Source organism: Streptomyces sp. ALB3, from assembly GCF_044385685.1.
In the GTDB taxonomy this organism is placed as follows: domain Bacteria; phylum Actinomycetota; class Actinomycetes; order Streptomycetales; family Streptomycetaceae; genus Streptomyces.
The window spans coordinates 1-115,343 of record NZ_JBISCE010000032.1 but is presented as its reverse complement, the minus strand read 5'-3'; the positions used below and the strand labels follow the sequence as shown (position 1 = coordinate 115,343).

Below are 115,343 nucleotides of genomic sequence, written 5' to 3'. Positions count from 1 at the left end.
GTACCGCGACGATCTGCGGATGCGCCCGGCGCGGGCCCTCGCCCGCACCGAGATCCCCGGTGAGGGAATCGAAGGCCGCCTCGTCGTGCTCGTGGACGACGTGCTCTTCTCCGGCCGCACGATCCGCGCCGCACTCGACGCGCTCGGAGACATCGGCCGGCCCCGCGCCGTGCAGCTCGCGGTCCTCGTCGACCGCGGCCACCGCGAACTCCCGATCCGTGCCGACTACGTCGGCAAGAACCTCCCCACGTCGCTGCGGGAGACGGTCAGGGTCCAGCTCGCCGAGGAGGACGGCCGCGACGCCGTGCTGCTCGGCGTCAAGCAGACCGTCCCGGCAGGCGAGCAGTAGCCGTTCGCCGTCCCGTGCGCCCCACCGGCCACACGGCTGCTCACGCACGCCCGCCTGCCTGATCCCTCCACCCTCCACGGAGACTCCCAGATGCTGCGCCCTGACAACCCCCGGACTCCCCGCCACCTCATCTCGGCCGCAGACCTCACCCGCGACGACGCCGTCCTGATCCTCGACACAGCCGAGGAGATGGCCAGGGTCGCGGACAGGCCGATCAAGAAGCTCCCCACCCTGCGTGGACGAACGGTCGTCAACCTCTTCTTCGAGGACTCGACCCGGACGCGCATCTCGTTCGAGGCCGCCGCCAAGCGTCTGTCCGCCGATGTCATCAACTTCTCCGCGAAGGGCTCGTCGGTCTCCAAGGGGGAGTCGCTCAAGGACACGGCCCTGACCCTGGAGGCCATGGGCGCCGACGCCGTCGTCATCCGGCACGGCGCCTCCGGAGCCCCCTACCGCCTCGCGACCTCGGGCTGGATCGACAGCGCCGTCGTCAACGCCGGTGACGGCACCCACGAGCACCCCACCCAGGCGCTGCTGGACGCGTTCACGATGCGCCGCAGGCTGGTCGGACCCGACGCGGGGCTCGGGCGTGACCTCGACGGCCGCCGGATCACGATCGTCGGCGACATCCTGCACAGCCGCGTGGCCCGCTCCAACGTCCACCTGCTGCACACCCTGGGCGCGCGGGTCACCCTGGTGGCCCCGCCCACCCTGGTGCCGGTCGGCGTCGAGCAGTGGCCCTGCGAGGTCAGCTACAGCCTCGACGGCGTGCTGCCGGAGTCGGACGCGGTCATGATGCTCCGTGTGCAGCGCGAGCGCATGAACGCCGCGTACTTCCCGACCGAGCGCGAGTACTCCCGCCGCTACGGCCTGGACGGCGAACGGATGGCCAGGATGCCGGAACACGCCATCGTCATGCACCCGGGACCGATGGTCCGGGGCATGGAGATCACGGCCGAGGTCGCCGACTCCGACCGCTGCACCGCCGTCGAACAGGTCGCGAACGGCGTCTCGACCCGCATGGCCGTCCTGTACCTGCTGCTCGGCGGTTCCGAGACCGCCCTGCCGTCCGCCTCCGCCCGTACCGAGGAGAACAAGTAACCATGAGCAAGATCCTGATCCGCGGTGCGAAGGTCCTCGGCGGCGAGCCGCAGGACGTCCTCATCGACGGCGAGACCATCGCCGGGACCGGCAGCGGCATCGAGGCCGGCGACGCCACCGTGATCGACGCGGCCGGCCAGATCCTGCTGCCCGGCCTGGTCGACCTGCACACCCACCTGCGCGAGCCCGGACGCGAGGACTCCGAGACCGTCCTCACCGGCACCAGGGCGGCGGCGGTCGGCGGCTTCACCGCCGTCCACGCCATGGCCAACACCTTCCCCGTCGCCGACACCGCCGGTGTCGTCGAACAGGTCTGGCGGCTCGGCAGGGAGTCCGGCTACTGCGACGTGCAGCCCGTCGGTGCCGTCACCGTCGGGCTGGAGGGCAAGCAGCTCGCCGAGCTCGGCGCCATGCACGACTCCGCCGCCGGAGTGAAGGTCTTCTCCGACGACGGCAAGTGCGTCGACGACGCCGTGATCATGCGCCGCGCGCTGGAGTACGTGAAGGCCTTCGACGGTGTCGTCGCCCAGCACGCCCAGGAGCCCCGTCTCACCGAGGGCGCCCAGATGAACGAGGGCGTCGTCTCGGCCGAGCTCGGCCTCGGCGGCTGGCCCGCCGTCGCCGAGGAGTCGGTCATCGCCCGCGATGTGCTCCTCGCCGCCCACGTCGGCTCCCGGGTGCACATCTGCCACCTGTCGACCGCCGGCTCCGTGGAGATCGTCCGCTGGGCGAAGTCCAAGGGCTGGAACGTCACCGCCGAGGTGACCCCGCACCACCTGCTGCTCACCGACGAGCTCGTACGGACCTACAACCCCGTCTACAAGGTGAACCCGCCGCTGCGCACCGAGGCCGACGTCATGGCCCTGCGGGAGGCGCTCGCCGACGGCACCATCGACTGCGTGGCCACCGACCACGCACCGCACCCGCACGAGGACAAGGACTGCGAGTGGGCCGCCGCCGCCATGGGCATGGTGGGCCTGGAGACCGCGCTCTCCGTGGTCCAGCAGACGATGGTGGACACCGGGCTCCTCGACTGGGCGGGGGTCGCGGACCGCATGTCGTTCCGGCCCGCGGCCATCGGCAGGCTCGAGGGGCACGGCCGGCCCGTCTCGGCGGGTGAGCCCGCCAACCTCACCCTGGTCGATCCGTCATACCGTGGAGCTGTGGACCCCGCGGGCTTCGCCTCCCGCAGCCGCAACACTCCGTACGAGGGTCGCGAGCTGCCCGGCCGAGTGACCCACACCTTCCTGCGGGGCCGTGCCACGGTCGTCGACGGGAAGCTCGCGTGACAACACTCATCCCCACTCATCAGCTGTACCGGCTGGCCGCGGACCAGAAGTCGGCCGAAGTGACGGACTGGTCCGCCCGCATCAGCTGGGTCCTCGGACTGCTCGTCTTCATCGCCTTCGTCTACTGGCTGATGCGCCAGGGATGGAAGTGGCGGGGGAGCCTGCAGTCCGGTCTGCCCGAGCTCGCGACCACCCCCGAAGGGTTCGCGGACGGCGAGACACTGCTCACACTCACCGGCCGCTACCACGCCTCGACGACCGCCGGGCAGTGGCTCGACCGGATCGTCGCGCACGGCCTCGGCACCCGGAGCCGGGTCGAGCTGACCCTCACCGAGCAGGGCCTGGACGTCGTCCGTCCCGGAGCGGCCGACTTCTTCGTCCCCGCCGCCGCACTGCGCGAGGCCAGGCTCGACAAGGCCCTCGCCGGCAAGGTCCTCCCCGAGGGCGGCCTCCTGGTCATCACCTGGACGCACGGCGGCCGGCTGATCGACTCGGGCTTCCGCTCCGACCGCGCGGCCGAGCACCAGGCGTGGGTCGACGCGGTCAGCCGCCTCACCGGCTCGGCCGGCGGCCACCTCACCAGCACCACCACCAGCACGACGGAAGGCACCGCACGATGACGATCTCCAATCCGGGGCATGCCTCGAAGAGGGCGGAGGCGTCTCCCGCCGTACTCGTCCTGGAGGACGGCCGCTCCTTCCGCGGCCGCGCCTACGGGGCCGTGGGGGAGACCTTCGGCGAGGCAGTGTTCTCGACCGGTATGACCGGCTACCAGGAGACGCTGACCGACCCCTCGTACCACCGGCAGGTCGTCGTCATGACCGCCCCGCACGTCGGCAACACCGGTGTGAACGACGAGGACGCCGAGTCGAAGCGGATCTGGGTCTCCGGCTACGTCGTACGCGACCCCGCACGCACCCCCTCCAACTGGCGCTCCCGCCGGACCCTGGACGAGGAACTCGCCGCCCAGGGCGTCGTCGGCATCAGCGGCATCGACACCCGCGCCCTCACCCGCCACCTGCGGGAGCGCGGCGCGATGCGCGTCGGCATCTTCTCCGGCAACGCGATCGAGGACGAGGGCGCTCTCCTCGCCAAGGTCCGCCAGGCCCCCGAGATGAGCGGCGCCGACCTCTCGGCCGAGGTCGCCACCAAGGAGGCCTACGTCGTCCCCGCGGCCGGGACCAAGAAGTTCACGGTCGCCGCGATCGACCTCGGCATCAAGGGCATGACCCCGCACCGCATGGCCGAGCGCGGCATCGAGGTGCACGTCCTGCCCGCCACCGCCACCCTCGACGAGGTCTACGCGGTCCAGCCCGACGGAGTCTTCTTCTCCAACGGCCCCGGCGACCCGTCCACCGCCGACCACCCGGTCGCCCTCATGCGGGGCGTCCTGGAGCGGAAAACCCCCCTCTTCGGCATCTGCTTCGGCAACCAGATCCTGGGCCGCGCCCTCGGCTTCGGCACGTTCAAGCTGAAGTACGGCCACCGCGGCATCAACCAGCCCGTGCAGGACCGCACGACCGGCAAGGTCGAGGTCACCGCGCACAACCACGGCTTCGCCGTCGACGCCCCCCTCGACAAGGTGTCCGACACCGACTACGGCCGCGCCGAGGTCTCCCACGTCTGCCTGAACGACCAGGTCGTCGAAGGACTGCAGCTGCTCGACCAGCCGGCCTTCAGCGTCCAGTACCACCCCGAAGCGGCTGCCGGCCCGCACGACGCCGCGTACCTCTTCGACCGCTTCGTATCCCTGATGGAGGGCCAGCGTGCCTAAGCGCTCCGATATCCAGTCCGTCCTGGTCATCGGCTCCGGTCCGATCGTCATCGGGCAGGCCGCCGAGTTCGACTACTCCGGCACCCAGGCCTGCCGCGTGCTCAAGGCCGAGGGCCTGCGCGTCATCCTGGTGAACTCCAACCCGGCGACGATCATGACCGACCCGGAGATCGCCGACGCCACGTACGTCGAGCCGATCACCCCCGAGTTCGTCGAGAAGATCATCGCCAAGGAGCGCCCCGACGCGCTGCTGCCGACGCTCGGCGGCCAGACCGCGCTCAACACCGCGATCTCCATGCACGACAACGGTGTGCTGGAGAAGTACGGCGTCGAGCTCATCGGCGCCAACGTCGAGGCCATCAACAAGGGCGAGGACCGCGACCTCTTCAAGGGCGTCGTCGAGGCCGTCAAGGCGAAGATCGGCTACGGCGAGTCCGCCCGCTCCGTCATCTGCCACACGATGGACGACGTCATCGCCGGCGTCGACACCCTCGGCGGCTACCCCGTCGTCGTCCGCCCCTCCTTCACCATGGGCGGCGCCGGATCCGGCTTCGCCCACGACGAGGAGGAGCTGCGCCGCATCGCCGGGCAGGGACTCACGCTCTCCCCGACCACCGAGGTGCTCCTGGAGGAGTCCATCCTCGGCTGGAAGGAGTACGAGCTGGAGCTGATGCGCGACAAGAACGACAACGTCGTGGTCGTCTGCTCCATCGAGAACTTCGACCCGATGGGCGTCCACACCGGCGACTCGATCACGGTCGCCCCGGCGATGACGCTCACCGACCGCGAGTTCCAGCGGCTGCGTGACATCGGCATCGCGATCATCCGCGAGGTCGGCGTCGACACCGGCGGCTGCAACATCCAGTTCGCGATCGACCCGGCCGACGGCCGGATCATCGTGATCGAGATGAACCCGCGCGTCTCCCGCTCCTCGGCACTCGCCTCGAAGGCCACCGGCTTCCCGATCGCGAAGATCGCCGCCAAGCTGGCCGTCGGCTACACGCTCGACGAGATCCCCAACGACATCACCGAGAAGACCCCGGCCTCCTTCGAGCCGACCCTCGACTACGTCGTGGTCAAGGCCCCGCGCTTCGCCTTCGAGAAGTTCCCGTCCGCCGACTCCACCCTCACCACCACGATGAAGTCGGTGGGCGAGGCGATGGCGATCGGCCGCAACTTCACCGAGGCGCTCCAGAAGGCCCTGCGCTCCCTGGAGAAGAAGGGCTCGCAGTTCGCCTTCACCGGGGAGCCCGGCGACAAGGACGCGCTGCTCGCCGACGCGGTCCGCCCCACGGACGGCCGCATCAACACCGTCATGCAGGCGATCCGGGCCGGCGCCACCCAGCAGGAGGTCTTCGACTCCACGAAGATCGACCCCTGGTTCGTCGACCAGCTCTTCCTGATCAAGGAGATCGCCGACGAGCTGGCCGCGGCCGAGCGCCTGGACACCGACCTGCTCGGCGAGGCCAAGCGGCACGGCTTCTCCGACGCGCAGATCGGCGAGATCCGCGGCCTGCGCGAGGACGTCGTGCGCGAGGTCCGGCACGCGCTCGGCATCCGCCCGGTCTACAAGACGGTCGACACCTGCGCCGCCGAGTTCGCCGCGAAGACGCCGTACTTCTACTCCAGCTACGACGAGGAGAGCGAGGTCGCGCCCCGCACCAAGCCGGCGGTGATCATCCTCGGCTCCGGCCCGAACCGCATCGGTCAGGGCATCGAGTTCGACTACTCGTGCGTCCACGCCTCCTTCGCCCTGAGCGACGCCGGCTACGAGACCGTGATGGTCAACTGCAACCCCGAGACCGTCTCCACGGACTACGACACCTCCGACCGGCTGTACTTCGAGCCGCTCACCCTCGAGGACGTCCTGGAGATCGTGCACGCGGAGTCGCTGGCGGGCCCGATCGCCGGTGTCATCGTCCAGCTCGGCGGCCAGACCCCGCTCGGCCTCTCGCAGGCGCTCAAGGACAACGGCGTGCCGGTCGTCGGGACCTCGCCCGAGGCCATCCACGCCGCCGAGGACCGCGGCGCCTTCGGCCGGGTGCTCGCCGAAGCGGGCCTCCCGGCCCCGAAGCACGGGACCGCCACCACCTTCGGCGAGGCCAAGGCCATCGCCGACGAGATCGGCTACCCCGTCCTCGTGCGCCCGTCGTACGTGCTCGGCGGCCGGGGCATGGAGATCGTCTACGACGAGACCCGCCTCTCCTCCTACATCGAGGAGTCCACCGAGATCAGCCCCACCCGGCCGGTCCTGGTCGACCGTTTCCTCGACGACGCGATCGAGATCGACGTCGACGCGCTCTACGACGGCACCGAGCTCTACCTCGGCGGCGTGATGGAGCACATCGAGGAGGCCGGCATCCACTCCGGTGACTCCGCGTGCGCGCTGCCCCCGATCACGCTCGGCGGCTTCGACATCAAGCGGCTGCGGGCCTCCACCGAGGGCATCGCCAAGGGCGTCGGCGTACGCGGGCTGATCAACATCCAGTTCGCCCTCTCCGGCGACATCCTGTACGTCCTCGAAGCCAACCCGCGTGCCTCGCGGACCGTCCCCTTCACCTCGAAGGCGACCGCGGTCCCGCTCGCGAAGGCAGCCGCCCGCATCTCGCTGGGCGCGACCGTCGCGGAGCTGCGCGCGGAGGGCCTGCTGCCGAAGCACGGCGACGGCGGCACCCTGCCGCTGGACGCGCCGATCTCCGTCAAGGAGGCGGTCATGCCGTGGTCGCGTTTCCGCGACATCCACGGCCGCGGCGTCGACACGGTCCTCGGCCCGGAGATGCGCTCCACCGGAGAGGTCATGGGCATCGACTCGGTCTTCGGCACGGCGTACGCCAAGTCGCAGGCCGGCGCCTACGGACCGCTGCCCACCAAGGGACGCGCCTTCATCTCCGTCGCCAACCGCGACAAGCGCTCGATGATCTTCCCGGCACGCGAGCTCGTCGCCCACGGCTTCGAACTGATGGCCACGTCCGGCACCGCCGAGGTCCTCAAGCGGAACGGCATCAACGCCACCGTCGTGCGCAAGCAGTCCGAGGGCGAGGGCCCGAACGGCGAGAAGACGATCGTCCAGCTGATCCACGACGGCGAGGTCGACCTCATCGTCAACACGCCGTACGGGACGGGCGGCCGGCTCGACGGCTACGAGATCCGCACGGCGGCCGTCGCCCGGTCCGTGCCGTGCCTCACGACGGTGCAGGCGCTCGCCGCCGCCGTCCAGGGCATCGACGCGCTCAACCACGGCGGCGTCGGCGTGCGCTCCCTCCAGGAACACGCGGAACATCTGACCGCGGCCCGCGACTAGGCAAGACGGCAAGGGGGACACCGGAAACGGTGTCCCCCTCTTCATGAGGACACCGTGATGTACAAACTCTTCTTCCAGCTGGTCTTCAAGCGGATGGACCCGGAGCAGGCCCACCACCTCGCCTTCCGCTGGATCCGCCTCGCCGCCCGGATCCCCGTCCTGCGCACCTTCGCCGCCGCCGCGCTCGCCCCGCGCCACAAGGAGCTGCGCACCGAGGCGTTCGGCCTGCGGATGCACGGCCCCTTCGGCCTCGCGGCCGGCTTCGACAAGAACGCCGTCGCCATCGACGGCATGGCCATGCTCGGCTTCGACCACATCGAGATCGGCACGGTCACCGGCGAGCCGCAGCCCGGCAACCCGAAGAAGCGGCTGTTCCGCCTCGTCGAGGACCGGGCGCTGATCAACCGCATGGGCTTCAACAACGAGGGCTCCGCGGCCGTCGCCGAGCGCCTCGCCACCCGCGTCCCGGTCTTCCGGACGACCGTCGGCGTCAACATCGGCAAGACCAAGGCCGTCCCCGAGGACGAAGCCGTGGGCGACTACGTGAAGTCCACCGAGCGGCTCGCCGCACACGCCGACTACCTCGTCGTCAACGTCTCCTCCCCGAACACGCCGGGGCTGCGGAACCTCCAGGCCACCGAGGCGCTCCGCCCGCTGCTCACCGCGGTGCGCGAGGCCGCCGACCGCACCGTCACCGGCCGGCGGGTCCCGCTCCTCGTCAAGATCGCCCCGGACCTCGCGGACGAGGACGTCGACGCGGTCGCCGACCTCGCCGTCGAGCTCGGCCTGGACGGCATCATCGCCACCAACACCACCATCGCCCGCGACGGCCTCGGCCTGAAGTCCGGCCCCTCCCTGGTCCAGGAGACCGGAGGGCTCTCCGGCGCGCCCCTCAAGGAACGCTCCCTGGAGGTCCTGAGCCGCCTGTACGCCCGCGTGGGGACCCGGATGACCCTGGTGGGCGTCGGCGGCGTCGAGACCGCCGAGGACGCCTGGCAGCGCATCCTGGCCGGTGCCACGCTCGTCCAGGGCTACAGCGCCTTCATCTACGAGGGCCCGTTCTACGCCCGCGCGATCCACAAGGGCCTGGCCGCCCGGCTGGCCGCGTCCCCGTACGCCACCCTCGCCGAGGCCGTCGGCGCCGAGACACGGAAGGTCATGCAGTGACCCTGGAACCCTTCGGCGCGCGCCTGCGCCACGCCATGGACACCCGCGGTCCGCTCTGCGTCGGCATCGACCCGCACGCCTCCCTGCTGACCTCCTGGGGCCTGAACGACGACGTCGCGGGCCTCGAGCGCTTCACGCGCACGGTCGTCGAGGCACTCGCCGACCGGGTCGCCGTGCTCAAACCGCAGTCCGCCTTCTTCGAGCGCTTCGGCTCGCGCGGTGTCGCCGTCCTGGAGAAGGCCGTCGAGGAGGCCCGCGCGGCGGGGGCCCTCGTGCTGATGGACGCCAAACGCGGCGACATCGGCTCCACGATGGGCGCCTACGCCGCCACCTACCTGGACAAGGACTCGCCGCTGTTCTCCGACGCGGTCACCGTCTCGCCGTACCTCGGCTTCGGCTCGCTGCGCCCGGCGCTCGACGCCGCGCGGGTCTCCGGCGCGGGTGTCTTCGTGCTCGCCCTCACCTCGAACCCGGAGGGTGCGGAGGTCCAGCGCGCCACCGCGGCGGACGGGCGGTCACTGGCGCAGGTGATGCTCGACCACATGGCAGCCGAGAACGCGGGCGCGGACCCGCTCGGCTCCGTCGGAGCGGTGGTCGGTGCCACCCTCGGGGACGCGGGCGTCGACCTGTCGGTCAACGGTCCACTGCTGGCTCCCGGGATCGGTGCCCAGGGGGCCACTCCCGCGGATCTTCCCCGCGTCTTCGGCTCCGCGGTGGGCAACGTCGTGCCGAGCGTGAGCCGGGGCGTGCTGCGCCACGGACCGGACGCGTCAGGGCTGCGCGAAGCCGCCGGGCGGTTCGCGGACGAGGTCCGTACGGCCGTCTCGGAAAGCTGACGATGCCACGTAACTGCCTGTTCGCGGAATCCGGACCGGAAATCCGGGTTGTTATGGCTGATATGTCCGGCTCGGCTGAGGCTGACCAGGACTTTTCCGCTGTTCTCGCTGACTCAGGCGGCCTTGGCCGCTAGTCTCCGTCGAGAGCCAACGAGTACAGGTTGCTCGTTGCTCACCAGGTGGGGAGCCTCCAGGTTCCTCACCGGTCCGTATCCGACAGATCGACATCCGAGGTGACGTAGGCGTGGCTCTTCCGCCCCTTACCCCTGAACAGCGCGCAGCCGCGCTCGAAAAGGCCGCCGCGGCTCGCCGGGAGCGGGCCGAGGTCAAGAATCGACTCAAGCACTCCGGCGCCTCGCTCCACGAGGTCATCAAGCAGGGCCAGGAGAACGACGTCATCGGCAAGATGAAGGTCTCCGCTCTTCTCGAGTCCCTGCCTGGCGTGGGCAAGGTCCGCGCCAAGCAGATCATGGAGCGACTCGGCATCTCCGAGAGCCGCCGGGTCCGGGGTCTTGGCTCCAACCAGATCGCATCCCTGGAGCGTGAGTTCGGCGGCAGCGCCGCCTGACGTTCTCAGGCACTCCTGAGAACGGGGATAATCGCCCCATGGCTGCAACATCCCGGGGGACGTCCCCCGTGCCCCCGGACGCACGTCCGCGGCTGACCGTGCTCTCCGGCCCCTCCGGGGTCGGCAAGAGCACGGTCGTCGCTCATATGCGCACAGTTCATCCCGAGGTCTGGCTCTCGGTCTCCGCGACGACCCGTAAGCCCCGCCCCGGCGAGCGCAACGGTGTCCACTACTTCTTCGTCGACGACGAGGAGTTCGACAAGCTGATCGCCAACGGCGAGCTGCTGGAGTGGGCCGAGTTCGCCGGCAACCGCTACGGCACGCCCCGCCGGGCCGTGCTCGACCGGCTGGAGGCGGGTGAGCCGGTGCTGCTGGAGATCGACCTCCAGGGAGCGCGGCTGGTCCGCCAGTCGATGCCCGAGGCGCTGCTCGTCTTCCTCGCGCCGCCCGGCTGGGACGAGCTGGTGCGCCGGCTCACCGGCCGGGGCACCGAGGCGCCCGACGTGATCGAGCGGCGGCTCGCCGCCGCGAAGGTCGAACTGGCCGCCGAGGCGGAGTTCGACACCACGCTCGTCAACACCTCCGTCGAGGACGTCGCACGCGAGCTGCTAACGTTGATGCTGCAGGCTTCCGGCCTCCGCGGCACCGACGACTGACCTCACCGGGTCCTCGCCGGCCCACGGACGCAGAGCATCACACTGCGGAACCAGCATGATCAAAGATCTCTTTGATCTCTATCCCCTTCGGAAGGCAGAGAGTGTCCTCTTCCATCACCACGCCCGAGGGCATCATCAACCCGCCGATTGATGAGCTCCTCGAGGCCACCGACTCGAAGTACAGCCTTGTGATCTACGCCGCCAAGCGCGCGCGTCAGATCAACGCTTACTACTCGCAGCTCGGTGAAGGCCTCCTCGAGTACGTCGGTCCGCTCGTCGACACCCACGTGCACGAGAAGCCGCTCTCGATCGCGCTCCGCGAGATCAACGCGGGTCTGCTGACCTCCGAGGCCATCGAGGGCCCCGCGCAGTAAGCAGGCGGCACGCAGGAAACGCACCTTCACCACAGGCCCGGCGGCCGGTACCGCCGGGCCTGTGGTGTGTCCGGCCCCGGGCCCGCCCGAGCGGGGCCGGGGCCGTGAGGCAGCATGGGTACGTACGTCACGAGCCGCACGCGGGTGCGCGCGGACACGAGTGCGGGGAGACGCAGTGGAGAAGCCGAGGGTCGTCCTGGGGATCAGCGGGGGCATCGCCGCGTACAAGGCGTGCGAGCTGCTGCGCAGGCTGACGGAGTCCGGCCACGACGTACGGGTCGTGCCGACCGCCGCGTCGCTGAACTTCGTCGGGGCCGCCACCTGGTCGGCGCTCTCCGGGAACCCCGTGTCGAGCGAGGTCTGGGACGGCGTGCACGAGGTGCCCCACGTCCGGATCGGTCAGGCGGCCGATCTCGTCGTGGTCGCCCCCGCCACCGCCGACATGCTGGCGAAGGCCGCTCACGGCCTGGCCGACGACCTCCTCACCAACACCCTGCTCACCGCGCGATGTCCGGTCGTCTTCGCGCCCGCGATGCACACCGAGATGTGGGAGCACCCCGCCACGCAGGAGAACGTGGCCACCCTGCGCCGCCGGGGCGCCGTCGTCATCGAGCCCGCCGTCGGAAGGCTCACCGGTGCGGACACGGGCAAGGGCAGGCTGCCCGACCCGGGGGAGATCTTCGAGGTCTGCCGGCGGGTCCTCGCGCGCGGCCCCGTCGTCCCCGACCTCGCGGGCCGCCATGTGGTGATCAGCGCGGGCGGCACCCGTGAGCCGCTCGACCCCGTGCGCTACCTGGGCAACCGGTCGTCGGGCAAGCAGGGCTACGCCCTCGCCCGGACCGCCGTCGCGCGGGGCGCCAGGGTGACGCTCATCGAGGCCAACACGGGCCTCCCGGACCCCGCGGGCGCCGACGTCCTGCGGGCAGGGACCGCCGTCCAGCTGCGCGAGGCCGTGCTGAAGGCGGCGGCCGACGCGGATGTGGTGGTGATGGCCGCGGCGGTCGCCGATTTCCGGCCCGCCGCCTACGCGTCAGGGAAGATCAAGAAGAAGGACGGCCAGGAGCCGGCCCCCGTCGCTCTCGTCCGCAACCCCGACATCCTCGCCGAGGTCGCCGCGGACCGGCCCCGGCCGGGGCAGCTCGTCGTCGGATTCGCCGCCGAGACCGACGACGTCCTCGCCAACGGCCGGGAGAAACTCCGCCGCAAGGGCTGCGACCTGCTGGTCGTCAACGAGGTCGGGGAGCGGAAGACCTTCGGGTCCGAGGAGAACGAGGCGGTCGTACTCGGTGCCGACGGCGGGGAGACCGCTGTGCCGTACGGACCGAAAGAAGCTCTCGCCGACACGGTCTGGGACCTGGTGGCGGCGCGTTTCGGTTAGATTGCCAGAGCCCGCTCCGGCGGGACGGACGTCACGGCGACGAGTTGCGTCCCGCGCCCGGAAGGAGTGATTGTCGTACTGCTGTCAACAGTGCCGCAGGTCACAGACCTCCCAAGGGGCGAGACGCGTGACCCGACCACCGGAGGCGACCGATAAACTGGTCGACGGAATGTGCCGGGCGCAGCTCCCGGACCTCCACCAATGATCAGCCAGCAGCCGCTGCAACCCCAGGGAGCGATGTGTCCCGCCGTCTCTTCACCTCGGAGTCCGTTACCGAGGGCCACCCCGACAAGATCGCTGACCAGATCAGCGACACGATTCTCGACGCACTCCTGCGGGAGGACCCCTCTTCTCGCGTCGCCGTCGAGACCTTGATCACCACCGGTCTGGTGCACGTCGCGGGTGAGGTCACGACCAAGGCCTACGCCGACATCCCCAACCTCGTACGCAACAAGGTGCTGGAGATCGGCTACGACTCCTCCAAGAAGGGCTTCGACGGAGCCTCCTGCGGCGTCTCGGTCTCCATCGGGGCGCAGTCCCCGGACATCGCCCAGGGTGTCGACACCGCGTACGAGAAGCGGGTCGAGGGCGACGAGGACGAGCTCGACAAGCAGGGCGCCGGCGACCAGGGGCTGATGTTCGGCTACGCCTGCGACGAGACTCCCGAGCTGATGCCTCTGCCGATCTACCTCGCGCACCGGCTCTCCCGCAGGCTCTCCGAGGTCCGCAAGAACGGGACCATCCCGTACCTGCGCCCCGACGGCAAGACCCAGGTCACCATCGAGTACGACGGTGACAAGGCCGTCCGCCTCGACACGGTCGTCGTCTCCTCGCAGCACGCCTCCGACATCGACCTGGACTCGCTGCTCGCGCCCGACATCCGCGAGTTCGTCGTCGAGCACGTCCTGGGCCAGCTCATCGAGGACGGCATCAAGCTGGACACCGAGGGATACCGCCTTCTGGTGAACCCGACCGGCCGCTTCGAGATCGGCGGCCCGATGGGCGACGCCGGCCTCACCGGCCGCAAGATCATCATCGACACCTACGGCGGCATGGCCCGCCACGGTGGCGGCGCCTTCTCGGGCAAGGACCCGTCCAAGGTCGACCGCTCCGCCGCCTACGCCATGCGCTGGGTCGCCAAGAACGTCGTGGCGGCCGGGCTCGCCACCCGCTGCGAGGTCCAGGTCGCCTACGCGATCGGCAAGGCCGAGCCGGTGGGCCTGTTCGTCGAGACCTTCGGCACCGCCGCGGTGGACCCGGAGAAGATCGAGAACGCCATCGGTGAGGTCTTCGACCTCCGCCCGGCCGCGATCATCCGCGACCTCGACCTGCTCCGCCCGATCTACGCCCAGACCGCCGCCTACGGCCACTTCGGCCGCGAGCTCCCCGACTTCACCTGGGAGCGCACGGACCGCGTGGAGGCGCTGCGCGCGGCGGCGGGCCTCTAGCCGCCGCTGGTTCCCGCACCGGGGCCCGGACACCGCACACGGTGTCCGGGCCCCGGTGCGCGCTGCCGTCCGGACGGCCGGGACCTGTCGGTGGTGTCTGGTAGGAATGTTGCTGTGAGCAGCGACGACGAGCGGTCCGACGAGCCCGGGTCCGGGGCGCCGGAGCAGCTTGCGCTCATCCGGGAGACGGTGCGCAGGGCGAAGGTGCCGCGTGCCAAACCACGGACCTGGCGGGGCGCCGCGCTCGCCGGGGAGCTGCCGGTCGCCCGCGTCCTGGTGAACAAGGGCGCGCTGCACCTCGACCAGTACTTCGACTACGCGGTCCCCGAGGAGCTCGACGCGGACGCGCGCCCCGGGGTGCGGGTGCGGGTGCGGTTCGGGGCGGGAGGACGCCAGGTCCGCGGTGGGAGACGCGAGGGCGGCGGGCTGATCGACGGCTTCCTGATCGAGCGCCGGGCCACCTCGGACTACCAGGGAGCCCTGGCGGCCCTCGCCTACGTCGTCTCACCCGAGCCGGTGCTCGGACCGGAGCTGCTCGAGCTCTCGCGGGCCGTCGCCGACCGCTACGCCGGCAGCCTCGCGGACGTGCTCCAGCTCGCCGTACCGCCCAGGAACGCCCGCGCCGAGGGCAAGGCGTCGCCCGCGCCCCTGCCTCCTCCCCCCGCCCCGGCGCCCGGGACCTGGGAGCGGTACGCCCAGGGCCCCGGCTTCCTGCGCGCCCTGGCCGAAGGCGGGGCGCCCCGGGCCGTCTGGACCGCACTGCCCGGACCGCACTGGCCCGAGGAGATCGCCCGCGCCATGGCCGCGACCCTGGCCTCGGGCCGGGGCGCGCTCGTCGTCGTACCGGACGGACGGAGCGCGGGCAGGGTCGACGCCGCGCTCACGGCGGTCCTGGGGGAGGGCCACCACGCACTGCTGACCGCCGACTCCGGTCCGGAGAAGCGCTACCGGCAGTGGCTGGCGGTGGCGCGCGGCTCCGTGCGCGCGGTGGTCGGGACCAGGGCGGCGATGTTCGCCCCGGTCGCCGACCTCGGCCTGGTCGCCCTCTGGGACGACGGGGACTCCAGCCACAGCGATGACAACGCGCCCTTCCCGCACGTCAGGGAGGTGCTGGAGCTCCGCGCGGCGCACGGCCGCTGCGGCTTCCTGCTGGGCGGGACGAGCTGCACGGTGGAGGCCGCGCAACTGGTCGAGAGCGGCTGGGCGCTCCCTCTGCGCGCGGAACGCGACCAGCTGCGGATCGCGGCCCCCCTCGTACGCACCGTCGGCGACGGCGAGCTCGCGCGGGACGGCGCGGCCCGCTCGGCGAGGCTGCCCAGCCTGGCCTGGCAGGCCGTCCGGGACGGCCTGCGCAGCGGCCCCGTGCTCGTCCAGGTACCGCGCCGGGGTTACGCGCCCAGGCTGGCCTGCGAGCGCTGCCGCGAGCCCGCCCGGTGCCGCCACTGCGCCGGGCCGTTGCAGGCTCCGGACCAGCGGGATCTGGACTGCGCGTGGTGCGGGCGGGCGGAGACGGCGTGGAGCTGTGCCGCGTGCGGCGGGGTGCGGCTGCGGGCCCGCGTCGTGGGGGCCCGCAGGACCGCCGAGGAGCTGGGGCGCGCCTTTCCCGCCGTCCCGGTGCGGACGTCCGGGCGGGATCACGTGCTGGACTCCGTGCCCGGGAGTCCCGCCCTCGTCGTCAGCACGCCCGGGGCGGAGCCGGTGGCCGAGGGCGGGTACGCGGCGGCGCTGCTGCTGGACGGCTGGGCGATGGTGGGCCGGCCCGACCTGCGGGCGGGCGAGGAGGCACTGCGCCGCTGGACGGCCGCCGCGGCCCTGGTGCGCGGGCAGCCGGAGGGCGGCACGGTGGTCATCGTGGCCGAGCCGACCCTGCGGCCCGTGCAGGCCCTGGTCCGCTGGGACCCGGCGGGCCATGCCCGCCGTGAGCTGGCGGAACGCGCGGAACTCGGCTTCCCGCCGGTCTCCCGGATGGCCTCGGTGACGGGCCCGCCGGAGGCGGTGGCCGCCTACCTCGCCGGGGCGGAGCTGCCGCCCGAGGCGGAGGTGCTCGGCCCGGTCCCGGTCCCGGGAGCGACCCCCGGCAGACCCCGCAGGCAGGGGGACGCCCCACCCGGCGAGACCTGGGAGCGCGCGCTGGTCAGGGTCCCGCCCGGCCGGGGCGCGGCGCTGGCTTCCGCGCTGAAGGCGGCCCAGGCGGCCCGGACGGCCAGGGGCACGGGGGACCCCGTACGCATCAGGATCGATCCGCCGGACATCGGCTGACGATCCGGGGCTATCGGCGCGCCGGAGGGAACCAGGGTCCGGAGCGCCCGGCACCCGTGCGCCCGCGACCGCCCGACGCGCTTCCCGGGCCGCCCGCGCGCTGCGTGCCGGGACGGTCGGAGGCGGTGCGGGCCGACCGCTCCGGTCGGCCGCCCCCGCCCCGCCGCTGCGAGGACCGAGGCGGCCCGCACCGCCGGTCGCCGCCGCCCCGCGTCAGCCGTTGCGCGGACCGGGGAAGGCGCCCGGGCGGTCCGACGGCTGGGGCGGCATGGAGCGGGCCGCGGGGACGGTCGGCAGCGCGGGGGAGGAGCCCGGCGTCGCGGGCACCGCGCGGTTCGCGGTCTCCGTGGCCGCCTCCGCCGGCCCAGGCTGCGGCTGCGGGGCGGTGCGGCGCGCGCCGTAACGGCGGTGCACCGCCTGCTTGGTGACCCCGAGGGCGGAGCCCACCGCATCCCACGAGAAGCCCAGCGAACGGTCGAAGTCCACCGCAGCGGTGACCAGCGTCTCCACGCTGTCCCGTAGCTCCTGCGCCAGCCGGACCGTCGGGGCCGGCGCCCTGCCGTAGACGACGAAGCCCGCGGACGGGCCGGAGCGGCGCGGACGGTAGACGTTGCCCAGCTGTGCGGTGAGCGTACGCAGCGCGTCCACCTGCCGCCGGACCCGCTCGATGTCCCGCACCAACAGGTGCAGACTGGCACGCGCTTGGGCGTCGTGGGTTGCGTGGTCGGCCATGAACAAGCCTCTCGAACCGGCGTTGAAAGGGATCGGACCGCACGGTGGCGGCCCACTTCGGTCAATCTCACTTGACCAACGCGTCACCCGGCCATGTGGTCACGCACCAGGGGCGTATGGGCATGTCCACGGGGGCGCGCGGACGTGCGTACGCCCCCCGCCCGGCCGGGCGGCCCTGACCGGGCGGGACCACGCGGGCACCCCTAGACTGGTGTGCTGCTCGCCACGTACGTTCCGGCCCGAGAGGCAGTCCGCCACCCATGAAGCTCGTCTTCGCAGGCACCCCCGAGGTCGCCGTTCCCGCTCTGGACGCACTGATCGCCTCCGACCGCCACGAGGTGGCCGCCGTGGTGACCCGTCCCGACGCGCCGGCAGGGCGGGGACGCCGGCTGGTCGCCAGTCCCGTGGCCGAGCGCGCGGAGGAGGCGGGCATCGAGGTGCTCAAGCCCGCCAGGCCGCGCGACGAGGACTTCCTGGCGCGGCTGCGGCAGATCGCACCGGACTGCTGCCCCGTGGTCGCGTACGGCGCGCTGCTCCCGAAGACCGCGCTGGACGTGCCCGCCAGGGGCTGGGTCAACCTGCACTTCTCGCTCCTGCCCGCCTGGCGCGGGGCCGCCCCCGTGCAGCACGCCGTGATGGCCGGGGACGAGGTCACCGGCGCGTCGACCTTCCTGATCGAGGAGGGACTCGACTCGGGGCCGGTGTACGGCGTCCTGACGGAGGAGGTCAGGCCCACGGACACCAGCGGCGACCTGCTCACCCGGCTCGCCTTCGCCGGTGCCGGGCTGCTCGCCGCGACCATGGACGGCATCGAGGACGGCACCCTGCACGCGGTCCCGCAGCCCGCCGACGGCGTCACCCTCGCGCCCAAGCTGACCGTCGAGGACGCCCAGGTGCAGTGGTCCGCGCCCGCGCTCAGGGTCGACCGGGTGGTGCGCGGCTGCACCCCCGCGCCCGGCGCGTGGACCCTGTTCCGGGGGGAGCGCCTCAAGCTGGTCCAGGCCGCCCCCGTCCTGGAGCGCACCGACCTGGCGCCGGGCGAACTGTCGGCGGGCAAGAACCACGTCCACGTGGGGACCGGCTCGCACGCCGTGGAGCTGCTCTGGGTCCAGCCGCAGGGCAGGAAGCCGATGAGGGCCGCCGACTGGGCCCGCGGCGTACGCATCGCCCCCGGGGAGCTGCTGGGCCCCTGAGGCCTCGGACGGGCGCGGGGACAGGCGACGTACGCTGGACGGGTTAGCCCCCTCACCATCAGCGGAGCACCTTTCACGTGAACGACCAGCAGCGTCGCCGTCCCGCCAAGCCGCACCGCCGCCCCAAGAAGGACCCGGTCCGGTTCCTCGCCTTCGAGGTGCTCAGGGCGGTCGACGAGCGGGACGCCTACGCCAACCTCGTCCTCCCCCCGCTGCTGAAGAAAGCGCGCGCCAAGGGCGACTTCGACGGCCGGGACGCCGCGCTGGCGACCGAGCTGGTCTACGGCACCCTGCGCAGGCAGGGCACCTACGACGCGATCGTCGCCGCCTGCATCGACCGGCCGCTCCGCGAGGTCGACCCGCCGGTGCTCGACGTCCTCAACATGGGCGTCCACCAGCTGCTCGGCACTCGCATCCCGACCCACGCGGCCGTCTCCGCCAGTGTGGAACTGGCGCGGGTCGTGCTGGGGGAGGGCCGCGCCAAGTTCGTCAACGCGGTGCTGCGCAAGGTCACCGCCCACGACCTCGACGGATGGGTGGAGCGCGTGGCTCCCTCCTACGACGAGGACGCCGAGGAGAACCTCTCCGTCGTCCACTCGCACCCCCGCTGGATCGTCTCCGCGCTCTGGGACGCACTGGGCGGTGGCCGCGCCGGCATCGAGGACCTGCTGGAGGCGGACAACGAACGGCCCGAGGTGACGCTCGTCGCCCGTCCCGGCCGTTCCACCACCGGGGAACTGCTGGACGCCCTGGGCGAGGAGAGCGGTCTCCCCGGCCGCTGGTCGCCGTACGCCGTGCGGATGGCCGAGGGCGGCGAGCCCGGAGCCCTGGCCGCCGTACGGGACGGCAGCGCCGGTGTGCAGGACGAGGGCAGCCAGCTCGTCGCGGCCGCCCTGGCCAACGCCCCGGTCGAAGGCGATGACACCCGGTGGCTGGACGGCTGCGCCGGTCCGGGCGGCAAGGCCGCGCTGCTGGCCGCGCTCGCCGCCGGACGCGGGGCCACCCTGCTCGCCGCGGAGAAGCAGCCGCACCGTGCCCGGCTCGTCGAGCGGGCGCTGGCCGGGAACCCGGGGCCGTACCAGGTGATCACCGCCGACGGGACCCGGCCGCCGTGGCGGCCCGGCTCCTTCGACCGTGTCCTCATGGACGTACCCTGCTCCGGCCTCGGCGCGCTGCGCAGGCGCCCGGAAGCCCGCTGGCGGCGCCGCGCTGAGGACCTGGAGAGCTTCGCCCCCCTGCAACGCGGTCTGCTGCGCGAGGCGTTGAAGGCCGTGCGGGTCGGCGGGGTCGTCGGCTACGCGACCTGTTCGCCGCATCTCGCCGAGACCAGGGTCGTCGTCGAGGACGTACTCAAGGGACGCGGTGGGGAACCGGTCGAGGCGGAGTGGGTGGACGCCCGTCCGCTGCTGCCCGGGGTTCCCGCACTGGGTGACGGACCCGACGTCCAGCTGTGGCCGCATCTGCACGGCACCGACGCGATGTACCTCGCCCTGCTGCGCCGCACGGCCTGACCGAGGGGGAAAAAGCCGGGATTGCGCGAACCGTGATGATCCCGTGAGGCTTTGAGGCGCACCGGGGCGGGGAAGTGGCTCGGAGCATGGCAGGCTTGGGGCATGGCCCAGATCAACCCCAGCATCCTGTCCGCCGACTTCGCCCGTCTCGCCGAGGAGGCGAAGGCCGTGGAAGGCGCCGACTGGCTCCATGTCGATGTCATGGACAACCATTTCGTGCCCAACCTGACCCTCGGCGTGCCCGTCGTGGAGGCGCTGAGCAAGGCGACGGACACCCCGCTGGACTGCCATCTCATGATCGAGGACGCGGACCGCTGGGCACCGCAGTACGTCGAGGCCGGCGCGGGCTCGGTCACCTTCCACGCGGAGGCCGCGGCCGCGCCCGTGCGCCTGGCCAGGGAGATCAGGGCCAAGGGCGCCCGCGCCTCCATGGCGCTCAAGCCCGCCACGCCCATCGAGCCGTACGAGGACCTGCTGCCCGAGCTCGACATGCTGCTGATCATGACGGTGGAGCCGGGTTTCGGAGGCCAGTCCTTCCTGGACATCATGCTGCCGAAGATCCGCCGCACCCGTGAGCTGATCTCCAAGCACGGACTCGAGCTGTGGCTCCAGGTCGACGGCGGTGTCTCGGCCACCACCATCGAGCGGTGCGCGGAGGCCGGCGCGGACGTGTTCGTCGCCGGCTCGGCGGTGTACGGGGCCGAGGACCCGGCCGAGGCGGTGCGGGCACTGCGTGCCCAGGCGGACGCGGTCACGGCTTCCGCGCCCTGGGCATGCGGCCACTGAACCAAGCTCAGATGAACGGGGCCCCACGGGCCTGATCAAGGATCGCCGGATCTGACAGGATGAACGGCGTATCGAGCGTGTGAACAGCAGTGAGGAGATCGCGGTGTCTGGCATCTCGGCGGGTCGGTCAGCCATGCGGATGGGACCCGCGGAGCTGGTGCAGGCGGCGGCCATGGCCCGCCGGTTCTACCTCGAGGGGAAGTCGAAGATCCAGATCGCCGAGGAGTTCGGCGTCAGCCGCTTCAAGGTGGCGCGGGTCCTGGAGACGGCTCTCGAGCGTGATCTCGTACGTATCGAGATCCGGGTACCGGCGGAACTGGACGCGGAGCGCTCCGACGCGCTCCGGGCCCGCTACGGTCTGCGGCACGCTGTCGTGGTCGAGTCCCCGGCGGAGGAACAGGACGACGCGGCCGACCCCGAGAACCTGGGTGAGGTGGCGGCCGACCTGCTCGGAGAGCTGGTCAACGAGGGAGACGTGCTGGGGCTGGCCTGGGGCCGCTCCACCATCCACATGGCGGCGGCCCTCGACCGGCTGCCGCCGTGCACGGTCGTGCAGCTGACCGGGGTCTACGACGCGGGCACGGCCGAGCGCGGCTCGGTCGAGGCGGTCCGCCGCGCCGCGCAGGTCTCGGGCGGCGAGGCGCACCCGATCTACGCTCCGATGCTGCTGCCCGACCCGGCGACGGCCGCCGCGCTGCGGCACCAGACGGGGATCGCCCGCGCCTTCGAGTACTTCGACAAGGTGACGGTCGCCGCGGTCTCCATCGGTTCCTGGGAACCCGGCATCTCCACCGTCCACGACATGCTCTCGGACGAGGAGCGGGGCCACTACGCCTCGCTCGGTGTGGCGGCGGAGATGTCCGCCCACCTCTTCGACGCGGACGGGCGCCGGGTCGGCAGGGATCTCGGTGAGCGGTGCATCACCGTGGAGGCCGACCGGCTGCGCCGTATCCCCGAGGTCGTGGCCATCGCCGGAGGGCAGCGCAAGGCGGCGGCGATCGGCGCGGTGCTGCGCTCGGGGCTGGTCACCAGCCTCGTCACGGACACGGCCGCGGCGGACTACCTCCTGACGGAGTCGGCCGCCGGGCAGCGGCCCGCGCTGGAGCGGGCCGACCCCGACGACTGGTCCTGACCACGGGAGCGTCGGAGGCCGGGCACCTCACGGGGTGCCCGGCCTCCGACGCTCCCGGCCTCAGCGGCCGTCGCGCGCGCCCAGCGCCGTATGGCCCTCGCTCACGCCCAGGACGGACTCCTCCAGATAGGCCCCCGGCTCCGCGTACTGGCTGACGTCCGCCGGGTTGTAGCGGGGTGTCTGCCGCGACCAGTCCAGATTCCCGCGCATCCAGCTCCGCATCCCGTCGAGGTACGGCACGAGCAGTCCGGCCAGCTCCGGGTGCGTGTGGAGCAGCTCGCTCTCCGCGGCGAGGAACCGCCGGGTCTCCTCGGCGATCTGTGCGCACACGTGTTCGAGTGCCTGCCGCTTCCCGTAACCGCGGTGGTGCCGGACCAGGTGGACGAGGTTGTGGATCTCGCCCAGCACCTGTTCCTTCTCGTAGGAATAGACGTCGTTCGCCCAGCACACGACATTGCAGGCCGCTTCCAGTGCCGTGATGAACCGGGCGTCGTTGTGGACCGACTCGGGCGCTCCGATGCCCACGACGATCTCGATCAGGTCCATGCACACGTGGATCGCCCCGGTGTGCCGGCGCTTGGCGATGTACGTCGCCTCGGACGGCACCACACCGTCGGCGCGGTTTCCCGCCTCCCAGGTGGTCGCGGTCGTCAGATAGGTCATGAGGTGCCAGGTGAACCGGGTGCGCCATTGGGGCGCGGCCTGCGGAACCGTACGTTCCCACAGGTCCGCCAGTGCGACGAGCGCGGCGGGGGCCTCCTCGCCGGGCAGCGGTCCGGGGGCCGTGCCCTCGACCACGGCCCGCATCCGCTCCACCACGTCCCGTACGCGGTCGGGACTGCGGCCCAGGTGCCCGTCGTCCAGTTGGTCATCGACGAGGAACAGCCAGACGAACCAGTCCGCGACCAGGTCGAGGTGCTCGCTGTTCGCCGTCGGGTAGACCATGCCGACGAACGCGCCGAAGTCGGCCTGCTCGAAGCGCTGTCTGGCCGAATCCCGGTGGACCAGGCCGGTGCGCCGCGTCCACGCGTCGAGGTGCTCGCGGGTGTGACCCACATGCGGATTGCTCCGCTGGGGGAACGGGCAGTAGATGTCAGGCAGTTCGCTCACCACAGGCGGATCCCCATCCTCTCCGGCCAAACGCGTGACAGGTGTTCCGGGCTTGTGGGCGGCATCGCGCCTACCGCAGGGACCTGCGATTTTGAAGCTACCTGACCCCCCGTCACCCGGTCCAGGGATCGTGATCACGAAGGAGCGAATCGTGTTCGGGTAGGGTCCATGGGTAAGGCAGGCTTCCACTTGCCCGGCCCCCGACATCCTCCTTGGAGGAAGTGACGAACGCGGGGGTCCATTGCTGTGTCTTCGTGGAAACGACCTGCACCGTTTCGTATGAAAAAATGGTCATTATGCGTTTTCTTGAGCCCGGCACCGGTCGTTACACGACCTCCCCCTCGGTCCCTTACGACCTGACGTACGACGACGTCTTCATGGTTCCCGGCCGCTCCGCGGTCGGGTCGCGGCAGGCCGTGGATCTCTCCTCGCCCGACGGCAGCGGCACCACCATTCCGCTCGTCGTCGCCAACATGACCGCCATCGCGGGCCGCCGGATGGCCGAAACCATCGCCCGCCGCGGTGGGCTGGTCGTGATCCCCCAGGACATCCCGATCGAGGTCGTCACCGAGGTCATCGGCTGGGTCAAGAAGCGTCACCTCGTGCTCGACACGCCGATCGTGCTGGCCCCCGGCCAGACCGTGGGTGACGCCCTGTCCCTGCTGCACAAGCGGGCCCACGGAGCCGGCGTCGTGGTCGACGCCGGGAACCGCCCGGTCGGCATCGTCACCGAGCACGACCTGACCGGCGTCGACCGTTTCACCCAGCTGTCCGAGGTCATGTCCAAGGACCTGGTCGTGCTCGACGCGGGCATCGACCCTCGCGAGGCCTTCACCAGGCTCGACGGCGCCAACCGCAAGCTCGCCCCCGCGGTCGACGCGGACGGCCGGCTCGTCGGCATCCTCACCCGCAAGGCCGCGCTGCGCGCGACGCTGTACACCCCCGCGACGGACGCGGACGGCAGGCTGCGGATCGCGGCGGCCGTCGGCATCAACGGCGACGTGGCGGGCAAGGCCGGGCAGCTCCTGGACGCGGGTGTCGACACGCTCGTCGTGGACACCGCGCACGGTCACCAGGAGTCCATGATCAGCGCGGTCGCAGCCGTCCGTGCGCTCGACCCCCGCGTGCCGGTCGTCGCGGGCAACGTCGTGGCGGCCGAGGGCGTACGCGACCTGATCGAGGCGGGCGCCGACATCGTCAAGGTCGGCGTGGGCCCCGGCGCGATGTGCACCACCCGGATGATGACCGGTGTCGGCAGGCCCCAGTTCTCCGCCGTACTGGAGTGTGCCGCCGAGGCGAGGAAGCACGGCAAGCACGTCTGGGCCGACGGTGGCGTCCGGCACCCGCGCGATGTCGCCATGGCGCTCGCCGCCGGCGCGTCCAACGTCATGATCGGCTCCTGGTTCGCCGGCACGTACGAGTCGCCGGGCGACCTCCAGCAGTCCGCCGACGGCCGGTACTACAAGGAGTCGTTCGGGATGGCCTCGGCGCGCGCGGTCAAGAACCGCACCTCGGAGGAGTCCGCCTACGACCGTGCCCGCAAGGGACTGTTCGAGGAGGGCATCTCCACCTCGCGGATGTTCCTCGACCCCACCCGTCCCGGCGTGGAGGACCTGATCGACTCGATCATCGCCGGTGTCCGTTCCTCCTGCACCTACGCGGGCGCGTCCTCGCTCGAGGAGTTCGCCGAGAAGGCGATCGTGGGTGTGCAGAGCGCCGCCGGCTACGCGGAGGGCAAGCCGCTCCACGCCAGCTGGAGCTGACGCGAGGGGCTCCGAGCCCCGCTCCACGGGTGCCCCTCCCGGCCTTCGCGCCGGGAGGGGCACTTCCGTGTGCACCCGGGGCCGGCCCGTCGGCACCCGGGGGTGTTCCGGGTGCCGACGAGCCGTGCCCCGTGAGCGCCCGGGGTCACGGACGGCGGACCTTCCTCCTCTGCCGGCACTCCGGTCACCCCTTCAACACGGCTGCCCTATAAGTAATATGAGCCGCAATCAGCTGCCCGCCCCTCTGCGGTAAGGGATTTCATGACCTCCTTCTTCACCGACCTGGCCCAGCAGTACATCGACGGCGAGTGGAGGCCGGGCAAGGGGTCCTGGGACATCATCGACTTCAACCCGTACAGCGGGGAGAAGCTCGCCTCGATCACCGTCGCGACGGCCGACGAGGTCGACCAGGCCTACCGGGCCGCCGAGCGGGCTCAGCCGGAATGGGCGGACACCAACCCGTACGCCCGGCGGACGGTGCTGGAGAAGGCACTCCGTGTGGTGGAGGAGCGCGAGGCCGAGATCAGCGAGGCGATCGTCGAGGAACTGGGCGGCACCCGGCTGAAGGCGGGCTTCGAACTGCACCTGGCCAAGGAGTTCCTCCGCGAGGCGGCCCAGCTCACGCTGCGGTCCACGGGGCAGATCCTGCCCTCGCCGACCGAGGGCAAGGAGAACCGCGTCTACCGGCTGCCGGTCGGCGTGGTGGGCGTCATCAGCCCGTTCAACTTCCCCTTCCTGCTGTCGCTCAAGTCGGTGGCGCCCGCACTGGCGCTCGGCAACGCGGTGGTGCTCAAGCCGCACCAGAACACGCCCGTCTGCGGTGGCACGCTGATCGCCAAGGTGTTCGAGGAGGCGGGTCTGCCCGCCGGGCTGCTGAACGTCGTGGTCACCGACATCGCCGAGATCGGCGACGCCCTGCTGGAACACCCCGTCCCGCAGGTCATCTCCTTCACCGGCTCGGACAGGATCGGCCGCCACGTCGCGACGGTCTGCGCGGCCAACCTCAAGCGCGCGGTGCTCGAGCTGGGCGGCAACAGCGCACTGATCGTCCTGGACGACGCCGATCTGGACTACGCCGTCGACGCGGCCGTCTTCAGCCGCTACGTCCACCAGGGACAGGTCTGCATGGCGGCCAACCGCATCCTGGTCGACCGGTCGGTGGAGGAGGAGTTCACCGAGAAGTTCGTCGCCAAGGTCGCCTCCCTGCGCGTCGGTGACCCGGCCGACCCCGCGACCCACATCGGCCCGCTGATCAGTTCCTCGCAGGCCGACGCGGTGTCCAGGCTCGTCGACGAGACCGTGGAGGCGGGCGCCACGGCACTGCTGCACGGCAGGGCCGAAGGCAATGTGGTGAGCCCGTCCGTGCTGACCGGCCTCGCCGACGACTCTCCCGTCCTGCGGCAGGAGATATTCGGGCCGGTCGCCCTGCTCGTGCCCTTCGACGGTGAGGACGAGGCCGTACGGATCGCCAACGACACCCCGTACGGACTGAGCGGCGCGGTCCACACCGGCAACATCGAGCGCGGTGTCCGGGTGGGGCAGCGGATCCGCACCGGCATGATCCACATCAACGACGGCACGGTCCACGACGAGCCCCTCGTGCCCTTCGGCGGGGAGAAGAGCTCGGGCCTGGGGCGGCTGAACGGTGAATCCATGCTCGAGGCGTTCACCACGCAGAAGTGGATCTCGGTCCAGCACGGCCGCTCGCAGTTCCCCTTCTGACCTGCCGCTCCCCGCGGTGGACGCGCCCCGCCGGGGCGCCCGTGGTCTACTTCGGGGGCGGCCCGTGCCGCCCCCGAAGTCCCCCGCCGCAGAGAAGTGACCCGCCCGAAGTGCGCCTGAACGACCTCGACGAACGCATCGTCCACGCCCTCGCCGAAGACGCCCGACGCTCCTACGCGGACATCGGCGCCCTCATCGGCCTCTCCGCTCCCGCGGTGAAACGCCGGGTGGACCGGCTGCGCGCCGAAGGCGCCATCACGGGCTTCACCGTGCGGGTCGACCCCGCCGCGCTCGGCTGGGAGACCGAGGGGTTCATCGAGATCTACTGCAGCCGCAACACCGCCCCGGAAGCCATCAAGCAGGGCCTCTCCGCGTATCCGGAGATCGCGTCCGCGTCCACGGTGACCGGCGACGCCGACGCGATCGTGCAGGTCTTCGCGGCGGACATGCGGCACTTCGAGCAGGTGCTGGAGCGGATCGCGGGGGAGCCGTACGTCGAGCGGACCAAGTCGGTGCTCGTGCTCTCCCCGCTGCTGAGGCGGTACTCGTCGGCCCCGCCCGCCTGACGCCGGCGGGAACTATCCGGGGGCGGCGGGAGGGCGTGCGGCCCGGACTCCGGGACGTCGGGGGAGCGGGGGAGCGGGGGCCGGCGACGGGTCGGCCGACCGGAGCGGGCGCCGCCCGCAGGGCCGGGCGGGCGGGTACCTGACGAGACCGAAATCACTCGTCCGGCCTGCGAGGACGCTCCGCGCAACACATCGCCGCCAGGACGGCTTCCCGCGCAACAGATCGACGGTACACACGCAACAATCGCGCCTTGTCGGCCGTGATCCCCACGCCGTACCTTCGATACGTCTCCCCACCCCGCCCGTCCCGCCCGAGGTCAGCCATGCCGCCGTTGCGTACCGCCCTGCTCCAGAGCTCCGGACGAGCCGGATCGGTGGACGCCAACCTCGCCACGCTGGACGAGGCCGCCGGGCGCGCCGCGTCGACGGGTGCCCGGCTGCTCGTCTGCCCGGAGATGTTCCTCACCGGCTACGCCATCGGCGACGCCGTCCCCGAACTCGCCGAGCCCGTGGACGGGCCCGCCGCGCAGGCGGTCGCCGAGATCTGTGCGCGCCACGGCCTCGCCGTCCACTACGGCTATCCGGAACGGGACGGCGAAGCCGTGTTCAACGCGGCGCAGCTCATCGGCCCGGACGGGGCGCCTCTCGCCAACTACCGCAAGACCCACCTCTTCGGCAGCTTCGAGGAGGAGTGGTTCACCCCAGGCCGGCGCCTGGTGGTGCAGGCCGATCTGGACGGCGTGAAGATCGGGCTGCTGATCTGCTACGACGTCGAGTTCCCGGAGAACGTGCGCGCGCACGCCCTGGCCGGGACCGAGCTGCTGCTGGTCCCGACCGCGCTGATGCACCCCTTCCCGTTCGTCGCCGAAGCCGTCGTGCCGGTCCGCGCCTTCGAGAGCCAGCTCTACATCGCCTACGTCAACAGGACCGGCCAGGAAGGCGAGTTCGACTTCACCGGACTGAGCTGCCTGGCCGGCCCCGACGGCACGGTCCGCGCCCGCGCCGGCCGCGGTGAGGAACTGCTCGTCGGCGAGGTCGACCCCGGGCTGCTCGCCGGGTCCCGCGCCGCCAACCCGTATCTCCGGGACCGCCGCCCGGGCCTGTACGGCTCCCTGGTCTGAGCACCCGCCCCCGTCCCCACACCTCCCCGCTAGGAGCCCCCGCCCCATGACGTCCACGGTGCCCAACGCCGTCCAGCACACCGACGCGCAGCCGCCGATCACCATGTTCGGGCCGGACTTCCCCTACGCCTACGACGACTACCTCGCCCACCCGGCGGGCATCGGGCAGATACCGGCCACCGAACACGGCACCGAGGTCGCCGTCATCGGTGGCGGGCTCTCCGGCATCATCACGGCGTACGAACTCATGAAGATGGGCCTCAAGCCCGTCGTCTACGAGGCGGACCGGATCGGCGGACGGCTGCGTACCGTCGGCTTCGACGGCTGCGACCCCTCGCTGACCGCCGAGATGGGCGCCATGCGCTTCCCGCCCTCGTCCACGGCGCTCCAGCACTACATCGACCTGGTGGGCCTGGAGACCAAGCCGTTCCCCAACCCGCTCTCCCCGGCCACACCGTCGACCGTCGTCGACCTCAAGGGGGAGTCCCACTACGCGCGGACCATCGACGACCTGCCGCCGGTGTACCGCGAGGTGATGGACGCCTGGAACTCCTGCCTGGAGGAGGGCGCGGACTTCTCGGACATGAACCGCGCGATGCGCGAGCGCGACGTACCGCGCATCCGGGAGATCTGGGCGAAGCTCGTCGAGAAGCTCGACGACCAGACCTTCTACGGGTTCCTCTGCGGATCCGACGCCTTCGCCTCGTTCCGGCACCGTGAGATCTTCGGACAGGTCGGCTTCGGCACCGGCGGCTGGGACACCGACTTCCCCAACTCCATCCTGGAGATCCTCCGCGTCGTCTACACCGAGGCCGACGACCACCACCGGGGGATCGTCGGCGGCAGCCAGCAGCTGCCGCTGCGGCTGTGGGACCGCGAACCGCAGAAGCTCGTGCACTGGCCCCTCGGCACGTCGCTCTCCTCCCTGCACGACGGGGAGCCGCGCACAGCCGTCACGCGGCTCGACCGCACCGCGGGGAACCGGATCACGGTCACCGACGCCACCGGGGACATCCGCACCTACCGGGCCGCGGTCTTCACCGGCCAGTCCTGGCTGCTGCTCTCCAAGATCGCGTGCGACGACGCGCTCTTCCCCATCGACCACTGGACGGCGATGGAGCGCACCCACTACATGGAGTCGTCCAAGCTGTTCGTGCCCGTCGACCGCCCGTTCTGGCTGGACAAGGACGAGGCCACCGGCCGGGACACGATGTCGATGACGCTCACGGACCGGATGACGCGGGGGACGTACCTGCTGGACGACGGGCCGGACAAGCCGGCCGTCATCTGCCTCTCCTACACCTGGTGCGACGACAGCCTGAAGTGGCTGCCGCTCTCCCCGAAGGAGCGCATGGACGTCATGCTCAAGTCGCTCGGCGAGATCTACCCGGGCGTCGACATCCGCAAGCACGTCATCGGCAACCCGGTCACCGTCTCGTGGGAGAACGAGCCCTACTTCATGGGCGCCTTCAAAGCCAACCTGCCCGGCCACTACCGCTACCAGCGGCGCCTGTTCACCCACTTCATGCAGGACCGGCTGCCCGCCGACAAGCGTGGCCTGTTCCTCGCGGGCGACGACATCTCGTGGACCGCGGGCTGGGCGGAGGGAGCCGTGCAGACCGCGCTGAACGCCGTATGGGGTGTGATGGCGCAGTTCGGCGGGGAGACGGACCCGACGAACCCCGGCCCGGGCGACGTCTTCGACGAGATCGCGCCGGTCGAACTCCCGGAGGGCTGAGGGGGGGGCACGTACGGGGCGCTTCGTCTCAGCGGCACGCCACGTACGGGGCGCGTCGGCTCAGCGGCACGGAGTGAGCAGGAAGCGCCCCACCAGCCCGGCTCCGGCGTCCATCCGCGCCCTGAACTCCTCCGCCAGCGGCGGCACCCCGCGCAGCTGCCACAGCATCCGGGCCGCCGACCACGACGCGTCGCGGGCCCGCTCCAGACTCCAGGACCCCGCGAGATGCAGGAGGGGATCGGCGACCCGCAGCAGATCGGGGCCGGGCATCAGATCCTCGCGGATCTGCTCCTCCAGCAGCACGAGGAGATCGCCCACGCGGTCGAACTCCTCCTTCAGGTCGGCCGGCGCGCAGCCGAGCGTCCGGCAGGTGTCCACGACGGCCAGCGACAGATCGTGCCCGATGTGGGCGTTGATACCGGCCAGCGCGAACTGCACCGGGCGCACGCCCGGGTGGCGGCGGAACTGGAACAGCGGGCGCCAGCACGCCGGCGGACTACCACCCGACACGTCTGCGTCGACCGCCGTCAGATAGTGCTCGGCGAAGCGCACATCCAGTGCGGCGGCGGCCTTCCGGTCCCGGAACGCTCCGTCCGCGAGGTGCCGGCCGACGGCCTCCGTGACCGTCAGATAGACCTGGTTGAAGACCGCCACGCCGTCGCCGGGCGGCCAGCCGGAGCGGAACGCCCGCATCCGCTCGATCACCGCGCCGACATCGGTCGCCGGGCCGGCCGCGCCGGCCGGAAGTGCGAACTGCTCGATCCGGTCCATGCGGGCAGCGTCCCAGCCGTAGGCTCGCCACGGCGCCGACGGGCCGGAGACTTCATCGGAACGGACGAACACCGGGCGCCGGGGGCCACCAACGGCCGGGGCGAGGCCCCCCGCCGGGACGAGGCCTCGCCGGTACGCGGCCGAGGCGGACACCGGGACGGCGGGGCGCCGGGGCGAGCCGCCCCCGGCGAGTCAGGACGTCCCGGCCGGCGGCTTCTCGTCGTACTGGGAGGTGCCCGCGTCCAGCAAGGGCTCCTGGGTCTTGAGGTGCGCGGGGGCGAACGCCCGCAGCGCGTGGTAGCCGGTGATCACGACGAGCGTGCCGAGGGCGATCCCGCCCAGCTCGAAGTTGTCGGTGATCTTCAGGCTGACACCGCCGACGCCGATGATGATGCCCGCGGCGGCGGGTACCAGGTTGAGGGGATTGCGCAGGTCGACCTCGGCGTTCAGCCAGATCTGGGCGCCCAGCAGGCCGATCATGCCGTACAGGATGACCGTGATGCCGCCGAGCACCCCGCCGGGGATCGCGGCGACGACCGCGCCGAACTTGGGGCACAGGCCGAAGAGCAGGGCGAAGAACGCCGCGGCCCAGTAGGCGGCGGTGGAGTAGACCCGGGTCGCCGCCATCACCCCGATGTTCTCGGAGTACGTGGTGTTGGGCGGGCCGCCGACGGCCGTGGACAGCATCGAGGCCGCGCCGTCCGCGGCGATGGCGGTGCCCAGCTTGTCGTCGAGCGAGTCGCCGGTCATCTCGCCGACCGCCTTCACATGCCCGGCGTTCTCGGCGATCAGGGCGATGACGACGGGCAGCGCGACCAGGATCGCCGACCACTCGAAGCTCGGCGCGTGGAAGGACGGCAGTCCGATCCAGTCGGCGCCACCCACGGCCGACAGGTCCAGCCGCCAGTGGTCCACGGCCTCGGCGCCGCCTGCCGGGGAGTGGATCTTCCCGAAGACCAGATCGAGCACCCATGACAGCACGTAGCCGAAGACGAGCCCGAGGAAGATCGCGATACGGGAGAAGAACCCGCGCAGACAGACCACGGCCAGCCCGGTGAACAGCATCACCAGCAAGGCCGTCCACTGGTCCTGGGGCCAGTACGTCGACGCGGTGACGGGTGCCAGGTTGAAGCCGATCAGCATCACGACGGCGCCGGTCACCACCGGAGGCATCGCCGCGTGGATGATCCGCGCGCCGAACCGCTGCACCACGAGCCCCACCAGGAACAGCACGGCGCCGACCACCAGGACCGCACCGGTGACGGTGGCACTGCTGCCGCCACTTGCCCGGATCGTGGCTGCCACACCCACGAAGGAGAGCGAGCACCCCAGATAGCTGGGCACCCTGCCCTTCGTCGCCAGCAGGAAGATGGCGGTGGCGACGCCGGACATCATGATGGCGAGGTTCGGGTCGAGACCCATCAGGACGGGCGCCACGAAGGACGCGCCGAACATGGCCACCACGTGCTGCGCGCCCAGGCCGAACGTACGGGGCCAGGAGAGCCGCTCGTCGGGGCGCACCACGGCCCCCGGTGCGGGCGTCTTTCCGTCGCCGTGCAAGGTCCAGCGCACGCCGAGGCCCATGGTCGCTCCCTGATTGGTGTGTGCGGTGCGCCCTGTGGGTCCATCCGCGGCGAAAGATCAGAGCCATGGTAGTGCCGCGGGCCGGTGAGTCCGCGTCGGCCCCACCCCTGGCGGAACGTGCGGTTCCGCTGTGCGTCCGCGTCTGCGGCAGGGCGCCGGCGCCGCGGGCCGGGTGTCAGCGGGCCGCGTGTCAGCGGTCCGCGGGGTTCCGGGCCGGCGACGGCTGCGGCACGCCGCCTTCCGCGACCTTGCGGTCACCGGCCCGCAGCACCCCCGCTCCCAGGACCAGCCCGAACGCCAGCGCCGTCACCAGGCCGAACGACACGAGCAGCGAGGTCGCCTCCGCCAGCGAGCCGATCGCGGACGGGGCGATGAGCCCGGAGGTGTACGTGATCGTGGCGACGCCCGCGATGGCCCGGCTCGGGTTCGAGCCGCTGCGCCCGGCCGCGGCGAACGCCAGCGGGACGACGACCGCCACGCCGAGGCCCAGCAGCCCGAAGCCGGTGAGCGCGAGGGTCGGCCCTGGCGCCAGGACCACGAGCAGCCCGCCGGCGGTGGCCAGGACGCCCCCGACCCGTACGGTCCGCACCGCGCCGAAGCGGTCGACGACCCGGTCGCCGGCGATCCGGGCGATCGCCATCATGAGGGCGAACGCCGTGGTCGACGCCGCGGCGAGCCCGGCCGAACTGCCCATGACGTCCCGGAGGTAGACCGCCGACCAGTCCATGGAGGCTCCCTCGGCGAACACCGCGCAGAACCCTACGGCTCCGATGACCAGTGCGGACTTCGGCGGCAGCGTGAACCGCGGCGGCGGCTCCTCGTCGGGCTCGCTGCGCAGGTCGAGGACGCCCTGGCAGGCGGCCAGGCCGAGCGCCGTCAGCACCAGCGCCGCCAGGGTGTGGTGCAGCCGGGCATCGGCCCCTGTGTGGGCCGCGACGGTGCCGGCCGCCGAACCGATCAGCGCACCCACGCTCCACATGCCGTGCAGCCCGGACATGATCGACTTGTCGAGCCGGTTCTCCACCTCGACGCCGAGCGCGTTCATCGCGACGTCCGACATCCCCGCTGTGGCCCCGTAGACGAACAGCGCGAGGCAGAGCGTCAGCAGATTCGGGGCCAGGGCGGGCAGGACCAGCGCGAGCGTCCAGAGGGCGAGCAGGCCGCGCAGGGCCGTTCGCGCGCCGAAGCGGTGACTGACGCCGCCGGCCAGCGGCATGGCCAGCGAGGCGCCGATGGCGGGGAAGGCGAGCGCGAGGCCGAGTTCGCCGGCACTCACCGAGGCGTGGTCCTGGATCCAGGGGACCCGGGTGGCGAAGCTGCCGGTCACCGCGCCGTGCACGGCGAAGACCGCGGCGACCGCGTACCTCGCCCGCCTGATCTGCTCCGTACCGAAGACCGGGACTGCTGGATCCCTCGTCATACGCCGTGCCCTCCCCTGGAAGTCATGCCCGCCGGGGCCCCCGGCGCCGCGTCGCGCGGTGCGGTGCGTAAACTATCAGGAACCCTGCCTGATGAATAACCCCACAGCGTCGGTCCGTCAGTGATCTGGAAGGATCCCGGCATGCCCGCATCCCCGAGCACCGCCCGGGCCATCAACGACCGGCTCGCCCTGCGACTGCTCCAGCAGGACGGCCCGCTGACGGCCACTCAGCTGAAGACCCTGACCGGCCTCTCCCGGCCCACTGTCGCCGATCTGGTGGACCGTCTGCAGGACGCCGGCCTGGTCCGGGTCGTCGGGGAGAGCGGCGCGGACCGCCGGGGACCCAACGCCCGCCTGTACGGGATCGTGGCCGACCGGGCCCACCTGGCCGCCCTCGACGTACGCACGGACAGTGTCGCCGTGGCCGTCGCGGACCTCCTGGGCGTCACCCTCGCCGAGGCCACGCTGCCGATCGGCAGCGACACCGGGACGCGGCCCGCCGTGGAACGGGCCGTGGCGATGCTGGAACGCACCGCACGCACCGCGGGAACGGCCCCGCTGCACAGTGTCGGCGTCGGCGCGCCCGGCCTGATCGACCCGGTCACCGGGGAGCTCAGGAACACCGCCGGGCTCCCCGCCTGGCACCGGGGACTGGTCAAGGAGCTCCAGCGGCGACTGCCCGCCACCGTCCTCGTGGAGAACGAGACCAACCTCGCGGCCGTCGCCGAACACCGCGTCGGGGCCGCCCGGGACCGCGACACCTTCGTGCTGCTCTGGCTGGGCCACGGCATCGGTGCCGCGGTCATGCTCGACGGGAAGCTGCGCCGCGGCGCGTCGGGTGGCGCGGGGGAGATCGGCTTCCTCCCGGTGCCCGGCACCTCGGGTGTCCCCTCGGCGGTCAACTGCGACGGAGGCTTTCACTCCCTGGTGGGCTCGGCGGCCGTCTGCGAACTGGCCGCCCGCCACGGCGTCGAGGCCTGGAGCCCCTCGGCGGACGGGGCGCAGGAACAGGACCCCGCCGCCGCGTTCGCCGTCCGGGCCGCCCTGCGAGCCGGCGACGCATCCGGCGAGGCCTTCCTGGGGGCGCTCGCCGACCGCCTGGCACTCGGAGCCGCCTCCGTCGTCTCCGTGCTCGACCCCGGCTGCCTCCTCCTGGCCGGCGAGGTCGGCCGCGCCGGCGGCGACGCGCTCGCCGCACGGGTGGAGGAGCGACTGGCCCGCATGTCACCGCTGCGCACGGAGGTCAGGGCCGGGACGCTGGGCGGCGGCGCGGTCCTGCGCGGCGGGCTGTTCGCGGCGCGGGATGCGGCGCAGGACGCGCTGTTCGGCGTGGGGGGCTGAGCGGCCTGACGGGTGCGGGACACGTCCGGGTCAGGCCCCGGACGGCTCCTCAGGTCCGGTGCGGGACATCATGGTGGCTCACGGCCTCCGTTTCCACCAGGAACTCGCTCGGCTCGCCCCACCACGACACGTACAGACTGTCCCGCGCGCGGGTGCAGGCGACGAAGAGCAGACAGCGCTCAGCCAGAACGTCGGCCTCGTACTGAAGCCGGTCCACGTCCGCCGGAGTCACGGCCGTCGGATACGGCAGAGCGCCGCTGCCCACGCCTATGACGGCGACGCACCGGAACTCCAGACCCTTGAACGCGTGCATGGTGCCGACCTGGACGGCGGCCGGGTCGGAGGCGGCATCGCCCCGCAGACGCGCGGCGCGGATCCCCGCCGCCGTGAGCCGTTCGACCGCCTTGTCGCAACTCTTGTTGAACCGGGAGCCGATCCCGATCTCACCCGGCTCGATCCCACTGTCGAGCCACGCTTGCACCCGCGCGACGAGGGCGTCGAGTTCGGCGGCCTCCGAGCTTCCGCCGTACGTCTCGGGTCCGTTGCCGTGCAGGGCCGACCGATAGCCGAGCAGCGTCTCGTTGCGGGCATCGTCCGCCAGTTGCTCGAAGGGCCGGCCGACGAGGAGGGCGGTCGACCAGCTGAGGATCTCGTGGGTAGACCGGTAGTTCTTGCGCATCTTCGTGGACCGACCGGAGACCCGGACGCCGACCGCCTTCAGCGACACCTTCGTGTCGTAGATGCGCTGGTGGGGGTCGCCCGCGATGAAGAGGTCGTCCGGCCGGGCCGGAGCCGCCGCGCGCAGCAGCCGCCACTGGGCGGGGTGCAGATCCTGTGCCTCGTCGACGACCACGTGCCGGAAGCGGGGGCCGACGCTCTCCAGCAGGTCGGCGGCTTCCGCACACGTGCCCAGGTAGGTGCGCAGCCCGTCCGCGGTGAGCCGCTCGCGGAACTCCACGATCGTGCGCCAGACGAGCCTGCGGGAGGACGCCGGCAACGCACTGCCGCGCCCCCGCCGCTCACACCCCTCGTACTCCTCCAGGGACCGCAGGTTCTGCGCGAGAACCACGTGCTTGTACTCCTGGGCGAGGAACTGCGCGGTGCCGGTGAAACCGCTCGCCTGTGCTGCCTGCTCCCACCTGGCTTCCTCCTCACCGCCCCGCAACGGCCGCCGTGACGTCGACACGACCCTCCCCGCGAACGCGTCGACGGTCATGATGTCGACGCGGTCACGCAGCACCTCGTCCTCGACCAGTGCGGCCAGCCCGGTTCGCAGCGCGGCCACCAGCGTGTTGGTGTACGTCGTGAGCAGGATCCGGTCCCCGTCGCGCAGATACCCCAGCAGGTGGCGTACCCGGTGCAGGGCGACGACCGTCTTGCCGGTGCCCGGACCGCCGGTGACCTGGGCGGGGCCCGAGTAGGAGGGCCGGTAGGCGACCTTGTGCTGTGACGGGTGGAGGAAGACCCGCCAGGCAGCGAACGGCTTGGCGAGGATCTCGCGGAGCTCCTCAGACGCGGTGACGAGAGCGATACGGGCCCGGGTGCGCCGGATGGCGGTGGCGAAGTCCTCGGTGTCCACGGGCGGGTCGCCGGCGGACACGGCGGACATACTGACGGACACGACGTCGCGCCACACCTCCTCCACGCTGAAGCCCGCCGCCAGGTATTCCAGGACCTCGCGCTGGTCCTGAGGGAAGTACGGGGCGAAGATTTCCAGTTGTTCCGCGTCGGTGAGGGCGCGGGCCTGGCGGAGCGTGGTCCCGTCGATACCGAGTGCCGTCATGTCACCGTCGGACACGTGCGCGAACAGGCGCTGATGGGGAGCCGGGGCGATGCGCTCGTACGCCGGAGTCAGCTCGTCGAGCATCGCGATGTCCCGGATCTCCACGGCCCGGGTCACCGTGTTGATGCTGGCCTTCTGCTTGATCGCCCACGCGATCGCCTTGTCGTGCGGCATCACCCGCAGCAGGACGTAGGTGTCCCCGCTGTCCGGCGCGAGGACGACACCGCGCGTGCCCTGATCGATGCGGATGGTCCTGATGTGCGGGTCGCGGGCCCGCTTGAGCGTTTCCAGCTTCAGCCCCTGGTCCTTGAAGAGCTGGTCCAGGGTGAGACGTTCGAACTTCTCCCAGGCGTCGAACACTCCCTGTTTGACGCTTCCCTGGAGCTTGCTGAGCTGTGCGCAGAAGTCGATGTCGAACGCGAGGTGGGGCATGGGCGGACTCTCCGGGGAAGCGGTTGACGTCGGAGGGGTTGGAGGGTCAGGCGGCCGGTCCGTCGAGATCGAGCTCGATCAGGGCAAGGGCATCGGCGACTTCCTGCGACAGCTCGTCCGCGGGCCCGTAGACCAGACACAGGTCCTCGTGGAGGGGAGTGAGGATCAACTGCGCCTCAGGTGCCTCGCCCTGGGCCAGCAACAGCATGCCGATGTCCCGGCGCAGCTCGACCGCCTCGTCGCTCACGTCTCCGTCAACGGCCCGGACGACGTCCAGGACCGCGCGCAGCGCCACCAGCGCGTCGGTCGCCTGGCCCAGCTCGGCGCGGCACCGAGCAGCCTGGGCCCGGCACGCACGGGCCTGCGCACTGCTGGGGCCACCGGTACGCGCGTACCCGTCGGCCAGGGCGTCGAACTCGGGCAGGGCCGCCCGGTAGTCGCCGCCGAGCAGCTGGATCGCGGCGCGTTGGGTACGGAGCTCCAGTACCTTCCCGCTCTCAGCACCGAGCGCACGCGCGGCCGGCTCGATGACCTCGCTCAGCACCTCGGCGGCCTGGGCGAACCGCTCCTCGTCCAGCAGCGCGTCGGAGTGCGCGTACGCCTCCGCGATCTCCTCGCGCAACTGCGCGGGCACGGCGACGGTGGCCGGCTGTGCGGCCGCCGGATCGACCGTGGTGGGCACGGGCCGCCCTGCACCGGCGCGGGCACGTGGCGCGTACGGCTGACGGAAGATCGCGGTCGGATCCGGCGCTCCCTGCGGTCCTGCCTCACCGGGAGCGGGCCCCGTGCCGGGCGCGGGCAGGAAGTACCGAAGCCGCTCGTACACCTCCTGCACATCGGCGGGTCGCGCCTCCGGAGCCTTGAGTAGCAGGTGCAGGACCAGCGCCTCCAGAGACTCCGGCACATCCGGTCGCAACAGGCGCAACGGGGTCGGAGCGGCGTTCACATGCTGGTACATCACCAGGTACTCGCTGTCGGCGGTGAACAGGGCCCGTCCGCTGAGCAGTTCGTACAACACGCAGCCCAGCGCGTACAGATCGGTCTGAGGACTGATGCGCCCGCCGCGGACCTGCTCCGGTGCCATGTACTGGTAGGTGCCGATAGGGCTGCCGGTCGCGGTGAGCTTGGTGACGTCCGTGCGCAGGATCGCCGCGATTCCGAAGTCGAGGACTTTCACCGTCCCGTCCCGGGCGACCAGGATGTTGGACGGCTTGAGGTCGCGGTGGATCACCGGCACGTCGTGGGCGTGCGACAGCACGGTGGCGACCTGCGCGGCGACGGCGACCGCCCAGCTGACGGGCAGCGGATGATCCGGGTGGATGTACGGACAGGGGGATGCCGTCGACGAGCTCCATGACGAGGAAGAGCCGCTTGAAGGTGTCGTCCAGCACCGCGTCGTACACCTGCGGCACGCCGGGGTGCTGGATGCGCGCGGTGATGCGCGCCTCGCGCTTGAACCGCTTGGCGAACTCCTCGGCCAGCTGCGGTGAACCGGCGACGGCCTGCCGCCGGACCACCTTCACGGCGACGGGCCGGTCCAGCACGGCGTCGTAACCACGCCATACGTCTCCCATACCGCCGCTGTTGAGCTCCTCCAGGAGCTCGTACCGTCCGGCGATCGGTTGGTCCGGCACCTTGCCCCCGTGTGTGCGTGTGCTGGCCTAGGCGCGTTACGTGGAGCGTCGGCCTTGGCATAGTTGGGGTCAAGTCTCTCCGGCGTGGCGATCTCGGTCCAGCCGTGCAGAAGGATGGGTGGTCACGCCGTCGGTTTCAGGTCAGCAAACGCGGCACCGGCCTCATAGACTCGCGTCAGCTTTCCAGTTGGGTTGCTCGATCTCGCAGCTCTTCCGCCATGTCGTCCCAGTCGGGGCCGAAGGAGAACAGGTCGGCTGCCGCTTCGCGTAGCAGTTCGGCATCATCCGGGCGCTGCAAGCAGACAAGCCGGTAAGCGAGATTGCGGGCCCATACCGGCATCGCCATCCAGTCCTCTGCCAGCACCTCATGCACAGCGGAGAGGATGTCTTCGGGTGCAGCGAAGGTAATTCTTTCGATGAAATCGCGCACGGGATCAGGGATCTTCGAGGTGTTTTCCTCGTGCGTCGATTTGATCAATTCATGGGTCAATCGAGTCAGGTCGGACATGAGCCTATTTCTTTAGGGATTGAGCCAGTATGTAGCCACACGGTACACGTTGTCGGGTGTTTGGGAAACGCGATACCCAATACTGTGCCCGTCTATCTTCATTGCCCCGTCCAGCGGTCCGGTGAACCCAGGGCCTACGCGGGGTATAACTCCTCCGTTTTCTATGTGGGCGTAGACGGAGTCAACGATTCCCTGCTCGATCTGGTCGGGCGTCAGGCCGGTGGTTCGCAGATCGTTCGGCACTCCGTTGGCGCCTGCGTGAGCGCGATCAAAACCATGGCCGGTATTGAACTGCCACTCGTCGTTGCCGACTGTGGCTGAACGCTTGAGGTCCTGACCTTCTCCCTTCGTCTTACCGTAAGCGACTTTTTTGCACTCCGAAGGCATCAGGCCCAGAGGGTCGCAAGCGGTGTGGGGGTTGCTGACGTATGCAGAAGGATTTGGGGCGGCGCCCAGGCCGAGAGGGTCTGGCGAAGCATATCTTCCTGTATCCGGTTCGTAATGCCGGTGGAAGTTATAATAAAGTCCGGTTTCGGGGTCGCAATATTGACCTGGAAAGCGAAGCGGTGTGTGGGCGGTGCTTTTTTTCGCCCACGTAGTGGAGCCCCAGAGCGTGGCGCGGCTGTGCCAGGCGACAGTTCCTTCCTCGTCGACGAGTTGGGTGGGGGTGCCCAGCAGGTCGGTGATCATGCCAAAGAAGCGCGAGTCGATATCGTGCTGGTCCGCGTCAGCGGTGGTTATGCGCTCGGTTTGCGTAAGGGGGCTGAGTCCTCGGTGATTCCAGGTGAGAGTGACGGGATTTGGTATGTTTTCTGCGCGTGTGGTTTGTTCGCAGAGGGTAGTGCCGTCCCAGGTGAAGTCGACTTGTTCGACAACGGTCTCCTGGTCGGCAGCCAGGCACTGCTTGTTGATTCGGCGGCCGAGCGGATCGTAGTGGTAGCGCCAGAGAGTGCCGTCCGGGGTGACGACCGAGGTGAGTCGGTCCTCGGCGTCCCAGGTGTATCGCCAGACGTCCGGCCTGCGTGACAGGCGAGTCTTCTGGCGCAGGGTGATACGCCCCGAGGCATCGTGTTCGTAGCGAATCGCGCCGGCGCGGGTGACGCGGGTTCCTTTGTAGGTGCGCGGTCCTCGTGCAAAGGCTCCCGGGTGAGCGTCGGGCCAGTCGGCGTCGGTCTGGTTGCCGGCAGTGTCGTAAGCGTAGGACTCCGACCAGGCGGCGGCACGGACCGAGGCGACACGGCCGGTGGCGTCGAGGCCGTAGTGGTGGGTGCCGTGCAGACGGTCGTCGATGCGAGTGACGAAGCCGTCACGGCGGTAGGTGTACGCGCGTCGTTGGACCACGCGGTCCGCGGGGCCGTTGATGGTCTGAGCAGCGAGGCGGCCAACGGTGTCGTAGGCGTTGGTGAAGGCCGTTTCACCCAGGCGGCGAGAGGCTTCGCGACCGACCGCGTCGTACGTGAACGTGAGGGTATGTCCGTGGGTCCTGAGGGCCGTCGGGTTGCCCACCACGTCATACGTCCACGTGCTCTCCGTGCCGGTGGGTGTCGTCCGGCTCGTGCGGCGCCCCAGCTTGTCGTAGCTGTGCCTGAGCACGCGGTCGTTGACGGCTTCCGAGATCAGCCGTCCCTGTCGGTCGCGCAGCAGCAGCAGGGTTGCGTCGTCGTTGCTGACCCGGGCCAGTTGGTCGGTGAAGTCGTACTCGTATGTCGTGGCCTTGCCGTCGGCGTCCTTGCGGAGAATCTGGCCGAGTTCGTTGCGCTCGAAGGTGATTGTCTGATCGAGGGGGCTGGTGCGGGAGGCCAGACGGCCGACGGGGTCGTGGGCGTAGAGCTGGACGCGGTCGTCGAAGTCGGTCTCGCGGATCAGGCAGCCGACAGCGTCGTATTCATATGTCCAGGTCAAGCGCTGAGGGTTGGTGACCTGGGTGAGGCGAAGGGCGGTGTCGTGCTTGAACTCGTAGCGGACGCCGTCGGGGCCGGTGCGGGCGGCCAGCAGGTCGAAGTGGGCGTAGTCGAAGCGGGTGACACCGCCGATCTGGTCGGTGTGGGTGGTGCAGTTGCCTTCGCCGTCGTATGTCCAGGACTCTTCGCTGCCGTCGGCATCGATACGGCGAGCGAGTCTCCCCTCCGTGGTCCAGGTGAACCGAGTGGCAGCCCTCAGTGCGTTGGTGATCGAGACCGGGCGGCCGAAGGCATCGCGTTCGTAGCGTGTCATCGCGCCCAGCGGGTCGGTGATTACGGCGGGCAGGCCTGCAGCGTCACATCGTACTGTTGTGCGGTTTCCAAGAGCGTCGGTCAGGGATGTGAGGTGTCCTGCTTCGTCGTATGTGTAGGCCGCCGTCGCGTCAGAGGCATCGGTGACCGACGTGCGGTTGCCGTGCGCATCGTAGGTCTGTCGGGTGACCGTCCCGTCTGCCCCTTTGACTCGTACCGGTAGGCCCAGGGTGTTGTACTCGGCGGTTAGCTCTCGCCCATCCGGGCGGATCACCGAGGTCAGGCGGCCGTGCTCGTCATATGTGGAGCAGGTGATGTGCCCGAGGGGGTCCGTGACAGACAGGAGCCGGTGGTAGCGGTCGTGCTCGAATCTGGTGATCGCGCCCAAGGCGTTGATCTCAGTGATGACCTGGGAGCGGTCGTTGATCACGTATCGGGTGGTGTGGCCGAGGCTGTCGGTCATGGTCGTCGTGCGCAGGCCGGTGTCTGGGTCGGTGTCGTCCCAGGTGAAATGGGCTTCGAGGTGGCCGTTGGTGCCGGTCTGGTAGACGCAGCGGTCGTGTTCGTCGTAGACGTATTCGTACCGACTGCCGTTGGTGTCGGTCCAGGCGGTGATGCGGCCCAGCTCGTCGCAGTCGAAGCGCAGGGGCTTGCCCGATGAGTTGGTGACCGCGGTGAGGTGGCCGTCGGTGTAGCCGTAGCGCAGGATCTCCTGATCGGTGCCGTCGGGGCCGGCGCCCGCCAGGTGCAGGGCGGTGACCCTGCCTCCGGCGGTGGTGAGTTTCAGGTGATAGCCGCCGTGGTGCACGATCGAGGTCGGGGCTCCTGCCTCGTCGTGCTCGAAGGCGATCCAGCGGCCGTTGCGGTCGTCGATCTGGGCCAGGAGCGCCAGGCCTCCGGTGGGCTGGTCGACGAAGTGCCGGACCTGGCCGGTTTCCGGGTCGGTGACGGTGTAGCCGTCGGCCACCCGTTCAAGGGGCCAGCGCCGACCGTGCGTGGGCATGACGGGGACACCGGGTGCGGGGTGCGGGTAGGCGAGCAGACTGCCTTCGTTGCAGCTGAAGACCACGCCTTCCGCGTCGATCTCCAGCCGTTGGTCGACGGCGCTGGACCAGCCGGTGCCGAACCAGCGTCCGGCCCGGTGCGAGGAGTCGAATACGCGCTCGAAGACCAGGGGTAGTGAGCCCGGCAGCACGATGTCGGTCTGCGGGAGCAGCATGCGCCCGGTCGCGACGTCGATGGGATCACCGGCGCACTTGACCTTGCTGCATTGCTGCCCGTGGGAGTCAGGATTGTCTTCGTGGCCTCGGCGGTTGGGGCTCTTGGGGCGTTCGGCGAGGTCTTTCGTCCCGGCCCGTAGGCCGCCCTTGATCAGGCCCCCGCCTTTGGTACCGATGAGTTCGGGGACGAGCCGGCCGAGGAATTCGGAGGGGTCTCCCTTGGCCGCGTCCCAGGCGTTCTTCAGCGCGCGGTCGGGGTTGGCGACGGTGGAGGTGAGGCCGGCGAGCGTCATGTTGACGCCTTTGTAGTACTCGGCCGGGTGCGTCAGGTTGTACGGATCCTGAGGATTGACCGACCGGACGAAGTTCACCAGCCCCGCGGTGCCCTTGATGACACCACCACCGAAGTGCGCCAGCTCCATACCCTGGCCGACCCCATAGTCGAACAGCTCCTGCTTCGCCCGGTCCATTCCGGTCGGTTCCTTCGGAGCGTGCGCCATCGCGGCCGTGATCGCACCCTTCGCGGCCTCGCCGGCGTCGTCACGCGCCCGCCGGGCCCGCTGGAGGATCTCCTGCGCGTGCCGGCGCTTGGCTGCGCCCGGGTCGGAAAACGTCCCCGGATGGGGAAGAGGATGGTCGGTGTGACGGACCGCGTTGTACGCGTCCGCCTTCTCCTTGAACGCGGCCGCCGCGGTCTCGTAGTCCTGCTTGCCCTCTTTGTAGAGAGCTATCGCCTCAACGGCCTTGGCCTGCGCGCTGGTGACCGTCCCTGCGTACGTCTCCAAGGCCTTCGCTGCGTCCTCGAACGCGTCCGCCGCGCGCAGCCAGTCCGTGGGCAGCGTCTGGAACTTGGCCCGGAAGGCGTCGGCGGCCTCACCCTTCCAGTGACCGGAATCCAGCTTCTTCATCCCGCCGCCGACGAGATCGAACGCCTTCTGGAAATCGCGGAGATTCTTCACCGCCGCGCTGATCTTCTCCGGACGGCCATGGATCAGCTCGTCCGCTTCCTCGGTCTGGCCGAGCTGCTGTTCCCCGACGTGGGCCCCCAGCGAGGAGGCGGTCTCGTCGCCCCAGTCCTCGACCTTGTCCGCCCACTCGTCGGCACCGACCTTCTCCAGACCCGAGCCGAGCACATCGGTGCCCTTGTCGATGCCGGTGCCGACGATTTCCTTGCCTTTGTCGACCAGGTCGCCCGCCCCGTCGTACAGAGCGTCGCCCCACTTCCCCCAGTCTGGCATCAGCGACTCTCCCCCCACCGCGGCTGCTCAGCCTGATCGATCGTCTCCTGCGACGGATCCAAGTGCTCCTTCAGCCGCTCATCCACCTCCGAGCGCAACGACGGGTCCACCAGCCCGTTGCGTTCCATCGAGTCGAGCGCCGCGTCCTCCACGTCGTAGGCGGTGTCCTTCCAGGTCTGCTTCACCTCGGCATGGGCGGCGTCCCACGACTCGCTGCTGTAGTCCGGGTTGTCCCAGGCGGACTGGGTACTGACCGTGTCCCAGCTCATGCCCTTGACCTCGTCCTCGGACGCGTGCGGGTTCCCGTTCAGGGAGTTCACGCCGATCTTGATCGAGTCCTTGACGTACTGCTCCTGCTCCGCGTAAGAGCCCGCCGACAGCCCGACACCGAGAGCGAATCCGTTGCCCTTCTGCGTCAGGGCCCGCACACCCCATTCCCAGCGGTTGCAGAACGTCTCGAACTCGGACGTCAGTCCGCCATGCCCCAACTCAAGTGCCGATAAGGCAAGATCCGAAAACCCCCGCCCCGTCGTTGCTTCCCCGATCATGCCGAGCTCCTTCAGCTCCGCATGCGCCAGATCGATCCCCTTCGCGATCTCTGCCAGAGCCTCCGGTGGCACCCGAAGATTCGCGTTCTCCCCGCTCACTGCATCCCCCCGAGATCCACCGCGACCGCGTCCGGCACGATGCCCGCCACCGGCGGGAACAACATTCCGTCCGCACTGCCCGCGTCCAGCGCCACCCCGCCCGGACCCGGCAGCAACGGCACCATCACATCCAGCAACCGCGCACCCAGAACAGCCTGATACGTCCACTCCCGCCCGGCATCCCCACGGGCCGACGCGAACCGGGCCAACGCCTCCTCGTCCGAGAAGGCACAGATCCAGCGCACGCCGTTCTGCTCCGCCGACCACAGGTCCCCGGCCTCGTCCAGCGGGACCAGCACCGCCGTACGCCGGAACTCACCCAGCAGCACTGCAAACTCTCGGCGGGCCGTACGCAACTGCTGCTGTTCGGCCTCTGCCGACGCCACAGCGGGCCCCCGCTTGTGAGGCGGCCCCGAAAGATCATCCAGGTCCGCGAGCCGCGAACGCCTGTACTGCTGCTCCGGTATCCCGTCCCCACCCGTGGTCATGCGTAGGATCATCACACGCGCGGATTTTCGAGTGCAACGTGACATCGCCTACTGGCCGGAATCCTTCTGCTAGGCATGCGGGGAGACGTCCAGGACCGCCCACACCGTCTTGCCCGGTCCATCCGCGCGGGGATACCAGCCCCAACGGCCGGCCAGGGCGGCGACCAACAAGAGGCCACGGCCGCCCTCTTGGTCAGGTGAGGCCAGGATGGCGCAAGTGGACAGGCGGTCGCCCCGGGTGTCGGTGACCTCGATGCGGATGGCCGTGCCCTCGGCGGTGAGGCGGAGCCGGAAGTCGCGGCCGGACACGTGACCGTGGCGCACCGCGTTGCTGCTGAGCTCGGCGACGACCAGCAGCAACGCATCGTGCGCGTCGCTCCCGTACGGGATGCCCCAGGCGTCGAGGCGTTCACCCGCCAGCCCCCTGGCGAGCCGGGCTCCCCGCGGCGTGGAGCTGAATCGCATCGTGAAGTCATGCCAGGGGAATCGCGTGTGCGAGGCGCGCGTCGGTCGTACGGGCAGAAGCGGAGGCTTGTCGGTCATTCCTCCACACTGACGAACTATCACCACGCGTCACCAGAGGTTACGCGCTGTCATGCGCCGGATGTACGCGACGAGAACCAGCCCGTACGCAGAAGGGGCAGGCGGGATGCCCGAGGACAGCCGCGCTCGGGCCTACCCTGCGCCTGAGGTCTCGGCCTCGGAACCGGTCGGAACCGTCGAGCTCGCCTCGGTGCTCTCGCTCTCGCCGTCCGCCTCGATGGCCGTACGGCGACGCTGTCGCAGTGCGTCGCGTTCCGCGTCCGGGATCGCCATCGACTCAGCGAGCACGGCGGCCAACGCGTCCACCCGCGTCCCGGCCGTGTCGGCGTGGAAGAGCCAACGGATGTTCTCGTCCCGCGTGATGAGGTCGACTGCCCGACGCGCGCCCTTGTCCTGGACGGTCCCTGCACGGACGTATCGCACCTGGTCGATCGCGATGTCCGCGCGGATCTCGGCTTGTTCGAGGAACGCGCCGGCCTTGGCCGTGATGATGCGGCGATCCGTGATGGCGACCAGGGTGCTTGCAGCGGCCTTGTCCCTTGCTGCTGCCAACTTCTCCTTGGCCCCGCTGAAGATCGCGGACACGGGGCCGAGAGCGTCGAGCTGATCGGCGAGGCCGAGGACGCGGAGGGCCTCGCCGTCATCGAGGAGCCATCGCAGGATGCGGAGGTACGGATCGAGAACCTGCGACTCGGGTGCGCAGACGACGCCCGGAGCGACGAGGGGCGGGGCCGGCGGGCGGAGAGCATCGGCAAGAGGCACGATCGCCTCCAGCAGGCGGGCAGCGGTCTGACGGGCTGCCTTCGAGTCCTTCCGCTTCCCGGGCAGGGGCAACGTGTCGCGTCCGGGGAGCTCGGCGATAATGCGTAGTTCGCGAGTGAGGGAGGCGATGAGGCTCGTCGACTCGGCGAGGGACGAGTCGAACTCCGCTCGGGTGTCGCGCGCGATGACCTCGGCGTACTGAGCCTCGGCCGCGTCTTCGCGCCCTGCAGCTCGCGACCTCGCGGCGCGCAGCGCGTGATATCCGGTCCATGCCTTGAGGGCGGACAGGAGGGCGTAGGCGTCGAAGGCAATCGCCTCGGCGTTCGTCTGCAGGTATTCGTGGTGGCTGCGTGCGTCGGCCTGGTTCATCTGCTTGACGTGGTCGCCGACGTTTCCTCGGTAGAGCTCAAGCTGCTTCTGCAGCAGCGCCCCATTGCCCGCGACGTCGTCCCACAGGGACGTCGGGACTGATTCGATCTCTCGCGCCTGGCCGACCGCGCGATCGATGGCGGCGACGAGCCCTGTCAGTTCGGCCCACTGGTCCTTGCGGATGGCGGTGAGAACCTGGCTCGTCACCGCGAGGTTGGTCCTGACGAGGCCCGAGACCTCGCTCAGCATCATCTGAAGACCGATCATGGCCAGGGCCGGCCCGATCGAGGCAGCGGTCTGTGCCTTGCTCACCGCATTCACGGAGTAGAAGCGTGCCTGATGCAGGAAGCGGCCAGGAAACATCACCGTTCCGAGGTTCCCGCCGTCCTTGACGGCCAGCGTCGCGCCGCTCTTCAGCAGGGCCTGTGCCGTGTTGCCGATCCGGTAGAGCCCCTGCATGCTCGCGAAGGCGTTCCCGAGGTTCCCGGCCACGGTCGCCGCGTTGCCGAGGGAGGCGAGGACCGCGGAGATCTGCTTGAGGTCGGCAGCAGGCACGATTCCGAAGTCGATCAGATCGGGCTTGAGTTCTGTCGGGATGTCACCACAGACGACTGCCACCCCCGGAAGGACCTCCGCGATGACCGTCGACGTGGGCGTCATGTCGACATCGGGGCCCGGCGCCGGACCGTCCATCGCAGGTGAGTCGGCGGCATCGCTCCGGCTGATCCCCTCAGGCTCGGGTATCTCCGTCGAGTCCGAAGGGTCCTGCATGCGATCTCCTCCTGCGGGGACGCCCAAAGGCCGGACGTCGTCGGCGTTCACGGTCGGATTCTATGGCTCGACACCCTGCGGTTCAGCGTGAATGCGCCGAGTTGATCGTGGAGGGTCAGGGCAGGCGGGTCAGGTGGCGCAGCTGTGCGACCAGTGCGTGGACGTCGCGTTCGGCGGGTGGAGCGGCGGGCTTCTCCGGCGGGGTGGTGCGGCAGGGGCGGCAGAGGCCGTCGGGGAGCGCTTCGGGTGCGCCGGGGCGGCCGCATTCGGTGCACTCCGCCAGGAGGCGGCGCTTCGGGGTGGCGGCCATGGCAGGGATCGGGCTGCCGGCTACGTGCGGCGGCAGCTTGTCGATGAGGCGGCGGCGTACGAGGCCGACGGGGGAGCCGACCTGGGCCGGGAGGCCTGCGGTGAGGGCCTGGGTGAGGTAGTCGGCATCCACCCCGCGTGCGAACCAGTCGGCGGCCAAGGGCTCCAGGGTGCGGCAGTCGGCTGCGGAGAGTGCCAGGCGCGTGTCACGGCAACCGAGTTGGGCCAGGGCGAGGTATGCGGGGGAGGCGGCGACCGCGGGTGTCACCGAGGTGCGCTGCATCGGCATGGTGGGTGATGCGGGCGCGGGAGCAGGCGGGGCCGGGGGCGCGGTGGGTTCGGGTGCGGTGGTGGGTGTTGAGGTCGACCGCAGAGGGGCGCCAGGTGGCGGGGGAGCAGGTGTCGCTTCCGGCGTGGAGCGGCTGCCCTCGGTGGCCAGAAATGTGTCCCACCACTCGTTGTCACGGGCGGTCCGGGACCAGTAGGTGCGGGACACCCAGCGGACCTGGTCCCGCTCACCGGCCAGGCAGCGCACGCGCCGCAGGTGCCCCGCCACTCCGAGGGCCTTCAGGGCGCTGGAGACGGCCATCTGGCCGTACAGGGGCAGGTGTCTGGCCAAGGACTTGATGTCCATCGCCGCGCCTTCGGGGAGCCGGTCGACGTATCCGGCGATGTATCGCTCGCGCTCCGGCATAAGGGCGAAGTCATCGGACCGGGGTGCGCGTTGGCCTGACGCGGTTCGTTTGCCGTAGCCGGGGCGGGCTTTGGGGTACGGGCGCGAGGGTGCGGCTGCGGGGAGGGCAGGGCTAGGGTGCTCGGTAGCCACGAGATCGTCCGTTTCGATCTTGGGGTGAGACCCCGGCCTGGTGTTTGCTCACCGCGTCGGGGTCGCTTCGCTGGGGGCACCGTAAGCAGTCGTGACGACGTGCTGCAAGCTGATCACTTTTAGTAATATCAGCTGGCCGTGACGGGGTGGGGAGGGCGGGGAGGTTTCCCCAAAACCCTTCTTTCACCTACCGGGTGGACAACATCGCTCGAATCCCGGAGCCCGCGTCCCGGCTCTCGTGTCCCGAAGCTCAAGCGTCGGGTCCGGCCTCTGAGGGCGTCCCCCCAACGAGTGAACGCCCCGACCCCGGCGCTCGAAGCTCGCCGCCCGAGTCCTGAGCTCTCCTGTAGCCCTTGCCCACGCACTGCTCGCCGCGTCACACCAATGGCTTGTTCTCTCACCCGCTGTTGAGATCGACCCGGTGCAGCCCTGAAGATGGCTGGATAGACAGGGAACGGGGGCACGCTGTGCTGCGGAGCGGAGACGGCCTGACCGTCGGTGCGCCATGAGGCAGCGCATGCAGCTCGCGCTTCAGGTGATGTTGGTGCTGGTCGCGAGCCTGTTCGGCATCGTCACCAACTACGCCACCGGAGCTGACGAAGCCCCCTGGTTGTTACAGGTCATCCAGAAGGCATCCGTCCCCGCGATCGGTGTGCTGGTCGTCGCGATGGTGGTGGGCCAGGTCGTGGTGTACCGATTGGAGAATCCGGCGCCACCGCAGGTCGACTGGCCACGTGACCGGGTCCCCTACCCCGGACTGGACGCCTTCGCGGAGGACGAAGCGGCTGTGTACTTCGGCCGGGAGGCCTTAGCCGCCGAGTTGACCCGCAGGCTGCACACATCCCCGGACAGGCCGACCGACCGCTTCCTCGTGCTCGTCGGCGCATCCGGGAGCGGAAAGTCCTCCCTGGTCAGGGCTGGTGTCATGCCTCGCCTGCGAGAGCGCCGTTGGACGCTGATCCCCGCCTTCACTCCGGGGACGAGCCCGCTGGGCGCGATGGCCGCGGCCATCGCAGCCGCAGGTGGAGGACAGGAACCTGCGGGGGCAGTCCTGCGGCGTCTGCGGCAGGGCCCCACTGCGCTGAGGGCCGAACTGACCCGCCTGCGAGGCGGCCGGTTCCGACGCGTGCTGCTGGTGGTGGACCAGTTCGAAGAGGTCGTCACTCTTGCCGGTGACCGGGAACGCGCCCAGTTCCTCGACGCGCTCCGCCTCTGCGTGGAGCAGGACCCGAGTGTCCGCGTTCTCGCCACCCTGCGGGTGGACTTCCTCGCTCGGCTCCTGGCCACGGGCCACGCCGAGCTCTGCCAACACCCCGTCACCGTCGGCGCGCTCGGCAGGGGCCAGTTCGCGCAAGTCGTGGAGAGCCCGGCCGCACTGGTGGACCTTTCCTTCGCACCGGGCGTGGTCGAGGCCATCGTCGATGACGCCGGCACGGATGACGCCCTGCCGCTGCTCGCCTACCTCCTCCAGGAGCTCTACTTCGCCTCCGGGCCGGGCGGGACCGTCACCGAGGAGCTGTACCGCGACCTGGGCGGCGTGGCAGGCGCCCTTGCGCGGCAGGCGGACCACACGGTGTCCGAGCTCGATCACGCCGACGGAATCGCCTTCGTCCTGCGCGTCCTCCTCCGGTTCGTGACCGTCCAGGGTCAGGAAGTCGCCCGCAAGCGCGTTCCGCTGTCCGAGCTCACTGACCGGGAACGGTGCGTCGTGGACGCCTTCATCGACGCACGCCTGTTGATGTCCGACGCGGCAGGGGACGGCACCCCCGGCCAGGAGGAGCCCTACGCACAGGTGACACACGAGGCGCTGTTTCGCCAGTGGGCCCCGCTCCGCCAGGAGGTCGAGTCACGCGTGGACCAACTGCGCGAGCGCGCAGAGCTGGAGCGGTGGGCCGACGACTGGGAACGCTCCGGCCGCAGTGACGACTACCTCCTCACCGGGGAGCGGCTCTCCCTGGCCCAACGCAGGCTAACCGGGCTGGAGGAGTCAGGCATCGCGTCCGAGCCGGTTCGTGTGCTGGTGCAGTCGTCGCAGCGGCGCGACCTGGCCTTCCTCCGTCGAGTGTCGGACAGCATCGGCCAGTACGCGCTCGGAAGCGCGGAGACGCACCCGGAGCGGGCAGTACTGCTGTCCCTGGCAGCGCTCTGCGAATGCACGCCGACTCCCTCGGCCCGCCGCGGCCTCATGGCGGCGCTTGCGGCGAGCCACCTCCGTACGCGCGTGGATGCGCACACGGACACCGTCCGGCACATCGCCTGGTCACCGGACGGCCGACGGCTGGCCACCGCGTCACGTGACGGCAGCGCCCGCGTCCTGGATGCCCGGTCCGGGCAGTCGCTGCTCGTCCTGCCGTCCGACGGGGCGATGGTCGAGTCGGTCGCATGGTCCCCGGACTCCGCGTACGTCGCGACGGCGGGGCGAGAACGTGTCGTGCGTATCTGGGACGCCGCCTCGGGCGGGTCCGTCCGGCTGCTGGCCGGAGCCACGGACATCATGAGACAGGTGGCCTGGTCACCTGACGGACGGTACGTCGCCGCCAGTTCGAAGGACTGTGTTGTACGCGTGTGGGAGGCCGGGGCGGGGAGCCTCGCGCAGGTTCTGGAGGGGCACCGGAACGACGTGTGGGGCGTCACATGGTCGCCGGACAGCACGCGCCTCGCCTCGGCATCGCACGACCAGACGGCCCGCGTGTGGGACCTTGCCACCGGTGCCGCCGATGTCGTGCTGGAAGGCCATACGGACTTCGTCGAAGGGATCGCCTGGTCGCCGGATGGGCTCTCCCTCGCCACGGGCAGCGGAGACCACACCGCCCGCATCTGGGACGCCCGGACCGGTGCCCTGCGGCTGCTGCTTCGCGGCCACACCGACTACGTGTGGAATCTGGCCTGGTCCCCGGACAGCAGGGCCCTCGCCTCCGCGTCCTCCGACCACACCGTGCGCCTCGTCAGCGCCCAGGACGCTAAGGTCCTGGCCGTGCTGCGGGGTCACAGTGACACGGTCTGGGGCGTGACCTGGTCGCCCACCGGCGCCCAGCTCGCCACCAGCTCGACCGACGGTTCGGCGATCGTGTGGGACCTGCGGCCCCGAGGAGCGGAGGTCGTCGCGGCCGACGGCCACCGCGGCCCGGTGAACCAGGCATCCTGGTCCGCCGACGAACAGCGGATTGCCACCGCCGGCGACGACGCGACCGTACGCCGCTGGACTTCCGGGGACGGGACCCCCGCGGGGGAGCCGCTGAGGCTCGACGACCGGGTCTGGAGCGTGGCGTGGTCACCGCTTCCCCAGGACGGCAGGATCGCGCTCAGCACGAACGACGGTCTCTTCCGCATCGTGGAGGACACCGGTGCCGTGCTGGTCGAGCAACGGGGGGAGGTCGTCGAGTCGTGCACCTGGTCACCCGACTGCCGCCGCGTCGCCACCGGCGGGCACGACGGCATCGTGCGCGTACGGGACGCGGACACCGGCACCGAGCTCACTTCTCTGGCCGGCCACCAGGACTGGGTCGGCCGCATCGCCTGGTCACCGGGCGGGCGACTCCTCGCCAGCGCATCGGACGACCGCACCTGCCGCCTCTGGGACGTCGCGGAGAGCCGCCAGCTCACTGTCCTGCGAGGCCACGACAACTACGTCGACGACGTCGCATGGTCCCCGGACGAACAACGGATCGCCACGGCCTCCGGCGACTGGACGGTGGCGGTGTGGGAGGTCGCCACGGGCCGCCGCACGGAGGTGCTCAAGGGCCACGAGGGGCGCGTCCGCTGCGTAGCCTGGTCACCCGACGGCCGATTCATCGCCAGTGGCTCGGACGACCGGACGGTACGTGTCTGGAGCGCCGACACCTTCGAGGAGGTCGCCGTCGTGGGCGTCCACCAGGACAAGGTCTCGTCGGTCGCCTGGTCCCGGGACAGCACCCGGCTGCTCACCGCCTCGTTCGACGGCACAGCCCGCATCTGGTCCGCGGACCCCGACTACGACCAGCTTGAAGCCTATGCCCGGGGGCGTGTCTTCCGGACCCTCGACGAGGACGAACGGCGACGGCACCTGCTGCCTTTGGCAGGGGCGTAGACGGCACGTCGGCTCAGTACCACTCCTCCACCGTCCGCTCCTCGGTGCTGACGAGGTAGTCGTCCGGATCGAGATCCATCGACTTGCGGGCCGGCGAGTCCCAGTACATCGCGTTGCGCTCGGCGAACGTCTCCGGGCCCTCGTAGGAGATCAGCCAGACGAACTGGTTGTGCTCCCGGTCGACCCAAGCGCCGCCGATCGCGAACCCCAATTCAAGCCGCAGCGGCAGGATGTCGGCCTTCCACCGCTGCGCCCACTCGTCCAGCAGGCCTTCGCGGACGGTGTAGGTGCGGAGCTGGGTGGTCTTGGCCATGAGGGGTGTCCTCTCGCAGGTCGACTCGGTGCGCCACTGCAGAGGCTAAGTGCTCCACGGGTGGCGGGGATGGATGAGCGTCGGCCCGCTTGTACCCACTCTTTGGAGGGATCTACCGCGAGCACTGTGCGGGCGTGCGAGCAGGTAACCATGGTGCCCGAGCGGGACGAGACAAGGCGGGAGCGGTGGCTTGGGGGCCGCGGTCGTGGGTGACGTCGTCCTGTCGGTTGAGCTGCGAAGTGCTGTCTGCTGTGTGACGGTTGGGCGCGACGGACGTGGTGCCTGTGCGTACGGGGACAGGCCGTGGCGGATGACGCAGGACGAGATCCATGCGGGCGTGGGTACGGAGGAGGGCGCGGAGCGCTCGTCGGGCGCCTCCGCCCAGCCGGAGGGCAAGGCGGAGAACGGGGTTGCGGTCGCATTCGGGAGGCAGTTGAAGCTGCTGCGGGCGAGGACAGGCCTGGACCGGGTGGAGTTCGGCAAGCGGGTGGCCGCTTGGTTCGACTTACAGCCGCCACTCCTCGGCCAGCAGCCCCAGCAGTTCGACCTGCCGCTTCTCCAAGTGTTCCGGCGTCCAGGTGACCTGCCCCAATACCTGTGTGGTCAGAGGGAACGTAACGACGCCCCGCCTGAGGTACCGCTCCTTCTTCTCCGCGAAGTCGAGGTTCTGGACCTGGGAGTTCTTCGTGCGGCTGAGCAGCACCAGGTTGGCGAGCCTGTGCGTCCACTCCTTGCGCTGGTCCACGGTGAAGTCCGCGCGCCACTGTGACTGGGGTCCCGGGTTCTGCGGGAGCACGTGCTCGACGGTGATGCGCGGGGCGTCGTACGTGGCCACGATGTCGTCCTCGGCCACCAACTCATCCAGCCGGAGCAGGATGAAGCGGCGCGTCCTCAGCTCGTAGTACACATCGCCGTCGAGACGGGCCAGAGTCTCGGTCCGCTCGGCCTCCGTGAGCTGGAAGGCAGGGGCCTCCAGGCCGAGGCCGGCGTTGAGCTCGGTCAGCAGCTCGGCGAAACGGAGCACTCGCGGAGTGGTGTAGATGCGCCGGACGAACATGCTGGCTGCGAGGCGTTCCAGCAACCGGAAGAACGAACCAAGCCATACGGGACCGTCCCCGTGGGACCGAAGCGCCCACAGCGCGGCCGGCCACCAGTCGTTGTTGTCGAGCTGCAGCAGCCGGCGGAACCACGCATTGACCTGTGGCGATCCGTCTCCGGCCGCGTACGTCTTGTCGCGAATCATCGCGGACGCCTCGGCGTAGGGGACGAGTACCTCGTCGACGAATTCCTTGGCCCGTCCTCCCTTGTAGTCGACGAGGACCTGCGTCTGGAACTCCTTGAGCAGCTCCTGCCGTGCTCGCTCGCCGGAGAAGATCATGCGGATGTGCATGAAGAGGTCGGAGAATTCCTCGCGGCCGAGGCTTTCCTCCGCATCCTCCCACCGCCTGGCGTAGGTCTCCGAGACCTGTTCGTCGATCTCGCCGATGATCTGCGCCTTGAAGATGTCGGCAGGCGAAAGATCAAGGCCTCGGGAGTTCATGACGCTGAAGATCCGGTGGGCACTGTCCAGATCCGGGGTGCTGACGGCGACGAGGAAGGTCTGGACGCCCATCAACGTGCACAGGGCGAGACGCTGATCGTCGGTCCAGGCGGACAAGGCAGTGTGGAGAGCCCGGGCGTTGGCCTGTACGGCCCTCTGTGCGTCGGTTCTCAGGTTATGGGGGTTCAGTTCCAGGAGGGTCTTGATGGAACCGGAAGTCTGGATGTGCTGGTGGAAGAAGCCGGCGTCCCGGGGGCGCAGGGTGAGTCGGGGTTTGGCCTTCAGGCCGAGAACGGTGTTCCCGGGCTCCGAAATCATTGCCACCAGGTTGGTCACCACATCGGGCTGCTGTGCCAGGTCGCGCATGACGGCCAGCAGGATGGTCAGGGTCGTCAGCCTCTGCTGACCGTCGATGACGTCGGCCTCGGCGGCGCGACTGTCCTTGACGAGCACCAAGGAGCCGAGGAAGTAGGGCTCCCCGTCGCCCCGTAGAAGCGCTTCCTCGAGGTCGGCGAGGAGCTGCTGGGCCTGCTCGGCCTGCCATGCGTACGGGCGCTGGTAGTCCGGAATCCGGAAGTCGTAGTCACTGCAGAAGACCTTGTGCAGGGGTAATTCCCGCGCTTCGAGCTGAGCCATGACTACGATCCTTGCTCACCGGAGGCCGACTTCGCAGCCAAGTGCGGCAAGGCGCGGCTGAGCAGGCACTGGTGTGGGATGTATCGGCCGGAGAGCAGCCGCGTCAGGGTGATGCCGGAGAGCTGCGGACCCCCGAATAGCAGGGACGATGGCGCTCTCGGTCGCGAACGCGCGGCTCATGGGACGCCCGGTCCATGGGGGCAGGCATCTGGCTCTCCGGGTCGGAGCCGGGCTGGAACGTTCGCCTGGTCGTCGGCCACTGCCCCCGCCCCGCAGTCGCAGCCGCAGCTGTGAGTCGCCCCACAGGAAATACCCGTTCGGATCACTGTGTGCCGTGGCACAATGACCGTGTACCAGTAGCAGCGCACTCCGGGGTCGGTGTAATTCCGAACCGGCGGTTATAGTCCGCGACCCGTCCGCATCCAGCGGCCGGTTGACCAGGTGAGATTCCTGGACCGACGGTGAAAGTCCGGATGGGAGGCAGTGCGCGGCGGGCCGTCACAGGTACGCCGCCGTAGGCGGATGCGTTCCGGGGACTCCCGGGGCGATCACATCCGTGTCTTCGGTTTTCGGCGTTCCCCTGTTGCGTTCCGTTACCTCTGTCGTCATCGACAGGCCCCGGAGTCCGTGCCCGAAGAGGCAGGAGGACCCGGTGGCCACCGCAGCCGAAAGAACCGCCATGCGGCGGGCGATCACGCTCGCAGCCCGCGGACTCGGCGCCACCAGCCCCAACCCGGTCGTCGGATGCGTCATCCTCGACGCCGCCGGCGAAGTGGCCGGCGAGGGCTTCCACCAGCGTGCCGGAGGGCCGCACGCCGAGATCCACGCCCTGCGCGAGGCCGGCGAGCGGGCCCGGGGCGGCACCGCCTGCGTCACCCTCGAACCCTGCAACCACACCGGCCGCACCGGACCCTGCGCCCAGGCGCTCATCGAGGCCGGCGTCCGCCGTGTCGTCTACGCGGTGGGCGACCCGAACCCGCAGGCCACCGGCGGTGCGGACACCCTGCGTGCCGCGGGCGTGCAGGTGGAGCGGGGCCTCCTCGCCGACGAGGCGGAGGCCGGCAACGCCGCCTGGCTCACCTCGGTCCGCCTCGGCCGCCCGTACGTCCTGTGGAAGTACGCGGCGACCCTCGACGGCCGGATCGCCGCCGCCGACGCCACCAGCCGCTGGATCACGTCTCCCGAGGCACGTGCCGACGTCCACCGGCTGCGCGCCGAGGCCGACGCCGTGGTGGTCGGCTCCGGCACCGCCCGCGCCGACGACCCGCAGCTGGGGGTACGCGGCATCGAGGGCGCCGTCCAGCCGCTCCGGGTGGTCGTCGACACCGGCGCCACCGCCGTCCGGCCCGGCGCCCGGGTCCTCGACGCTTCCGCGCCCACCCTGATCGCGGTCGCCGACGACGCCGAGGCCGGTCACCTCCCCCCGGACGCCGTGCTGCGCCTGCCGCGTGCCGCCGCCGGGCCCGGCCTGGATATCGACGCGCTGCTCGGCGCCCTGCACGACCGGGGCATCCGTTCCGTACTCCTGGAGGGCGGGCCGGTCCTGGCCGGCTCCTTCGTCTCCGCGGGAAGGGTCGACAGGGTCGTCGGCTACCTCGCCCCGGTTCTCCTCGGCGCGGGCCCCGCGGCCCTCGCCGACGCCGGAATCTCCACCATCTCCCAGGCGTTGCGCCTCGATGTGACCGAGACCGTGCGTGTCGGCCCCGATCTGCGCATCACCGCCGTCCCCGTTCCTCCTCGGAAGGGAAACTGAGTGTTCACCGGAATTGTCGAAGAACTGGGTGAGGTCACCGCCGTCGAGAGGCTCGACGACGCCTCGCGCTTCCGGCTGCGCGGTCCCGTGGTGACCGAGGGCGCCAAACACGGTGATTCCATCGCCGTCAACGGCGTCTGCCTCACCGTCGTGGACCTCGGGGACGGCGAATTCACCGCCGACGTCATGGCCGAGACGCTCGGCCGCTCCAGCCTCGGCGCCCTGGCGCCCGGCTCGCGGGTCAACCTGGAGCGCCCTATGGCCCTCGGCGGCCGTCTCGGCGGGCACATCGTCCAGGGCCACGTGGACGGCACGGGCCGCATCATCGAGCGCGAGGTCTCCGAGCACTGGGAGATCGTCAAGATCTCCCTGCCCGACGGCCTGACCCGCTACGTGGTGGAGAAGGGCTCGATCACCGTCGACGGCGTGAGCCTGACCGTGGTCGACGCCGGCCCCGACCACTTCACCATCAGCCTCATCCCCACCACCCTCGCGCTGACCACGCTCGGTATCAAGAAGCCCGGCGACCCGGTCAACCTCGAGGTGGACGTCCTCGCCAAGTACGTCGAGCGCCTGCTCGGCCACGGGGTCGCGCCGCAGTCCGGGGGGCCGGTCGCATGAACGCTCTGGACTGGCTGAACTCGGAGGCGTTCACCGCCTTCGGCCAGCACATCATCTGGTCGGACATGATCGGCAACACGATCGGTCTGATCGCCCTGGCGCTGGGCTGGCTCCGCTCGGTCTGGACCTGGCCCGCCCAGCTCCTCTCCGGCGTGGTCCTGATCGCCGCCAACGTCTCCGTGCAGCAGGCGGGCAGCGTCGGCAAACAGCTGATCGTCGTCGCCGTCGCCGTATGGGGCTGGCAGCAGTGGACCCGCGGCAGGCAGCAGGCGCAGGACGGGTCCATCGCCGTGCGCTTCGCGACCTGGCGTGAGCGCGGGTACCTGGTCGGCGGCGCCGTACTCGGCACGCTCGCGGTCGGCGGACTGTTCACCGCCTTCCCGTCGCTCTCCTGGAGCCCCTGGGCGGACGCCTACATCTTCGCCGGCACCCTCGTGGCGATGATCGCCCAGGCGCGCGGGATGGTCGAGTTCTGGTTCGCCTGGCTGCTCGTCGACCTCGTCGGCGTACCGCTCAACTTCCACAGCGGCCTCGCCTTCTCCGGTCTCATCTACGTCGTCTACGGCGCCCTGGTCCTGTGGGGCATGCGCGACTGGTGGCTGCGTACGCGGACACCCGCTCTGGAAGGAGCAACGGCATGACTGCCCAGCCCACCTGGTTGCACGACCGTTCCGTCGAGGACCTCGCGCTCGACCCCGTCGAACAGGCGGTCCGCGACATCGCCGCCGGACGGCCCGTCGTGGTCGTCGACGACGAGGACCGGGAGAACGAGGGCGACCTCGTCATCGCCGCCGAGAAGGCGACCCCCGAGATCATCGCCTTCATGATGAGCGAGTGCCGTGGTCTGATCTGCGCGCCCATGGAGAACGACGAGCTGGAACGCCTCGAACTCCCGCAGATGGTCACGGACAACACGGAGTCGATGCAGACGGCCTTCACCGTCTCCGTGGACGCCTCCGCGGCGCACGGAGTGACCACCGGCATCTCGGCGGCCGACCGGGCGGCCACGCTCAGGCTGCTGGCGGGCGGCAAGGCGGGCCCCGGCGACTTCGTACGCCCCGGCCACATCTTCCCGCTCCGCGCCCGCGCCGGAGGGGTCCTCGTCCGCAACGGCCACACCGAGGCCGCCGTCGACCTGGCCAGGCTCGCCGGACTGCGTCCCGCGGGTGCCATCGTCGAGATCGCCGGCGAGGACGGCGTGATGCTGCGACTCCCGGAACTCGTCCCGTTCGCCCGCAAGCACGGCCTCACGATCATCTCCATCAAGGACCTGATCGCCTACCGCCGCAGCTCCGAGCCCACCGTGCGCCGTGAGGCCGAGGTCCGGCTGCCCACGGCCTTCGGCCCGTTCACCGCCTACGGCTACCGCTCCGTCGTCGACGGGGTCGAGCACGTGGCACTCGTCCACGGTGACATCGGCGACGGTCGCGACGTCCTCGTCCGGGTGCACTCCGAATGCCTCACCGGGGACATCTTCCAGTCCCAGCGCTGTGACTGCGGCCCCCAGCTCCACACGTCGATGGAACGCGTCACGGCCGAGGGGCGCGGGGTCGTCGTCTATCTGCGAGGCCACGAGGGCCGCGGCATCGGGCTGCTGTCCAAGATGCGCGCGTACGAACTCCAGGAGCGCGGATCCGACACCCTCGACGCCAACCTCGAACTCGGACTGCCCGCCGACGCCCGGGACTACGCGGCGGGTGCCCAGATCCTGCGGGACCTCGGCGTGCGCACCCTGCGCCTGATGACCAACAACCCGGACAAGACGGCCGCGCTCGTGCGGCACGGCCTCGAGATCACCGGGCGTGAGCCCATGCCCGTCCAGGCAGGGGAGCACAACCTGCGGTACCTGCGCACCAAGCGGGACCGGATGGGGCACGACCTGCCCTGGCTCGACGCCTCGGCGTCGGCCTGCGGCAACCAGTAAGCACCGACGAACACACAGGAGAGACATGAGCGGCAAGGGCGCACCCGAACTGTCCGTACGCAACTGCGGGGACCTGCGGGTGGCGGTGATCGCGGCCCAGTGGCACGAGCAGGTCATGGACGGACTCGTCGACGGGGCCCTGCGCGCCCTGCGGGACCTCGGCATCGACGAGCCGACGCTGCTCCGGGTCCCCGGCAGCTTCGAGCTGCCGGTGGTGGCCAAGGTGCTCGCCGGCCGCGGCTACGACGCGATCGTCGCGCTCGGAGTGATCATCCGTGGCGGCACCCCCCACTTCGAATACGTGTCCCAGGGCGTGACCAACGGCCTCACCCAGGTCACGGTCGACACCGGCGTCCCCGTCGGCTTCGGCGTGCTCACCTGTGACAACGAGGAACAGGCCCTGGACCGGGCCGGACTCGAGGGCTCCAACGAGGACAAGGGCCACGAAGCGGTCACCGCGGCGGTGGCCACCGCCGCCACACTGCGCACCGTCAGCGAACCCTGGCGCTGAGCGGCGCTCCGGGACCCCGTATTCTAAGGACCATCATGGCGAACAAAACCTTCGAAGAGCTCTTCGCCGAGCTGCAGCTCAAGGCCGCCGACGGCGACCCCTCCACCTCCCGCACCGCCGAGCTGGTGGGCAAGGGTGTGCATGCCATCGGCAAGAAGGTCGTCGAGGAGGCCGCCGAGGTCTGGATGGCCGCCGAGTACGAGGGCAAGGAAGCCGCCGCCGAGGAGATCTCGCAGCTGCTCTACCACGTCCAGGTGATGATGGTCGCCCGCGGGATCTCCCTCGACGACGTCTACGCCCACCTCTGAGCCACGCTCCGCACGTTCCCCGAACTCCCCTCCGCACAAAGGAAACCCGACTTCATGCTGCGCATCGCCGTTCCCAACAAGGGTTCACTCTCCGGGCCTGCGATGGCGATGCTCCATGAGGCCGGCTACCAGCAGCGCAAGGAGTCGAAGGAACTCGTCCTGGTCGACCCGGGCAACGAGGTCGAGTTCTTCTACCTGCGGCCGCGCGACATCGCGATCTACGTCAGCTCCGGCCGCCTGGACATCGGCATCACCGGACGCGACCTGCTGCTGGACTCCGGTGCCGAGGCGGAGGAGATCCTGCAGCTCGGCTTCGCGCGCTCGACCTTCCGCTACGCCACCAAGCCCGGCACGGCCGAGGGGCCCGAGGGCTTCGACGGCATGACGATCGCCACGTCCTACGAGGGCATCGTGGCGGCGCACCTCGCCGAGGCAGGCGTCAAGGCCTCCGTCGTGCACCTCGACGGCGCGGTCGAGACGGCCATCGAACTCGGAGTCGCCCAGGTCATCGCCGATGTCGTCGAGACCGGCACCAGCCTGCGCAACGCAGGACTGGAGGTCATCGGGGAGCCGATCATGACCTCCGAGGCCGTCGTCATCCGCCGTAAGGGAGCCGACGCCGAGGACCCCAAGGTGCAGCAGTTCCTGCGCCGCCTGCAGGGCGTCCTGGTCGCCCGCAGCTACGTGATGATGGACTACGACTGCCGCGTCGAGCACCTGGAGCGCGCCGTAGCCCTCACCCCGGGCCTGGAGTCACCGACCATCTCCCCGCTGCACCACGAGGGCTGGGTCGCCGTCCGCTCCATGGTCGCGGCCAAGGAGGCCCAGCGCATCATGGACGACCTGTACGACCTGGGCGCGCGTGCCATCCTGACGACGGCCATCCACGCCTGCCGTCTGTGACAGCCGGACCCGAGCCCACGAAGGACGACAGCGCCGCCATGTCCGCCCCCGCGCCCCGGCCGACCGGCCTCCCCGCACTCCCGGTCACCTTCCGGCCCACCGTCACCCGAGTGGTCCTGCTGACCGTGGGGGCGGCGATGTTCGTCGTCATCACCGCGGTCGCGGTGACGCTGGAGAACCTCAGCCCGGGTGAGCGGACCAGCTTCGTCTTCGTCGCCCTGCTCTTCTTCGGTGTCCTCGCCCTGCTCAGCCGGCCCCGCATCACCGCCGACGAGGCAGGGGTGACGGTCGTCAACATCACCCGCACCCGCCGACTGGCCTGGGCCGAGATCCTTCGCGTCAATCTGCGGGCCGGTGACCCGTGGGTCTTCCTCGACCTCAGCGACGGCACGAGCATGCCGGCGCTGGGCATCCAGCCCGGTCTCGCCAGGGGGCGGGCCATCAGCGACGCCCGCACGCTCCGCGCCCTCGCCGAATTCCACGGCAGCGGAGTGAACGACGCCACGGAGAACGGCTGAGCCCCCCGCCCCGTACGGCCCGATCCCGATTATTCTGGGACCGGTGGCGCACCGGGTGCGCCCCGCCCCGCACCAGAAGGCCCTCGTGGCCCGCGGGGCATATTCCTGCGACCCAAGGAGTGACTCCCTCCAGCAATGGACGGATCGTCCGGTAGTACCCGCGCCGCCCTCCCCCCGGAGGCGGCGGCATGACCACCCCCCTGTTGCTGCTCCTCGCGGCATTCCTTCTCATCCTCGCCAACGGGTTCTTCGTGGCAGCCGAATTCGGGCTGGTCACGGTGGAACGGCCGGACGCCGAACGCGCCGCCGCCGAAGGCGACCGCCGGGCCCGTACCGTCGTCGCCGCCCTGCGTGAGCTCTCATTCCAGCTCTCCGGCACCCAGCTGGGCATCACGATCACCTCGCTGGTGGTCGGCATGCTCGCCGAACCGGCACTCGCCCAGTTGCTCGCCGGACCGCTCACCGCCACCGGACTCCCCCACGGGGCCGTTCCCGGGGTGAGCGTGGTGATCGGCATGCTGTTCGCCTCGGCCGTCCAGATGGTGATCGGCGAGCTCGTGCCCAAGAACTGGGCGGTCTCCCGGCCGCTCCAGGTCGCCCGGTTCGTCGCCGGGCCCCAGCACCGCTTCTCCACCCTCCTGCGACCGGTGATCACCGCGCTGAACGCCGTAGCCAACCGGCTGGTCAGACTGCTGGGCGTCGAACCGACGGACGAGCTTGCCTCCGCAAGGACACCCGGTGAGCTGGTCTCCCTGGCCAGGCACTCCGCCCGGGCCGGGACGCTCGAGCAGGACACCGCCGATCTCTTCGTGCGGACCCTGTCCCTGGCCGGTCTCACCGCTCAGCACGTCATGACCCCGCGGGTGAGGGTGAGCGCGCTGCAGGCGTCGGCGACGGCCGCGGACGTCCTCAACCTCACGCGTGCCACCGGTCTTTCCCGCTTTCCCGTCTACCGGGACCGCATCGACGAGGTGGTCGGCATGGTCCACCTCAAGAACGCCCTGGCCGTCCCCTCCCAGGACAGGCTGCGCACCCCGGTGAGCCGGATCGCCGTGGCGCCCCTCATGGTGCCGGAGACCCTGCCCGTCGAACAGCTGCTGAAGCGGCTGCGCAGTGAGCAGCCGATAGCCGTCGTGGTCGACGAGTACGGCGGCACCGCCGGTGTCGTCACCCTCGAGGACATCATCGAGGAACTCGTCGGCGAGGTCAGGGACGAGCACGACGTGGAGGGCGCCGACCGCCCCGAGCTGACACCCGTCGTCGCCGACGACGGCAGGGCCGGCTGGGACGTGGAAGGCAGCACCCGGGTGCTGACCCTGCGCCGGATAGGCCTCGACGTCCCCGAAGGACCCTACGAGACGGTGGCCGGTCTGGTCGCCGATCTCCTCGGGCGCATCCCCGCCCCCGGTGACCGGGCGGAACTGCCCGGCTGGCGGATCTCCGTCCGCCAGGTCGGCCACTACAGGGCCGAGCAGGTCCGCCTCGTCCGTCTCGCGGACCCGTCGGCGGCCCCTGCGGCCGGGCGGCCGGAGCGACTGGCCCAGGACCTGCTGGAGGCCGTGCGATGAGCCTCGTACAGCTGGTGTTCGCCGGCCTCCTCGTGCTGGCGAACGGCTTCTTCGTCGGCGCCGAGTTCGCGCTCGTCTCCGTGCGGCGCAGCCAGGTCGAACCGCTCGCGGCAGGCGGGTCCAGCCGGGCCAGACAGGTCCTCTACGGCCTGGAGAACCTGCCGCAGATGATGGCCGCCGCACAGTTCGGCATCACCATCTGCTCCCTCACCCTGGGAGCCGTCGCGGAACCGACGGTCGCCCACCTCCTGGAGCCCGTCTTCCACGCGGCGCACGTGCCCGACGGGCTCGTGCACCCGCTCGGCTTCGCGGTGGCGCTGGTCTCCGTGGTCTTCCTCCACCTCGTCATCGGCGAGATGGTCCCGAAGAACCTGGCGATGGCCGCCCCCGAGAGGACCGCGTTGTGGCTCAGCCCCGGCCTGGTCGGTTTCGCCCGGCTCTGCCGGCCCGTCACCTCCGCGCTGGGAGCCTGCGCCACCCTCGTCCTGCGGCTCTTCAAGGTCGAGCCGAAGGACGAGGTCGAGGCCGTCTTCACCAGTGAGCAGCTCAACCGCCTGGTGGAGGACGCGGGCCTGGCCGGCCTGCTGGAACCGGAGGCGCGGGAACGCCTCGGGGACGCCCTGGAGCTGGGCAGCAGACCCGTCACCGAGGTACTGCTGGAGCGGGCGTCCCTGGTGACGGTGGAACCCTCCGTCACCCCGCGCCGCCTGGAGGAACTGACCGTGCGGACCGGGTACTCACGCTTTCCCGTCTGCGCGGAGGGCGGTGGCCCGTTCATGGGCTATCTGCACGTCAAGGACGTGCTCGAGCTGGAGGACGGCGACCGGGCCGTTCCGCAGCAGATCTGGCGGCCGATGGCTACCGTACGGGCCGAACTCCCGCTGGACGACGCCCTGACGGTCATGCGCCGCGCCGCCACCCACCTCGCCCAGGTCGCCGACGCATCGGGCAAGGTGCTCGGCCTCGTCGCCATGGAGGACGTCCTGGAGAAGCTCGTGGGTGAGGTCCGCGACCCGGCCCACCGCGTCTCGGTTCCCCGCCGCACGGTGGAGGCGCCGAAGGCCATGGCCCCCGTGGGGTGACCCCCGTGCCGCCGGACGGTCCCGCCGGGGCCGTCCGGCGGCACGCCTCACAGGGCCCCTGGCTCCTGCTTCCCCCGGTCCACCGGGCCCCGCCCCGACAGCACCTCGCCGTACGCCTGCATCAGGTCCGGCAACCGCAGGGTGGCCAGGTCCTCCCGGGTCGGCGCGACGGTGTAACCGGACAGTCGCAGGTCACGGTAGGCACAGCTCTTCTCGTACAGAGTGCGCAGGAAGCGGCCGTTGCCCAGCTCGTCGATCCATCCCTGGTCGACCACGTGCCCGCTGATGCTGCGCAGCTCGTCGAGGGACTCCTCGTCCCAGACGTCGCCGTTGTCGGCGGCCAGCACCTCACCGATGGCGGTGAGCTCCAGGGGGCGGTAGCTCGGGAAGTCGACGCGTGTGGTGAAACGTGAGGAGAGCCCGGGGTTGGTGGAGAGCAGCCGGTCCATGCCCTCGGGATAGCCGGCGAGGATGACGACCAGGTGGTCCCTGTTGTCCTCGGCCCGCTTGAGGAGGACTTGCAGGGCCTCGTCGCCGTACGCGTCGCCCTTGCTGTAACCGGAGTTGGAGAGGCTGTACGCCTCGTCCACGAAGAGCACCCCACCGAGCGCCGAGTCGATCAGCTCGTTGGCCTTCACCGCGGTCTGCCCGAGGAACTCGCCCACGAGGTCCGAACGCTGGGCCTCCACCAGGTGGTCGCCACCCAGGAGCCCGAGCGCGTAGAACACCCGGCCCAGGATGCGCGCGACCGTGGTCTTACCCGTCCCGGAGGGGCCGGAGAAGACGAAATGCCGCTTCGGCGGCTGCACCGGCAACCCCTGCTCGGCACGAAGACGCGCCATGTTCAGCTGTGCGGACAAGGCCTTGACCTGGCGCTTCACGGGTTCCAGCCCGACCATGCGCTCGAGCTCCGCCAAAGCCTCCGCGAGCATCACCGGGTCGCTCGGTCCCGCCGGGAAGACAGCGGCCCGGGGTGCGCCGGGCTTCGTCCGTGCCCCGCCGCCCCCCGGGCCGGCCGGAGGCAGCACGGCACCGGGCAGCGTCTGCGGGTCGCCGCCCGGCCTGGGCTCACGGCCGTCGACCAGGTCGGTGCCGAGCGCGGTCTCACCGTCCGTCCGGCCCTCCACGCCGGTGCCGTCCGAACCGACACCGGCCAGCGAGACCGCCGCTAGGTCGGCCGCCTCGTCGTATCCGTCGCCCTCGGAGATCGCCGCCAGCCTGGCCGAGGTGTCCATGAAAGCCGGATCCACCCGGTGCACCGCCCGGTACAGGGGCAGGGCCGCAGCGCTGCGGCCGGTGCCCTCGTGGGCGCGCGCCAGCCAGTAGCGCAGCTCCTTGCGCTGCGGCTGCTCACTGCGACAGCGCATCAGCGCGGCGGACAGGAGGGGCTCCGCCTGCCCGTACATCTCCAGGCGCACCCGCGCCATGCCGCCGAAGAGCCCCGCCTCGATGCCGAGCAGCGGATCGTCGAGGAGCGGTTCCGTGGTGCGTACGAGCTGCTCCCAGTCCTTGACCAGGTAGGAGCGGCAGGCGTGCAGGAACCGCACCTGGGGGTCGGTGTCGACCGGCGGCAGGCCCGCCAGCGCCCGGTCCAGCTCCGGCACGTGGCGGCCGTCCAGCCAGTGGGAGGCGTGCGCGAGGAGCAGATCGCGCGGGCTCTCCAGCACGGGCTGCACCCACCAGCCCAGCCAGTACCAGGAGTTGAGCGTACGGCGGTGACGGGTGCGCTGCTCACCGAAGCGGTCGCGGTGGCGGTACATGCGCAACAGCGCGGTCGTGGTGTCGATCCGCAGCGCGTGCAGGCCCAGCCAGCCGTCCGCCATACCGGGGTCGAAGCGCACCGCGGTTCTGAACTCCTCCTCGGCCTGCGGGTACGCGCCCATGGTGTAGGCGTCCACCCCGCGCAGCCAGGCAAGGTCGGCCGGGGCCTGCATGCCCGGCGTGCCGATGTCCATCAGGTCCCCCACAAACCGTGCCCCCAGAATGCCCCGCCCGCACAGCATGCCCAGCGCGACGCACCTAATCACCGTGCCGGGTACGGGAATTGACCACACCCGAGAGGCATCGTACCTGCACAGGGAGTGAGCGGTTAAGGGCGTTACCGGCGCTTCGGCGGTGGTGACCCAGGGTGAGTGGAGGACTCGCGTAGGCCCCGGAAGAGGGCAGAACGAAGCCCCCGGTCACGGGGGAACAACCGGGGGCTTCGCGTCCGCGAGGGCTCCGAAAAGCCGCACATTGAGAACGTAAGACCTGTACGGGCCCTCGGTCAAGCGGAGTTGAGGCACCTTCAGCGGTTTTTCCTACCGAGCGGTACGGCGGTGCTCAGGCTTCACTGTCCGTGAGGATCCGACTCGCCACCGCTGTCGGGTGACACCCTTCCAGCCACATGTATCCCGTCGGCATCCTGCGTATCACGACATCCGCGAAGGGGTATGAGGGGTCGTCGGCGAAATGGCGCTGCTCCGCGGCGGTCCAGCCGTCCCAGAACTCCGAGAGCCCGGGACCGTCGCGGTGCCTGCCCCGTTCCCAGGAGGCCTCGCTGTCGCCATCGATCCACAGCAGCGCCGCGAGGAACGGCCTCACCGCGGTGCGGCCCGCGCCCACTCCCTCGATCAGCATCACGGGGGCCGGACCCAGCACCCTCGGCGGCCCGAAGCGCCGGGCCGCCCAGTCGTACGGTGCGTACAGCGCGGGCTCGCCCCGGGAGAGCGGCCCCAGGACCTGGTCCCGGAGCCTGTCCGTCCAGGCGAACAGCTCCTCGTGGCTGGCCACATCGTCCAGGTGCAGTACGGGGGCGCCGCCGAGAGACGCGGCCAGGCGGTTCGCGAAGGTGCTCTTGCCGGACCCCGCGTGCCCGTCGACCGCGATCAGCCGCACAGGCCCGCAGGAAGGGGGCAGGGAGCGCAGCCTGCGCGCGCGGTCCGCCAGGTCGTTCATCCCTCCACCCTACGAGACCCCGCGGGGCCGCCCCCTGGCCCCCTTCGCCCGCCTGCTCCCGGTCCCGTGCAGGTCACGTCAGTGGACCAGACCAATATTGGTCCTGCGGCACGGGGCGAATCACTGGCCGGATCCGGCTCCGACCCGGGATAGTTGGCGCACGATCGGCACCCGCAGCCCCAATCCGCTCAACGACCGGGGGTCTCGCCCATGACCAGACCGACTTCACGCAGAACCGTGCTCACCGCCGCGCTCGCCGCAGCGGCCGGGGCAGGCACCGTGGCCTCCGCCGGCCCGGCGGGCGCCGCCCCCTCCCGCACCTCCTCACCCCCGGCGGCAGCCTCGCTCGTGGACAACCGCTTCTGGACGACGTACACCGACTGGCGGTGCGGTACCTCGGCAGGTACCCGGGCGGTCGCGGGCCGCCGGCCCGGCCTGGTGATCTCCGCTCCCGCCGGCAGCACCGACTACACCGACCCGCACACCGGCATGGCCAGCACCTGGGAGTACGCCACCTGGACCTCCCCGGTCCACCGCTCGGCCGTCCCCGCCACCGAGGTGATCGCCTCCTGGAACGCCCACACCCCCCAGGGCACCTGGATCCAGGTCGAGCTGCGCGGCAGGTACTCGGACGGTACGGACACGCCCTGGTACGTGATGGGCCGCTGGGCCGCCGGCGACTCGGACATCCGCCGCACCTCGGTGGACGACCAGACCGACGGCAGGAGCACCGTCTGGACCGACACCTTCTCGCTGGACGACGCGGCGAGCGGGCTGCGCCTGGTGTCCTACCGGCTGCGGCTCACCCTCCACCGCACCCCGGGAACCCGTCTCACACCGACGGTCCACCGGGTCGGAGCCATGGCCTCGGACGTCCCCGACCGGTTCACCGTCCCCGCCACCGCGCCCGGATCCGCCCGGGAGCTGGCGGTGCCCCGCTATTCGCAGAACGTCCATGTGGGGGAGTACCCGGAGTACGACAACGGGGGCGAGGCCTGGTGCAGCCCCACCTCCTCGCAGATGATCATCGAGTACTGGGGCCGCAAGCCCACCCCGGAGGACCTGGCCTGGGTCAAGCCCGGCCTCGCCGACCCGCAGGTCTGTCACGCCGCCCGCCACACCTTCGACCACCAGTACGAGGGCTGCGGCAACTGGCCCTTCAACGCCGCCTACGCCGCGACGTACAGGGACATGAACGCCGTGGTCACGCGACTCGGATCGCTGACGGACCTGGAGAGGCTGGTCGCCGCGGGCATTCCGGTCATCACGTCCCAGTCCTTCCTCGAGGGAGAGCTGACAGGCGCCGGTTACGGGACGTCGGGCCACCTGATGACCGTCATCGGTTTCACCGCCGACGGCGACGTGGTCGCCAACGACCCGGCCTCTCCGTCGAACGACGCGGTGCGCCGCGTCTACCGGCGGCGTGAGTGGGAGGACATCTGGCTGCGTACGAAACGCTACGACGCGAACGGGCGGGTCAGAGGAGGTACGGGAGGGGTGTGTTACGTCTTCTGGCCCGTCGGCCCGGCACCCGCTCAGCGCCGCGTTCTGCGGTCGCTCGGCCTGACCTGAGCGGCCAGGGACCTACGGGGCCCGTTCTCCCGATGCGCAGCGCGGACGGCCGCCTTCCCGACGGCTGCGCGTCCTCTTCCACCACGAGCAGCCGGGGCGTGGGTGGGTGAAGGGTCGGTGGGGCCCGGGCTTCGGCACCCCACCGGTCCCCGGTCACCCGCCCGGGATCACTCCACTCCGGAGCAGGTCCCTCAGCGCGGTGTTCAGCTCGAGGACGTTCACCCGGGGCTCGCCCATGAAGCCCAGGAGCCGGCCCGTCGTGTGACCGGTGACGAGGTCTTCGACCTCCGTGACGGGGAGGCCGTTCTTCTCCGCGACGCGGTGCACCTGGAGCTTCGCGTAGGCAGGCGAGATGTCCGGGTCCAGGCCGGAGCCGGAGGAGGTGACCGCGTCAGCCGGCACGTCAGCGGGTTCCACCGTGTAGGAGGCCGTGGAGTTGTCCCTCACCACGGCCTTCTTGGCGTCCGTCACCCACCGGATCAGTTCCTCGTTGTCGCCGGAGCGGTTGGTGGCGCCGGAGAGGATCAGGGAGTACCGCGTGTTGACGCTGTTTCCGCCCAGGCCGTTGGAGGGACGCGGCTGGAACCACCTCAGGTCCGGTCGCGCCGTCTCCTCGGCGTCGTCGGGGTTCTGCTTCGGCAGGTCGTACCGCTGGCCGATGAGGGAGGAGCCGACCACGGTGCCGCTTGCGTCCCTGATCTCGGAGCCGTTCGCCCGGTCGTGAAACAGGGCTTGGGCTGCTCCGGTGACGGCGAGCGGGTAGATCACCCCGCACACCAGGGTCAGGACGAGCAGGGCCCTCAGTCCGGCCCCGAAGAGGCGCACGGTGTTGTTGACGGAGGTGTGGGTCATGGCGGATCAGCCGATTCCGGGGATGAGGGAGATGAGCAGGTCGATGATCTTGATGCCGATGAACGGGGCGACCAGGCCGCCGAGTCCGTAGATCCCGAGATTGCGTCGCAGCATCCGGTCGGCACCGGCGGGGCGGTAGCGCACTCCCTTGAGGGCGAGCGGTACGAGGGCGACGATGATCAGTGCGTTGAAGATGACGGCGGACAGGATCGCGGACTGCGATGAGGCGAGCCCCATGATGTTCAGCCTGTCCAGAGACGGGTAGGCCACGGCGAACATGGCGGGGATGATCGCGAAGTACTTCGCGACGTCGTTGGCGATGGAGAACGTGGTGAGGGCGCCCCGGGTGATGAGGAGCTGCTTGCCGATCTCGACTATCTCGATGAGTTTGGTGGGGTCGGAGTCAAGGTCCACCATGTTCCCGGCCTCCTTGGCGGCCGAGGTGCCGGTGTTCATCGCGACTCCGACGTCCGCCTGCGCGAGCGCGGGGGCGTCGTTGGTGCCGTCACCGGTCATGGCGACCAGCTTGCCGCCGGCCTGCTCCCGCTTGATGAGGGCCATCTTGTCCTCGGGGGTCGCCTCGGCGAGGAAGTCGTCGACCCCCGCCTCGTCGGCGATCGCCTTCGCGGTCAGCGGGTTGTCCCCGGTGATCATGACGGTGCGGATGCCCATGCGGCGCAGCTCGTCGAACCGTTCCCGCATGCCTTCCTTCACCACGTCCTTGAGGTGGATGACCCCGAGGACCCGCGCACCGTGAGCGTCTTCCCGAGCCACCACCAGCGGCGTGCCACCAGCCTGGGAGATCCGGTGGGTGAGTGCCCGCACGTCCTCGGCGACCTCCCCGCCCCGCTCCTTCACCCATGCGACGACGGAAGCGGTCGCACCCTTGCGGACCTTGCGCCCGTCCAGGTCGACGCCTGACATGCGGGTCTGCGCGGTGAACGCGACCCACCGCGCACCGGCGATATCACCCCGTGCCCCGAGCCCGTACCTCTCCTCGGCCAGGACCACGACCGACCGGCCCTCGGGAGTCTCGTCGGCGAGCGAGGACAGCCGCGCGGCATCCGCCAGTTCCCCCTCCGGTACGCCGTCGACCGCCAGGAACTCGGCCGCCTGCCGGTTGCCCAGGGTGATGGTCCCCGTCTTGTCGAGCAGCAGGGTGGACACGTCTCCCGCCGCCTCGACCGCACGTCCGGACATCGCCAGGACGTTGCGCTGGACGAGCCGGTCCATGCCGGCGATACCGATCGCGGAGAGCAGCGCACCGATGGTGGTCGGGATCAGGCAGACCAGGAGGGCGGCGAGCACGATCATCGAGGTCTGCCCGTCGGCGCCCGCGTAGACGGCGAACGGCTTCAAGGTGACCACGGCCAGCAGGAAGACGACGGTGAGGGACGCCAGGAGGATGTTGAGGGCGATCTCGTTGGGGGTCTTCTGCCGGGCCGCGCCCTCCACCAGGCTGATCATCCGGTCGATGAACGTCTCACCCGGCTTCGTCGTGATCCTGATGACGACCCGGTCGGACAGCACCTTCGTACCGCCGGTCACCGCGCTGCGGTCGCCGCCCGACTCGCGGATGACCGGAGCCGATTCGCCGGTGATCGCGGACTCGTCGACGGAGGCGACGCCTTCGACGACATCACCGTCACCGGGGATGGTGTCGCCGGCCTCGCAGACCACCAGGTCCCCGACGCGCAGCTCCGTCCCGGCGACCCGCTCCTCACCCGGACCGACGACGCGGCGGGCGACGGTCCCGGTCCTGGCCTTGCGAAGTGTGTCGGCCTGGGCCTTGCCCCGGCCCTCGGCCACCGCTTCCGCGAGGTTCGCGAAGACGGTGGTAAGCCAGAGCCAGCCGGCGATGGCCCAGCCGAACCAGTCGGTCGGGTCCAGCACCGCGAGCACGGTGGTGACCACGGAGCCGACCAGGACGACGAACATGACGGGCGACTTGATCATCAGGCGCGGGTCGAGCTTGCGCACCGCGTCCGGGAGGGACTTCAGCAGCTGTCGCGGGTCGAACAGGCCGCCGCCGACGCGGTCGGTGACCGCGCGGTTGCCGGAGGGCGGCAGGTCGCCGTGCGGAGCGTGAGTGGGAGTGACGGTGCTCATGAGGCGAGCCCTTCGGCGAGCGGACCCAGCGCGAGGGCGGGGAAGTAGGTCAGACCGGCGATGATCAGGATGGTGCCGACGAGCAGACCCGCGTAGAGGGGCTTGTCGGTGCGCAACGTGCCCGCGGTCCCGGGTACCGGTTTCTGTTCGGCCAGGGACCCGGCGAGTGCCAGGACGAAGACGATCGGCAGGAACCGGCCCAGCAGCATGGCGATGCCGATGGTGGTGTTGAACCACTGGGTGTCGGCGTCGAGACCGGCGAAGGCGGAGCCGTTGTTGTTGGCCCCGGAGGTGTAGGCGTACAGGACTTCGGAGAAGCCGTGCGCACCGGTGTTCGTCATGGAGTCGCCCGGCGTGGGCAGGGCCATCGCCACGGCGGTGAAGCCGAGCACGAGGGCCGGTGTGACGAGGATGTAGCAGGCGGCGAGCTTGATCTGGCGGACGCCGATCTTCTTGCCCAGGTACTCCGGGGTCCGCCCCACCATCAGCCCGGCGATGAACACCGTGATGACGGCCATGACGAGCATTCCGTAGAGGCCGGACCCGACACCGCCGGGCGCGATCTCGCCCAGTTGCATGCCCAGCATCGTGATGCCACCGCCGAAGCCGGTGTACGAGGAGTGGAAGGAGTTCACCGCACCGGTCGAGGTCAGCGTGGTGGCGACCGCGAAGACCGACGAGCCGGCGATCCCGAAGCGGGTTTCCTTGCCCTCCATCGCCCCGCCCGCGATCTCGAACGCGGGTCCGTGGTGGGCGAACTCGGTCCACATCATCAGCGCGGTGAAGCCGAGCCAGATGGTGGCCATCGTGCCGAGGATCGCGTAGCCCTGCCGCAGCGACCCGACCATGCGGCCGAAGGTGCGGGTCAGCGCGAACGGGATCAGCAGGATGAGGAAGATCTCGAACAGGTTGGAGAGCGGACCGGGGTTCTCGAAGGGGTGGGCGGAGTTGGCGTTGAAATAACCGCCGCCGTTGGTGCCCAGTTCCTTGATGACCTCCTGGGAGGCGACTGCGCCACCGTTCCACTGCTGCGTTCCGCCGGTGAACTGGCCGACTTCGTGGATGCCGGAGAAGTTCTGGATGGCGCCGCAGGCGACCAGGACGAGCGCACCGAGCACGGAGACCGGGATCAGGATGCGGACGGTGCCGCGTACGAGGTCGGTCCAGAAGTTGCCGAGCTCACCGGTGCGGGAGCGGGCGAAGCCCCGGACGAGCGCCACCGCGACGGCCAGGCCGACCGCGGCGGAGAGGAAGTTCTGCACCGCGAGGCCGCCGGTCTGTACGACGTGGCCCATGGCCTGCTCGCCGTAGTACGACTGCCAGTTGGTGTTGGCGACGAAGGACGCGGCCGTGTTGAACGCCTGGTCCGGGTCGATGGAGGAGAAGCCGAGCGAACCGGGCAGCGAGCCCTGCACCCGTTGCATGAGGTAGAGGAAGAGAACGCTCACCGCCGAGAAGGCGAGCACGCCCCTCAGATAGGCGGGCCACCTCATCTCGGCGGCCGGGTCGGCGCCGATGGCCTTGTAGATCCACTTCTCCGGTCCGTAGTGCTTCCCGGAGGAGTAGACCCTGGCCATGTAGTCGCCCAGCGGACGGTACGCGAGCGAGAGGGCGGCGATCAGGGCGAGCAACTGGAGCACACCAGCGGTCTGGGAACTCATAGCAGCGCTCAGAACCTCTCCGGGTAAAGGAGAGCGAGGACGAGATATCCGAGCAGGGAGACGGCCACGACGAGGCCGACGATGTTCTCGGCGGTCACAGCTTGGTCACCCCCCGGGCGACGAGAGCCACCAGCGCGAACACCGCGACTGTGGTGACGACGAAGGCCAGATCGGCCATCGTGAGCTCCTGATTGACGTGAGGAAGGGAATCGGCCGTGCGGCCAAGATGAGCAGAACCCGGCCCGAGACCGGTGGAAAGCCACCTTGACGTGGTCCATACGGAATGGACGCGGCCCTTGACGCCGATCTGACGCGTCCACCGTCACCGGCTACGCCGCGCTCCGCGCCGCTCACGGTCGGACGCGTCACCCGCTTCCCGGGCGACGCGCGACCGCCGCGTGCGCGCGACACGGCTACGGAGGTGACCGGCGACCCGGACCGGCCCCTCCGGCCGTGGGAGCACGCCCTTCGGTGCGGCGTCGGAGACTCCATGACCTCGACGACGGGGGAGTACCGACGGGGCCGGGCAGTCACCGGCTCCCGTGTCAGCAGGCGGCGGGAACGGCTTCGTCCCGCGGGGTACGTGCTCCGTCCAGTGCGTGGCGCCGGGCAGGACGGTGGGCCGGCCGCCGCCGGCGACCACGCGGGTCCCGGTGATGTGGGCCGCCTCTTCGGACGCGGGGAGGACAGCGGTGCTCACGGCGTCGGCCTCCTCGTGCACCGGCATCCACGCTGTGGATCCACCGACGGCCCGGGCGGCGGTCCACCGTCGTACGGCCGCGGCCGGCCCGGCGCCGCGTCGGCCGCCCTCCGGACGGCGGGGCAGCCGCTTCCGCACAGGAGCGGCGGGATGTGGTGTGGCGCACAACGGGCTCGGCGCCCAGGCCCCTCCCGCCCCGGTTTCCCCTGCGGGAGCGCGGGTGTCCGCCGAACGCCCCCGCTTCGCCGTCGTCCGCTGTGACCCGGATCTCTACCGCGCGGCCCGGTTTCGCTGGCACTGTGGTCGGGTCACGGGGGACGCCCACAGCCGAACGACCGAGCGAGATGCCATGACCGCGACCACAGCCGAGAACCGGACCCACTTCCGCGCCCGCACCGGCGGACCCGAGGACGGCCCGAAGATCCTGGAGCACATCCTGGGCTGGACGCTCGTCGTCGTCCTGGCCATGTTCGTCACCCAGGCGGGACTGATGTGACCCGCGGTCGCCACGCACGACGGGTGGGGCGGGGCGCCCGCCCGGCACCCCACCCCTGACCCGCCCTGCCGTGCGTGTACCCCGCCGGGGCTAGTTGATGGCCTTGATGAGCTCACCGTTCGCCGTGTCGCCGCTCAGCTCCCAGAAGAAGGTGCCGCCCAGGCCCTGCTGGTCCTTGTAGTCCATCTTCGTCGCGATGGTGGCCGGGGTGTCGTAGCTCCACCAGTCGCTGCCGCAGTGGGCGTACGCCGTGCCCGCCACCGTGCCGGTCACGGGGCAGCTGTTCTTCAGGACCTTGTAGTCCTCGATGCCCGCCTCGTACGTCCCGGGGGCCGCCCCGGTCGCCGTACCGCCCGGTTCCGACTGGGTGACCCCGGTCCAGCCGCGGCCGTAGAAGCCGATGCCCAGCAGGAGCTTCTCCGCCGGGATGCCCAGCCCCTTGAGCTTGGAGATGGCCGCGTCGCTGTTGAATCCCTCCGTCGGGATGCCCGGGTAGGAGGTGAGCGGTGAATGGGGGGCCGTCGGTCCCTGCGCGGCGAAAGCACCGAAGAAGTCGTAGGTCATCGGGTTGTACCAGTCCAGGTACTGGGCCGCCCCCGCGTAGTCCACCGCGTCGATCTTGCCGCCGTCGGACCCGTCGGCGGTGATCGCCGAGGTGATCAGATTGTCGGTGCCGAACTTCGTGCGCAGCGCCGCCAGGAGATCGCCGTACGCGTCGCGGCCACTGGTGTCGCAGGTCAGGCCGCAGGCGTTCGGATACTCCCAGTCGATGTCGATCCCGTCGAAGACATCGGCCCAGCGCGGGTCCTCCACCAGGCCGTAGCAGGACTCGGCGAACGCGGCCGGGTTCCGCGCCGCCTCGGCGAAGCCGCCGGACCAGCTCCAGCCGCCGAAGGACCAGATGACCTTGAGGTCGGGATGCAGCTTCTTCAGCTTGCGCAACTGGTTGAAGTTACCCCGTAGTTCCTGGTCCCAGGTGTCCGCGACGCCGTCCACCGACTGCTCGGCGGTGTAGGCCTTCTCGTAGTCGGCGTAGCTGTCCCCGATCGTGCACTTGCCGCCCTGGACGTTGCCGAAGGCGTAGTTGATGTGGGTCAGCTTGTCCGCAGAGCCCGACGTCTCGATGTCCTTGACGTGGTAATCGCGGTCGTAGACACCCCAGTTGGTGAAGTACCCGACCACCTTGTCACCGGCTGCTGCCGGTGCGGCGTCGACTGTCGCCGGTGCGGAGGCGGGGGGAGCGGCGTCTGCGGACGAGGTACCGGCGACGCCGAGGAGCGTGGCTCCGAGCGCGGCGGTACAGAGAGTGGCGGCGAGCGTCCGGAGGCGGGCGCGAGGACGGTGAAGTCCGGTCATTGTGGCTCCTCGTGGGGGAGGGCTCGGGCGTGGGGGAGTGCGCTGCACCGCTCGTCCGGATTGGCATGGACGCGGTGAGGCATGGGGGAGACCGTAGGAGGACTAGACCAGTTGGGTCAATGGTTCGGACCAATTTCGCTGATCAGGGATCCCGCCACCCGGTGACGCGTGCGCTCCGATCGGGCATACTCAACGCGCCACAGCCGCTGGCCAGCGCCTCCCGTGATCCGGGCGGGCAGGATCGGTTGCGGAGCCGTAGATTTCCGGGCATCGCCCGGGACCATCCGGCGGTGCCGCGCACACCCCGCGCGCGACCGTCGTCACGCCCGACAGGGAGGAGAGCGCCGTCATGTCCGACCGTGCCCCGCAGCCGGTGGAACGCCGTCTGCCCACCGAGGAGTCCCGGCAGCTCGTCGAGCTCGTACGCGACATCGTGTCGAAGGAGATCGCTCCGCGGGCGGCGGAGGAGGAGGAAGCGGGCTCCTTCCCGCGGCCGGTCTTCACCCTGCTCTCCGAAGCCGGCCTGCTCGGGCTGCCGTACGACTCGGCCCACGGGGGCGGTGACCAGCCGTACGAGGTCTACCTCCAGGTGCTCGAAGAGCTCGCCGCCGCCCGGCTCACCGTCGGCCTCGGCGTCAGCGTCCACTCGCTGTCCTGCCACGCGCTCGCCGGATTCGGCACCGACGAGCAGCGGGCCGCCCATCTCCCGGCGATGCTCGCAGGCGGCCTGCTGGGCGCCTACTGCCTCTCCGAGCCGTCCTCGGGCTCCGACGCCGCCTCACTCCGGACGAGGGCCGTGCGCGACGGCGACGACTGGGTCCTCACCGGCACCAAGGCCTGGATCACGCACGGCGGCATCGCCGACTTCTACACGGTGCTGGCCCGCACTGGCGAGGACGGCCCGCGCGGTATCACCGCCTTCCTCGTCCCCGGGGACGCCGAGGGCCTCAACGCGGCCCTGCCCGAGAAGAAGATGGGCATGAAGGGTTCGCCCACCGCCCAGCTGCACTTCGACGGCGTACGGATCTCCGGCGACCGCCGCATCGGTGACGAAGGGCAGGGTTTCGCCATCGCCCTGTCCGCGCTCGACTCGGGGCGTCTGGGCATCGCCGCCTGCGCCGTCGGCGTCGCCCAGGCGGCCCTGGACGAGGCGGTCGGATACGCCACCGACCGGCGGCAGTTCGGGCGGCCCGTCGCCGACTTCCAGGGGCTTCGCTTCATGCTCGCCGACATGGCCACCCGGATCGAGGCCGGCCGGGCGCTCTATCTGGAGGCGGCACGGCTCCGCGACGCCGGTCTGCCGTTCTCGCGGCAGGCGGCGATGGCGAAGCTCTTCTGCACCGATGCGGCCATGCAGGTGACCACCGACGCGGTGCAGGTCCTCGGGGGCTACGGCTACACCCTCGACTTCCCGGTCGAGCGGCTGATGCGCGAGGCGAAGGTGCTCCAGATCGTCGAGGGCACCAACCAGATCCAGCGCATGGTCATCGCCCGTCACCTCGCGGGTCCGGAGACGCGCTGACCCGGACGGCCCGGCGCGGTCCGTACGGGCCGGCCCCGCGTCCTCAGGCCCCGGCCCCGCTCCTGGCCGTGCCGGTGCGGGCAGGAGCCGGCCCGGGCTCTCCGTCGGGCGCGGCGTGACACGGTGGGCAGGCGGGTCGGGGTGTGCGGTACGGATTCCCGGACCGCACGTCCCGGCCCGGAACCGCTTGTCCGGACGCCGGCACGGCGGCCGGGGCCGGCCGGCGGACGCGGCGTGGGCCTACGAAGCCGGCGCGTGCCATGGATCCCGGGTCACAATCCGGCGATGTCGTGCGACCGTTCCCCCGGGCGCACGGCGCATCCAGGGGCCGGCCGGTGAGCTGTCCGCACCACGCCGGCCCGGCCGCCGTGGTGCGCGCAGAGGTGCGCCCCCTCGGGGGCGCGGGAACGTCAGGCTGCGTGACGCCGCGTCGGCGGCACGTACCGCAGGGGGCGCGAGCCCGGACCGACGGCGTGCGAGAAGGGCTGCATCCGCCAGTCGAGCCCCTGAGGAAGCGTCAGCAGCAGTGCCGTCTCCTGCTCCTGGGCCTCCAGTGACTCGTCGGCCGGGCGAGCCCGGGAGGCGTCGCGGTTCGTTCCGGGGCACACGGTGAGGACGAACGGATTCCACGGGGAGGGGCACAGCGCGTGCTCGGGGAGCACGTCCTCGTCCGCCAGCAGGGCGATCGGCTGGCTGCAGTCCGGGCAGATCACCCGGTACATCTCGAACGTGTCGTACGCGTCGGCAGCGGTGTCCTCGTCCGGGACCGCGAACGCGGCGTCTTCATCGGACTCCGGTTCGGGACGTCCGGTGAGCTTCAGGCTCTGCATGGGTCTTTTCCCCCCTCGGGTGGGCCGGCGAGGCGCCACGGCCCGGCCACAGCAAGCACTTCCCGCCAGATGTAGGGCGTAATCGCGAGGTCGTCGGCTACCCACGCGTACACCTGTGGTATTCGTCACATGCCCCTCGAACGTGCCCCTCCCCGGCCTCCACGGCTGTGCCAGGAGGGGCCCGGGGCATAGGTTGATCCGTATGGAGGAGCTGGACCGTCAGATCGTGGAGTTGCTCGTCAAGGACGGGCGGATGAGCTACACCGACCTGGGCAAGGCCACCGGCCTGTCCACCTCGGCCGTTCATCAGCGTGTCCGCCGGCTGGAACAGCGCGGGGTGATCCGGGGCTACGCCGCGGTCGTCGACCCCGAGGCGGTCGGCCTGCCCCTCACCGCGTTCATCTCGGTGAAACCCTTCGACCCGAGCGCACCCGACGACATCGCCGAACGGCTCGCCGGTGTGCCTGAACTGGAGGCGTGCCACAGCGTCGCAGGCGACGAGAACTACATCCTCAAGGTGCGGGTCTCCAGCCCACTGGAGCTCGAGCACCTGCTCACCCGGATCCGCACCCTGGCCGGAGTGTCCACCCGTACGACCGTCGTCCTCTCCACGCCCTACGAGGCGCGCCCACCACGCATCTGAGGCCGTCCCGCCCCGCTTCGCGGAGGGGGCGGGGCGAGAACCGGCCGAGACAGGCGCGAGACTGGTCCCATGACCGAGAGCACCGCCCCCCAGAGCGAACACCGCACCGTGCTGCTGCGCGGTGGAGACGTCCACAGCCCCGCCGATCCGTTCGCCACCGCGATGGTCGTCGAACGCGGCCATGTCGCCTGGGTGGGCTCGGAGGGGGCGGCCGACGCCTTCGCGAGCGGTGTCGACGAGGTGGTCGACCTCGAAGGGGCTCTGGTCACCCCGGCTTTCACCGACTCCCACGTCCACACCACCTCCACCGGGCTCGCCCTGACGGGACTGGACCTCTCCGGGGCACGCACACTCACCGAAGCCCTCGATCTCGTACGCGCGTTCGCGAACGGCCAGGCCGCTGGCGGGGTGATCCTCGGCCACGGCTGGGACGCCGCCCGCTGGCCCGAGCAGCGGCCCCCGTCGCGCGGGGAGCTCGACGAGGCGTCGGGCGGCCGGGCGGTCTACCTGCCCCGTGTGGACGTCCACTCCGCCGTCGTGACCACGGCGCTCCTGGACCTCGTCCCGGGCGTCACCGCGCTGGCCGGCTACCACCCCGACGCACCCCTGACCGGCGACGCCCACCACGCGGTGCGGGCGGCCGCCCACGCCGCCGTCACGCCGCGGCAGCGGGCACGGGCCCAGCAGGCCGCCCTGGCGCACGCGGCCTCGCTCGGGATCGGCACCGTGCACGAGTGCGCGGGCCCCGAGATCTCGGACGAGGAGGACTTCACCGGCCTGCTGCGGCTGGCCTCCGAGCAACCAGGTCCCCGGGTCTTCGGCTACTGGGCCGAGCCCGTCGAGGGGGCGGAGGACGCCCGCCGCGTCCGCGAGCTCGGTGCCATCGGCGCGGCCGGTGACCTCTTCGTCGACGGATCCCTGGGCTCGCACACCGCCCTTCTGCACGAGCCGTACGCCGACGCCCCGCACACCGGCACCGGCCGGTTCGACGCGGCACGGATCGCCGCGCACGTGACGGCCTGCACCGAGGCGGGACTCCAGGCGGGCTTCCACGCCATCGGCGACGCGGCACTCTCCGCCGTGGTGGCAGGCGTCCGGGCCGCGTCCGAGACCCTCGGCCTCGCCCGGGTGCGCGCCGCGAGGCACCGGGTGGAACACGCCGAGATGCTCACCCCGGAGACGATCGCCGCGTTCGCCGAGCTGGGCCTCACCGCCTCCGTCCAGCCGGCCTTCGACGCCGCCTGGGGCGGCTCCGACGGTATGTACGCCCGGCGCCTGGGCGTGGAGCGCGCGGCGACCCTGAACCCGTACGCGGCCCTGCTGCGCGCCGGCGTGCCGCTCGCCTTCGGCTCCGACAGCCCGGTCACCCCGCTGGACCCCTGGGGCACCGTGCGGGCCGCGGCGCACCACCGCACACCCGGGCACCGGGTCTCCGTGCGCGCCGGTTTCACCGCCCACACCCGGGGCGGCTGGCGGGCCGTGGGCCGGGACGACGGGGGCGTGCTCGTCCCGGGCGCCCCGGCCGACTACGCCGTCTGGCGTACCGGCGAGCTGCTGGTCCAGGCCCCCGACGACCGGGTGGCGCGATGGTCGACGGATCCCCGCTCCGGCACCCCTGGCCTGCCCGATCTCACTCCCGGCGCGGAGCTCCCGGTCTGTCTGCGCACGGTGGTCCTCGGACAAACTGTCTACGTACGGCCGAACGAGTGACGTCACGACATCTCGTACCGCCGACCGAGAGCGCGGGGTGTCTGCCACGACCTGCGCGTCCTCGGCGCTGACCAGGCGTTTCCGGGAGAAATGGCAGGTGGGGCGACTGTTGACAGGGAGCGCCCACGGGCCGGTAGGTTCGGCCGGGTCCACCACTGGACGTCCGACCGGTCAAACCTCCACGCAGTCGTCGAACGCCGCTGGGTCATGGGGTGGGGTGCCGCACCGGCGCACCACCGCTGACAGCCAGGTTCAGCGCCCGCGCCTCGGGGGCGAGGGAAGGTTTCGTACCGGACGGCAGGTGCGACCCGGGTGGGGCCCGGAGGTTCAGTAGACAACGGCTTTCGGTCGACCCGCAGCCAGCGGGTCCCAGGTCGGCCCGAAGGACGCCGGGCCCCGATCCGCAGCGATGCCCTTCTGTCCGCAGTTCCATGCATCTGTCCACGGGACGCGCGCCACCCCGAGACCGCGTCGGAGTCCGGGCGCGGCGTGCTGGATATGGTGTGCACCTGCGTACGGACTTTAAGGGGCAGTAGTGAACGACGGCGGTCAGAGGCAGTTCGGCCCGCTCGGCAGAGTCTTGGTGATCATTCCGACCTACAACGAGGCCGAGAACGTCAAGCTCATCGTCGCCCGGGTGCGCGCCGCCGTCCCGGAAGCGGACATCCTCGTCGCCGACGACAACAGCCCCGACGGCACCGGCAAGGTCGCCGACGAGCTCGCGGCCGGGGACAGCCGGGTCCACGTCCTGCACCGCAAGGGCAAGGAAGGTCTCGGCGCCGCCTACCTGGCAGGTTTCCGCTGGGGCTCCGAGCACGGCTACGGCGTGCTGGTCGAGATGGACGCGGACGGCTCGCACCAGCCGGAGGAGCTGCCCCGGCTCCTCACCGCCCTGAAGGGGGCGGACCTGGTCCTCGGCTCGCGGTGGGTGCCCGGCGGCCGGGTGGTCAACTGGCCCAGGCACCGCGAGATGATCTCGCGCGGCGGCAGCCTCTACTCCAGGATGCTGCTGGGCCTCTCGGTGCGGGACGTCACCGGAGGCTACCGGGCCTTCCGCACCGAGACCCTGGACGGTCTCGGCCTCGAGGAGGTCGCCTCGCAGGGCTACTGCTTCCAGGTCGACCTCGCCCGGCGGGCCGTCGAGGCGGGCTATCACGTCGTGGAGGTGCCGATCACCTTCATGGAGCGGGAGATCGGCGATTCCAAGATGAGCCGTGACATCCTCGTCGAGGCCCTGTGGCGGGTCACCGGCTGGGGCATCACCGGCCGGGCCAACAAGGTGCTCGGCCGCAAGGCCACCTGACCGCCCCCTCCGCACCTCTTGATCACCCCCTTACGCCGCATGCACGCCCGTACAGGCACACTGGGGGCATGACGACCGGCACACCGCCTCCGAACCGTCCACGGCGCTCACGCGCCCGCACCCTCCTGCCGCTCGGCGTCGCCGCCTGGCTGGTGCTGGAGATCTGGCTGCTCACCGTCGTGGCCGGTGCGGCGAACGGTTTCACCGTGCTGCTGATCCTGGTCGCCGGCGCCGTGCTCGGTGCCGCCGTGATCAAGCGGGCGGGCAGGCGGGCCTTCCGCAACCTCACCGAGACCCTTCAGCAGATGCCGGGGCAGCCCGGTGCTCCCGCCACCCGGGCCGAGACCCCGGCCGCCGGCAAGGGCAACGGCTTCCTGATGCTGGGCGGCCTGCTCCTGATGATCCCCGGCGTGATCTCCGACGCGGCGGGACTCCTGCTCCTGCTGCCCCCGGTCCGCGCGGTACTCGGGCGCCACACCGAACGCTCCCTGGACCGCCGGATGAGGGCGGCGGCGCCCGGAGGCCTCTCGGACGCCTTCCAGCAGGCCCGCATCCACCGGCCGGACGGCAAGGTCGTCCAGGGCGAGGTCATCCGTGAGGACGGAGCCACCGTGCGCCCCCGCCCCGACGAGGGCCCGGGCGCGGACCACCGTCCGCCGCTGCGTCCCTGAGCCCCGGCCGCTCGTCTCCTGCGCCGTGAGCGCGGCCGTCTTCCCTCCTCCGTCGGCCGACGGAGGAAGAGGACGGCTTCTTCCTTCCCGGCGTCCGGGAGGGCCCCGCGGGTGAGGCGCGGGCCGCCAGGACGGAGAAGAGCCGCGGGGCCGCGACACATGTGCTGTGTCGCGGCCCCGCAGCTCTTGATCGGTGCGGTGATACGCGGTCAGGCAGACTTCCTGCTGTCCCGCGGGTGTACGGCGATGTTCATGGCACCGGAGCGCAGAACCGCCAGCCTCTCGGCCAGCACCTCCTCGAGCTCCTCGCGCGTACGCCGCTCCATGAGCATGTCCCAGTGCGTACGCGCAGGCTTGCCCTTCTTCTCCTCGGGGCCGTCCCCGTCCACCAGGAGTGCCGTGGCGCCGCACGCCTTGCACTCCCACTCCGCCGGAATTTCCGCCTCTACCGAGAACGGCATCTCAAAACGATGTCCGTTCGGGCATGCGTACTCCACCGCCTGGCGCGGGGCCAGATCGATGCCGCGGTCCGTCTCGTAGCTGGTAACCACGAGTCGCGTACCGCGGAGAGCTCGCTCACTCATGAATCGTGCCTCCCGGGCTTGTCGCCCACAGGACAGGTGTCGCTGTCGTCGTCATCCGGTCAACGTCCGGTCGGCGGTAAAGATTCCCGTTGCCGGTCATGCGTCGCCCGTCGTGCCGCTGCTGTGTCTGGGTTGGATACCCGCCGGTGCCCGGTTTGTCACTTCTGGACGGAATTGTCACCCAACGGTTCGGCTTCTTCCGCTCGCAGTAACGCTCCGCCGAGCACACCAAAGGCGTACACTACCGGCCTTTCACTTCAACGTCTAAATCCGCTCCGGCACGGGATTGCCCGCGGCGGCCACAGCGGCCCGGACGGGGACCCTCGCCAGGAGCACGGAGCCGAGCGCGAAGAAGAGCACCAGGGACAGGATCGCGTCCCGGTAACTGCCGGTGAGCTGGTAGCCGAGACCGAAGACCAGCGGCCCCAGCCAGCTGAGCCCCCGGTCGCTCATCTCGTAGGCGGAGAAGTACTCCGCCTCCTTCCCATGCGGTATCAGGTGGGAGAACAGCGACCGCGAGAGAGCCTGACTGCCGCCCATCACGAGGCCGATCGCCGCCGCCAGCGTATAGAAGAAAGCGGGCGCCCCGGCCGGCAGCACGTACGCCGCGGCGAGGATCAGCGTCCAGACGGCCAGCGACGCGAGAATCGTGCGCTTGGCTCCGAAGAGCCGGGCGAGTCGCCCCATCCCCAGGGCGCCCGCCACCGCGAGCACCTGGACGAGCAGCACCGCGGTGATGAGCGTGGTCTGGTCGAGCCCGAGCTCTTCGGAGCCGTACAGCGACGCCTGGGAGATCACCGTCTGGATGCCGTCGTTGTAGACCAGATAGGCGAGCAGGAAAGACAGCGTCAGAGGGTGGCGGCGCATGTCGCGCAGTGTCGCCCGCAGCTGCCGCCAGCCGGAGCCGACCGCGCCGTCGCCGCCCGGAGCCACCCGGCGGTCCCGCAGCCGGCGCAACGGTACGAGGGCGAAGGCGCCCCACCACACCCCGGCCGAGGCGATGCAGATGCGCACCGCGTCGGACTCGGACAGCCCGAAGGAGTCGTGGCCCGTGTAGAGGAGGAGATCGACGAGGAGGACGAACGCCCCCGAGGTGTAACCGAAGGCCCAGCCGCGCGAGGAGACCGCGTCGCGTTCCTCGGGGGTCGCTATCTGTGGCAGATAGGCGTTGTACAGGGCCATCGACACGGAGATCGACGCGTTCGCGACGATGAGCAGGAAGGCTCCCAGCAGATAGCGGTGGCCGTCCAGGAAGAACATGCAGGCCGTCGCCGTCGCGCCCGTGTACGCGGCCGCCGCGAGCAGGGGCTTCTTGCGGCCCGTGCGGTCCGCGGCGGCGCCGACGGCCGGCATGACGATCACGGCCACGACGATCGACGCCGACACGGCGTACGCGAAGAGTGAGCCCGCCCGCACCGGTATGCCCAGCGGGTACACGAACCCCTCCGCGTCGGCGGCGGCCTTGGCTATCGAGGTCAGGTAGGGGCCGAGGAAGACCGTCAGGACGCTGGTGGAGTACACCGAGCACGCGAAGTCGTAGAAGTACCAGCCGCGTTGCTCACGCCTGCGCCCGGCGGCCCCGGCCGGCTGTCCGGCCGGGTCCGCTGTCCCTGCGGTACCGGTGCTCACACCGCGCCCCCTCGTTCGTCCCGTGCGGACGCGGCAGGCCCCGGCGTCAGGCCCAGGCCCCCCGGTCGCTCAGCACCGTGCGCAGCGTCTCGATGTGATCGGTCATGATGCCATCCACCCCGAGGTCCAGGAGCGCCGCCATCCGCTCCGGTTCGTTCACCGTCCAGACGTGGACCTGCAGGCCGCGCGCGTGCGCCGCGCGGACGAAGCCCCGGTCGACGACCCGGACGCCGTTCTGGACCTCCGGGACCTGCGCGCAGACCGCTCCCGCCCGCAGCGCCGCCGGGATGCCGAACGAGCGCAGCCGCAGCCCGAGCACCCCGCGCACCCCGTAGGAGGTGGCCAGACGCGGGCCCCCGAGGCGATGGGCCCTGGCCACGCGCGCCTCGGAGAACGACCCGACGCACACCCGGTCCCAGGCGCCGGTCCTGCGGATCAGGCCGACGAGGGGGGCCAGGGCGGGCTCCGCCTTGATGTCCACGTTCCAGCGGGCGTCCGGGAACTCCTCCAGCAGCTCCTCGAAGAGCGGCAGCGGCTCGCGGCCCGCCACCCTCGCCCGGCGCACCTCGCTCCAGGGCAGCCCGGCTATGCGCCCCCGGGAGTCCGTCACCCGGTCCAGGGTCGGGTCGTGGAACGCGACCAGCCGGCCGTCCGCCGTGGCGTGCACGTCGGTCTCGAAGTAGCGGTAGCCGACCCCCGCCGCACGCCGGAACGCGGCGGCGGTGTTCTCCAAGCCGTCCGCCGCTCCGCCGCGGTGGGCGAAGGGAATCGTCGAAGGGTGGTCCAGATAGGGGTGGCGCCCCGAAGTCGCTGCGGTCACCGCGGAAGTATCGCCTCCCGCGGTGTCCGGCCGGCGACGGCCGCGGTGCGGGTGCCCGGCGCGGGAAGGTCGAAGAGGCGCAGGAAGAACTGGGCGAGCGGGCCGATGGCCAGGGCGTACAGGACCGTGCCGGCCCCGAGGGAACCGCCGAGGAGGAAGCCGGTCACGACCACGGCCACCTCGAGCGCCGTGCGCACCAGCCTGATGGAACGGCCCGTGAGCCGGTTGAGCCCCGTCATCAGGCCGTCGCGCGGCCCCGGCCCGAAGCGCGCCGAGATGTACAGGCCCGTGGCGACGCCGTTGAGCAGGATGCCGGCGGCCATCACGGGGATCTGCGCCCCGAGACCGTGCACGTCCGGAACGAGGGCGAGGGTGCCGTCCATCGCGATGCCGACGGCGAAGACGTTCGAGACGGTGCCGAGCCCCGGGCGCTGCCTGATCGGGATCCACAGGAGCAGGACGACCGCTCCGACGGCGATCGACACGACCCCGATGGAGATGCCCGTCCGCTCGGCGAGTCCCTGGTGCAGCACACCCCACGGTTCCAGCCCGAGTCCGGCGCGGACCAGGAGGGCCGAACTGGCCCCGTACAGGGCCAGACCCACGTACAGATGGATCAGCCGCCGGGTCAGCCGGGTGCCGCTCCTGGCGGTGGTGTCGGACAAGTGGTGCCCCCTGTGTGGTGTCGGTGGACTGCTGCGTGTCACTCTGTGGCAGGGGATTGGCTCCCAACTATGGCCAATCCGAGGAAGGTGGACTGATTCTCATGGCGCAGTGGACTTCGACTGTCGGTGCGGCGCAGCTCGCCCGGCAGCTCCAGGGGCAGCAGGCACGTCCTCTGGCACCGGGCGTCCGCAAGCCGCCGGCCTACCGCTCCCTCGCCGACGGAGTGCGCCTGCTCGTCCTGGAGGGCCGGGTCCCGGTCGCCGCGCGGCTCCCCGCCGAGCGGGAGCTCGCGCTGGCCCTGTCCCTCAGCCGGACCACCGTCACCGCCGCGTACGAGGCGCTGCGGGCGGAGGGTTTCCTGGAGTCGCGCCGCGGGGCGGGCAGCTGGACCGCGGTCCCGGCGGGCAACCCGCTGCCCGCCCGGGGTCTCGAACCGCTGCCCCCGGAGTCGCTGGGCTCGATGATCGATCTGGGGTGCGCCTCGTTGCCCGCCCCGGAGCCGTGGCTCACCCGGGCGGTCCAGGGCGCGCTGGAGGAGCTGCCGCCGTACGCCCACACGCACGGCGACTACCCGGCCGGCCTTCCCGCGCTCCGGCAGATGATCGCGGACCGCTACACCGGGGACGGCATCCCCACCATGCCCGAACAGATCATGGTGACCACGGGGGCGATGGGTGCCATCGACGCCATCTGCCACCTGTTCGCCGGGCGCGGCGAGCGCATCGCCGTGGAGTCCCCGAGCTACGCCAACATCCTCCAGCTCATGCGGGAGGCGGGCGCCAGACTGGTCCCCGTGGCGATGGAGGAGGGGCTCGGCGGCTGGGACATGAACCGCTGGCGCCAGGTCCTGCGGGACACCGCGCCCCGCCTGGCCTACGTCGTCGCCGACTTCCACAACCCCACCGGAGCCCTGGCCGACGAGCAGCAGCGCCGCGCCCTGGTCGAGGCCGCCCGGTCCGCGGGCACCGTCCTGGTGGTCGACGAGACCATGCACGAGCTGCACCTGGACGCGGACGTCGAGATGCCCCGCCGGGTCTGCGCGTTCGACCCGGCGGGCAGCACGGTCCTCACGGTCGGCTCCGCGAGCAAGGCCTTCTGGGCCGGCATGCGGATCGGCTGGGTGCGGGCCGCGCCGGACGTCATCCGGAGCCTGGTCGCGGCACGCGCGTACGCCGACATGGGCACGCCGGTGCTCGAGCAGCTCGCCATCAACTGGCTGCTGCGGACGGGTGGCTGGGAGCAGGCCGTGGCCGTCCGGCGCGAGCAGGCGCGGGAGAACAGGGACGACCTGGTGCGGGCGCTGCGCAGAGAGCTCCCGGAGTGGGAGTTCGAGGTGCCGCGCGGCGGCCTCACCCTGTGGGTGCGCACCGGCGGACTCTCCGGCTCCCGGCTCGCCGTGGCCGGCGAGCGGGCCGGCGTCCGCGTCCCGTCGGGACCCCGGTTCGGAGTGGACGGGGCCTTCGAGGGCTATGTGCGGCTGCCCTTCACCGTGGGCGGCCCCCTGGCGGACGAGGCCGCACTGCGGCTCGCCGCAGCCGCCGAGCTGGTCGCCTCGGGGGCGAGCGCGGGGGCCGAGGCGCCCCGGACCTTCGTGGCCTGAGGCGCCCGCGCCTCACCCCTCCGCGACGGCCGGTGTCTTGACCAGCTGATCCGTGTGCACGGACACGGACTCGCCTGCTGCCTCCGGGGCGGCTTCCGGCGAGGCGTCCGGTACGGCCTCTTCCACCGCCGGGGCTCCGCCGGGCAGCAGGTCGAGCACCGCCTGCCGGTGGGCCTCACTCGTGGCGTCGTCGTACGGATCGGGGGTGGCCGGCACCTGGAGGCGCAGTACGGGGCCGCCGCCCAGGCGCGTGTAGCCGCGGCCCGGCGGGACGTCGGGCGGGGGCGTGGTGTGCGGCCGGGTGCCCAGGACCGCCTCGACCTGCTCGCGGTCCGCTGGGCCCAGGACCGCGCGGGCCCTGGTGTGGGTCCGTACGGTCGCGGTGAGGCCGTCCAGGCTGTCGAACTGCTCCGACACGACCACCGTCACACCGGCGGCGCGGCCGTGCCGCAGCGGTACCTCGAGCAGCTCCTGCGGATCCTGTCTGCCGTCGGCCGCCGCCAGATGTCCCAGTGCGCTCGGGCGGTCCAGGAGGATCCACAGGGGGCGCCTGATGTCGTCGGGCTCGGGGTGCCCGGCCTGGCGGGCCCGGTTGGCGGCGATGAGCCGCCGCTCGGTCTCGTGGGCCGCCCATTCCAGGGTCGCGAGGGCCCCGCCCAGGCCGCGTTCCACGGCCAGTACGCCGTCCCGGCCGGCCAGGAAGCCGTACTCGCCGGAGCCGCCGCCCTCCACGACGAGGACGTCGCCGTGCTGGAGGGCCTGCAGCGCGAGCGAGCGCATCAGCGTGGTGGCGCCGCTGCCGGGGTGGCCGGCGATCAGCAGATGGGGCTCCGTCGAGCGGGCGCCGGTCCGCCAGATCACCGGAGAGGCGTCCCGTGTCTCGTCGCCGTCCTGGACGGGAACGGTGCGCCGTACCGCGTCGGCGTCGGTGAAACCCAGCACCGTCTCGCCGGGCGCGGTGACGAAGCGCTGGGCTGCGATGGTGGTGGGGAGTGCGGCGAGCACGGTCATGAGGAGCTGGTTGCTCTCCTCGTCCCAGGTGAAGTGGTACTCGCGGCCACGGCCGGACTTGGCGTGGAGCACCTGCTCGACGCGGGCGCGTGCCGCGGGATCGCCGTCGGTGAAGTACGCCGGGTAGCTCACCTGGAGGCGGGTGAGGCGCCCGTTGCCGTCGAAGGCGTACGACGTGCCGAACGCCTTCTCCCAGTCGCCGCCGTGCGAGAACGACGGAGCGGGGTCCTCGGGCACCGAGAAGTGCGGCACGAGTGCCTCGTACAGGGCCTGGAGCCGTGCCGTCCCCGCCTCGCCGGGGCCCGTGTCCGCGGGGGTCCGGTCACGCCCCCGCCACGCGGCAGCGCCCATCACCGTGATGAGGGCCAGCAGAGGCCCGTAGGGGATGAGCGCCACCACCAGTACGCAGGCCGCGACGAGGAACAGCACGTGCCCGCGCCGGTCCCTGGGCGTCGCGGCCCACTTCTGCCGCCCTGCTCCCGCCAGCAGCCGCAGGCCACGGGTGACCGTGATCAGCGGATGGAGGACGTCGGTGGCGTTGTCGGCGGCCGTGCGCGCGATCTCGCGACTGCGGGTGAGGGAAGCGCTGCCGCTGCTCAGAATGCGGGGGAGTGGTCGCCGGTCCACGTCGGTCTCCTGGAGAGGTGGGAGCGGTATCGGGCCGTCAGAACTTGATCCCGCCCAGCATGCTGGCGAAACTCGCCCCGCCGGCCGTGATGCTGGGGGCGATCGCCGTGCCGGCCAGATAGAAGCCGAACAGTGCGCAGATGAGGGCGTGGGACGCCTTGAGCCCGTCCTTCTTGAAGAACAGGAAGACGATGATGCCGAGCAGTACCACGCCCGAGATGGAGAGGATCATGAGCGGTTCTCCTGGTTGATGGGGACAGTCACCATGAGTACTTCCAGGATCACAAGATGTACCTATACGATAAAAGGTGCAAGTGGGTGAATACCCATCCGATTCACTCGGTCGGTGGGGGAGGAGCGTGGTCCAAGGAAGCCCGGTGTGCCCCGTCGGCCTTGTCCCGGCCGGTGCACGAGGCCGGTGCCGTGTTCTTCCGCCGTTCCCGGGCAGGCTGACGCCTGTCCTGGAGCAGTACCCTGTCGATTCACTCGTACGGCCCTCGCGTCGTACTCCCCACCAGGTCGGTGACGGCGACCACGGCAATGGAAGGCGGTCCGTCCGATGAGCGAAACCCCCGATCCCGAGGTGGTCGAACTGGCGACCAAGGTCTTCGACCTGGCGAGGCGGGGCGAGAGCGACGCGCTCGCCGCCTATGTCGACGCGGGAGTCCCCGCGAACCTCACCAACGACCGGGGCGACACCCTGCTGATGCTCGCCGCCTACCACGGGCACGCCCCCGCGGTCGTCGCGCTCGCGGGCCGTGGCGCCGACCCGGACCGGGCCAACGACCGGGGGCAGACCCCGTTGGCCGGAGCCGTCTTCAAGGGCGCACGTGACGTGATCGACGCGCTTCTCGCCGCGGGGGCCGATCCGGCCGCCGGAACACCCTCAGCCGTCGACACCGCACGCATGTTCGGCAAGGACGACCTGCTGGAACTCTTCGGTGCGCGCTGAGACGCCGTCCGGGCCGCCGGCCGGCCGGTGCGTCGTAAATGTGGTCGCGTCGGCGAAATGGCTGGGTCATCATGACGTCGCGGGTCCGTTCCGGACCACCGACGAGAGGCAGAGAAAGATGAGCACCAGGCAGAAGACGGCGGACGGCCGATCATGTTGCTGCGCGGCCTAGGGGATGTGACCCCGGCACATGGAACAGCACAGTCCCGGTTGCGTCGACAGCTTGATGTGAGGCTTTCCCCATGTTCGATCCGTTCATAGCGCCGAGCGGCACGCTGCTCGGCCTGCTGCAGAGGGGCCGCGGCGACGGCACGCTCCACGCGCTCGCCGCCCCGCGCCCCGAGGCCCTCGCGGCTCTCAACCACTGCGTCCTGAGCGACCCGCGTCACGACTGGCAGGTCGAGAACCGCTCCCTGTACTACGCGCGCCTCTACCTCGATCTCGACGGCGGCATCGAGGAGATCGAGCGGCACCTGTGCGACCCGGAGGACCGTCTGGACACCGACGACTCCCGTACCGGGCTCGCACTCGCCGTGCTCGGACACCTCGCCTCCTACGGACGTGACGACGCCCTCCTCCTCCTGCGCCGCTACGCCGCGACCGGCGCCAACTGGGCCTGGGCACTCGACGAGCTGGCCCTGCGGGACGACGACGCCGGGCTGCGCTCCCTCGCCGGGGCGGTTCTGGCCCGCTTCCCCGCCACCGCGGAGGGGACCGCCGAGCTGGCAGCCGCCGTACGGGACGCCTTCGAGCCGCGGCCCTGGCGGCTCTGGGCCGACGATCCGCGCGAAGCGGTCGGCGCCCGCGTCCGGGCGGCGACCGAACAGGGTTCCTTCGACCGCTGGCAGCGGCAGATGAAGCCGGGCGGGCCCCGCCCCGGCTGGAGTGTCCAGGCCGTCTTCGACTGGGCCCAGGAAGGGCTGGAACGCGGCAGCGCGCTCCACGTCCCCGCTGCTCGCTGCCTCTCCGCCGTCGCCGGCGCCGAGGACCGGCCCGTGATCCTCGACGCCGCCCGCGACGGCTCGGAGGGGGCGCGCTGTGCCGCCCTGCACTACCTGGCCGAGGCGAGGGACCCCGCCGTGCTCGACCTGATCGAGCAGGCGGTCGTCGGTCCGTCCCGCACCGTCGCCGAGGCGGCCGTGGCCGCCTTCGAGCGCATGTGCGGTGAAGCGGCGGTCGACCGGGCCCGGCGCTGGGCCCACCGGCCCGACGCACTCGGAGCCTCGGCGGCCGGAGTCCTGGCCTGCCGCGGCGCCGCACAGGACGCCCCGCTCGTCCTCGCCGCACTGCGCGAGGCGGTCAGGGGCGAAGGCCCCGACGCGCCTCGCCTCTGGACGCTCGTCGACGGGGCGGGACGCCTGGGCATCGCCTGCGCCGCGCCCGTCCTGCGCCACGTGTACCGGGAGACGTCCTCCTCCCACCTGCGCGGTCGCGCCGCCCGCGCACTGGCCGCCACCGACCCGTCCTTCGCCAGCGGCTTCGCCGTCGAATGCCTGTGGGACTGCGAGGAGACGACCCGGGAGCTGGCCGCACACCACGCGGAGACCGGCGACATCCGGGTGGCCGAGCGACTGAGGCGGCTCGCAGCCGACCCGGCCGAGGAGGCCGAGGTCCAGACCGCCGTGCGCAGCAGGATCGGCCCGGACGCACCCGCCGTCTGAACCGGGCTCCGCCGGCCCACGGAGTCCGGACGCCGCGCCGGGGGCGCGGCGTACACACCCGTAGGACGTCCCCCGGGTGGACGGATCCGAGTCGGCCACGGCACGCCCGGCGCGGTGACGCACCCCCGCGCGTGCCGCCGCCGTTCACCGGATCCTCGCCGCCCGCAGGGCGCGGTGGGCCCGCACCGACGGCGTCCGCCCGGGCGACCACCGCCGGGCCGGGGACCGGCGACGGCCTGGCCGCGCACCCCCGGAGGAGGCGGTCGCGACCGGTCGCTTCTGCGCCGTTTCGACCGTTGTCGGTGCGAGGACCTAATCTGTGCAGCGTGACTTCGCCTGCCGACACCCGTAGCGCTGCGCCCCAGCTCAGCGCGGGACCGAGGCCCGCCCCGGGACCCGCCGCCGACGAGGGGCTGTCGCGTCGGCTGCGCGCGCTCGCCTGCACCGCTCCGCTGCACGACCTCGACGTGCGGAAGGCGAATCTGGCCGGCGAGTACACGGTCTACGCGATGGCCGAGATCGCTCTCGCCGCGATCGACCTGGTCACTCTGAACATGGACTTCGACACCGGGGCCGACCACGACCAGATAGTGGCGAGGCTCCTCCCGCGCATCGCGGCCCAGGCACCGCGCCGGCCGGTGACCGAGCACGAGCGGGTGGCGCGCTGGGTGCTGGAGAACCTCATCAACGTCGGGAGTGTGGACCGCGGCTTCCGCGCCGTGTACGGCACCTTCGGGCCGGACGGCGTCTACGTCCGCAGGGACTACGACTTCAAGCTCGTCGAGGAGGTCCCCGGCCACGGCGGCACCGTCTACCTCCGCGCCACCGACGAGGCGGTCAACGTCCTGGTGGGGGCCCTCGACACGGACGTCACCAGCGCCCAGATCGCCGCCGAGGTGAAGCTGGAGGTCCTGATCAGCCGTGGCCGCCTCGCCGACGCGCAGCTCGCCGCCGAACAGGCCCGCTACCGCACCGTGCAGTACGCCGAGACCCTCCGCAGGACGCTGGAGGCGACCCGGCGCAACGTCCGCGCCGTCGACTGGCTCAACGCCGTACCCGACATGATCGCCGAGGCGCTGGACCACGTCGCCGACCGCTACCGCCACGAGAACGCCATCCTGACCAACATCCGCAAGGCCAGGGACGAGGCGGAGGAACCCGAGCACAAGCGCCGCGCCGCCGAGCTCGTCGACATCGTCAAGGACTGCATCCGCCGCCACACCCAGCTCCAGTCCAGGCTGCTGGAGGCCGGGCCGCTCTTCCGGGCCGAGCAGGACCGGCAGGCCTTCGCCGCCCCCACCGCGCGGGCCGGCCTCGATCTGTACGGGCAGCTCCTCGTACCCCTGCTGCCGCTCCCCGTGGAACAGGCCGCACGGGCCACCGACGCGTTCTTCGCGCACGGCACCGGGCTGCGCACACCCACCTCGGTCCGGGTCGGCGACCTCGTCGACCTGCTGCTCACCCCGCCGGTGGAGCGCGAGCACCTCGGCGCCGAGATGCCCGAACCCGACGTCATCGCCACCCCGGACGACAGCCGGTTCAGTGAGGAGCAGCTCGGACACGCGATGGAGCTCCTCGACCTGGAGCACGACGCCCCGCGCCGGCTCTCCGGTCTCCTCGCCGAGGCCCGGCTGCGCGACCCCGAACTGCCCTACCTGGTCGCCCTGCTCGCCGTCCACGCGGCGAGCCCGCCGGTCGGCACCGCGTACCGCCAGGGTGAGCGCCGGCTGCTGTTCGCCGTCGACGACGGCACCCCGCTCGAGGACCACGAATTCGGCGGGGCCGACCTGATAGTGGGCACGGCCCTGCTGGACGCGGCAGGCATGGCCGCCGACCGCAAGGACGCCTCGTGAGCGTTCCCGGCCCGACCACCCGCCCCCTGCCGCCCGAGAGCGGTACCCGCACCGAGGAGTCACCGAGTTGAGCGAGCAGCACGCCGAGCACACCGACGCGTGGGACGGCCAGTCCCTCACGCACGGGGCCGACGCCGCGCGGCCGGCCGCTCCCGCCGCCGTCACCCCCGCGGACGCGGCCGACGCGGCGCGCCTGGTCTCCTTCGGACTGCAGCCGAAGCTCATGCCGGCCCGCGACGCCGAATACGCCGAGCTGCTGCGCCGCTACCGGGAGGAACCCGCCTTCGCCCGGCTCGCCGACGCCGTCGCCACCGGACTCGGACTCATCGTCCTGGAGGTCTCCACCCGCGCGGGGATGGCAGTCACCGCAGGCGAGGACTCGGTCTTCGCCGTACGGATGGGTGACTACGCCAGACGCGCCTCCTCCGACGCCGCCGACCGCTTCCTGCACGGTCTCGCCCACCTCGCCGTCGCCGCGATGGCCTTCCCCCGCCCCGAGGACCTGGCCGACGACTCCTACATCGGCCGCATCACGGTCAACGGTGTCGACGCCTTCGTCCGCCAGGCCTGCCGGCGGCTCGAGGAACGAGCCGAGGAGCAGGGCGACAACACCGACCCGGCCACCGACGCCCCCGGCCTGGAGTCCGGGTGGCGGATCTACGCCCGCCGCAGTGCCACCGGCGCCACCAAGGACGCACGCAGGCTCGCCGGCTCCACCACCGGCATCATCGGCAAGGCCGTCTCCTTCCTCACGGACTCGGGCTTCCTCCAGCGCACCGGGGACGACGCGGGCGGCGCCTACCGGACCACGGCCCGCTACCAGCTCCAGGTACGCGACATGGCCGGCAGCGCCGCCATGGCCGAACTGCTGGAACTGGGCGTCGTCCCGGTCACGGACGGCTCGGCCACGCTGCTGCCCCCGCCCGACACCGAAGGCCTGGAGCTGGCCGCCGACGCGGGACTGCCCTTCCACTCCTGAGCCCGGCCCGCCCACCCCCGACCCCGCTGCCGCACCAGCTGCCCGCCCACCGCCTGAACGACGAGAGTCCGCCGCCATGTACGAGTTGTCCCGGGTCCGCCTCTATTCCATCGGACCCGCCGGCGCGCGCTACGCCGACACGGTGCTCGACCTGCGCGGGGTGGGCGAGCCCGTGCCCAGGCCGGCGCCGGCCCAGGCGGAGTTCTTCGAGGACGAGCCCGTCGGGCCCCCGCGCCGTCCCGCGCCCGCAGGCGTGCTCTTCCTGGAGAACGGCGGCGGCAAGTCCGTCCTGCTCAAGCTGATCTTCTCCGTGATGCTGCCGGGACACCGCAACACCCTGGGCGGCGCCAGCTCCGGCGTGCTGCGCAAGTTCCTGCTCGCCGACGACTGCGGACACGTCGCCCTGGAGTGGCAGCACACGCTCACCGGTGAGTGCGTCGTCGTCGGCAAGGTCAGCGAATGGCGCGGCCGCCAGGTCTCCAACGATCCCCGCAAGTTCGCCGAGGCCTGGTACTCCTTCCGCCCGGGACCCGGCCTCAGCCTCGACAGCCTTCCCGTCGCCGAGGCCACCTCGGTGGGCCGCCGCGTCGAAGGCGTCTCGGGTGCCCGAGGCAGGCGTCGCACCATGAAGGGCTTCCGCGACGCCCTCACGGACGCCGGCAAGTTCTACCCGCACCTCGACGTGCACTGGGAGGAGATCCACGACCGCTGGAACGAACACCTCGGCGACCTCGGACTCGATCCCGAACTCTTCCGCTACCAGCGTGAGATGAACGCCGACGAGGGTGAGGCGGCCGGCCTCTTCGCCGTCAAGAAGGACTCCGACTTCACCGACCTTCTGCTGCGGGCCGTCACCGACACCCGCGACACGGACGGCCTCGCCGACCTCGTCAGCGGATTCGGCAACAAGCTGGGCCGACGCGCCGAGCTCACCGCGGAACGCGATTTCACCGCCGGTTCCGTCGACCTGCTGGGCCGCATCGTCGAAGCCACCGCGACCAGGGCCCGCAGCCGCGACGTCCACGCCGCTGCCGAGCGGCGCACCCGCACCCTGGCCCGCAGGCTCTCCGGCCGTGCGGCCGAAGAGCGCGGCCGGACCGCCGAGCTCGCCGAGCAGGTGACGGCCGCCGCCCACGCCGTCACCGAGGCCGAAGCCACCCGTGGTCACCGGCACCTGATCGCGGCCGAACTGGCCTACCGGCACGCCTCCCTGGCCCTGACCGCCGCCGAGAAGAGCGCGGCGGCACAGCGCCGCGAGCTGGGAGAGGCGCGCACCCTGCACTCCGCTTGGCAGGCCGCCGAGGCCGTCCTGCGCCACCGGGCCGCCGCCGACCGTTCGGCACGTGTCGCCGTCGCCATCCGGGAGGCCGAGCGCGACGCGGCGCCCGCCCTGGCGGCGCGGGCCACGGCCGCCGCCGACCTCGTACGCGCCCTCCACACGGCCGCCGAGGCCGGCGAGCGGGTGGCCGACGAGGAGGAGGAGCGCTCCGCGACCCTCCAGGCCACCGGGGAGGCGGCGCACCGGGACGCCACCACCGCCGCCACCGAGGCACAGCGCGCCCGCAGCGAGGCCGGTCACCTGCGCCAGCGTCTCGCCGAGGTCGAGCAGGAGACCGCCGAGGCCGTGCGGGCGGGCTGGCTCGACGACACCGCGCCCGACGCCGACCCGGCCCGCGCCGCCCTCGCCGCCAACGACGCCGAGCAGGCCGCGGTCGCCGCCTGGGACACCGCGCGGGAAGCCGCCCGGTCCACCGCCGACCAGGCCAGGGAAGCCGCGGCGGCGGAGAGCCGCGCCGAGCTCGCTGCGGCCCGCGCCGCCGACGGCGCACGGGCCGCGGAGCAGTCCTACGAGGCCGAGCGCAGGGCTGCCCGGTCGATCGCCGCCGACCACCGCCTCGCCGAGCTGCTGGGTCTGCCGACGGCCCCCGCCACAGGTGTCCCGCGCCCTCGCGCCGCCGCGGGAACGGACGGCCACGAGGAGACGGTCGCAGGGGAGGCGCAGTCCCTCACGGCCGAGGAGTTCGACGCCAGTGCCGACGAGCTGCGCGAGCTGCTCGACCAGGGCATCGCCGCGGCCGAACGCAGGCTCTTCGACCTGCGTACAGCCGCCGCCGACGACTCCCGCATCCTCGGCGCGCTCGGAGACGGAGGACTGCTGCCTCCCGGGCCCGACGTCCTCGCCACCGTCGAATACCTCGGTGAGCACGGCATCCCCGCCCTGCCCGGCTGGCGCTACCTCGCCCAGGCCGTCGACCCCGCCGACCACGCGGCTGTCCTGGCCGCACGGCCCGAGCTCGTCGACGGTGTCGTCATCACCGACCCGGACGCGCACACCCGGGCCCGCGAGGTCCTCGCGGCCGCCGCCCTGCTGCCCCGGTCGGCTGTGGCCGTCGGCACCACCGCGGCCCTCCTGGCCCCCGTACCCGCGCCCGGCGGTGCCGGCGCCGGCACCGACGACGTATTCCTCGTCCCGCCGAACCCCGCGATGCACGACGAGCACGCCGCCGACGAGGAGCGGCAGGCACTCAGGGCCCGGGCGGCGGCACGCGACGAGGACATCAGGTCGCTCGCGGCCCGGCTCACCGCAGACCGCTCCCTCGCGGCCCGCATCGGATCCTGGCGCGCCGACTGTCCGCCCGGCATGCTCGCCGAGCTCGGGGAGGCCGCCCGTACCGCCCGCGCCGCCGCTGAGACCGCGGAAGCGGCGCTGGCAGAGGCCCGCACCGCGCGCGCCGAGGCCGACGAGGCGGCGGCCGACGCCGCACGCGTCCGGGACGAGCGTCAGGAAGCGGCCCAGCGGGCCCGCCGCGTGGCCGACGCGCTCGCGGGCCTCGCCCACCGTCTCCGCGACCGGGCGGGCTGGCAGGCGCGGCTGCGCGAACTCACCGACGAGGCAGCGGAATCCGAGGCCCGCGCCACGGCATGCCTGGAGCGGGCGCGCGCCGCCGACGAGGACCGCCGGGCCGCACAGCGCGCCGCGGACGACGCCCACCGCACCGCCCGCGCCCTGCGCGCCGAGCGCGCCGAGGTCGCCGGCGCCCCGGAAACGCTCCCGGAGCCGGACGCCTCCACCACGCGCGCCTCCCTGCCCGCTCTGCGCGAGGCGTACCGGGCCGCCTCACAGCTGTACGAGAAGGTGGGGGTGGGAGCCGACCTGCGGGCCGAGCAGGCCCGCGCCGAGAGCGACGAGAGCGCCGCCCTGGCCGAACTCGACCGCCTCACCAACAAGGTCCGTACCCGCGCGGCCCTGCTCCTCGAAGGCACCGACGGGGCCGACGGGCCCTCCCGGCAGGCGGCCGTCGCCCGCGCGGAGTCCCACGTCCAGCTCCTGGAGACACGGGCGTCCACGGCCAGCGAACAGCTCGGCCGGCTCCGTGGGGAGGCAGAACGCCTCGCCCCCGCCGACGACGCGCCCCACCACACCGCTCTCCCCGACGACCTGGTCCCTGCCGACGCCGGTCAGGCCCAGACCCTGCTGCGTACGGCGACAGCCGAACTGTCCTCCGCCACAGCGGCGCTGGAGACCGCACGCGCCGCCCACGCCGAGCTCCTGCGTGCCCACCGGACCGCCGAGGAATCGGCGAGCGGCTTCGACGAGACCGCCGCTCTCCTGAGTGACCTGCTCCGGGACCACGGCGCGGAGGAGGAGACCGAGGCCCCCGACCCGTACCGGGGGACCCTCGAGGAGGCGAGGAGGTCAGCCGCCGAGACACGCCGGTCACTGCGCGGATGCGCCACCGACCTGTCGGCTGCGGAGAGTTCCGTGCGGGAGGCGAGTGACGTCCTCGTGCGGCACGCCAACTCCACCCGCTACGAACAGGTCCGCACACCTGCCCGGCAGCAGATCAGGGAACTCCCCGCAGCCGCCCTGCCCGACCACGCCGAGAAGTGGGCCGCCGCCTTCGCGCCGAGACTCCGGGTGCTCACCGACGAGCTGGCCCAGCTGGAGCGCAACCGCGACTCCATCGTCGACCGGCTCCGCGGCCTCGTGGAGTCGGCCCTCACGACGCTCCGCTCCGCCCAGCGGCTCTCGCAGCTGCCCGAGGGGCTGGGGGAGTGGTCCGGTCAGGAGTTCCTCCGGATCCGCTTCGACCAGCCCGACCAAGCCACGCTCACGGAGAGGCTCGGCGAGGTCGTCGACGAGGCCACGCACGCGGCCCTCAAGAAGAACTCCGACCTGCGCAGGGACGGCATGTCCCTCCTGCTGCGCGGGGTGCAGGCGGCTCTGCAGCCCAAGGGCATCGCCGTGGAGATCCTCAAGCCGGACGCCGTGCTCCGTGCCGAGCGGGTGCCGGTGGGACAGATGGGGGACGTGTTCTCCGGTGGCCAGCTGCTCACCGCCGCCATCGCGCTGTACTGCACGATGGCGGCCCTGCGCAGCAACGACAGGGGCCGCGACCGCCACCGTCACGCGGGCACGCTCTTCCTCGACAACCCCATCGGACGCGCCAACGCCACCTATCTGCTGGAGCTCCAGCGCGCCGTCTCCGACGCGCTGGGAGTGCAACTGCTCTACACGACGGGGCTCTTCGACACCACGGCTCTCGCCGAATTCCCGCTCGTCATCCGTCTCCGCAACGACGCGGACCTGCGGGCGGGGCTGAAGTACATCAGCGTGGAGGAACACCTCAGGCCGGGACTGCCTCAGCAGGACCCCGACGGCGAGACCGTCCACGGCGAGATCACGGCGACCCGCATGTTCAAGCGGACCGGTGAGGCGTCCGGCCCCGCGGGCGGTCCGGCGGTCCCGGAGATGCGTACGGAGATGACGGAGCCGCGCCCGGCGTCCGCCCAGGCCTCGGAGAAGCGGTAGGGGGAAGCCGGGGCAGGCGGGTCAGGCCCGGGAGAGCCGACCCTCGCCCCGGCGTCGTATCCGTGCTTCCCCGCGCGCCCTGGACCGGGCCGCGCGCCTGGCGGACCTGCGTTCCCGGCGCATGCGGCGGGCCGTGCTGCTGGGTACGGACACCACGCCGTTGCGCTGGTTCCACACCTGACGGGTCACCCAGACGTCCAGCACCGACCACGTCGCCACGACCGTGCCGGCCACACCGCCGAGCACCATCGGGAAGGCGAGCCAGGACCCGGCCAGCGTGTACAGGAAAGCCACCATGGCCTGGATCATGGTCAGCGACATGATCAGGACGGCGCGCACGGCTGCCGTCCGCACCGGGTCCGGCATCCTTCGCCGTATCGCGGGCTCCTCCACCCACAGCTGCCGCGGAATGCGTGCACCCGCCGCCTCCGCACCGGCCGGTGACACACCGGCCGCAGTCGTGGTCGCCGGCGGTACCGCCGCGCCCCGGCGCTCGTCCGTGTCCAAGGACCTTCAACTCCCCACCACTGTCCGACTCAAGGGTGGATGCCCGGCTCGCGCCCGTTCTACCCGGGCGGAGACGCTCGCCTGTCGCACGTACCCCCGTGAGGTTCTTCTGCCCCGTACGTACGGACGAACGCCAGGTCGCGAAGATTCCCGCCGGGGGCAGCAACCAGCCCCGAAAGATGTCGGAACGAAGAATTCCAGCCAAGTGCCGTAGGTGGATCAACAGCGCTCAGCCAGGCGTTCTCTGTCGCTTTCGCGAACTTATTCGCCGGGAATACCAGGACAACTGGTGAACAACTCAGGGCAGGGCGGCCGGAAATCGCCCGGACACGCCTTCGAGTTACCCGTATGTCAGTAGTAGGCTCGCGCCGTTTGTTGACGGAACACCGGCCGACGACCGGTGGGCCACGCCAGGAACACGGAACAACCGGGAGGCCCGGGCAGCCGGAGCCACCGGGAACACCGACACAACCACCCCGCCGTGCGGGGCCGAGCTGGGGGAGGCCATGCGCTTTCGCGGGAAGTCCATCCGCAGGAAGATCGTGGCGTTGCTCCTGGTGCCGCTCGCCTCCCTCACGGGCCTGTGGGTCTTCGCCACCTACGTCACCGGCCGCGAAGCCGGCGAACTGATGGGCGCGAGCGCCATCGTGGAGCAGGTCGGCCATCCACTTGAAGACACCATCCGCGCCGTCCAGGGCGAACGCCGCCAGACACTCGTCTTCCTCGCCGACCCCCGGAGCTCGGACGCCCTGCCCCTGCTGCGCCGCCAGCGGGCCCTGACCGACCGCGTCGTGGCCGAGGTCAGGCAGAGCGCGGAGAGCAAGGACATCCGCGAGAAGCTGAGCAAGGAGTCGGAGGCACAGCTCGACTCGATCCTCAGCGAGATCGACGGGCTGGAGGCGCTGCGGGGCTCCGTCGAGAAGCGCACCATGGACCGGACCAGGGCCCTCGCCTTCTACAACGGACTCGTCGATCCCTGCTACCGCTTCCTCAACGGTCTCCACACGATGGAGAACGTGTCGATGGACAAGCAGGTCCGGGCTCTCGTCGGCATCTCGCGGGCCCGCGAGATGCTCTCCCGCGAGGACGCCCTGATCGCGTCGGGCCTCGTCGCGGGACGGCTCGGCGCCCCTGAGCTCCGGGCGGTCTCCGACCTGGCCGCCAGTCGCACGCTCCTGTACGAGGTGAACCTCGAGCTCCTGCCGGCGAGCGAGCGCGGGCGCATGGAGCGGTACTGGCGAAGCCCCGACACCGAGCCGCTGCGCACGACCGAGCAGAAGCTCATAGCCGCGGGCCCGTTCACCGAACCGGGCGCCGTCGACGCCGCGCGCTGGGCGGAGGTCGCACCGCCGGTCCTGGACCGCCTGGCCAACGACGGCACCGAGATGTCCAACCGTTTCCAGGACCGGGCCGAACCCGCCGGCTACCGGGTCCTGATCCAGGCCGGTGTCGCGGGCGTCCTGGGATTCGTGGCCCTGCTCGTGTCCGTCTTCGTGTCCGTCCGCGTGGGGCGCGAACTCGTCCGCGACCTCTCCAGGCTGCGCAAGGACGCCCACGAGGTGTCCGGGGTGAGACTGCCCAGCGTGATGCGGCGGCTTGCCGCGGGCGAGCAGGTCGACGTGGAGACGGAGGCACCCCACCTCAGCTACGAACGCGACGAGATCGGCCAGGTCGGGCAGGCCCTCAACACCCTCCAGCGGGCCGCCGTCGAGGCCGCCGTCAAGCAGGCGGACATGCGCCGCGGGGTGTCCGAGGTCTTCGTCAACCTCGCACGCCGCAACCAGGTGCTCCTGCACCGCCAGCTGACGCTCCTGGACACCATGGAGCGGCGTACCGAGAACAGCGACGAACTCGCCGACCTCTTCCGCCTCGATCACCTCACCACCCGCATGCGCCGCCACGCGGAAGGCCTCGTGATCCTTTCCGGGGCCGCGCCGTCCAGGCAGTGGCGCAAGCCGATCCAGCTGATGGACGTGGTGCGGGCGGCGGTCGCCGAAGTGGAGGACTACGAGCGGATCGAGGTCCGGCGCCTGCCCCGCATCGGCGTGGGCGGCCCGGCCGTGGCCGACCTCACCCACCTGATCGCGGAACTGCTGGAGAACGCAACGGTGTTCTCGCCCCCGCACACCGCGGTCCAGGTGCACGGCGAACGCGTGGCCAACGGCTTCACCCTCGAGATCCACGACCGTGGCCTCGGCATGGCGCCGGAAGTCCTCCTGGACGCCAACCTCCGGCTCGCCGAGACACCCGACTTCGAGCTCTCCGACACCGACCGGCTCGGCCTCTTCGTCGTCAGCCGGCTCGCCCAGCGCCAGAACGTCAGGGTGTCGCTCCAGACCTCACCGTACGGAGGGACGACCGCGGTCGTCTTCATCCCGGCCCAGCTGCTCACGGACGCCCCCGAGACCCACGGCACCGGCTTCCGCCTCGACCGCCGCGCCGAGAAGGCGATCGGCAGCGGCCGGCCGGGCAGCAGGGCGCCCGGCAGCGACAAGGCACGCAGGGACGGCGTCGCGGACGCGAACATCCCGGGCAGGCCCTCCGGGCTCTCCCCGGTCCCCACCGGGCTCACCGGCCCGTCCGTGCTCGACGGGCCCGTCGAGCTCGAAGGCCCCGTGGGCACACTCGGATTCACCGACGACCCGGCACTCGACCGGGAACTCGACCCGGCACTCGGCCCGGTCCTCGACGGCGTGTCCGACCTCGAGGACACCGAGAGCGAGCGCGGCGGCATCTTCCGCGCTCGCGACCTGCGCAAGGAAGCCGGCCGGGAACAGCACCAACAGGCCTTCGACTCCTCGGACGGCCACTCCGCGGACGTCCGGCCGATGCGGCCCGCGGGCCCCGTCCCGCTGCCGCGCCGCAAGCCGCCGACGCTCGTCTCCGGCCAGGGCCGCCGGATCGGCGACGGAGGCCGCGCCCACCCCGGCGCGGAGCCCGGCCCGGGCGCCTCCCCGGCCAGCGACGCCCCGGTGCGGCTGAGGCCCGCGCCCCGGCCGCCGGCGGACACGGTGGGCGGCCTCCCGCGCAGGGTCCGGCAGGCGAGCCTCGCCCCACAACTCCGGGAGGACTCCGCAGGGCGGACTTCCGGCCACGCCCCCGCAGACACCGACGACCTCGAACGTGATGCGGACGAAGTACGCAATCGCATGGCTTCGCTACAACGCGGCTGGCAGCGCGGCCGTCGGCAGAACGCCGAGGACGTGACCGGCCCCGGCGAGACAGCACCAGGAACCACTCCGGGAGGGGACGGTCGATGACCGCACCGAACGCCGCAGCACACAACGCCTCACGCCAGGGCTCCGGCGAACTGAATTGGCTGCTCGACGAACTCGTCGAGCGCGTCGCGAGCATCCGCAAGGCGCTGGTGCTCTCCAGCGACGGCCTCGCCACCGGCACGTCCCAGGACCTGACCCGCGAGGACAGTGAGCACCTGGCGGCCGTGGCCTCCGGATTCCACAGCCTCGCCAAGGGCGTCGGCCGTCACTTCGACGCCGGCCGGGTCCGGCAGACGGTGGTCGAGCTCGACGAGGCCTTCCTCTTCGTCACGGCGGCGGGTGACGGCAGCTGTCTCGCCGTCCTCGCCGACGCGGACTCGGACGTCGGGCAGGTGGCGTACGAGATGACCCTGATGGTCAAGCGCGTGGGGGCGCACCTGGCCAACGCCCCCCGGACCGGTCTGCCCGCCGGAGGGTGAGGCGAGGGGATGAGCGCAGACTCCGTCCGGGACACCGTGCCCGGATCGCCGCCCGCCGAAGCGGGATCCTCGCGCTGGTACGACGCCGAAGCGGGGCCGGTGGTCCGGCCCTACGCGATGACCAGGGGACGAACCAGCAGCGCCTCCCGCCACCGTCTCGACCTGATCGCGATCGTCGTCCCCGAACCGGCGGCCGACGATCCCGGCCGGGACCAGACGCTCTCCCCCGAGCACGTGGAGATCGTCGAACTGTGCAGCGACATGCCCCAGTCGATCGCCGAACTCGCCTCCGGACTGGATCTCCCCGTCGGGGTCGTCCGTGTCCTGGTCGGTGACCTCGTCGAGGACGAACTGGTGCACGTCACCCGTCCCGTTCCGCCGGCCGAGCTGCCGGACGAGAGCCTTCTTCGCGAGGTGATCAATGGCCTTCGGGCGCTCTAGCCGCAGAAAGCGGCATGTCGAGCCCGTCACCCTGAAAATCCTGGTGGCCGGCGGCTTCGGTGTGGGCAAGACGACCCTGGTGGGCGCGGTCAGCGAGATCAGACCGCTGCGCACGGAGGAGAGGCTGAGCGAGGCGGGCCGTCCCGTCGACGACGTCGCGGGGGTCGAGGGCAAGAGCACGACCACCGTGGCCATGGACTTCGGGCGGATCACCCTGCGCGAGGACCTGGTCCTCTACCTGTTCGGAACCCCCGGGCAGGACCGCTTCTGGTTCCTCTGGGACGAACTGGCCCAGGGCGCCCTGGGCGCCGTGGTCCTCGCGGACACCCGGCGGCTGGAGGACTGCTTCGCGGCGGTCGACTACTTCGAACGCCGCAGCATCCCGTTCACGGTCGCCGTCAACCTGTTCGACGGCGCGGAGCAGTTCCCCACCGAGACGGTCCGGGCGGCACTCGACCTGGATCCCGAGGTGCCGGTGCTCCTCTGCGACGCGCGCGACCGGCCGTCCGTACGGGACGTGCTCGTCGCCGTCGTCGAGCACGCCATGGTGCGAGCGGACCGCCTCCGGGAACCCGCCAGGACCTGACAGCCGGACACCGCACGTGACGCGGCCCGTACCCCCGCCGACCGGGGTACGGACCGCGCGTACGGTGCGGGGGGCAGCGGGCGTGGGAGAGTCTTCACCCGCCGTGACGGCCCGTCAACCCTGTGCGCGCGCCGAGGTCACGGATTCTCCGCCAACCACGTGGCCGCCGTCTCGGCCAGCTCCCCGTCGCGGCCGGAGAGCATCATCCGGATCATCTGCACATCGCCGCGCAGAGACCAGGCGGGATGTCCGAACGTCGCCGGGTTGTTCTTCTCGATGAGGAAGTGCGCGGGCCACGCGGTGCCGTACCCGATCAGGGGGAGGGCCAGGGCGTAGCGCCTGCGGCCGCGCGCCAGGCCGTACGCGGTGACCGCGAGGCCGGTCAGGGTCCCGGTCAGATGGACCCAGCGGGTCGCCGCCCTGGAGTGCATGGCGACGTAATAGGGCCAGAACTCTTCGTACGAATCGAACGTCTGTGGTGACATGAGGGCACCGTAATGGCTCGGGCGGCAACCGGACACGGCAGTTCCGCGTCCGACACCATGAACGGGCGGCCGGAGCCCACGGGGGTGGTCCCGGTCGCCCGTTCCTGCCGGCGGGCAGTCAGTGCCCCGCGACGGACCGCTTCGCCACCGGGAAGTCGAAGTACGTGTCCGGGAAGGGCTCGGGCTTGTAGGTGAAGTGCCACCACTCCTCCGCCAGATTCACGAAGCCGAGACCGGCGAGCGTCTCCTTGAGGAACTGCCGGTGGGCGCGCTGCGCTCCCTGCACCCGGGGGTCGTCCGTGTGGGACAGGGTGTCGAAGCAGTCGTAACCCGTGCCCATGTCGACCGAGCTGTCGGGGAACCGCTCGCTCTTCGGCGCGTAGCAGGGAGTCAGTTCCTCGCCCGGCCGGTACGGCCTGGCCGGAAGGGCCGGCAGCTTCACCAGGGTGAGATCCACCGTGCTGCCCCGGCTGTGCCCGGACTTCTCCGCGATGTAACCGTCCGCGAACAGCCGCGTCTTGTCGACCTCCGGGTAGAACTCGTCCTTCATGGCCTGGTCGTCGAGATCCTGCGCCCAGCGCACGAAGTGGTCCACAGCCCGCTGCGGCCGGTAGCAGTCGTACACCTTGAGCGAGTACCCCCGGCGCAGGAGGCCCCGCTGGGCCGTGCGCAGTGCCTGGGCGGCCGGCCGGGTCAGGATGCAGACGGGCTGCCGGTAGCCGTCCACCGGCTCTCCCACGAAGTTGTGCGCGGTGGTGTAGCGCATCTCCGTGATGATCGTCGGATCGACGGAGCGGAGATCGACGAACTCAGGCGGAGCCTTGGGTTCGGGAACGGCCGACGCCGCCGGGGCGGCGGCGGTCACGGCGAGCAGGGCGGTGCCGGCGGCGGTCAGGGCACGGAGAACACGAGCAATGGCTGTCATGGGCACACCGTCTATCAGCTTCGGAGCCGCAGGAGAAGGGTGATCGGATACAGTCCGCCCGTGAAGGACTCCCACTGCGGCGGCTGCGGAACCCCGTACGCCGCCGACGTCCGGCCCCGCACCTGCACGGCCTGCGGCCACACCGCGTATCGCAACCCGCTGCCCGTAGCCGTGGCCCTGCTGCCCGTCACCGGACCGCACGGCACCGGCCTCGTCGTGATCACCCGCGCGATCCCTCCGCACCGCGGCGGGATCGCACTGCCCGGCGGCTACATCGACCAGGCCGAGGACTGGCGCCACGCAGTCGTACGCGAACTCCGCGAGGAGACCGGCATCCACGCCGACGAGACGGACGTACGCCTCGCCGACGCCCTGAGCTCCCCGGACGGCCACCTGCTGCTCTTCGGACTCCTCCCGTCGCGTCCCGCCGACGAACTCCCGCTCTCCGCACCGACGGACGAGACCTCGGGGCACGACGTGCTGCTCACCCCGGACGAACTCGCCTTCCCGCTGCACACCCGGGCCGTACGCTCCTGGTTCGCCGGTGCCTACGGCTGAGCCGGCAGCCCCCGCATCCTGACCGGATACGGCACCAGCCCTTCGTCGCCGTCCCGCTCGACCACCACGCGGCCGGCCAGGAGACGCGAGGTGTAGCGCTCCACCTGGGCCCCCGCCCACCCGTCGCCCGCGTCCCGCACGACCAGCCCGCCCCCGGTACGCCCGGAGGGCGGGGCCCACACCTCCAGTTCCAGGAGCCCCTCCGGGCCCCGCACCGGAATCACCGCACCGGCGCGCGCCAGCACGGGAACACGCGACAGCGGCGCGTCCACCACGACCCGTGCCGGTCCCTCGTACGCCTGCCCGGTCGCCGTGTCGTACCACCGCCCGCGCGGCAGCCGCACCGTCCTGCGGTCCGCACCCTCCTCCAGGACCGGCGCCACCAGCAGCGCGTCACCCAGCAGGAAGGCGTCCTCGCAGTCCCTCAGCTCCCGGTCCCCGGACGCGCCCCACCACACCGGGCGCACATAGGGCGCACCGGTCAGCCGGGCCAGTTGCGACAGCGTCACGAAGTACGGGTGCATCCGTTCCCGCTCCTCCAAGGCGCGTCCGGCGTGCCCGAGCACCTCAGGCCCGAACTCCCAGGGCTCCCGGCGTCCCGCGCCGATCGCCGCGTGCGTGCGGAAGAACGGCATGTACGAACCCAGCTGGAACCAGCGCAGATACAGCTCGGGGGACGGCGGCCCGTCGGACCCGCCGACATCGGGCCCGGAGTAAGGCACCCCGCAGAGCCCCAGCCCCAGCACCAGGGCCAGCGAGGCCCGAAGACCGGGCCACCCCGTGGCGACATCACCGGACCAGGCGCCGCCGTACCGCTGCATCCCCGCCCAGCCCGAGCGGGAGAACAGGAACGGGCGCTCGTCCGGACGCAGCCGGCGCAGCCCTTCGTAACCGGCCCTCGCCATCGCCAACGCGTACACGTTGCGTGCCTCCCGGTGATCCCCGCCACGGCCCTCCAGACAGTGCCGTGACGAACGAGGCAGCGACGGGTCGCCGAAGGCGGAGAACGCCACCGGCTCGTTCGTGCCGTGCCCCACACCGGTGAATCCCTGCCCGAGCCACTCCTCGTACAGCGCCCCCCACCACTCCCGCACCAGCGGATCGGTGAAATCCGGGTAGACGCACTCACCCGGCCACACCCCACCGAGCACGGGAGCCCCCTGGGGATCCCGGACGAACGCACCCTCCGTGCCGACCACGAGTCCGCTGTCGAACACCGCGTCGCCCGTCGACGCCCGCACCGCCGGACCGACGACCGGCACCAGCCGGACACCGTCCTCGCGCAGCTCGTCCGCCAGCCGGGGGAGACCGGGAAACCGGTCCCGGCCGGCCGTGCACACCTGATGCGCGTCGTGGTGACCGGCGTCCAGATGCAGTACCGACAGGGGCAGGCCCCGCTCCCGGTACCCCGCGACGACCCGCCGCACCTCCTGTTCGCCGCCGGACCCCAGCGCGTGCTGAGGACCCAGCGCCCACGACGGCGGCAGCGCAGGCGCCCCCGTCAGCGCCGTCCAGCCCTGCAGCACCCTGGCCGGCGTGCCCGCGACCACCCAGCAGCGGAGCGGACCCCCGTCGATCCGCACCTCACACGAGCCGGGCCGGTCGTGCCCCGATCCGGCACCCTCCTCGCCCTCCCGCAGCGCCACCCCGCCCGACCAGGAGTTGTCGTGGAACACCAGATGGGTCCCGGCGTCGGACACCACCACCTGCACCGGCATCGTCAGATGCAGCGGGTCGTCCCCGGGGCCGAAACGGCCGCCCGGATCGCTGTTCCACAGCCGGTAGGTCCCCTCCCTGAGCCTCGGACCACCGGCCCGCCCGCCAAGCCCGAAGAAGCGCGCGTCGGCAGGGACCTCGGAACGCTGCACCCACCGGGCCCCACCGCCCGCCACGGGCTCCCACCAGCGCGGCGGCAGCTCCCGGCGCAGCAGCACCCCACCCGGTGTACGCAGCTCCACCGCCCCGTGCCGTGACACCACCACCGTCAGCCGCTCCGACACCACCCGCCAGCCGCCGTTCGCATCCGGTTCGAGCCGCGCACGCGGGTCCGAGTCCGGCCCGTCCCCCGCCAAGGCGTACGAGGGCAGTGGCCCGGCTCCGTCCCAGGACCAGAACACCGCACCGCCCACCGCCACCCGGACCAGCAACTGCGAGCGGGCGAAGCGCACGACTCCGCCGCCCGGCCCCGGCTCCGCGCCGATCAGCAGACCGGGCACACGCGCGCGCTCCGCACCCCGCCCCACCAGCGCCCGCGCATCCGCACGGCGACGCCGCCAGGCCGAGCGCACCGTGCGCATCCCCTGTACGGAACCGACCATTCTCACCGAGCGCACCAGGTCACGACCATCCATGACGGTCACCCTGCCACTCGCGGTGACGGAAACGCGGCCCGTTCAGCTTCCGTTCACCTGTGGCCGCCGCACACAGCGGGACACGCAAGCATGGCAGGGAGACCCTGGTGCGCGGGACGATCACATGGCATCGTCCGTAACAGCCGTTCACGCGCACACCCCAGCCCGTGCGCGCGACGCACGCACACCCCGCGTACACCCCGAAAGGCCAGGGAGCCTCCATGACCTCAGAAGCCGGCGAAGCCCCCCTCTGGCAGCCCGGTCCCGAGCGCGTCGAGGCAGCGGCCGTCACCCGCTTCCAGCGATGGGCGGCCGAACGCCACGGCGCACCGGCCGACGGCGGCTACGAGGCACTGCACAGATGGTCGGTCGAGGAGCTCGACACCTTCTGGCAGGCCGTCGCCGACTGGTTCGACGTACGCTTCTCGACCCCGTACGACGCGGTCATCGGCGACCGCTCCATGCCCGGCGCCCAGTGGTTCCCCGGCGCCACCCTCAACTACGCCGAACACGCCCTGCGTACGGCGGACGACCCGCTCCGCGCGGACGCCCCGGCCCTGCTGTACGTCGACGAGACCCACACCCAGGCCGCCGTCAGCTGGTCCGAACTCAGGCGGCAGGTGGGCTCGCTGGCCGCCGAGCTCCGCGCCCTCGGAGTCACCCCCGGCGACCGGGTCAGCGGATACCTCCCCAACATCCCGCAGGCGGTCGTCGCGTTCCTCGCCACCGCCGCGGTCGGCGGGGTCTGGACCTCCTGCGCCCCCGACTTCGGAGCACGCAGCGTCCTGGACCGCTTCCAGCAGGTCGAGCCCGTCGTCCTGTTCACCGTCGACGGCTACCGCTACGGGGGCAAGGAACACGACCGCACCGGCACCGTGGCCGAGCTACGCCGCGAACTGCCCACCCTGCGCGCGGTCGTCCACATCCCGCTTCTCGGCACGGACGCGCCCGACGGCGCCCTCGAGTGGTCGGCGCTCACCGCATCCGACACCGAGCCGGTCTTCGAGCAGGTGCCGTTCGCACACCCGCTGTGGGTGCTGTACTCCTCCGGCACGACCGGACTCCCCAAGGCGATCGTCCAGTCACAGGGCGGGATCCTCCTCGAACACTTCAAGCAGATCGGGCTGCACTGCGACCTCGGCCCCGACGACCGCTTCTTCTGGTACACCTCCACCGGCTGGATGATGTGGAACTTCCTCGTCTCCGGTCTGCTCACCGGCACCACCCTCGTGCTGTACGACGGCAGCCCCGGCCATCCGGACGTCCAAGCCCAGTGGCGCGTCGCCGAACAGACCGGCGCCACGCTCTTCGGCACATCGGCCGCCTACGTCATGGCCTGCAGGAAGGCGGGCGTCCACCCGGGCCGCGACCACGATCTCAGCCGCGTCCAGTGCGTCGCCACCACGGGCTCCCCCCTCCCGCCCGACGGCTTCCGCTGGCTCCACGACGAGTTCGCCGCCACCGGCCAGGACCTGTGGATCGCCTCCGTCAGCGGGGGGACGGACGTCTGCAGCTGCTTCGCGGGCGCGGTCCCCACCCTCCCCGTCCACATCGGTGAGCTCCAGGCCCCCTGTCTCGGTACCGATCTCCAGTCCTGGGACCCCGCGGGCAAGCCGCTCACCGGTGAGGTCGGCGAGCTCGTCGTGACCGCACCCATGCCCTCCATGCCGGTCCGCTTCTGGAACGACCCCGACGGCCGCCGCTACCACGACAGCTACTTCGACGTGTACCCCGGAGTGTGGCGCCACGGCGACTGGATCACCCTCACCGACCGGGGGTCGGTCATCATCCACGGCCGCTCCGACTCCACCCTCAACCGGCAGGGCGTACGGATGGGGTCCGCCGACATCTACGAGGCGGTCGAGCGGCTCCCCGAGATCCGTGAGTCCCTCGTCATCGGCCTCGAGGAGCCGGACGGCGGCTACTGGATGCCCCTGTTCGTCCACCTCGCCGACGGCGCCACCCTCGACGACACGCTCCGGGACAGCATCAAACGGACCATCCGCGAGAACCTCTCCCCCCGCCACGTGCCGGACGAGGTCATCGAGGTCCCCGGCATCCCGCACACCCTCACCGGCAAGCGCATCGAGGTCCCGGTCAAGCGGCTCCTCCAGGGCACAGCCCTTGCCAAGGCGGTCAACCCCGGCTCCATCGACAACCTGGAACTCCTCGGCTTCTACGAGGACCTCGCCCGCCGGCGCCGCTGAGCCGCCCGGCCAGCACCCCGTTGTCAGTCCCCCTGATTACGCTGAGTGAGCACCGATCGACAGCGCACAGGGGGACTCATGGCGCACATCAAGCGCAACCGGCAACGCTCAGGGACATCCATGCGGCGCACGCTGCGCCGCGAAGCACCCAGTACCGTCGGCCTCCTGGTCGACCCGGAGGACTTCGCGGCCATGCGCGGCTACCGGAGCTTCTCCTTCGAGGACCACTCCGTCTACCTCCGGCAGGTCGAGAGCCTGCTGCGCACGCTCGCCGCCCAGGGCGTGCACACCACCGTGGCCCTCTTCGACCCGGAGGACTACGCGGAGTTCTGCGCCGAGTCCGGCCTCGATCCGGACGACCGCACGAGCCGTAGCCGCTTCACGGCCGAGATCGCCGCAGCCGGCGCCACCGTCGCCTACACCGGCCAGTCCATCGACACGCTGATCCCGCTGCTCGTCTCGCGAGCCGTGCGCCGCGCCACCTGGGAGTACGCGACGATGCTGCTCACCGGCCTCGGCGACTGCGCGGACTGCGGGCAGGACATCGGGCGGGCCGCCTTCGACCGGGCCTCCCACCTGCTGATGCGCCTGCTCGACACCGCGGGACCCGGCACACACCACCTCGTCTGCAGCGTGCCCACGGAGAGCGAACAACTCCTCGCCGTCCTCCACACCACCCGGGACACGGACCGCCCGGCCGGCCTCGAGCCGTCGGAGGGCGCGGAGTTCGCCACGGTGCTCGCCGCGGGCGTCGCCCTCGAGACCCAGGGCGGCGTCGTACTGCGCACCACGGCACCCGGCACACCGGACCGGGTGCACGGGTGGCGCCTCCACAGGGGCGGCCTCCTCCCGCTCACGGCGGGTGAGGTCTTCAGCGCCTACTGCACCGACGCCGACACGGGCGAACCCGTGTCGCCGGAATCCGGCGTCGAGTACTGCGCGGGCTTCGACATCGGGGCCGACGAACCGGAGGCCCATCGCTGACAGAGCGAAGGGGTCCCCGCCGGAACCGGCGGGGACCCCTCACATCCGACTGCGTCCGACGGACCGCGTCACTCGCCCGACAGCACCGCCTGTGCGGCGAGTCGCGCCTCATCGGCGGAGTCCGCCGCACGGGCGGCTGATGCGGCACGCTCGCACTGCGCGAGCGTGTGCTTCGCGAGCGTCGCCCGCACGTAGGGAATGGACGCCGCACCCATGGACAGGGAGGTGACACCCAGGCCGGTCAGCACGCAGGCCAGCAGCGGGTCCGAAGCGGCCTCCCCGCAGACGCCACAGCTCTTGCCCTCGGCCCTGGCGGCATCGGCCGAGAGCGCGACGAGGTCGAGCAGCGCGGGCTGCCACGGGTCCTGCAGACGCGAAACGGCTCCCACCTGGCGGTCCGCCGCGAAGGTGTACTGCGCCAGGTCGTTGGTCCCCAGCGACAGGAACTCGACCTCCTGCAGGATCGAGCGGGCCCGGAGCGCGGCGGACGGAATCTCCACCATCGCACCGAACTTCGCCTGCAGTCCCGCTTCACGGCAGGCGTCGGCGAACGCCTTGGCGTCGGCGCGGTCCGCCACCATCGGGGCCATGACCTCGAGGTACACCGGCAGCCCTTCGGCCGCCCTGGACAGCGCCGTCAGCTGGGTCCGCAGTACGTCGGGGTGGTCCAGCAGGCTGCGCAGCCCGCGCACACCCAGTGCGGGGTTCGGCTCGTCGGCCGGTGTCAGGAAGTCCAGTGGCTTGTCGGCACCGGCGTCCAGCACCCGCACGACGACACGCCCCTCGGGGAACGCTTCCAGTACCGCGCGGTACGCCGAGATCTGCTTCTCCTCGGACGGCGCCTGCTTGCTGTCGTCCAGGAAGAGGAACTCCGTACGGAAGAGCCCGACGCCCTCGGCACCGGCCTCCACGGCCGCCGGCACATCACCGGGACCACCGACATTGGCCAGCAGCGGCACCTTGTGGCCGTCGGAGGTGGCACCGGGGCCGGTCACGGCCGACAGAGCGGCCTTGCGGGCCGCCGAGGCGCTCTCCATCTCGGCGCGCTTCTCCGGGCTGGGCTCCACGAAGATCTCGCCCGTGCTGCCGTCCACCGCCACGACCGTGCCCTCGGCGATCTCGCCCGCTCCGGGGAGAGCCACGACGGCCGGGACCCCGAGCGCCCGCGCGAGAATGGCGCTGTGGCTGGTGGGCCCGCCCTCCTCCGTGACGAAGCCGAGCACCAACGCGGGGTCGAGCAGAGCCGTGTCGGCGGGTGCCAGGTCACGTGCGATCAGCACGTACGGCTCGTCGCTGTCCGGCACACCCGGCATCGGAACGCCGAGCAGCCGCGCCACGATCCGGTTCCGGACGTCGTCGAGGTCGGCGACGCGACCTGCCAGGTACTCCCCGGCATTGGCCAGCAGAGCACGGTACGCGGCGAACGCGTCGTAGACACCCCGCTCGGCGGTGCTGCCGACGGCGATACGACGCTCGACGTCGGCGATGAGCTCCGGGTCCTGCGCCATCATGGCCTGGGCCTCCAGCACGTGCTGTGCCTCGCCCCCCGCCAGATTGCCGCGCGCGATGAGGTCGGCGGCGACAGCCTCCACGGCCTGGCGGGCGCGCCCCTGCTCGCGCTCGGCCTCCTCTGCGGGAATCTGTTTGGCCGGCGGTTCGAGCACCGCCGTACCCATGTGCCGAACCTCGCCGATGGCCACACCGTGGCTCACGCCGACGCCTCGCAGCGTTGTCTCCATTTCACCCGTCTCCGATTGTGCGGCGGCTGTGCCGTCGCGGTGGATTCCCAACTGGCTCATCAGTGCGCCCGAGGCGTCACTGCCAGCCGAACAGCGTCTCGCCGACCTTCACGTCGCCGTCCTCGCGGACCTCGGAGAGGGACTCGGCGGTGGCCTCCAGGGCCACGACCGGGCAGATCGCGGACTTACCGGCCGCCTCGACGGCGGCCGGGTCCCACCGGACGATGCCCTGACCGCGGGTCACCGTGTCCCCCTTGTTCACGAGGAGCTCGAAGCCCTCGCCGTTGAGCTGCACGGTGTCGATCCCGAGGTGCGTCAGCACACCGTGGCCCTGGTCGTCGACGACGACGAAGGCGTGCGGGTGGAGGGAGACGACGATGCCGTCCACCGGCGAGACGGCCTCCGAAGGCTCGCGTACGGGGTCGATGGCGGTACCGGGACCCACCATCGCTCCGGAGAACACGGGGTCGGGAACCGCGGTGAGCCCGATGGCGCGGCCGGCAAGAGGGGACGTCACTGTGGTCATGGAGAGCCTCTCAGGGGGTGGGGATCCGTAGGTCACCGCCACGGCTGATGGAGGGCGGCGTACTGATCAGCAGCGTAAGTCATATGAAGTCCCGGTTCCGCCCGAGAGCTACCGGTTGCGCCGACCCGGAGGCGCGCCGGAAACGATTTGCCTCGTCCCACAGCGGCCTGTACTGTCGTACCCCTGCCTGACCCCAACACGACCTTCGAGTCGGGGGATCGGCGGCGACTCCCAAGCCCAGACTCTAACTCTGATTGTGCTTCCGCATGCTCGCGGGACCGTGGTCAAAGGAATGGGAAAAGGC

The 115,343-nt window shown here is 71.3% G+C and carries 90 protein-coding genes, 1 pseudogene and 1 riboswitch (1 of these 92 running past the window's edge); of the genes and pseudogenes, 55 read left to right on the top strand and 36 right to left on the bottom strand.

Annotation, left to right across the window (positions count from 1 at the left end):
* From pyrR to ACHFIV_RS19840, 14 genes are all read left to right on the top strand, one after another.
* Nucleotides 1-349 carry the 3' portion of a bifunctional pyr operon transcriptional regulator/uracil phosphoribosyltransferase PyrR gene (gene pyrR / locus ACHFIV_RS19905; RefSeq protein ID WP_398970649.1) on the top strand. The gene continues 236 nt to the left of window position 1, outside the view, so the window shows 349 of its 585 coding nt (coding positions 237-585); its start codon lies off the left edge, out of view; it ends in the stop codon at nt 347-349.
* Nucleotides 350-439: 90 nt separating this feature from the next.
* A complete protein-coding gene (locus tag ACHFIV_RS19900) occupies nt 440-1,450 on the top strand; it encodes an aspartate carbamoyltransferase catalytic subunit (RefSeq protein WP_398970646.1) in 1,011 nt (336 codons plus the stop codon).
* Nucleotides 1,451-1,452: 2 nt separating this feature from the next.
* Nucleotides 1,453-2,739, top strand: a complete 1,287-nt coding sequence (locus ACHFIV_RS19895) for a dihydroorotase (protein ID WP_398970643.1) — start codon at nt 1,453-1,455, stop codon at nt 2,737-2,739.
* A complete protein-coding gene (locus ACHFIV_RS19890; protein ID WP_398970641.1) occupies nt 2,736-3,359 on the top strand; it encodes a PH-like domain-containing protein in 624 nt (207 codons plus the stop codon). Before ACHFIV_RS19895 ends, ACHFIV_RS19890 begins: the two co-directional genes overlap by 4 nt.
* A complete protein-coding gene (carA, locus tag ACHFIV_RS19885) occupies nt 3,356-4,513 on the top strand; it encodes a glutamine-hydrolyzing carbamoyl-phosphate synthase small subunit (RefSeq protein WP_398970638.1) in 1,158 nt (385 codons plus the stop codon). The genes ACHFIV_RS19890 and carA overlap by 4 nt, the downstream gene beginning before the upstream one ends.
* Nucleotides 4,506-7,814: a carbamoyl-phosphate synthase large subunit gene (gene carB, locus ACHFIV_RS19880; RefSeq protein ID WP_398970636.1), complete on the top strand. Its 3,309-nt coding sequence runs from the start codon at nt 4,506-4,508 to the stop codon at nt 7,812-7,814. Before carA ends, carB begins: the two co-directional genes overlap by 8 nt.
* A gap of 57 nt (nt 7,815-7,871) precedes the next feature.
* A complete protein-coding gene (locus ACHFIV_RS19875; RefSeq protein ID WP_398970633.1) occupies nt 7,872-8,981 on the top strand; it encodes a quinone-dependent dihydroorotate dehydrogenase in 1,110 nt (369 codons plus the stop codon).
* Nucleotides 8,978-9,817, top strand: coding sequence for an orotidine-5'-phosphate decarboxylase (gene pyrF / locus ACHFIV_RS19870; RefSeq protein WP_398970631.1), 840 nt, complete (start codon nt 8,978-8,980; stop codon nt 9,815-9,817). Before ACHFIV_RS19875 ends, pyrF begins: the two co-directional genes overlap by 4 nt.
* A 244-nt stretch (nt 9,818-10,061) precedes the next feature.
* Nucleotides 10,062-10,385, top strand: a complete 324-nt coding sequence (locus ACHFIV_RS19865) for an integration host factor (protein ID WP_014157387.1) — start codon at nt 10,062-10,064, stop codon at nt 10,383-10,385.
* Between the two features lie 38 nt (nt 10,386-10,423).
* On the top strand, nt 10,424-11,041 hold the full coding sequence (gene gmk, locus ACHFIV_RS19860) for a guanylate kinase (RefSeq protein ID WP_398970628.1): 618 nt from the start codon (nt 10,424-10,426) through the stop codon (nt 11,039-11,041).
* Between the two features lie 101 nt (nt 11,042-11,142).
* Entirely contained in the window at nt 11,143-11,415 is a 273-nt protein-coding gene (gene rpoZ, locus ACHFIV_RS19855; RefSeq protein WP_003970369.1) for a DNA-directed RNA polymerase subunit omega, read from the top strand.
* A 175-nt stretch (nt 11,416-11,590) separates the two neighbouring features.
* Entirely contained in the window at nt 11,591-12,793 is a 1,203-nt protein-coding gene (gene coaBC / locus ACHFIV_RS19850; protein ID WP_398970625.1) for a bifunctional phosphopantothenoylcysteine decarboxylase/phosphopantothenate--cysteine ligase CoaBC, read from the top strand.
* Nucleotides 12,794-13,032: 239 nt separating this feature from the next.
* The gene (metK, locus tag ACHFIV_RS19845) at nt 13,033-14,241 is read left to right on the top strand and encodes a methionine adenosyltransferase (RefSeq protein WP_398970623.1); all 1,209 of its coding nucleotides are present in this window, start codon (nt 13,033-13,035) and stop codon (nt 14,239-14,241) included.
* A gap of 114 nt (nt 14,242-14,355) precedes the next feature.
* On the top strand, nt 14,356-16,500 hold the full coding sequence (locus tag ACHFIV_RS19840) for a primosomal protein N' (protein WP_398970620.1): 2,145 nt from the start codon (nt 14,356-14,358) through the stop codon (nt 16,498-16,500).
* 213 nt (nt 16,501-16,713) lie between these two features.
* On the opposite strand, the gene ACHFIV_RS19835 is transcribed toward ACHFIV_RS19840, so the two are convergent.
* A complete protein-coding gene (locus tag ACHFIV_RS19835) occupies nt 16,714-17,232 on the bottom strand; it encodes a hypothetical protein (protein ID WP_398970618.1) in 519 nt (172 codons plus the stop codon).
* Nucleotides 17,233-17,492: 260 nt separating this feature from the next.
* Here ACHFIV_RS19835 and fmt point away from each other — a divergent pair, with 260 nt between their 5' ends.
* The 4 genes from fmt (at nt 17,493) to ACHFIV_RS19815 (ending at nt 21,854) form a co-directional block, all read left to right on the top strand.
* Nucleotides 17,493-18,425 (top strand): methionyl-tRNA formyltransferase, encoded by a 933-nt coding sequence (fmt, locus tag ACHFIV_RS19830; RefSeq protein WP_398970616.1) that lies wholly within the window; start codon nt 17,493-17,495, stop codon nt 18,423-18,425.
* Nucleotides 18,426-18,502: 77 nt separating this feature from the next.
* The gene (locus ACHFIV_RS19825) at nt 18,503-19,936 is read left to right on the top strand and encodes an RsmB/NOP family class I SAM-dependent RNA methyltransferase (protein WP_398970614.1); all 1,434 of its coding nucleotides are present in this window, start codon (nt 18,503-18,505) and stop codon (nt 19,934-19,936) included.
* Between the two features lie 102 nt (nt 19,937-20,038).
* Entirely contained in the window at nt 20,039-20,722 is a 684-nt protein-coding gene (rpe, locus tag ACHFIV_RS19820; RefSeq protein ID WP_398970612.1) for a ribulose-phosphate 3-epimerase, read from the top strand.
* Nucleotides 20,723-20,855: 133 nt separating this feature from the next.
* Nucleotides 20,856-21,854, top strand: coding sequence for a sugar-binding transcriptional regulator (locus ACHFIV_RS19815; RefSeq protein ID WP_458575932.1), 999 nt, complete (start codon nt 20,856-20,858; stop codon nt 21,852-21,854).
* 60 nt (nt 21,855-21,914) lie between these two features.
* Here ACHFIV_RS19815 and ACHFIV_RS19810 read toward each other — a convergent pair whose 3' ends face one another.
* Nucleotides 21,915-22,967 (bottom strand): terpene synthase family protein, encoded by a 1,053-nt coding sequence (locus ACHFIV_RS19810; protein WP_398970610.1) that lies wholly within the window; start codon nt 22,965-22,967, stop codon nt 21,915-21,917.
* A 293-nt stretch (nt 22,968-23,260) separates the two neighbouring features.
* On the opposite strand from ACHFIV_RS19810, the gene ACHFIV_RS19805 reads away from it, so the two are divergent.
* The 5 genes from ACHFIV_RS19805 (at nt 23,261) to ACHFIV_RS19785 (ending at nt 29,874) form a co-directional block, all read left to right on the top strand.
* On the top strand, nt 23,261-24,727 hold the full coding sequence (locus ACHFIV_RS19805) for a GuaB1 family IMP dehydrogenase-related protein (RefSeq protein ID WP_398970607.1): 1,467 nt from the start codon (nt 23,261-23,263) through the stop codon (nt 24,725-24,727).
* A gap of 261 nt (nt 24,728-24,988) precedes the next feature.
* Nucleotides 24,989-26,449, top strand: a complete 1,461-nt coding sequence (locus ACHFIV_RS19800) for an aldehyde dehydrogenase family protein (protein WP_398970604.1) — start codon at nt 24,989-24,991, stop codon at nt 26,447-26,449.
* 110 nt (nt 26,450-26,559) lie between these two features.
* Nucleotides 26,560-27,015 (top strand): Lrp/AsnC family transcriptional regulator, encoded by a 456-nt coding sequence (locus tag ACHFIV_RS19795; RefSeq protein WP_398970602.1) that lies wholly within the window; start codon nt 26,560-26,562, stop codon nt 27,013-27,015.
* 323 nt (nt 27,016-27,338) lie between these two features.
* The gene (locus ACHFIV_RS19790) at nt 27,339-28,136 is read left to right on the top strand and encodes a carbon-nitrogen hydrolase family protein (protein ID WP_398970599.1); all 798 of its coding nucleotides are present in this window, start codon (nt 27,339-27,341) and stop codon (nt 28,134-28,136) included.
* A gap of 46 nt (nt 28,137-28,182) precedes the next feature.
* Nucleotides 28,183-29,874 (top strand): flavin monoamine oxidase family protein, encoded by a 1,692-nt coding sequence (locus ACHFIV_RS19785; RefSeq protein WP_398970597.1) that lies wholly within the window; start codon nt 28,183-28,185, stop codon nt 29,872-29,874.
* Between the two features lie 60 nt (nt 29,875-29,934).
* On the opposite strand, the gene ACHFIV_RS19780 is transcribed toward ACHFIV_RS19785, so the two are convergent.
* The 3 genes from ACHFIV_RS19780 to ACHFIV_RS19770 all read right to left on the bottom strand — a co-directional run bounded on the left by ACHFIV_RS19780 (nt 29,935) and on the right by ACHFIV_RS19770 (nt 33,649).
* A complete protein-coding gene (locus ACHFIV_RS19780) occupies nt 29,935-30,645 on the bottom strand; it encodes a DUF5995 family protein (protein WP_398970595.1) in 711 nt (236 codons plus the stop codon).
* Nucleotides 30,646-30,837: 192 nt separating this feature from the next.
* Nucleotides 30,838-32,229 carry a uracil-xanthine permease family protein gene (locus ACHFIV_RS19775; RefSeq protein WP_398970592.1) on the bottom strand — a complete coding sequence of 464 codons (1,392 nt, stop codon included), beginning with the start codon at nt 32,227-32,229 and terminating at the stop codon, nt 30,838-30,840.
* Between the two features lie 190 nt (nt 32,230-32,419).
* A complete protein-coding gene (locus ACHFIV_RS19770; RefSeq protein WP_398970589.1) occupies nt 32,420-33,649 on the bottom strand; it encodes an MFS transporter in 1,230 nt (409 codons plus the stop codon).
* 141 nt (nt 33,650-33,790) lie between these two features.
* Between ACHFIV_RS19770 and ACHFIV_RS19765 the strand changes: the two genes are divergently transcribed.
* Nucleotides 33,791-34,990, top strand: a complete 1,200-nt coding sequence (locus ACHFIV_RS19765) for an ROK family transcriptional regulator (RefSeq protein WP_398970586.1) — start codon at nt 33,791-33,793, stop codon at nt 34,988-34,990.
* A 49-nt stretch (nt 34,991-35,039) separates the two neighbouring features.
* Here the strand turns inward: ACHFIV_RS19765 and ACHFIV_RS19760 are convergent, their stop codons facing one another.
* The 9 genes and pseudogenes from ACHFIV_RS19760 to ACHFIV_RS19720 form a co-directional block, all read right to left on the bottom strand.
* On the bottom strand, nt 35,040-37,205 hold the full coding sequence (locus ACHFIV_RS19760; RefSeq protein WP_398970583.1) for a UvrD-helicase domain-containing protein: 2,166 nt from the start codon (nt 37,203-37,205) through the stop codon (nt 35,040-35,042).
* Between the two features lie 46 nt (nt 37,206-37,251).
* Nucleotides 37,252-38,779 (bottom strand): annotated as a pseudogene (locus ACHFIV_RS19755) (serine/threonine-protein kinase).
* 235 nt (nt 38,780-39,014) lie between these two features.
* Nucleotides 39,015-39,347: a hypothetical protein gene (locus ACHFIV_RS19750; RefSeq protein ID WP_398970581.1), complete on the bottom strand. Its 333-nt coding sequence runs from the start codon at nt 39,345-39,347 to the stop codon at nt 39,015-39,017.
* A 12-nt stretch (nt 39,348-39,359) separates the two neighbouring features.
* A complete protein-coding gene (locus ACHFIV_RS19745; RefSeq protein WP_398970578.1) occupies nt 39,360-44,018 on the bottom strand; it encodes a putative T7SS-secreted protein in 4,659 nt (1,552 codons plus the stop codon).
* Complete coding sequence (locus ACHFIV_RS19740) at nt 44,018-44,665, bottom strand: hypothetical protein (protein WP_398970575.1); 648 nt, start codon at nt 44,663-44,665, stop codon at nt 44,018-44,020. Before ACHFIV_RS19740 ends, ACHFIV_RS19745 begins: the two co-directional genes overlap by 1 nt.
* A complete protein-coding gene (locus ACHFIV_RS19735; RefSeq protein WP_398970573.1) occupies nt 44,662-45,153 on the bottom strand; it encodes an SseB family protein in 492 nt (163 codons plus the stop codon). The genes ACHFIV_RS19740 and ACHFIV_RS19735 overlap by 4 nt, the downstream gene beginning before the upstream one ends.
* A 69-nt stretch (nt 45,154-45,222) precedes the next feature.
* Nucleotides 45,223-45,696 (bottom strand): ATP-binding protein, encoded by a 474-nt coding sequence (locus ACHFIV_RS19730; RefSeq protein ID WP_398970570.1) that lies wholly within the window; start codon nt 45,694-45,696, stop codon nt 45,223-45,225.
* Between the two features lie 132 nt (nt 45,697-45,828).
* Nucleotides 45,829-47,598 carry a hypothetical protein gene (locus tag ACHFIV_RS19725; RefSeq protein WP_398970567.1) on the bottom strand — a complete coding sequence of 590 codons (1,770 nt, stop codon included), beginning with the start codon at nt 47,596-47,598 and terminating at the stop codon, nt 45,829-45,831.
* Between the two features lie 115 nt (nt 47,599-47,713).
* On the bottom strand, nt 47,714-48,733 hold the full coding sequence (locus tag ACHFIV_RS19720; RefSeq protein WP_398970564.1) for a MarR family transcriptional regulator: 1,020 nt from the start codon (nt 48,731-48,733) through the stop codon (nt 47,714-47,716).
* A gap of 517 nt (nt 48,734-49,250) precedes the next feature.
* On the opposite strand from ACHFIV_RS19720, the gene ACHFIV_RS19715 reads away from it, so the two are divergent.
* Nucleotides 49,251-52,799 carry an nSTAND1 domain-containing NTPase gene (locus tag ACHFIV_RS19715; RefSeq protein WP_398970561.1) on the top strand — a complete coding sequence of 1,183 codons (3,549 nt, stop codon included), beginning with the start codon at nt 49,251-49,253 and terminating at the stop codon, nt 52,797-52,799.
* A gap of 13 nt (nt 52,800-52,812) precedes the next feature.
* On the opposite strand, the gene ACHFIV_RS19710 is transcribed toward ACHFIV_RS19715, so the two are convergent.
* Complete coding sequence (locus tag ACHFIV_RS19710) at nt 52,813-53,112, bottom strand: NIPSNAP family protein (RefSeq protein WP_398970558.1); 300 nt, start codon at nt 53,110-53,112, stop codon at nt 52,813-52,815.
* Nucleotides 53,113-53,617: 505 nt separating this feature from the next.
* Complete coding sequence (locus ACHFIV_RS19705) at nt 53,618-55,288, bottom strand: DUF262 domain-containing protein (protein WP_398970555.1); 1,671 nt, start codon at nt 55,286-55,288, stop codon at nt 53,618-53,620.
* Nucleotides 55,289-55,648: 360 nt separating this feature from the next.
* A riboswitch (FMN riboswitch) is annotated at nt 55,649-55,779 on the top strand.
* A 161-nt stretch (nt 55,780-55,940) separates the two neighbouring features.
* Between ACHFIV_RS19705 and ribD the strand changes: the two genes are divergently transcribed.
* The 10 genes from ribD (at nt 55,941) to ACHFIV_RS19655 (ending at nt 64,476) form a co-directional block, all read left to right on the top strand.
* Nucleotides 55,941-57,041: a bifunctional diaminohydroxyphosphoribosylaminopyrimidine deaminase/5-amino-6-(5-phosphoribosylamino)uracil reductase RibD gene (gene ribD / locus ACHFIV_RS19700; protein ID WP_398970552.1), complete on the top strand. Its 1,101-nt coding sequence runs from the start codon at nt 55,941-55,943 to the stop codon at nt 57,039-57,041.
* Nucleotides 57,042-57,662, top strand: coding sequence for a riboflavin synthase (locus ACHFIV_RS19695; protein ID WP_398970549.1), 621 nt, complete (start codon nt 57,042-57,044; stop codon nt 57,660-57,662).
* On the top strand, nt 57,659-58,303 hold the full coding sequence (locus ACHFIV_RS19690; RefSeq protein ID WP_398970546.1) for a nicotinamide riboside transporter PnuC: 645 nt from the start codon (nt 57,659-57,661) through the stop codon (nt 58,301-58,303). The genes ACHFIV_RS19695 and ACHFIV_RS19690 overlap by 4 nt, the downstream gene beginning before the upstream one ends.
* Nucleotides 58,300-59,586 (top strand): bifunctional 3,4-dihydroxy-2-butanone-4-phosphate synthase/GTP cyclohydrolase II, encoded by a 1,287-nt coding sequence (locus ACHFIV_RS19685; RefSeq protein ID WP_398970543.1) that lies wholly within the window; start codon nt 58,300-58,302, stop codon nt 59,584-59,586. The genes ACHFIV_RS19690 and ACHFIV_RS19685 overlap by 4 nt, the downstream gene beginning before the upstream one ends.
* Nucleotides 59,587-59,611: 25 nt before the next feature.
* Nucleotides 59,612-60,097, top strand: coding sequence for a 6,7-dimethyl-8-ribityllumazine synthase (ribH, locus tag ACHFIV_RS19680; protein ID WP_033304266.1), 486 nt, complete (start codon nt 59,612-59,614; stop codon nt 60,095-60,097).
* A 35-nt stretch (nt 60,098-60,132) separates the two neighbouring features.
* Nucleotides 60,133-60,405: a phosphoribosyl-ATP diphosphatase gene (locus ACHFIV_RS19675; RefSeq protein ID WP_014157415.1), complete on the top strand. Its 273-nt coding sequence runs from the start codon at nt 60,133-60,135 to the stop codon at nt 60,403-60,405.
* 54 nt (nt 60,406-60,459) lie between these two features.
* Nucleotides 60,460-61,308: an ATP phosphoribosyltransferase gene (gene hisG / locus ACHFIV_RS19670; RefSeq protein WP_398970540.1), complete on the top strand. Its 849-nt coding sequence runs from the start codon at nt 60,460-60,462 to the stop codon at nt 61,306-61,308.
* A gap of 38 nt (nt 61,309-61,346) precedes the next feature.
* Nucleotides 61,347-61,826 (top strand): PH domain-containing protein, encoded by a 480-nt coding sequence (locus ACHFIV_RS19665; RefSeq protein ID WP_398971118.1) that lies wholly within the window; start codon nt 61,347-61,349, stop codon nt 61,824-61,826.
* Between the two features lie 188 nt (nt 61,827-62,014).
* Nucleotides 62,015-63,394 (top strand): hemolysin family protein, encoded by a 1,380-nt coding sequence (locus tag ACHFIV_RS19660; RefSeq protein WP_398970537.1) that lies wholly within the window; start codon nt 62,015-62,017, stop codon nt 63,392-63,394.
* On the top strand, nt 63,391-64,476 hold the full coding sequence (locus tag ACHFIV_RS19655) for a hemolysin family protein (RefSeq protein ID WP_398970535.1): 1,086 nt from the start codon (nt 63,391-63,393) through the stop codon (nt 64,474-64,476). Before ACHFIV_RS19660 ends, ACHFIV_RS19655 begins: the two co-directional genes overlap by 4 nt.
* 47 nt (nt 64,477-64,523) lie before the next feature.
* Here the strand turns inward: ACHFIV_RS19655 and ACHFIV_RS19650 are convergent, their stop codons facing one another.
* Both ACHFIV_RS19650 and ACHFIV_RS19645 read right to left on the bottom strand, forming a co-directional pair.
* A complete protein-coding gene (locus tag ACHFIV_RS19650; protein WP_398970532.1) occupies nt 64,524-66,431 on the bottom strand; it encodes an AAA family ATPase in 1,908 nt (635 codons plus the stop codon).
* Nucleotides 66,432-66,798: 367 nt separating this feature from the next.
* A complete protein-coding gene (locus ACHFIV_RS19645) occupies nt 66,799-67,413 on the bottom strand; it encodes a uridine kinase (RefSeq protein ID WP_398970529.1) in 615 nt (204 codons plus the stop codon).
* Nucleotides 67,414-67,623: 210 nt separating this feature from the next.
* On the opposite strand from ACHFIV_RS19645, the gene ACHFIV_RS19640 reads away from it, so the two are divergent.
* The gene (locus tag ACHFIV_RS19640) at nt 67,624-68,985 is read left to right on the top strand and encodes a peptidase C39 family protein (RefSeq protein ID WP_398970527.1); all 1,362 of its coding nucleotides are present in this window, start codon (nt 67,624-67,626) and stop codon (nt 68,983-68,985) included.
* A 153-nt stretch (nt 68,986-69,138) separates the two neighbouring features.
* Here the strand turns inward: ACHFIV_RS19640 and ACHFIV_RS19635 are convergent, their stop codons facing one another.
* The 4 genes from ACHFIV_RS19635 to kdpF are packed head-to-tail and all read right to left on the bottom strand — an operon-like array spanning nt 69,139 to nt 73,705.
* Nucleotides 69,139-69,837 (bottom strand): potassium-transporting ATPase subunit C, encoded by a 699-nt coding sequence (locus ACHFIV_RS19635; RefSeq protein ID WP_398970524.1) that lies wholly within the window; start codon nt 69,835-69,837, stop codon nt 69,139-69,141.
* 6 nt (nt 69,838-69,843) lie between these two features.
* On the bottom strand, nt 69,844-71,946 hold the full coding sequence (kdpB, locus tag ACHFIV_RS19630; RefSeq protein WP_398970521.1) for a potassium-transporting ATPase subunit KdpB: 2,103 nt from the start codon (nt 71,944-71,946) through the stop codon (nt 69,844-69,846).
* Nucleotides 71,943-73,607: a potassium-transporting ATPase subunit KdpA gene (gene kdpA, locus ACHFIV_RS19625; protein ID WP_398970518.1), complete on the bottom strand. Its 1,665-nt coding sequence runs from the start codon at nt 73,605-73,607 to the stop codon at nt 71,943-71,945. Before kdpA ends, kdpB begins: the two co-directional genes overlap by 4 nt.
* An 8-nt stretch (nt 73,608-73,615) precedes the next feature.
* Complete coding sequence (gene kdpF / locus ACHFIV_RS19620) at nt 73,616-73,705, bottom strand: K(+)-transporting ATPase subunit F (protein WP_010058599.1); 90 nt, start codon at nt 73,703-73,705, stop codon at nt 73,616-73,618.
* Between the two features lie 951 nt (nt 73,706-74,656).
* On the opposite strand from kdpF, the gene ACHFIV_RS19615 reads away from it, so the two are divergent.
* The gene (locus tag ACHFIV_RS19615) at nt 74,657-74,803 is read left to right on the top strand and encodes an SCO1431 family membrane protein (RefSeq protein WP_398970516.1); all 147 of its coding nucleotides are present in this window, start codon (nt 74,657-74,659) and stop codon (nt 74,801-74,803) included.
* 90 nt (nt 74,804-74,893) lie between these two features.
* Here ACHFIV_RS19615 and ACHFIV_RS19610 read toward each other — a convergent pair whose 3' ends face one another.
* The gene (locus ACHFIV_RS19610; protein WP_398970513.1) at nt 74,894-76,159 is read right to left on the bottom strand and encodes a glycoside hydrolase family 18 protein; all 1,266 of its coding nucleotides are present in this window, start codon (nt 76,157-76,159) and stop codon (nt 74,894-74,896) included.
* Between the two features lie 349 nt (nt 76,160-76,508).
* On the opposite strand from ACHFIV_RS19610, the gene ACHFIV_RS19605 reads away from it, so the two are divergent.
* Nucleotides 76,509-77,681, top strand: a complete 1,173-nt coding sequence (locus tag ACHFIV_RS19605) for an acyl-CoA dehydrogenase family protein (RefSeq protein WP_398970511.1) — start codon at nt 76,509-76,511, stop codon at nt 77,679-77,681.
* A gap of 410 nt (nt 77,682-78,091) precedes the next feature.
* On the opposite strand, the gene ACHFIV_RS19600 is transcribed toward ACHFIV_RS19605, so the two are convergent.
* Nucleotides 78,092-78,511: a hypothetical protein gene (locus tag ACHFIV_RS19600; RefSeq protein WP_398970509.1), complete on the bottom strand. Its 420-nt coding sequence runs from the start codon at nt 78,509-78,511 to the stop codon at nt 78,092-78,094.
* A 202-nt stretch (nt 78,512-78,713) separates the two neighbouring features.
* Here ACHFIV_RS19600 and ACHFIV_RS19595 point away from each other — a divergent pair, with 202 nt between their 5' ends.
* The 4 genes from ACHFIV_RS19595 to fxsA all read left to right on the top strand — a co-directional run bounded on the left by ACHFIV_RS19595 (nt 78,714) and on the right by fxsA (nt 82,838).
* Entirely contained in the window at nt 78,714-79,154 is a 441-nt protein-coding gene (locus ACHFIV_RS19595; protein WP_033304241.1) for an Lrp/AsnC family transcriptional regulator, read from the top strand.
* Nucleotides 79,155-79,223: 69 nt separating this feature from the next.
* Nucleotides 79,224-80,864, top strand: coding sequence for an amidohydrolase (locus tag ACHFIV_RS19590; protein ID WP_398970504.1), 1,641 nt, complete (start codon nt 79,224-79,226; stop codon nt 80,862-80,864).
* A gap of 535 nt (nt 80,865-81,399) precedes the next feature.
* Nucleotides 81,400-82,167 (top strand): polyprenol monophosphomannose synthase, encoded by a 768-nt coding sequence (locus tag ACHFIV_RS19585; RefSeq protein WP_398970502.1) that lies wholly within the window; start codon nt 81,400-81,402, stop codon nt 82,165-82,167.
* Between the two features lie 68 nt (nt 82,168-82,235).
* The gene (fxsA, locus tag ACHFIV_RS19580) at nt 82,236-82,838 is read left to right on the top strand and encodes an FxsA family membrane protein (protein ID WP_398970500.1); all 603 of its coding nucleotides are present in this window, start codon (nt 82,236-82,238) and stop codon (nt 82,836-82,838) included.
* Nucleotides 82,839-83,047: 209 nt separating this feature from the next.
* Here fxsA and ACHFIV_RS19575 read toward each other — a convergent pair whose 3' ends face one another.
* The 4 genes from ACHFIV_RS19575 to yczE all read right to left on the bottom strand — a co-directional run bounded on the left by ACHFIV_RS19575 (nt 83,048) and on the right by yczE (nt 86,536).
* On the bottom strand, nt 83,048-83,422 hold the full coding sequence (locus tag ACHFIV_RS19575) for an RNA polymerase-binding protein RbpA (protein ID WP_078598328.1): 375 nt from the start codon (nt 83,420-83,422) through the stop codon (nt 83,048-83,050).
* Between the two features lie 264 nt (nt 83,423-83,686).
* Nucleotides 83,687-85,051 (bottom strand): MFS transporter, encoded by a 1,365-nt coding sequence (locus ACHFIV_RS19570; RefSeq protein ID WP_398970497.1) that lies wholly within the window; start codon nt 85,049-85,051, stop codon nt 83,687-83,689.
* Between the two features lie 46 nt (nt 85,052-85,097).
* Nucleotides 85,098-85,871, bottom strand: coding sequence for a glycerophosphodiester phosphodiesterase (locus ACHFIV_RS19565; protein WP_398970494.1), 774 nt, complete (start codon nt 85,869-85,871; stop codon nt 85,098-85,100).
* Nucleotides 85,868-86,536, bottom strand: coding sequence for a membrane protein YczE (gene yczE / locus ACHFIV_RS19560; RefSeq protein ID WP_398970491.1), 669 nt, complete (start codon nt 86,534-86,536; stop codon nt 85,868-85,870). The genes ACHFIV_RS19565 and yczE overlap by 4 nt, the downstream gene beginning before the upstream one ends.
* Before the next feature lie 101 nt (nt 86,537-86,637).
* On the opposite strand from yczE, the gene ACHFIV_RS19555 reads away from it, so the two are divergent.
* Nucleotides 86,638-88,137 (top strand): SCO1417 family PLP biosynthesis transcription factor, encoded by a 1,500-nt coding sequence (locus ACHFIV_RS19555; RefSeq protein ID WP_398970488.1) that lies wholly within the window; start codon nt 86,638-86,640, stop codon nt 88,135-88,137.
* Nucleotides 88,138-88,149: 12 nt separating this feature from the next.
* Here the strand turns inward: ACHFIV_RS19555 and ACHFIV_RS19550 are convergent, their stop codons facing one another.
* Both ACHFIV_RS19550 and ACHFIV_RS19545 read right to left on the bottom strand, forming a co-directional pair.
* Entirely contained in the window at nt 88,150-89,775 is a 1,626-nt protein-coding gene (locus ACHFIV_RS19550; protein WP_398970486.1) for a hypothetical protein, read from the bottom strand.
* Between the two features lie 37 nt (nt 89,776-89,812).
* Nucleotides 89,813-90,007: a hypothetical protein gene (locus ACHFIV_RS19545; RefSeq protein WP_398970483.1), complete on the bottom strand. Its 195-nt coding sequence runs from the start codon at nt 90,005-90,007 to the stop codon at nt 89,813-89,815.
* A 327-nt stretch (nt 90,008-90,334) separates the two neighbouring features.
* On the opposite strand from ACHFIV_RS19545, the gene ACHFIV_RS19540 reads away from it, so the two are divergent.
* The 5 genes from ACHFIV_RS19540 (at nt 90,335) to ACHFIV_RS19520 (ending at nt 100,033) form a co-directional block, all read left to right on the top strand.
* Nucleotides 90,335-90,727, top strand: coding sequence for an ankyrin repeat domain-containing protein (locus tag ACHFIV_RS19540; RefSeq protein WP_398970480.1), 393 nt, complete (start codon nt 90,335-90,337; stop codon nt 90,725-90,727).
* 242 nt (nt 90,728-90,969) lie between these two features.
* The gene (locus ACHFIV_RS19535; RefSeq protein ID WP_398970477.1) at nt 90,970-92,388 is read left to right on the top strand and encodes a HEAT repeat domain-containing protein; all 1,419 of its coding nucleotides are present in this window, start codon (nt 90,970-90,972) and stop codon (nt 92,386-92,388) included.
* Nucleotides 92,389-92,714: 326 nt separating this feature from the next.
* Nucleotides 92,715-94,241 carry a hypothetical protein gene (locus ACHFIV_RS19530; protein WP_398970474.1) on the top strand — a complete coding sequence of 509 codons (1,527 nt, stop codon included), beginning with the start codon at nt 92,715-92,717 and terminating at the stop codon, nt 94,239-94,241.
* 67 nt (nt 94,242-94,308) lie between these two features.
* Nucleotides 94,309-95,220: a hypothetical protein gene (locus ACHFIV_RS19525; RefSeq protein ID WP_398970472.1), complete on the top strand. Its 912-nt coding sequence runs from the start codon at nt 94,309-94,311 to the stop codon at nt 95,218-95,220.
* Between the two features lie 76 nt (nt 95,221-95,296).
* The gene (locus ACHFIV_RS19520) at nt 95,297-100,033 is read left to right on the top strand and encodes a hypothetical protein (protein ID WP_398970469.1); all 4,737 of its coding nucleotides are present in this window, start codon (nt 95,297-95,299) and stop codon (nt 100,031-100,033) included.
* A gap of 21 nt (nt 100,034-100,054) precedes the next feature.
* Here ACHFIV_RS19520 and ACHFIV_RS19515 read toward each other — a convergent pair whose 3' ends face one another.
* Nucleotides 100,055-100,540: a hypothetical protein gene (locus ACHFIV_RS19515; RefSeq protein ID WP_398970466.1), complete on the bottom strand. Its 486-nt coding sequence runs from the start codon at nt 100,538-100,540 to the stop codon at nt 100,055-100,057.
* Nucleotides 100,541-101,046: 506 nt separating this feature from the next.
* Between ACHFIV_RS19515 and ACHFIV_RS19510 the strand changes: the two genes are divergently transcribed.
* Genes ACHFIV_RS19510 through ACHFIV_RS19495 form a run of 4 tightly spaced genes read left to right on the top strand, consistent with a single transcriptional unit; the run spans nt 101,047 to nt 105,264 of the window.
* Entirely contained in the window at nt 101,047-103,800 is a 2,754-nt protein-coding gene (locus tag ACHFIV_RS19510) for a sensor histidine kinase (protein ID WP_398970463.1), read from the top strand.
* The gene (locus tag ACHFIV_RS19505) at nt 103,797-104,237 is read left to right on the top strand and encodes a roadblock/LC7 domain-containing protein (RefSeq protein ID WP_398970461.1); all 441 of its coding nucleotides are present in this window, start codon (nt 103,797-103,799) and stop codon (nt 104,235-104,237) included. The genes ACHFIV_RS19510 and ACHFIV_RS19505 overlap by 4 nt, the downstream gene beginning before the upstream one ends.
* 9 nt (nt 104,238-104,246) lie before the next feature.
* Complete coding sequence (locus ACHFIV_RS19500; RefSeq protein ID WP_398970459.1) at nt 104,247-104,678, top strand: DUF742 domain-containing protein; 432 nt, start codon at nt 104,247-104,249, stop codon at nt 104,676-104,678.
* The gene (locus ACHFIV_RS19495) at nt 104,659-105,264 is read left to right on the top strand and encodes a GTP-binding protein (RefSeq protein ID WP_398970456.1); all 606 of its coding nucleotides are present in this window, start codon (nt 104,659-104,661) and stop codon (nt 105,262-105,264) included. Before ACHFIV_RS19500 ends, ACHFIV_RS19495 begins: the two co-directional genes overlap by 20 nt.
* A 137-nt stretch (nt 105,265-105,401) precedes the next feature.
* On the opposite strand, the gene ACHFIV_RS19490 is transcribed toward ACHFIV_RS19495, so the two are convergent.
* Both ACHFIV_RS19490 and ACHFIV_RS19485 read right to left on the bottom strand, forming a co-directional pair.
* Nucleotides 105,402-105,749, bottom strand: a complete 348-nt coding sequence (locus ACHFIV_RS19490) for an Mpo1-like protein (protein WP_398970454.1) — start codon at nt 105,747-105,749, stop codon at nt 105,402-105,404.
* 118 nt (nt 105,750-105,867) lie between these two features.
* The gene (locus ACHFIV_RS19485) at nt 105,868-106,674 is read right to left on the bottom strand and encodes a M15 family metallopeptidase (RefSeq protein WP_398970451.1); all 807 of its coding nucleotides are present in this window, start codon (nt 106,672-106,674) and stop codon (nt 105,868-105,870) included.
* 60 nt (nt 106,675-106,734) lie between these two features.
* On the opposite strand from ACHFIV_RS19485, the gene ACHFIV_RS19480 reads away from it, so the two are divergent.
* On the top strand, nt 106,735-107,232 hold the full coding sequence (locus tag ACHFIV_RS19480) for an NUDIX domain-containing protein (RefSeq protein WP_398970448.1): 498 nt from the start codon (nt 106,735-106,737) through the stop codon (nt 107,230-107,232).
* On the opposite strand, the gene ACHFIV_RS19475 is transcribed toward ACHFIV_RS19480, so the two are convergent.
* The gene (locus ACHFIV_RS19475; protein WP_398970445.1) at nt 107,223-109,583 is read right to left on the bottom strand and encodes a glycoside hydrolase family 31 protein; all 2,361 of its coding nucleotides are present in this window, start codon (nt 109,581-109,583) and stop codon (nt 107,223-107,225) included. The two genes, ACHFIV_RS19480 and ACHFIV_RS19475, sit on opposite strands and share 10 nt — an antisense overlap.
* A 221-nt stretch (nt 109,584-109,804) precedes the next feature.
* Here ACHFIV_RS19475 and ACHFIV_RS19470 point away from each other — a divergent pair, with 221 nt between their 5' ends.
* Together ACHFIV_RS19470 and ACHFIV_RS19465 are read left to right on the top strand one after the other, a co-directional pair.
* Nucleotides 109,805-111,790: an acetoacetate--CoA ligase gene (locus ACHFIV_RS19470; protein WP_398970442.1), complete on the top strand. Its 1,986-nt coding sequence runs from the start codon at nt 109,805-109,807 to the stop codon at nt 111,788-111,790.
* A gap of 78 nt (nt 111,791-111,868) precedes the next feature.
* A complete protein-coding gene (locus tag ACHFIV_RS19465) occupies nt 111,869-112,774 on the top strand; it encodes a hypothetical protein (protein WP_398970439.1) in 906 nt (301 codons plus the stop codon).
* 68 nt (nt 112,775-112,842) lie between these two features.
* Here the strand turns inward: ACHFIV_RS19465 and ptsP are convergent, their stop codons facing one another.
* Both ptsP and ACHFIV_RS19455 read right to left on the bottom strand, forming a co-directional pair.
* Entirely contained in the window at nt 112,843-114,513 is a 1,671-nt protein-coding gene (ptsP, locus tag ACHFIV_RS19460; protein ID WP_398970436.1) for a phosphoenolpyruvate--protein phosphotransferase, read from the bottom strand.
* A 76-nt stretch (nt 114,514-114,589) separates the two neighbouring features.
* On the bottom strand, nt 114,590-115,039 hold the full coding sequence (locus ACHFIV_RS19455; RefSeq protein WP_398970433.1) for a PTS glucose transporter subunit IIA: 450 nt from the start codon (nt 115,037-115,039) through the stop codon (nt 114,590-114,592).
* Nucleotides 115,040-115,343: the final 304 nt, after the last annotated feature.

Bases quoted from the DNA above. Each gene is read 5' to 3' on its own strand.
- ACHFIV_RS19490 (WP_398970454.1), bottom strand. From the start codon at position 105,749: ATGTCACCACAGACGTTCGATTCGTACGAAGAGTTCTGGCCCTATTAC.
- ACHFIV_RS19455 (WP_398970433.1), bottom strand. From the start codon at position 115,039: ATGACCACAGTGACGTCCCCTCTTGCCGGCCGCGCCATCGGGCTCACC.
- ptsP (WP_398970436.1), bottom strand. From the start codon at position 114,513: ATGGAGACAACGCTGCGAGGCGTCGGCGTGAGCCACGGTGTGGCCATC.
- ACHFIV_RS19605 (WP_398970511.1), top strand. From the start codon at position 76,509: ATGTCCGACCGTGCCCCGCAGCCGGTGGAACGCCGTCTGCCCACCGAG.
- ACHFIV_RS19730 (WP_398970570.1), bottom strand. From the start codon at position 45,696: ATGACCGACAAGCCTCCGCTTCTGCCCGTACGACCGACGCGCGCCTCG.
- ACHFIV_RS19750 (WP_398970581.1), bottom strand. From the start codon at position 39,347: ATGTCCGACCTGACTCGATTGACCCATGAATTGATCAAATCGACGCAC.
- gmk (WP_398970628.1), top strand. From the start codon at position 10,424: ATGGCTGCAACATCCCGGGGGACGTCCCCCGTGCCCCCGGACGCACGT.
- carA (WP_398970638.1), top strand. From the start codon at position 3,356: ATGACGATCTCCAATCCGGGGCATGCCTCGAAGAGGGCGGAGGCGTCT.
- ACHFIV_RS19650 (WP_398970532.1), bottom strand. From the start codon at position 66,431: ATGGACATCGGCACGCCGGGCATGCAGGCCCCGGCCGACCTTGCCTGG.
- ACHFIV_RS19470 (WP_398970442.1), top strand. From the start codon at position 109,805: ATGACCTCAGAAGCCGGCGAAGCCCCCCTCTGGCAGCCCGGTCCCGAG.
- ACHFIV_RS19645 (WP_398970529.1), bottom strand. From the start codon at position 67,413: ATGAACGACCTGGCGGACCGCGCGCGCAGGCTGCGCTCCCTGCCCCCT.
- ACHFIV_RS19600 (WP_398970509.1), bottom strand. From the start codon at position 78,511: ATGCAGAGCCTGAAGCTCACCGGACGTCCCGAACCGGAGTCCGATGAA.
- ACHFIV_RS19745 (WP_398970578.1), bottom strand. From the start codon at position 44,018: ATGCCAGACTGGGGGAAGTGGGGCGACGCTCTGTACGACGGGGCGGGC.
- ACHFIV_RS19540 (WP_398970480.1), top strand. From the start codon at position 90,335: ATGAGCGAAACCCCCGATCCCGAGGTGGTCGAACTGGCGACCAAGGTC.
- ACHFIV_RS19545 (WP_398970483.1), bottom strand. From the start codon at position 90,007: ATGATCCTCTCCATCTCGGGCGTGGTACTGCTCGGCATCATCGTCTTC.
- ACHFIV_RS19735 (WP_398970573.1), bottom strand. From the start codon at position 45,153: ATGACCACGGGTGGGGACGGGATACCGGAGCAGCAGTACAGGCGTTCG.
- ACHFIV_RS19690 (WP_398970546.1), top strand. From the start codon at position 57,659: ATGAACGCTCTGGACTGGCTGAACTCGGAGGCGTTCACCGCCTTCGGC.
- ACHFIV_RS19465 (WP_398970439.1), top strand. From the start codon at position 111,869: ATGGCGCACATCAAGCGCAACCGGCAACGCTCAGGGACATCCATGCGG.
- hisG (WP_398970540.1), top strand. From the start codon at position 60,460: ATGCTGCGCATCGCCGTTCCCAACAAGGGTTCACTCTCCGGGCCTGCG.
- ACHFIV_RS19800 (WP_398970604.1), top strand. From the start codon at position 24,989: ATGACCTCCTTCTTCACCGACCTGGCCCAGCAGTACATCGACGGCGAG.
- ACHFIV_RS19815 (WP_458575932.1), top strand. From the start codon at position 20,856: ATGCGGATGGGACCCGCGGAGCTGGTGCAGGCGGCGGCCATGGCCCGC.
- fmt (WP_398970616.1), top strand. From the start codon at position 17,493: ATGAAGCTCGTCTTCGCAGGCACCCCCGAGGTCGCCGTTCCCGCTCTG.
- ACHFIV_RS19785 (WP_398970597.1), top strand. From the start codon at position 28,183: ATGACGTCCACGGTGCCCAACGCCGTCCAGCACACCGACGCGCAGCCG.
- ACHFIV_RS19760 (WP_398970583.1), bottom strand. From the start codon at position 37,205: ATGCCCCACCTCGCGTTCGACATCGACTTCTGCGCACAGCTCAGCAAG.
- ACHFIV_RS19835 (WP_398970618.1), bottom strand. From the start codon at position 17,232: ATGGCCGACCACGCAACCCACGACGCCCAAGCGCGTGCCAGTCTGCAC.
- ACHFIV_RS19895 (WP_398970643.1), top strand. From the start codon at position 1,453: ATGAGCAAGATCCTGATCCGCGGTGCGAAGGTCCTCGGCGGCGAGCCG.
- ACHFIV_RS19590 (WP_398970504.1), top strand. From the start codon at position 79,224: ATGACCGAGAGCACCGCCCCCCAGAGCGAACACCGCACCGTGCTGCTG.
- ACHFIV_RS19705 (WP_398970555.1), bottom strand. From the start codon at position 55,288: ATGGCTCAGCTCGAAGCGCGGGAATTACCCCTGCACAAGGTCTTCTGC.
- ACHFIV_RS19710 (WP_398970558.1), bottom strand. From the start codon at position 53,112: ATGGCCAAGACCACCCAGCTCCGCACCTACACCGTCCGCGAAGGCCTG.
- ACHFIV_RS19715 (WP_398970561.1), top strand. From the start codon at position 49,251: ATGCAGCTCGCGCTTCAGGTGATGTTGGTGCTGGTCGCGAGCCTGTTC.
- ACHFIV_RS19595 (WP_033304241.1), top strand. From the start codon at position 78,714: ATGGAGGAGCTGGACCGTCAGATCGTGGAGTTGCTCGTCAAGGACGGG.
- ACHFIV_RS19725 (WP_398970567.1), bottom strand. From the start codon at position 47,598: ATGCAGGACCCTTCGGACTCGACGGAGATACCCGAGCCTGAGGGGATC.
- ACHFIV_RS19575 (WP_078598328.1), bottom strand. From the start codon at position 83,422: ATGAGTGAGCGAGCTCTCCGCGGTACGCGACTCGTGGTTACCAGCTAC.
- ACHFIV_RS19665 (WP_398971118.1), top strand. From the start codon at position 61,347: ATGTCCGCCCCCGCGCCCCGGCCGACCGGCCTCCCCGCACTCCCGGTC.
- ACHFIV_RS19780 (WP_398970595.1), bottom strand. From the start codon at position 30,645: ATGGACCGGATCGAGCAGTTCGCACTTCCGGCCGGCGCGGCCGGCCCG.
- ACHFIV_RS19875 (WP_398970633.1), top strand. From the start codon at position 7,872: ATGTACAAACTCTTCTTCCAGCTGGTCTTCAAGCGGATGGACCCGGAG.
- ACHFIV_RS19660 (WP_398970537.1), top strand. From the start codon at position 62,015: ATGACCACCCCCCTGTTGCTGCTCCTCGCGGCATTCCTTCTCATCCTC.
- ACHFIV_RS19535 (WP_398970477.1), top strand. From the start codon at position 90,970: ATGTTCGATCCGTTCATAGCGCCGAGCGGCACGCTGCTCGGCCTGCTG.
- ACHFIV_RS19765 (WP_398970586.1), top strand. From the start codon at position 33,791: ATGCCCGCATCCCCGAGCACCGCCCGGGCCATCAACGACCGGCTCGCC.
- ACHFIV_RS19520 (WP_398970469.1), top strand. From the start codon at position 95,297: ATGTACGAGTTGTCCCGGGTCCGCCTCTATTCCATCGGACCCGCCGGC.
- ACHFIV_RS19635 (WP_398970524.1), bottom strand. From the start codon at position 69,837: ATGACCCACACCTCCGTCAACAACACCGTGCGCCTCTTCGGGGCCGGA.
- ribH (WP_033304266.1), top strand. From the start codon at position 59,612: ATGAGCGGCAAGGGCGCACCCGAACTGTCCGTACGCAACTGCGGGGAC.
- ACHFIV_RS19615 (WP_398970516.1), top strand. From the start codon at position 74,657: ATGACCGCGACCACAGCCGAGAACCGGACCCACTTCCGCGCCCGCACC.
- ACHFIV_RS19675 (WP_014157415.1), top strand. From the start codon at position 60,133: ATGGCGAACAAAACCTTCGAAGAGCTCTTCGCCGAGCTGCAGCTCAAG.
- ACHFIV_RS19655 (WP_398970535.1), top strand. From the start codon at position 63,391: ATGAGCCTCGTACAGCTGGTGTTCGCCGGCCTCCTCGTGCTGGCGAAC.
- ACHFIV_RS19775 (WP_398970592.1), bottom strand. From the start codon at position 32,229: ATGGGCCTCGGCGTGCGCTGGACCTTGCACGGCGACGGAAAGACGCCC.
- ACHFIV_RS19805 (WP_398970607.1), top strand. From the start codon at position 23,261: ATGCGTTTTCTTGAGCCCGGCACCGGTCGTTACACGACCTCCCCCTCG.
- ACHFIV_RS19900 (WP_398970646.1), top strand. From the start codon at position 440: ATGCTGCGCCCTGACAACCCCCGGACTCCCCGCCACCTCATCTCGGCC.
- ACHFIV_RS19505 (WP_398970461.1), top strand. From the start codon at position 103,797: ATGACCGCACCGAACGCCGCAGCACACAACGCCTCACGCCAGGGCTCC.
- ACHFIV_RS19510 (WP_398970463.1), top strand. From the start codon at position 101,047: ATGCGCTTTCGCGGGAAGTCCATCCGCAGGAAGATCGTGGCGTTGCTC.
- ACHFIV_RS19485 (WP_398970451.1), bottom strand. From the start codon at position 106,674: ATGACAGCCATTGCTCGTGTTCTCCGTGCCCTGACCGCCGCCGGCACC.
- rpe (WP_398970612.1), top strand. From the start codon at position 20,039: ATGGCCCAGATCAACCCCAGCATCCTGTCCGCCGACTTCGCCCGTCTC.
- ACHFIV_RS19610 (WP_398970513.1), bottom strand. From the start codon at position 76,159: ATGACCGGACTTCACCGTCCTCGCGCCCGCCTCCGGACGCTCGCCGCC.
- ACHFIV_RS19685 (WP_398970543.1), top strand. From the start codon at position 58,300: ATGACTGCCCAGCCCACCTGGTTGCACGACCGTTCCGTCGAGGACCTC.
- ACHFIV_RS19495 (WP_398970456.1), top strand. From the start codon at position 104,659: ATGGCCTTCGGGCGCTCTAGCCGCAGAAAGCGGCATGTCGAGCCCGTC.
- kdpA (WP_398970518.1), bottom strand. From the start codon at position 73,607: ATGAGTTCCCAGACCGCTGGTGTGCTCCAGTTGCTCGCCCTGATCGCC.
- ACHFIV_RS19640 (WP_398970527.1), top strand. From the start codon at position 67,624: ATGACCAGACCGACTTCACGCAGAACCGTGCTCACCGCCGCGCTCGCC.
- ACHFIV_RS19500 (WP_398970459.1), top strand. From the start codon at position 104,247: ATGAGCGCAGACTCCGTCCGGGACACCGTGCCCGGATCGCCGCCCGCC.
- ACHFIV_RS19770 (WP_398970589.1), bottom strand. From the start codon at position 33,649: ATGACGAGGGATCCAGCAGTCCCGGTCTTCGGTACGGAGCAGATCAGG.
- ACHFIV_RS19475 (WP_398970445.1), bottom strand. From the start codon at position 109,583: ATGGATGGTCGTGACCTGGTGCGCTCGGTGAGAATGGTCGGTTCCGTA.
- ACHFIV_RS19555 (WP_398970488.1), top strand. From the start codon at position 86,638: ATGGCGCAGTGGACTTCGACTGTCGGTGCGGCGCAGCTCGCCCGGCAG.
- kdpB (WP_398970521.1), bottom strand. From the start codon at position 71,946: ATGAGCACCGTCACTCCCACTCACGCTCCGCACGGCGACCTGCCGCCC.
- ACHFIV_RS19790 (WP_398970599.1), top strand. From the start codon at position 27,339: ATGCCGCCGTTGCGTACCGCCCTGCTCCAGAGCTCCGGACGAGCCGGA.
- fxsA (WP_398970500.1), top strand. From the start codon at position 82,236: ATGACGACCGGCACACCGCCTCCGAACCGTCCACGGCGCTCACGCGCC.